Annotated in this window: 105 protein-coding genes and 1 pseudogene; 70 read left to right on the forward strand and 36 right to left on the reverse strand. The window is 52.1% G+C overall.

The window, feature by feature from the left end; all coding sequences use genetic code 11:
* Positions 1-175: 175 nt before the first annotated feature.
* Both F3F93_RS10225 and F3F93_RS10230 read right to left on the reverse strand, forming a co-directional pair.
* Positions 176-364, reverse strand: coding sequence for a DUF3012 domain-containing protein (locus F3F93_RS10225; RefSeq protein ID WP_176959088.1), 189 nt, complete (start codon positions 362-364; stop codon positions 176-178).
* A gap of 42 nt (positions 365-406) precedes the next feature.
* On the reverse strand, positions 407-1390 hold the full coding sequence (locus tag F3F93_RS10230; RefSeq protein WP_176959089.1) for an adenosine kinase: 984 nt from the start codon (positions 1388-1390) through the stop codon (positions 407-409).
* A 160-nt stretch (positions 1391-1550) separates the two neighbouring features.
* Between F3F93_RS10230 and F3F93_RS10235 the strand changes: the two genes are divergently transcribed.
* Entirely contained in the window at positions 1551-2372 is an 822-nt protein-coding gene (locus F3F93_RS10235; protein ID WP_176959090.1) for an ion transporter, read from the forward strand.
* A gap of 20 nt (positions 2373-2392) precedes the next feature.
* Here F3F93_RS10235 and F3F93_RS10240 read toward each other — a convergent pair whose 3' ends face one another.
* Positions 2393-4648: a DUF3365 domain-containing protein gene (locus F3F93_RS10240; RefSeq protein WP_176959091.1), complete on the reverse strand. Its 2256-nt coding sequence runs from the start codon at positions 4646-4648 to the stop codon at positions 2393-2395.
* A gap of 405 nt (positions 4649-5053) precedes the next feature.
* Between F3F93_RS10240 and F3F93_RS10245 the strand changes: the two genes are divergently transcribed.
* Positions 5054-5707: an OmpA family protein gene (locus F3F93_RS10245; protein ID WP_176959092.1), complete on the forward strand. Its 654-nt coding sequence runs from the start codon at positions 5054-5056 to the stop codon at positions 5705-5707.
* Between the two features lie 21 nt (positions 5708-5728).
* Here the strand turns inward: F3F93_RS10245 and F3F93_RS10250 are convergent, their stop codons facing one another.
* The 3 genes from F3F93_RS10250 to nadA are packed head-to-tail and all read right to left on the reverse strand — an operon-like array spanning position 5729 to position 9382.
* Positions 5729-6784 (reverse strand): TIGR00730 family Rossman fold protein, encoded by a 1056-nt coding sequence (locus F3F93_RS10250; protein WP_241697097.1) that lies wholly within the window; start codon positions 6782-6784, stop codon positions 5729-5731.
* The gene (locus F3F93_RS10255) at positions 6781-8301 is read right to left on the reverse strand and encodes an OmpA family protein (protein ID WP_176959093.1); all 1521 of its coding nucleotides are present in this window, start codon (positions 8299-8301) and stop codon (positions 6781-6783) included. The genes F3F93_RS10250 and F3F93_RS10255 overlap by 4 nt, the downstream gene beginning before the upstream one ends.
* Positions 8294-9382 carry a quinolinate synthase NadA gene (gene nadA, locus F3F93_RS10260; RefSeq protein ID WP_176959094.1) on the reverse strand — a complete coding sequence of 363 codons (1089 nt, stop codon included), beginning with the start codon at positions 9380-9382 and terminating at the stop codon, positions 8294-8296. The genes F3F93_RS10255 and nadA overlap by 8 nt, the downstream gene beginning before the upstream one ends.
* Positions 9383-9651: 269 nt before the next feature.
* Here nadA and ilvD point away from each other — a divergent pair, with 269 nt between their 5' ends.
* The 9 genes and pseudogenes from ilvD (at position 9652) to F3F93_RS10305 (ending at position 19410) form a co-directional block, all read left to right on the forward strand.
* A complete protein-coding gene (gene ilvD / locus F3F93_RS10265; protein WP_176959095.1) occupies positions 9652-11499 on the forward strand; it encodes a dihydroxy-acid dehydratase in 1848 nt (615 codons plus the stop codon).
* 74 nt (positions 11500-11573) lie between these two features.
* Positions 11574-11804 (forward strand): type II toxin-antitoxin system CcdA family antitoxin, encoded by a 231-nt coding sequence (locus F3F93_RS10270; RefSeq protein ID WP_176959096.1) that lies wholly within the window; start codon positions 11574-11576, stop codon positions 11802-11804.
* Entirely contained in the window at positions 11804-12118 is a 315-nt protein-coding gene (locus F3F93_RS10275; RefSeq protein WP_176959097.1) for a CcdB family protein, read from the forward strand. Before F3F93_RS10270 ends, F3F93_RS10275 begins: the two co-directional genes overlap by 1 nt.
* Positions 12119-12221: 103 nt before the next feature.
* Positions 12222-12359, forward strand: a pseudogene (locus F3F93_RS10280) (GyrI-like domain-containing protein); the annotation flags it as partial.
* A gap of 181 nt (positions 12360-12540) precedes the next feature.
* Complete coding sequence (locus F3F93_RS12760; protein ID WP_176959098.1) at positions 12541-13407, forward strand: SPOR domain-containing protein; 867 nt, start codon at positions 12541-12543, stop codon at positions 13405-13407.
* A gap of 216 nt (positions 13408-13623) precedes the next feature.
* Entirely contained in the window at positions 13624-14319 is a 696-nt protein-coding gene (locus tag F3F93_RS10290; RefSeq protein ID WP_241697098.1) for a cyclic nucleotide-binding domain-containing protein, read from the forward strand.
* A gap of 1092 nt (positions 14320-15411) precedes the next feature.
* Positions 15412-16494: a 3-phosphoserine/phosphohydroxythreonine transaminase gene (serC, locus tag F3F93_RS10295; protein WP_176959099.1), complete on the forward strand. Its 1083-nt coding sequence runs from the start codon at positions 15412-15414 to the stop codon at positions 16492-16494.
* A gap of 130 nt (positions 16495-16624) precedes the next feature.
* Positions 16625-17737 carry a bacteriohemerythrin gene (locus tag F3F93_RS10300; protein ID WP_176959100.1) on the forward strand — a complete coding sequence of 371 codons (1113 nt, stop codon included), beginning with the start codon at positions 16625-16627 and terminating at the stop codon, positions 17735-17737.
* A gap of 143 nt (positions 17738-17880) precedes the next feature.
* Positions 17881-19410, forward strand: a complete 1530-nt coding sequence (locus tag F3F93_RS10305) for an NAD(P)/FAD-dependent oxidoreductase (RefSeq protein ID WP_176959101.1) — start codon at positions 17881-17883, stop codon at positions 19408-19410.
* Positions 19411-19439: 29 nt separating this feature from the next.
* Here the strand turns inward: F3F93_RS10305 and F3F93_RS10310 are convergent, their stop codons facing one another.
* The gene (locus F3F93_RS10310) at positions 19440-19763 is read right to left on the reverse strand and encodes a hypothetical protein (RefSeq protein ID WP_176959102.1); all 324 of its coding nucleotides are present in this window, start codon (positions 19761-19763) and stop codon (positions 19440-19442) included.
* Between the two features lie 304 nt (positions 19764-20067).
* Between F3F93_RS10310 and F3F93_RS10315 the strand changes: the two genes are divergently transcribed.
* From F3F93_RS10315 to hrpB, 3 genes are all read left to right on the forward strand, one after another.
* A complete protein-coding gene (locus tag F3F93_RS10315) occupies positions 20068-20313 on the forward strand; it encodes an RNA-binding protein (RefSeq protein WP_176959103.1) in 246 nt (81 codons plus the stop codon).
* 58 nt (positions 20314-20371) lie between these two features.
* The gene (locus F3F93_RS10320; RefSeq protein ID WP_176959104.1) at positions 20372-20863 is read left to right on the forward strand and encodes an asparaginase domain-containing protein; all 492 of its coding nucleotides are present in this window, start codon (positions 20372-20374) and stop codon (positions 20861-20863) included.
* A gap of 381 nt (positions 20864-21244) precedes the next feature.
* Positions 21245-23875: an ATP-dependent helicase HrpB gene (gene hrpB / locus F3F93_RS10325; protein WP_176959105.1), complete on the forward strand. Its 2631-nt coding sequence runs from the start codon at positions 21245-21247 to the stop codon at positions 23873-23875.
* Positions 23876-24030: 155 nt separating this feature from the next.
* Here hrpB and F3F93_RS10330 read toward each other — a convergent pair whose 3' ends face one another.
* Positions 24031-24951, reverse strand: a complete 921-nt coding sequence (locus F3F93_RS10330; protein ID WP_176959106.1) for a phosphatidylserine decarboxylase — start codon at positions 24949-24951, stop codon at positions 24031-24033.
* 239 nt (positions 24952-25190) lie between these two features.
* The gene (locus F3F93_RS10335; RefSeq protein WP_176959107.1) at positions 25191-26072 is read right to left on the reverse strand and encodes an MYG1 family protein; all 882 of its coding nucleotides are present in this window, start codon (positions 26070-26072) and stop codon (positions 25191-25193) included.
* 340 nt (positions 26073-26412) lie between these two features.
* Here F3F93_RS10335 and parC point away from each other — a divergent pair, with 340 nt between their 5' ends.
* Positions 26413-30711, forward strand: a complete 4299-nt coding sequence (gene parC / locus F3F93_RS10340) for a DNA topoisomerase IV subunit A (RefSeq protein ID WP_176959108.1) — start codon at positions 26413-26415, stop codon at positions 30709-30711.
* 261 nt (positions 30712-30972) lie between these two features.
* On the opposite strand, the gene F3F93_RS10345 is transcribed toward parC, so the two are convergent.
* Together F3F93_RS10345 and F3F93_RS10350 are read right to left on the reverse strand one after the other, a co-directional pair.
* Positions 30973-31479, reverse strand: coding sequence for a hypothetical protein (locus F3F93_RS10345; protein ID WP_176959109.1), 507 nt, complete (start codon positions 31477-31479; stop codon positions 30973-30975).
* A gap of 104 nt (positions 31480-31583) precedes the next feature.
* Entirely contained in the window at positions 31584-32051 is a 468-nt protein-coding gene (locus tag F3F93_RS10350; protein ID WP_176959110.1) for a GyrI-like domain-containing protein, read from the reverse strand.
* A gap of 6 nt (positions 32052-32057) precedes the next feature.
* Here F3F93_RS10350 and F3F93_RS10355 point away from each other — a divergent pair, with 6 nt between their 5' ends.
* Entirely contained in the window at positions 32058-32273 is a 216-nt protein-coding gene (locus F3F93_RS10355; protein ID WP_176959111.1) for a hypothetical protein, read from the forward strand.
* 50 nt (positions 32274-32323) lie between these two features.
* On the opposite strand, the gene F3F93_RS10360 is transcribed toward F3F93_RS10355, so the two are convergent.
* Positions 32324-32677, reverse strand: coding sequence for a hypothetical protein (locus tag F3F93_RS10360; RefSeq protein WP_176959112.1), 354 nt, complete (start codon positions 32675-32677; stop codon positions 32324-32326).
* Positions 32678-33054: 377 nt separating this feature from the next.
* Between F3F93_RS10360 and F3F93_RS10365 the strand changes: the two genes are divergently transcribed.
* Positions 33055-33756, forward strand: coding sequence for a cyclic nucleotide-binding domain-containing protein (locus F3F93_RS10365; protein WP_176959113.1), 702 nt, complete (start codon positions 33055-33057; stop codon positions 33754-33756).
* A 23-nt stretch (positions 33757-33779) separates the two neighbouring features.
* On the opposite strand, the gene F3F93_RS10370 is transcribed toward F3F93_RS10365, so the two are convergent.
* From F3F93_RS10370 to nhaB, 3 genes are all read right to left on the reverse strand, one after another.
* Positions 33780-34478 (reverse strand): hypothetical protein, encoded by a 699-nt coding sequence (locus F3F93_RS10370; RefSeq protein ID WP_176959114.1) that lies wholly within the window; start codon positions 34476-34478, stop codon positions 33780-33782.
* A 111-nt stretch (positions 34479-34589) separates the two neighbouring features.
* Positions 34590-35780, reverse strand: coding sequence for a methyltransferase (locus tag F3F93_RS10375; RefSeq protein WP_176959115.1), 1191 nt, complete (start codon positions 35778-35780; stop codon positions 34590-34592).
* Positions 35781-35849: 69 nt separating this feature from the next.
* Positions 35850-37367 carry a sodium/proton antiporter gene (gene nhaB / locus F3F93_RS10380; RefSeq protein ID WP_176959116.1) on the reverse strand — a complete coding sequence of 506 codons (1518 nt, stop codon included), beginning with the start codon at positions 37365-37367 and terminating at the stop codon, positions 35850-35852.
* A gap of 196 nt (positions 37368-37563) precedes the next feature.
* On the opposite strand from nhaB, the gene F3F93_RS10385 reads away from it, so the two are divergent.
* Both F3F93_RS10385 and F3F93_RS10390 read left to right on the forward strand, forming a co-directional pair.
* Entirely contained in the window at positions 37564-38859 is a 1296-nt protein-coding gene (locus tag F3F93_RS10385; protein WP_176959117.1) for a M18 family aminopeptidase, read from the forward strand.
* 175 nt (positions 38860-39034) lie between these two features.
* Positions 39035-39178: a hypothetical protein gene (locus F3F93_RS10390; RefSeq protein WP_176959118.1), complete on the forward strand. Its 144-nt coding sequence runs from the start codon at positions 39035-39037 to the stop codon at positions 39176-39178.
* A 90-nt stretch (positions 39179-39268) separates the two neighbouring features.
* On the opposite strand, the gene pflA is transcribed toward F3F93_RS10390, so the two are convergent.
* From pflA to F3F93_RS10405, 3 genes are all read right to left on the reverse strand, one after another.
* Positions 39269-40063: a pyruvate formate-lyase-activating protein gene (pflA, locus tag F3F93_RS10395; RefSeq protein ID WP_176959119.1), complete on the reverse strand. Its 795-nt coding sequence runs from the start codon at positions 40061-40063 to the stop codon at positions 39269-39271.
* Between the two features lie 66 nt (positions 40064-40129).
* Positions 40130-42382 carry a formate C-acetyltransferase gene (pflB, locus tag F3F93_RS10400; protein WP_176959120.1) on the reverse strand — a complete coding sequence of 751 codons (2253 nt, stop codon included), beginning with the start codon at positions 42380-42382 and terminating at the stop codon, positions 40130-40132.
* Positions 42383-43028: 646 nt separating this feature from the next.
* A complete protein-coding gene (locus F3F93_RS10405) occupies positions 43029-44690 on the reverse strand; it encodes an RluA family pseudouridine synthase (RefSeq protein WP_176959121.1) in 1662 nt (553 codons plus the stop codon).
* A gap of 119 nt (positions 44691-44809) precedes the next feature.
* Between F3F93_RS10405 and F3F93_RS10410 the strand changes: the two genes are divergently transcribed.
* Both F3F93_RS10410 and F3F93_RS10415 read left to right on the forward strand, forming a co-directional pair.
* Positions 44810-45121, forward strand: coding sequence for a (2Fe-2S) ferredoxin domain-containing protein (locus F3F93_RS10410; protein ID WP_176959122.1), 312 nt, complete (start codon positions 44810-44812; stop codon positions 45119-45121).
* A gap of 125 nt (positions 45122-45246) precedes the next feature.
* Entirely contained in the window at positions 45247-45663 is a 417-nt protein-coding gene (locus F3F93_RS10415; RefSeq protein ID WP_176959123.1) for a hypothetical protein, read from the forward strand.
* Between the two features lie 13 nt (positions 45664-45676).
* On the opposite strand, the gene F3F93_RS10420 is transcribed toward F3F93_RS10415, so the two are convergent.
* Positions 45677-46456: a hypothetical protein gene (locus tag F3F93_RS10420; protein WP_176959124.1), complete on the reverse strand. Its 780-nt coding sequence runs from the start codon at positions 46454-46456 to the stop codon at positions 45677-45679.
* 227 nt (positions 46457-46683) lie between these two features.
* On the opposite strand from F3F93_RS10420, the gene F3F93_RS10425 reads away from it, so the two are divergent.
* Positions 46684-46896: an RNA-binding S4 domain-containing protein gene (locus tag F3F93_RS10425; RefSeq protein WP_176959125.1), complete on the forward strand. Its 213-nt coding sequence runs from the start codon at positions 46684-46686 to the stop codon at positions 46894-46896.
* A gap of 38 nt (positions 46897-46934) precedes the next feature.
* Here F3F93_RS10425 and F3F93_RS10430 read toward each other — a convergent pair whose 3' ends face one another.
* Positions 46935-47534 carry an SH3 domain-containing protein gene (locus F3F93_RS10430; protein ID WP_176959126.1) on the reverse strand — a complete coding sequence of 200 codons (600 nt, stop codon included), beginning with the start codon at positions 47532-47534 and terminating at the stop codon, positions 46935-46937.
* A gap of 117 nt (positions 47535-47651) precedes the next feature.
* Here F3F93_RS10430 and F3F93_RS10435 point away from each other — a divergent pair, with 117 nt between their 5' ends.
* The 3 genes from F3F93_RS10435 (at position 47652) to purT (ending at position 49718) form a co-directional block, all read left to right on the forward strand.
* Positions 47652-47975 (forward strand): hypothetical protein, encoded by a 324-nt coding sequence (locus F3F93_RS10435; protein ID WP_176959127.1) that lies wholly within the window; start codon positions 47652-47654, stop codon positions 47973-47975.
* Positions 47976-47998: 23 nt separating this feature from the next.
* Positions 47999-48442 (forward strand): DUF1499 domain-containing protein, encoded by a 444-nt coding sequence (locus tag F3F93_RS10440; protein WP_176959128.1) that lies wholly within the window; start codon positions 47999-48001, stop codon positions 48440-48442.
* An 88-nt stretch (positions 48443-48530) separates the two neighbouring features.
* The gene (purT, locus tag F3F93_RS10445; protein WP_176959129.1) at positions 48531-49718 is read left to right on the forward strand and encodes a formate-dependent phosphoribosylglycinamide formyltransferase; all 1188 of its coding nucleotides are present in this window, start codon (positions 48531-48533) and stop codon (positions 49716-49718) included.
* 116 nt (positions 49719-49834) lie between these two features.
* Here the strand turns inward: purT and F3F93_RS10450 are convergent, their stop codons facing one another.
* The 7 genes from F3F93_RS10450 to clpS all read right to left on the reverse strand — a co-directional run bounded on the left by F3F93_RS10450 (position 49835) and on the right by clpS (position 59265).
* The gene (locus tag F3F93_RS10450) at positions 49835-50743 is read right to left on the reverse strand and encodes a hypothetical protein (protein WP_176959130.1); all 909 of its coding nucleotides are present in this window, start codon (positions 50741-50743) and stop codon (positions 49835-49837) included.
* Positions 50744-50882: 139 nt separating this feature from the next.
* Positions 50883-52943: a diguanylate cyclase gene (locus tag F3F93_RS10455; protein ID WP_176959131.1), complete on the reverse strand. Its 2061-nt coding sequence runs from the start codon at positions 52941-52943 to the stop codon at positions 50883-50885.
* 290 nt (positions 52944-53233) lie between these two features.
* Positions 53234-54853: an SPOR domain-containing protein gene (locus F3F93_RS10460; RefSeq protein ID WP_176959132.1), complete on the reverse strand. Its 1620-nt coding sequence runs from the start codon at positions 54851-54853 to the stop codon at positions 53234-53236.
* A gap of 60 nt (positions 54854-54913) precedes the next feature.
* Entirely contained in the window at positions 54914-55861 is a 948-nt protein-coding gene (locus tag F3F93_RS10465; RefSeq protein WP_176959133.1) for an SPOR domain-containing protein, read from the reverse strand.
* A 67-nt stretch (positions 55862-55928) separates the two neighbouring features.
* Complete coding sequence (tsaA, locus tag F3F93_RS10470; RefSeq protein ID WP_176959134.1) at positions 55929-56528, reverse strand: tRNA (N6-threonylcarbamoyladenosine(37)-N6)-methyltransferase TrmO; 600 nt, start codon at positions 56526-56528, stop codon at positions 55929-55931.
* Complete coding sequence (gene clpA / locus F3F93_RS10475; protein ID WP_176959135.1) at positions 56525-58789, reverse strand: ATP-dependent Clp protease ATP-binding subunit ClpA; 2265 nt, start codon at positions 58787-58789, stop codon at positions 56525-56527. The genes tsaA and clpA overlap by 4 nt, the downstream gene beginning before the upstream one ends.
* A gap of 161 nt (positions 58790-58950) precedes the next feature.
* Entirely contained in the window at positions 58951-59265 is a 315-nt protein-coding gene (clpS, locus tag F3F93_RS10480) for an ATP-dependent Clp protease adapter ClpS (RefSeq protein WP_347239247.1), read from the reverse strand.
* 94 nt (positions 59266-59359) lie between these two features.
* On the opposite strand from clpS, the gene F3F93_RS10485 reads away from it, so the two are divergent.
* Positions 59360-60115 carry an HAD-IA family hydrolase gene (locus F3F93_RS10485; RefSeq protein WP_176959137.1) on the forward strand — a complete coding sequence of 252 codons (756 nt, stop codon included), beginning with the start codon at positions 59360-59362 and terminating at the stop codon, positions 60113-60115.
* Complete coding sequence (locus F3F93_RS10490; protein WP_176959138.1) at positions 60108-60884, forward strand: TatD family hydrolase; 777 nt, start codon at positions 60108-60110, stop codon at positions 60882-60884. The genes F3F93_RS10485 and F3F93_RS10490 overlap by 8 nt, the downstream gene beginning before the upstream one ends.
* 220 nt (positions 60885-61104) lie before the next feature.
* Here the strand turns inward: F3F93_RS10490 and F3F93_RS10495 are convergent, their stop codons facing one another.
* Positions 61105-62229 (reverse strand): RNA-guided endonuclease TnpB family protein, encoded by a 1125-nt coding sequence (locus F3F93_RS10495; RefSeq protein ID WP_176959139.1) that lies wholly within the window; start codon positions 62227-62229, stop codon positions 61105-61107.
* A gap of 431 nt (positions 62230-62660) precedes the next feature.
* Between F3F93_RS10495 and F3F93_RS10500 the strand changes: the two genes are divergently transcribed.
* Positions 62661-63146, forward strand: a complete 486-nt coding sequence (locus F3F93_RS10500; protein WP_176959140.1) for a cyclic nucleotide-binding domain-containing protein — start codon at positions 62661-62663, stop codon at positions 63144-63146.
* 7 nt (positions 63147-63153) lie between these two features.
* Here F3F93_RS10500 and F3F93_RS10505 read toward each other — a convergent pair whose 3' ends face one another.
* Together F3F93_RS10505 and recQ are read right to left on the reverse strand one after the other, a co-directional pair.
* Positions 63154-64932 (reverse strand): diguanylate cyclase, encoded by a 1779-nt coding sequence (locus F3F93_RS10505; RefSeq protein ID WP_176959141.1) that lies wholly within the window; start codon positions 64930-64932, stop codon positions 63154-63156.
* A 125-nt stretch (positions 64933-65057) separates the two neighbouring features.
* On the reverse strand, positions 65058-66857 hold the full coding sequence (recQ, locus tag F3F93_RS10510; RefSeq protein WP_176959142.1) for a DNA helicase RecQ: 1800 nt from the start codon (positions 66855-66857) through the stop codon (positions 65058-65060).
* A 65-nt stretch (positions 66858-66922) separates the two neighbouring features.
* Between recQ and F3F93_RS10515 the strand changes: the two genes are divergently transcribed.
* The 5 genes from F3F93_RS10515 to F3F93_RS10535 all read left to right on the forward strand — a co-directional run bounded on the left by F3F93_RS10515 (position 66923) and on the right by F3F93_RS10535 (position 70259).
* A complete protein-coding gene (locus F3F93_RS10515) occupies positions 66923-67531 on the forward strand; it encodes a riboflavin synthase (RefSeq protein ID WP_176959143.1) in 609 nt (202 codons plus the stop codon).
* 82 nt (positions 67532-67613) lie between these two features.
* On the forward strand, positions 67614-68828 hold the full coding sequence (locus F3F93_RS10520) for a bifunctional 3,4-dihydroxy-2-butanone-4-phosphate synthase/GTP cyclohydrolase II (RefSeq protein ID WP_176959144.1): 1215 nt from the start codon (positions 67614-67616) through the stop codon (positions 68826-68828).
* Positions 68825-69304 (forward strand): 6,7-dimethyl-8-ribityllumazine synthase, encoded by a 480-nt coding sequence (ribH, locus tag F3F93_RS10525; protein WP_176959145.1) that lies wholly within the window; start codon positions 68825-68827, stop codon positions 69302-69304. The genes F3F93_RS10520 and ribH overlap by 4 nt, the downstream gene beginning before the upstream one ends.
* Entirely contained in the window at positions 69305-69739 is a 435-nt protein-coding gene (nusB, locus tag F3F93_RS10530) for a transcription antitermination factor NusB (protein WP_176959146.1), read from the forward strand.
* 22 nt (positions 69740-69761) lie between these two features.
* A complete protein-coding gene (locus F3F93_RS10535; protein ID WP_176959147.1) occupies positions 69762-70259 on the forward strand; it encodes a hypothetical protein in 498 nt (165 codons plus the stop codon).
* Positions 70260-70281: 22 nt separating this feature from the next.
* Here the strand turns inward: F3F93_RS10535 and F3F93_RS10540 are convergent, their stop codons facing one another.
* Positions 70282-70713, reverse strand: coding sequence for a hypothetical protein (locus F3F93_RS10540; RefSeq protein WP_176959148.1), 432 nt, complete (start codon positions 70711-70713; stop codon positions 70282-70284).
* Positions 70714-70794: 81 nt separating this feature from the next.
* Positions 70795-71130 carry a hypothetical protein gene (locus F3F93_RS10545; protein WP_176959149.1) on the reverse strand — a complete coding sequence of 112 codons (336 nt, stop codon included), beginning with the start codon at positions 71128-71130 and terminating at the stop codon, positions 70795-70797.
* A 142-nt stretch (positions 71131-71272) separates the two neighbouring features.
* Between F3F93_RS10545 and queG the strand changes: the two genes are divergently transcribed.
* From queG to thiD, 4 genes are read left to right on the forward strand one after another with little or no spacing between them, the layout of a single operon-like run.
* Positions 71273-72445 (forward strand): tRNA epoxyqueuosine(34) reductase QueG, encoded by a 1173-nt coding sequence (queG, locus tag F3F93_RS10550; protein ID WP_176959150.1) that lies wholly within the window; start codon positions 71273-71275, stop codon positions 72443-72445.
* Positions 72442-73101 (forward strand): HAD-IA family hydrolase, encoded by a 660-nt coding sequence (locus tag F3F93_RS10555; protein ID WP_176959151.1) that lies wholly within the window; start codon positions 72442-72444, stop codon positions 73099-73101. The genes queG and F3F93_RS10555 overlap by 4 nt, the downstream gene beginning before the upstream one ends.
* Positions 73094-73729 carry a thiamine phosphate synthase gene (thiE, locus tag F3F93_RS10560; protein ID WP_176959152.1) on the forward strand — a complete coding sequence of 212 codons (636 nt, stop codon included), beginning with the start codon at positions 73094-73096 and terminating at the stop codon, positions 73727-73729. Before F3F93_RS10555 ends, thiE begins: the two co-directional genes overlap by 8 nt.
* Positions 73726-74484 carry a bifunctional hydroxymethylpyrimidine kinase/phosphomethylpyrimidine kinase gene (thiD, locus tag F3F93_RS10565; RefSeq protein ID WP_241697099.1) on the forward strand — a complete coding sequence of 253 codons (759 nt, stop codon included), beginning with the start codon at positions 73726-73728 and terminating at the stop codon, positions 74482-74484. Before thiE ends, thiD begins: the two co-directional genes overlap by 4 nt.
* Positions 74485-74486: 2 nt before the next feature.
* Here thiD and F3F93_RS10570 read toward each other — a convergent pair whose 3' ends face one another.
* The gene (locus tag F3F93_RS10570; protein WP_176959153.1) at positions 74487-74738 is read right to left on the reverse strand and encodes a hypothetical protein; all 252 of its coding nucleotides are present in this window, start codon (positions 74736-74738) and stop codon (positions 74487-74489) included.
* A gap of 207 nt (positions 74739-74945) precedes the next feature.
* Here F3F93_RS10570 and F3F93_RS10575 point away from each other — a divergent pair, with 207 nt between their 5' ends.
* The 7 genes from F3F93_RS10575 to F3F93_RS10605 all read left to right on the forward strand — a co-directional run bounded on the left by F3F93_RS10575 (position 74946) and on the right by F3F93_RS10605 (position 80454).
* A complete protein-coding gene (locus tag F3F93_RS10575; RefSeq protein WP_176959154.1) occupies positions 74946-75539 on the forward strand; it encodes a glutathione S-transferase N-terminal domain-containing protein in 594 nt (197 codons plus the stop codon).
* Between the two features lie 229 nt (positions 75540-75768).
* Complete coding sequence (locus F3F93_RS10580) at positions 75769-76404, forward strand: thermostable hemolysin (protein ID WP_176959155.1); 636 nt, start codon at positions 75769-75771, stop codon at positions 76402-76404.
* Positions 76401-77900: an AMP-binding protein gene (locus tag F3F93_RS10585; RefSeq protein ID WP_176959156.1), complete on the forward strand. Its 1500-nt coding sequence runs from the start codon at positions 76401-76403 to the stop codon at positions 77898-77900. The genes F3F93_RS10580 and F3F93_RS10585 overlap by 4 nt, the downstream gene beginning before the upstream one ends.
* The gene (locus F3F93_RS10590) at positions 77901-78566 is read left to right on the forward strand and encodes an iron-containing redox enzyme family protein (protein WP_176959157.1); all 666 of its coding nucleotides are present in this window, start codon (positions 77901-77903) and stop codon (positions 78564-78566) included.
* Complete coding sequence (locus tag F3F93_RS10595; RefSeq protein ID WP_176959158.1) at positions 78566-79357, forward strand: SDR family oxidoreductase; 792 nt, start codon at positions 78566-78568, stop codon at positions 79355-79357. Before F3F93_RS10590 ends, F3F93_RS10595 begins: the two co-directional genes overlap by 1 nt.
* Positions 79358-79360: 3 nt before the next feature.
* Entirely contained in the window at positions 79361-80038 is a 678-nt protein-coding gene (locus F3F93_RS10600) for a hypothetical protein (protein WP_176959159.1), read from the forward strand.
* A gap of 170 nt (positions 80039-80208) precedes the next feature.
* The gene (locus tag F3F93_RS10605) at positions 80209-80454 is read left to right on the forward strand and encodes an NF038104 family lipoprotein (RefSeq protein WP_176959160.1); all 246 of its coding nucleotides are present in this window, start codon (positions 80209-80211) and stop codon (positions 80452-80454) included.
* Between the two features lie 6 nt (positions 80455-80460).
* Here the strand turns inward: F3F93_RS10605 and F3F93_RS10610 are convergent, their stop codons facing one another.
* Together F3F93_RS10610 and F3F93_RS10615 are read right to left on the reverse strand one after the other, a co-directional pair.
* Entirely contained in the window at positions 80461-80718 is a 258-nt protein-coding gene (locus tag F3F93_RS10610) for a GIY-YIG nuclease family protein (RefSeq protein WP_176959184.1), read from the reverse strand.
* Between the two features lies 1 nt (position 80719).
* Complete coding sequence (locus F3F93_RS10615; protein WP_176959161.1) at positions 80720-82591, reverse strand: ATP-binding cassette domain-containing protein; 1872 nt, start codon at positions 82589-82591, stop codon at positions 80720-80722.
* Positions 82592-82677: 86 nt separating this feature from the next.
* Between F3F93_RS10615 and F3F93_RS10620 the strand changes: the two genes are divergently transcribed.
* Both F3F93_RS10620 and F3F93_RS10625 read left to right on the forward strand, forming a co-directional pair.
* Entirely contained in the window at positions 82678-83097 is a 420-nt protein-coding gene (locus tag F3F93_RS10620) for a secondary thiamine-phosphate synthase enzyme YjbQ (protein ID WP_176959162.1), read from the forward strand.
* 597 nt (positions 83098-83694) lie between these two features.
* Positions 83695-84426 (forward strand): endonuclease, encoded by a 732-nt coding sequence (locus tag F3F93_RS10625; protein ID WP_206675427.1) that lies wholly within the window; start codon positions 83695-83697, stop codon positions 84424-84426.
* A 70-nt stretch (positions 84427-84496) separates the two neighbouring features.
* Here the strand turns inward: F3F93_RS10625 and F3F93_RS10630 are convergent, their stop codons facing one another.
* Entirely contained in the window at positions 84497-85228 is a 732-nt protein-coding gene (locus F3F93_RS10630) for a hypothetical protein (RefSeq protein ID WP_176959163.1), read from the reverse strand.
* 263 nt (positions 85229-85491) lie between these two features.
* Here F3F93_RS10630 and F3F93_RS10635 point away from each other — a divergent pair, with 263 nt between their 5' ends.
* From F3F93_RS10635 to F3F93_RS10750, 24 genes are all read left to right on the forward strand, one after another.
* Positions 85492-86553 carry a hypothetical protein gene (locus F3F93_RS10635; RefSeq protein WP_176959164.1) on the forward strand — a complete coding sequence of 354 codons (1062 nt, stop codon included), beginning with the start codon at positions 85492-85494 and terminating at the stop codon, positions 86551-86553.
* A gap of 63 nt (positions 86554-86616) precedes the next feature.
* The gene (locus F3F93_RS10640) at positions 86617-87258 is read left to right on the forward strand and encodes a hypothetical protein (RefSeq protein WP_241697100.1); all 642 of its coding nucleotides are present in this window, start codon (positions 86617-86619) and stop codon (positions 87256-87258) included.
* Positions 87255-87509 carry a hypothetical protein gene (locus tag F3F93_RS10645; RefSeq protein WP_176959165.1) on the forward strand — a complete coding sequence of 85 codons (255 nt, stop codon included), beginning with the start codon at positions 87255-87257 and terminating at the stop codon, positions 87507-87509. The genes F3F93_RS10640 and F3F93_RS10645 overlap by 4 nt, the downstream gene beginning before the upstream one ends.
* A gap of 87 nt (positions 87510-87596) precedes the next feature.
* Positions 87597-89411 (forward strand): translation elongation factor 4, encoded by a 1815-nt coding sequence (gene lepA, locus F3F93_RS10650; protein ID WP_176959186.1) that lies wholly within the window; start codon positions 87597-87599, stop codon positions 89409-89411.
* Positions 89411-90085, forward strand: coding sequence for a signal peptidase I (lepB, locus tag F3F93_RS10655; RefSeq protein WP_176959166.1), 675 nt, complete (start codon positions 89411-89413; stop codon positions 90083-90085). The genes lepA and lepB overlap by 1 nt, the downstream gene beginning before the upstream one ends.
* A 7-nt stretch (positions 90086-90092) precedes the next feature.
* Positions 90093-90560, forward strand: coding sequence for a hypothetical protein (locus tag F3F93_RS10660; RefSeq protein WP_176959167.1), 468 nt, complete (start codon positions 90093-90095; stop codon positions 90558-90560).
* A gap of 21 nt (positions 90561-90581) precedes the next feature.
* Positions 90582-91277, forward strand: coding sequence for a ribonuclease III (gene rnc / locus F3F93_RS10665; protein WP_241697101.1), 696 nt, complete (start codon positions 90582-90584; stop codon positions 91275-91277).
* A complete protein-coding gene (era, locus tag F3F93_RS10670) occupies positions 91274-92206 on the forward strand; it encodes a GTPase Era (protein ID WP_176959188.1) in 933 nt (310 codons plus the stop codon). The genes rnc and era overlap by 4 nt, the downstream gene beginning before the upstream one ends.
* A 238-nt stretch (positions 92207-92444) precedes the next feature.
* On the forward strand, positions 92445-92759 hold the full coding sequence (locus F3F93_RS10675) for an HNH endonuclease (protein WP_176959168.1): 315 nt from the start codon (positions 92445-92447) through the stop codon (positions 92757-92759).
* An 83-nt stretch (positions 92760-92842) separates the two neighbouring features.
* Positions 92843-93514, forward strand: coding sequence for a DNA repair protein RecO (gene recO / locus F3F93_RS10680; RefSeq protein ID WP_176959169.1), 672 nt, complete (start codon positions 92843-92845; stop codon positions 93512-93514).
* Between the two features lie 189 nt (positions 93515-93703).
* Positions 93704-94414 (forward strand): pyridoxine 5'-phosphate synthase, encoded by a 711-nt coding sequence (locus tag F3F93_RS10685; RefSeq protein WP_176959189.1) that lies wholly within the window; start codon positions 93704-93706, stop codon positions 94412-94414.
* Positions 94414-94800 carry a holo-ACP synthase gene (gene acpS, locus F3F93_RS10690; protein ID WP_176959170.1) on the forward strand — a complete coding sequence of 129 codons (387 nt, stop codon included), beginning with the start codon at positions 94414-94416 and terminating at the stop codon, positions 94798-94800. Before F3F93_RS10685 ends, acpS begins: the two co-directional genes overlap by 1 nt.
* Entirely contained in the window at positions 94781-95200 is a 420-nt protein-coding gene (locus tag F3F93_RS10695) for a VanZ family protein (RefSeq protein WP_241697104.1), read from the forward strand. The genes acpS and F3F93_RS10695 overlap by 20 nt, the downstream gene beginning before the upstream one ends.
* A gap of 50 nt (positions 95201-95250) precedes the next feature.
* A complete protein-coding gene (locus tag F3F93_RS10700) occupies positions 95251-96816 on the forward strand; it encodes an NAD(P)H-hydrate dehydratase (RefSeq protein ID WP_176959171.1) in 1566 nt (521 codons plus the stop codon).
* 35 nt (positions 96817-96851) lie between these two features.
* On the forward strand, positions 96852-97238 hold the full coding sequence (gene sdhC / locus F3F93_RS10705) for a succinate dehydrogenase, cytochrome b556 subunit (protein ID WP_176959172.1): 387 nt from the start codon (positions 96852-96854) through the stop codon (positions 97236-97238).
* Positions 97235-97594: a succinate dehydrogenase, hydrophobic membrane anchor protein gene (gene sdhD, locus F3F93_RS10710; RefSeq protein ID WP_176959173.1), complete on the forward strand. Its 360-nt coding sequence runs from the start codon at positions 97235-97237 to the stop codon at positions 97592-97594. The genes sdhC and sdhD overlap by 4 nt, the downstream gene beginning before the upstream one ends.
* Before the next feature lie 157 nt (positions 97595-97751).
* On the forward strand, positions 97752-99548 hold the full coding sequence (gene sdhA, locus F3F93_RS10715; RefSeq protein WP_176959174.1) for a succinate dehydrogenase flavoprotein subunit: 1797 nt from the start codon (positions 97752-97754) through the stop codon (positions 99546-99548).
* A 56-nt stretch (positions 99549-99604) separates the two neighbouring features.
* Positions 99605-100315, forward strand: a complete 711-nt coding sequence (locus F3F93_RS10720; RefSeq protein ID WP_176959175.1) for a succinate dehydrogenase iron-sulfur subunit — start codon at positions 99605-99607, stop codon at positions 100313-100315.
* A gap of 166 nt (positions 100316-100481) precedes the next feature.
* On the forward strand, positions 100482-100709 hold the full coding sequence (locus F3F93_RS10725) for a succinate dehydrogenase assembly factor 2 (protein ID WP_176959176.1): 228 nt from the start codon (positions 100482-100484) through the stop codon (positions 100707-100709).
* Entirely contained in the window at positions 100706-101443 is a 738-nt protein-coding gene (locus F3F93_RS10730) for a DUF1573 domain-containing protein (RefSeq protein WP_176959177.1), read from the forward strand. Before F3F93_RS10725 ends, F3F93_RS10730 begins: the two co-directional genes overlap by 4 nt.
* A 128-nt stretch (positions 101444-101571) precedes the next feature.
* Positions 101572-102240, forward strand: coding sequence for a ribulose-phosphate 3-epimerase (gene rpe / locus F3F93_RS10735; protein WP_176959178.1), 669 nt, complete (start codon positions 101572-101574; stop codon positions 102238-102240).
* Positions 102241-102437: 197 nt separating this feature from the next.
* Positions 102438-103037, forward strand: a complete 600-nt coding sequence (gene petA, locus F3F93_RS10740; protein WP_176959179.1) for a ubiquinol-cytochrome c reductase iron-sulfur subunit — start codon at positions 102438-102440, stop codon at positions 103035-103037.
* Positions 103038-103069: 32 nt separating this feature from the next.
* Complete coding sequence (locus F3F93_RS10745) at positions 103070-104272, forward strand: cytochrome b/b6 (RefSeq protein WP_176959191.1); 1203 nt, start codon at positions 103070-103072, stop codon at positions 104270-104272.
* Position 104273: 1 nt separating this feature from the next.
* Positions 104274-104966: a cytochrome c1 gene (locus F3F93_RS10750; RefSeq protein WP_176959180.1), complete on the forward strand. Its 693-nt coding sequence runs from the start codon at positions 104274-104276 to the stop codon at positions 104964-104966.
* Positions 104967-105288 lie beyond the last annotated feature (322 nt).

Below are 105288 nucleotides of genomic sequence, written 5' to 3' on the forward strand. Positions count from 1 at the left end.
TAGGGTAACTTTAGCATCGTTCATGGTCGCGGTGTCCTTTGGTCAGTTGCTTGGTGGTACAAACAATCTAACCGGGGACACCGCCCACTTTAAACTCTATTTCCCGCTAATCCGCGATGAACCAAAAAAGAGCCCCACCCGGAAGGGCGGAGCTCATGATCGAGCCACTGATTTCTTAGTAATCTTTCTTGTAGTTACCGAGCACGCAGTGTTTGGTGAAGGTCGCTGCGTCGCTGCTTGACCAGTCAGCTTTGGGTTTCTCTTTCATCGCTTCACACCAGGCTTTGCTACCCGGATCAGGTGAGCAGGCGGAGAGTGAGACGAGTGCCAGCAGAGCAAATATTGCGGTAATGGTTTTTTTCATGGTGAGATCTCCTTAATTTTTTATTTGTATCTCTTTCTATTATTAGTAGAGCAGTTGAGCGATGGCCTCTTCAGTCAGTGCTCCCGGCAGCCTTGCGCCGAGCTGGGATACGACCATACCTGCGGCATGTGAGCCGAGGTGGCCAGACTTCTGCCACGAGAGATTGTTGGTAATGCCGTAGAGCACACCTGCAGCATACATGTCACCGGCACCGGTGGTATCAATGGCATCGGCCTCTACGCCCTCAATCGGCAGTGTTTCACCCCGGTGCATAATGATTGAACCCTTCTTACCGAGGGTGAGCGCGACATTTTCGCAGTGTTTATGAATTTCCTGAGCGCAATCGATAGGGTCTTCAAATCCGGTCAGTGCTTTGGCCTCCTCCTCATTACAGAAGAGCAGATCTACCGGTCCTTCGATCAGTTGCTGGAACTGATCCTTAAAGAGGTGGATCAGAAACGGATCGGAGACGGTCAGTGCCACTTTCACATTATGTTTCTTGGCGTATTCAATGGCTTGAAGCGCTGCAGCTTTGGTGTTGTCACCGGCAAAAAGGTAGCCCTCAACATAGATGTATTTTGCTTTGGCAATTTCGCTCTCGATAATGTCATCGGCATCAAGCGAGCTGGAGATTCCCAGATTGGTGAGCATGGTGCGCTGTGCATCGGGTGTAATCAGCACCACGCAGGTGCCGTTCTGCCCATCGGTCTGAGGCACTTCAATGGTGATGCCGAGCTCTCTCATCTCATCGAGATACCTTCTGCCAAAGGCATCTGCGCCGGTTTTGCAGGCATAGGCTGCAGAGCCACCCATATCAGCAATGCCGACGATGGTGTTGGCTGCAGAGCCACCTGAGCAGTAGTTCACCTTATGATCGGAGAGAGCATCAAGAATCTCCTGCTGACGTTGTTCATCAACCAGCGTCATGACTCCCTTTTCAATGCCCATCTTCTCTAGGAAGGCATCGTCGCACTGTACCTGCAGATCCATAATGGCATTGCCTACGCCAAAAACATCATAACCCATCATCTTCTCCCATCAAAAAATTGTGCTGCTTATCCTGCCACTGCAATTCCTGAATACCACAATAAGAGCCCGGATGGTTGCTCCAATCCGTTATGTTGATCACAATTGGCGGCGGAATAACGCTGTTACAAACATCATATCAATCATCCGGAGAAATCCCATGCAGAGCTTTGCCAGCCGTATCGTAAGCCATCGTGCTTTCGAGTATTTTATTATCGCCATCATTCTGGTCAGTGCGGTGCTGATCGGCATGGAGACATCCGAGGCGTTGCTTGCTGAATATGGTAATCTTCTGCTCTGGGGCAATCGTATTGTTCTGACCATCTTTATCATTGAGGCGGTGTTGAAGATGTGGGCGCTGGCACCAACCGTCGGGCGCTACTTCAAGGATGGCTGGAACGTCTTTGATTTCACCATTATTCTGCTGGCGCTGGTTCCGAGTACGGGCGAATTCGCCATGATTGCGCGTCTTGCCCGGCTGCTGCGAGTACTGCGATTGATCTCTGCGATTCCTGAATTGCGTCTGATCGTAGCAACCCTGATGAAGTCGATCCCCAGCATGGGCAATATCATGCTGTTGATGGGTGTGATCTTCTATATCTACGCTGTGGCAGGCCAGCAGCTGTTCCATGCCCATGATCCGCAACACTGGGGTAATCTGGGTATCTCACTGCTCACCCTGTTTCGCATCGTCACGCTCGAGGATTGGACCGATGTGATGTACACGGCGATGGAGATGCATCCGCTTAGCTGGATCTATTTTGTCAGCTTTGTAATCATGGGAACCTTTGTGATTATCAATCTGTTTATCGCTGTGGTGCTGAATAATCTTGAAGAGGCGAAAGAGGAACGATTAAAAGAGCTGCGCCAGCCACCAACACGTGATTGTCTGCTCAGAGAGCTGGATCAGACCCAGAAGGCACTCGAGCAGTTGCGTAAGCAGCTGGGCGAAACTAAACCGGAGAGACTGCATCAGGAGTAATTGCTTCTGAAATGAGGCTTTTAGCTCTCCAGTGTTGCCCTGATCAGCTGGCTGATGCGGCCAGTTGAGAAGGGCTTTGAGATGACTGTTTCTGATGCCATCTCAAATATGCCATCACTGCTATGGGGTTTGGCATAGCCGGTAGCAAAAATGATTTTTATATCCGGCTTGATTTTGCGTATTTCATTAGCTGCTTCATCACCACCCATCACCGGCATCACCACATCCATCAGAATCAGATCGATCTTGCCTCGCTTCTCTTTGAAGATGGCTACTGCCTCTGCACCATTTTGAGCGGTCAGCAGTCGATACCCCAGACTCTCCAGAACAGCCTGGCCCGTTTCAATCACTGACAGTTCATCATCCACCAGCAGGATGGTTTCACCCGAGCCGTTGACGACAGTTTCACTCGAGCTTGAATCGGAGAGCCACTGATTGGATGGCAGCAGTGGTAGCCAGAGAGAGATGGTTGTCCCCTGCCCAACCTGAGATTGAACACCGATTGCACCGCCGTGTGACTGAATGGCGCCATAGACCATCGATAGCCCCAGACCTGTTCCTTTTCCTACCTCTTTGGTTGTAAAGAAGGGATCAAAGATATGTTCGATATCGAGGCTGTTAATGCCGCAACCATTATCTTGTATGCTGATGCAGGCCAGCTCCCGCGATGTGAGATCCGGGTGATTGTCGATAAACTGATCATCAGCTTCAAACGCTTTAAGTTTGATACTGATGAGCGGATCTTTTACATCCTCTACAGCATCGCGGGCATTGTTGATCAGGTTCATCAAAGCCTGCTGCAGAAGATTAATATCGCCACGGATATGCAGATCATCCGACTCGATATTGATTGATAATCTGATGTTTTCCGGGATAGAGACCATGTGCATCTTGAGTGCCTCTTTCAGCAGCAGGGAGATGTTCATCGGATTCATGCGCTGCACATCTTCACGGGCAAAGGCCAGTAGCTGCTGAATCATACCGGCTGTTCGGTAGGAGAGATCCTCAATCGTTTCAAGTCGGTGTACAGTCTCCGGCCGATCCTGGATAGCCTTTTTGGCCAGATAGAGGTTGCCGGTAATACCTGCCAGCGTATTGTTGAAATCGTGGGCGATGCCGCCGACCAGCGTGCCGAGTGCCTCCATCTTCTGAGCCTGATGGAACTGTTTTTCCAGCTTCTCATACTCTTCAAGATTCTGCTGGCTGCCGACATAGTGGGTAATCTCGCCCTTGCCGTTTTTAATAGGAGAGATGGTCAACATCGCTGCGTAGTTGCTGCCATCTTTTCTTCTGTTAACAATCCGGCTCTGCCAGGGGTGACCGGATGAGATGGTGCTCCAGATCTCACTGTAGAAGTGGTCACCATGTTGATCACTTTTAATGATGTTGGAGCTATGTCCTGTGACCTCATCTTTACTGTAACCGGTCAATTCGGCAAAAGCCGGATTGGCATAGGTGATGATGCCACTGCTGTCGGTAATGATAATCGCTTCACTGGCCTGCTCTACTGAGGCGGAGAGGATATGCACGCTCTCTTCCGCCTGTTTCAGATTCAGCTCATCTTTGGAGAGGCGTTTGTAACCGAAGCCCAGCGCAATAAGCCCGAGCAACCATATTGTGCTGTAGGTGAGTGAATCATTCAGGTTCAACTGTTGCAGGTAACGGGCGTGTTTCTCAAAGGGTACGGAGGCGGTAATGCCACCGCGAATATCACCCACTTTGTAGCCCTGGGAAGCGTGGCACTGAAGGCAGTCCTGCTGGACAGTGAGGGGGCGCATCAAGCGCATGTAGGATTTTCCATGCAGAGTCGTGATCTCTGAAGCTTCAGCGACTCCTTTTTCAAATGAGCGCAGTGCATTACTTTCCCAGACATCAGCCCGATTTTCCGGACGCAGAGGATTGAGGCTGGTGATATGGGCGACTCTTTTATTATTCTCATTGAACTGGTCGTTGATCAGGCGGGTCATATAGGCGGGATTGACCAGTGTCAGCTTGCGCCCCGCAGGTGAGATAATATCGCGCTCTTCCACCAAGCCCTCCAGATAGGGGTTGGGCGGCGTTTTTTCATTCACCTCTACATACAGCCCGCCGTGGCGGGCATTCCAGGCACGGGCTGCTTTGATGTGCTGGATGAGTACATCGGCCTCGGATTTGGCAAAGGTGATTACAGACTCACGATGACCCTGCAGATTGGCGTTGAGAAGAAAGGCCAAAAGTAGTGTCCAGATGAGAGCCAACGCAAGAAACCAGCCACGAATATTTCCAAATAAACTCATGACATGGGCTAGCAATTAGCGTGCCTTAAAGGGCAGATGGTTTGATGCTGCTGCATAGGGCGTGGGAATGCCTGAAATCGGATTCCTCAACAGCGTTCATGACATGGAAAAGGTAGGCATGAACGTCAGCAACGAAAAATCTGTTGGCAGTTGTCTTTTCTCATAAGAGCGGAAGTTTGACGCTGTTTGAGGAACTGAGCTGGCCAGAAGAGGCGAGCTTACGGATGAGGCTGAATCGATGGTGATCACTTCGGCCTCTCTATTTTGGGCTGACACCTCTACAGTAAGAGAGCAACAAGTAAGAGAGCAACAGATAAACTTGCTGTTGAGGCGCAGTCGTAGCAAGATAACCAGTCTTGCTGAATTGGCAGCGAAGATGAGCATTGCGGCGGGAAGGGGCCCCAAATGAAATATTTAATCTTTGTGATAGCTGTTCTCTCTCTGGCAGCATGTTCCACGCATACGACAATTGACAGCGCTGAACTGGCAGAGGCGCGTCTGGCAGTCGCTGCAGCAAAGGCAGCCGGTGCTGAGACTTGTACGCCAAAGTTGCAGGCTGAGGCTGTGGCAAGCCTGTACATGGCGGCACATGAATCATCTGAAATATCCGGCTCTGAGGGGCGTGATCATCCGCATGAGAAACAGCAGTGGATCAACAGAGCAATTGCAAAATCACGCCAGGCGCTGGAGCTAAGCCAGCTTAATTGCGCAGCGGCAACAGCTGCGGGGCCGGCTATAAGCAGCATTGGTTTTGATAACAACAGCTCCTGGTTGAACCGCAGCGCGGCAGCCGCATTAAAGCAGCTTGTGGTTACATTAAAGCAGCAACCGGATCTGCAGCTTGTGGTGGCGGGGCATGCCAGTACGCCTGAATCTGAAAAGTATAATATGTGGCTCTCCCAGCGTCGTACAAAGCGGGTGGTCAACTATCTTGTATCCCACGGCATATCAGCAGAGCGTCTGGTTGGCGAAGCTTATGGTGAGAGCAGGTTGCTTGCCGATGAGAGCAGGCCTGATGGTGAAGCGAAAAACAGGCGGGTGGAGTTCTCTCTCAGGTAGAGCACGCTTTCAGAAAAAAATCTATTCGTGATCCTTCTGGAAAAGCATATTCATGCGTCGGATAATCTGTGGCAGCACATTCATGCGGTGGCGATCCAGATGCAGGCGCAGGCGTGGCAGATGATCAAAGCAGTGATCGTCCGATTTCGGCCAGCGGAATACCTGATCAATCCTGCCATCACTGAGTACATCACTGAACTCCGCATTCAGACGCATCAGTGCATCCTCTGAGAGTGGTTCGAGAATACGAAGCAGCACCGCTTTTCCGACGTAACGGAAGCTGTGGTAATTGAGGTAGAACTCCGTGATATGGTCAGTTGCCGCTTCAATGCTGTCGGTATGAAAGAGTAGATTGTTATCATCGGCATCGATCAGACCATCTTTCACAAGTCTGCGCATCCATGAGTGCATAAACGGGCCCCAGTAGTCATCACCCGGTGCCTCCAGCAGCACCACAGGCACTGGTGGATTACGACCGGTCTGCAACAGGGTCAGGGTTTCAAATGCTTCATCAAGTGTGCCAAAACCACCGGGTGTGAGCACCACCGCATCACTCTCTTTAAGAAAGAAGACCTTACGGGTAAAGAAATACTGGCAGTAGAAGTGGCGGGAGGAGTTGGCCATGATGGGGTTGGGTTGCTGCTCCATTGGCAGATTGATGTTGATGGCAAAGGAGTTCTGCTCACCGGCTCCCTCATTGGCCGCCTGCATCATACCGCCACCGCCACCGGTGATGATCATGAAGCCAGCATCCTTGAGGGCAGCAGCACACTGCATGGTCTGGATATATCGCGGGTCATCAGATTTGGTGCGGGCTGATCCGAATACTGTCACCTTGCGCAGCGCCTGATAGGGCTGGAATACATCAAGTCCTTTTCGCAGTTCACCCAGCATCTTGGCCAGCATTTTGATATCACCATTGCTGTAACCGTCAGAGATCAGTCGCAGAGCCTCAACCAGAATAGCCCTTTTATAGGGGGAGTCGTGCGCATAATCGGCAATCAGTTTGCGGGCATGTTTATGGACATTGTCGGGAAGTCCTTCCAGACCGGAAGGGTCAGTCAGTTCTGAATTCAATGGGTAGGCTCCGCTGCCTGTTTGGCGGCATCAATCACGATATCAATACGCCGGTTCATGGCCCGGCCTTGCGGGAAATCGTTACTGGCGATCGGCCGCACCTCACCATAACCGAGTGCTTTCAGACGACCACCATCAGTGCCTTCAGCAATCAAAACGTCGCGCACAGACTCAGCCCGCTTCAGGGAGAGCTGCTGATTCGGTTTTACATCACCGACATTGTCGGTATGCCCTTCAATACGTACATTGCGATCAGCATAAACCTCAAGGGCAGCATGAAGACGTTTGAGCAGTGGCTGGTATTTAGCATCGATTTTACTGCGTGCAGGAACAAACTGTAGTCCGGTCAGCCGGATCAGCAGGGATCCATCAAGATTCACAAGAATATCAGCATCACCTTTCTCGAACTGCGAGCGCAGGCGTGCCTGCTGTTTTTTATCAAAGGTTTCACGTTCAAGCTTGGCTCTGAATACCTCTTTCATATCGGTGATCCGGGCATGCTGAGCCTGCTGCATCTCTTCTGTTTGTGCTTGTAATCTTGACTGCAGCTGCTCCCCATACTGCAGCTTCAAGCGTTTGGCATCTTCAACCCGGGCTTTGCGTTCACTGCTAAGCTGATTTTTAAGTTTCTCAACAGCTGTTACCAGCTCCTTGTTTGAATAATTGACCAGCAGCACATTATTTTCCGGTTCAAGATCGAGAACGGTTGCCAGTTGCTGACGGAACTCACGATATTTGATGGCATTGTCTTCGTGGCTGCCGGTTTTCTTGCGCCACGCTTTGACCTGCAGACAGAGCTCTTTGGCTTCGATTGCCAGCTTATAGGCATCAGCTGGCTGACTGGGCATGGTTGAACTCATGCCATCAATATAACTGCGCAGAACAGCCATTTTCGCTTTGGCTGCACCATAGGTTGTCGGCGCATACTTTGCTGCACTGCTTGCAGCAGCACTTGCAAGAGCGCGGGCTGCCAGTTCAGAGAGTTGCGGCAGCGCTGAGTTCATCGCACGGTTGTAGGCCTCATCAGCCTGGGCTGCATACTCTTGTGTTTTGTTGAGTTCACCCGCCTCGCGCGTGCTGATCACCAGATCGAGTAATTGATCTGCCTGATCCATCTGTTGCCGGGAGACAAGGTTGTTGCCGATCTCAGGTGAGGAGGCAACGATATTGACTACAGACTGGGTCTCTTTACGCAGTTCAAGCAGCGCGTTGTACTGTTTGCGAAAACCTGCCGCTGTGAGTCTGGCTTCAGAGAGTGTTACCGCTGCCATTTTCAGCGCTTCGGCAGACTCTTCATGCTTCTGTTGATGGGCGGTAAGCATGGCGGAGCCGAGGTAGGCCTCCACGCGTGACGTGGTTTGCGGGGCGTAACGGGAGTGGCCACTCTGTTTGAATGCGTTAAGTTCTTTCTCAAAGGCTCTTGGGGTCATCGTCTCATCTGCGTGTAGTGGTGCAGCGAGCGCGGGGAGCAGCATCAGGGTGGTGAATAGAGAAAGAAAAAAACGTTTATTAGCCAAGATTTAACATCCTTTCCAACGAGAGTTTGGCCCAGCGTTGCTGCTGGCGGGGTACCTTGATCTGATGGGTGATCTCCCCGTTTTTGATCGAGGTGAGGGCTGCGCAGAGATGCTGCGGATCGGTGCGGAACATTGTGGAGCACATGCAGACCATCGGTGAGAGGAACCAGACCGGTTTGTCAGGGAACTGCAGGCGCAGGCGGTTGACCAGATTCAACTCTGTGGCGATGGCGAATGAGGCACCGGCAGGTGCGGCGGCGACATGTTTGATGATCATCTCGGTGGAGCCGACAAAATCGGCCGTTTCACACACCTCGCGAGAGCACTCCGGATGGGCAACTATTTCGATACCCGGGTGGTTCTTGCGCATGGTCTCGGCGTGTTCAGGTTTGAACAGCTGATGTACCGAACAGAAACCTTTCCAGAGGATCAGTGTCGCCTTCTCAATCGATTCAGCAGAGTTGCCGCCAAGTGGTAGATCCGGATCCCAGATGATCATCTGTTCATCAGGGATACCCATCGCCACAGCGGTGTTTTCACCCAGATGCTGGTCGGGGAAGAAGAGGATCTTTTCGCGGTTGCCCCAGCTCCACGCCATAATGCGGCGTGCATTGCCGGAGGTGCAGACGATGCCGCCATGTTCGCCACAGAACGATTTTAGCGCTGCCGTGGAGTTGATATAGGTGACAGGGGTGACGCACTCATCGGGCGTGATTACCGTAGATAACTCATCCCAGCAGCGCTGAACCTGCTCATCATTGGCCATGTCAGCCATCGAACAGCCAGCTGCCAGATCCGGCAGAATCACCGTCTGTTCGTCACTGGTGAGGATATCGGCGGTTTCAGCCATGAAATGCACACCGCAGAAGATGATATAGGGGGCGGAGGTCTCAGCGGCCTTCTGGGCCAGCTTGAGCGAATCGCCGCTCACATCAGCAAAGGCGAAGACCTCTTCGCGCTGATAGTGGTGACCGAGGATCAGCACCTGATCGCCAAGTTCGGCTTTCAGTGATTTGATCTGTTCAATAATATCTGTTTCAGGGGTGTCGTATAGCTGCTTGAGCAGCGCCTGTGTCGTCATTGGCAAAGTTTCCGGCGGCATCGCTCCCTTGTCAAATTACGATTTTCTTTTGAACCGCGAATGAACGCTAATGAACTCGAATGTGAGACAAAGATTGATAGGGAGTTAAGTTATATCTCTTCTTTGAACTTGGATTCATATAAGTAAATGGTTTTCTGTTTCCCATATTAGTGTCTATTCGCGTTTATTTGCGGTTCGCCTTTCGTCTGCGCGTGCATCAATTGCCTGCTGCGGTTACGCTTCGCGCAGTTTAGTTTTGGAGAGTTTTTATGCCTGTATATCGTTCCCGCACATCCACCCATGGCCGTAATATGGCTGGCGCACGCTCGCTCTGGCGCGCCACCGGTATGAAAGATGGAGATTTTGAGAAGCCGATTATCGCCGTGGTCAACTCCTTCACCCAGTTTGTGCCGGGTCATGTGCATCTCAAAGATATGGGGCAACTGGTAGCGCGCGAGATTGAGGCAGCCGGTGGCGTGGCCAAAGAGTTTAATACCATTGCCATTGATGACGGTATCGCCATGGGTCATGGCGGCATGCTCTACTCTCTGCCAAGCCGCGATCTGATCGCCGACTCGGTGGAGTATATGGTCAATGCGCATACCGCTGATGCGATGGTCTGCATCTCCAACTGCGACAAGATCACACCGGGCATGCTGATGGCCGCACTGCGTCTGAATATCCCGGCGGTATTTGTATCCGGTGGCCCGATGGAGGCCGGTAAAATCACCCTGAACAATCGTGAGGTGCATCTGGATCTGGTCGATGCCATGGTAATGGCGGCTGATCCCAATGAGTCGGATGAAGATGTGGCTGCAGTTGAACGCTCTGCCTGCCCGACCTGTGGTTCATGCTCGGGTATGTTTACCGCCAACTCGATGAACTGTCTGGCTGAAGCACTCGGCCTGGCACTGCCCGGTAACGGCTCGCTGCTGGCCACCCACGCTGATCGTAAAGCGCTGTTTCTTGAGGCTGGGCGTACCGCGGTTGCACTGTGTGAGCGCTACTATAAAAATGAGGATCTCTCGGCACTACCGCGCTCCATCGCTACCTTTGAGGCCTTTGAGAACGCCATGGCACTGGATATCGCTATGGGCGGTTCGACCAATACGGTATTGCATCTGCTGGCCTGTGCACAGGAGGCAGGTGTCGATTTCACCATGGCCGATATTGACCGCATGAGCCGCAAGGTTCCCAACCTCTGCAAGGTGGCACCTGCCGTGCAGCACTACCATATGGAGGATGTACATCGTGCCGGTGGCGTGATCGGCATCCTTGCCGAGCTGGATCGGGCAGGGCTTATTCACAGAGACGTGCCAACCGTGCATGCCGCCACTCTGGGGGCAGGGCTTGATGCCAACGATGTGATGAATGAGGCCAACACCGCACCGCGTGAGATGTATCGCGCAGCACCGGCTGGCATTCCTACGCAGACAGCATTTTCGCAAGCCGAGCGCTGGAAATCGCTGGATACCGATCGTCAGGCCGGTTGCATTCGCAATCTCGAAAATGCCTACTCCAAAGAGGGCGGCATTGCTGTGCTCTACGGCAACATTGCCGAGAACGGCTGTATCGTAAAAACCGCTGGCGTGGATGAGTCGATCTGGAAGTTCACAGGTCGCGCACGTGTATTTGAATCACAGGATGATTCAGTTACCGCCATCCTCAACGATAAGATTGTGGCCGGTGATATTGTCATTATCCGTTATGAGGGGCCGAAGGGCGGCCCCGGCATGCAGGAGATGCTCTATCCGACCTCCTACCTCAAATCCAAAGGTCTGGGCAAGGCATGTGCACTGCTCACCGATGGCCGTTTCTCAGGAGGCACCTCCGGCCTCTCCATTGGTCACGCCTCCCCTGAAGCAGCCGAAGGCGGCGCCATCGGTCTGGTGGAAGAGGGTGATACCATCGAGATCGATATCCCGAATCGCACCATTCATCTGGCTCTCTCCGATGATGAGCTGGCAACTCGCCGTGCCGCGATGGAAGCCAGAGGGACAGAAGGCTGGAAACCGGTCAGTCGTGACCGCATCGTCTCCAAGGCACTGCAAGCCTATGCAGCCCTGACCACCAGTGCTGACAAGGGCGCGGTTCGCAATCTGGAGCAGCTGAAGTAGGGCTATTCTCTGCATTGACGGCTTGTTAGTGGGCGCCTAATCTATGCGTATAGATTGTGCGCATGGAGGAAGCTATGAGCAAATCGTTGAAACGGGCGGTCAATCTTCGAATTGATGAAAGCCTGATTGATCAGGCAAAAGCCTTGAACGTGAATCTGTCTCAGACACTGGAGGCCTCTCTGGTTGAAGTTTTACGCCAGAAGCAGCGAGAGTCGTGGCTGGCCGAAAACAAAGATGCTGTGAAGGCATACAACAGCCGTATCGAAAAGCAGGGATTGTTTAGCGACGGGCTGCGTCAGTTCTGATGGCGCAGTTCGACGTTTACAGAAACCCGAATCCTGAGACGAACATACAGATTCCCTATCTACTGGACCTTCAGGCCGATCTTCTGGAGCTGCTGAACACCCGAGTCGTGGCCCCTCTGCATACTCAGGCATCGATCTCTGCACCCATCAGGCATTTGAACCCTATTCTGGAAGTGGGTGGCGAGAAGCTGGTGCTTTCCACTGCTGAATTGGCGGCTGTTCCAGTCGGTGCATTGGGAGAACAGGTTGGCAATGCCAAAGATTATCGCGATGATGTTATCGCCTCGCTGGATTTTGTGTTTACCGGAATTTAAGGCAGTCTGGCGTTCGTTGAAGCTGCTTTCGATTCAGAACTCGTGATCAGCAGGGTGAAGGAGGGGAAATGATTCAAGATTCAAGACCTGACCCCAAAGCTTCTATTATCTCTACCGAGACTGGCTGCCAGAGAGCGGTGAGGAGCTGCGCGATGCTCACCTCTTTTTTCACTATCTGAATCTGCGTTCGGAAGTGGAGGAGCATGAGCTGATTACGGATGTTTATCTGCCGCTACAGTAGTGTGATCAAAACTCCCTGAGTGATTATCAAAGCCCTCTGCTGATTCTGTTTGTATCGGTTGGGGGCTTTGCTTTTGCCCGTGAGACATCGCCATTGTCATTGCCTGTTTTCACTTATGGACAGCCAGCCAGGCTCATGAAACACTCGCCGGTTTTAAGAAACCATGGGTTGGAGGGAAGACGTGTCTGAAGAGAATAGAAAGGAGCCATCATTAGAGGCGGAACATCACGATCAGAGTGCGCAGCTTGATGCGCTTATTGATCAGTTTGATGATGACTTTGATCTCGAATTTGCAAATGAAGCGACTGAGCCAAAGCCAGTGCCGGGTGATGATGAAGCCCCTGTTGCATCCGAGGACTCTGATGCGCTCGATGAGCTTCTCTCAGAACTTGAAACCAATCCAGAGCCTGAACAGGTTGAGAAAGATAGCAGTAGTATCACAGTTCTGCTGTTAAGTGTTGTCGCAATAGCGCTGCTTGGAACTTTGATTTGGCAGGACTTTACCGGCGGTAAAGAAGAGGTTGCTGCCCTGAAGCAACCGTTGATAAACACGATTCCCGCAGAGCGTGATAACCAGCCTGTTGCTGTCAAAGAACAGCAGGAGTCTCTGCCTGCAAGCCCTGAAGAGGGCGATGCGCAAGCTGCTGCAGAAACAGAGCCGATGGCGGCAGCTGTTGTGAAACAGCAGGAGCCGGAGATGCAGAGAGAAGTTGAGGCGCCATCTGCCACTAGAGAGGTTCTACCTGTCGATCCGGTCGCGCCTGAGGTGGTAACAGCCAAGGCTCGCAAAATCTTCTGGGCGGTGAATCTGACATCGGTCTCCACGCTGGCTTCGGCTGAGAAGATTCAGCATGAGCTTCAAGGCAGGGGAGTCGTGAGTGAGCTGAAGCAGGCCACCATCGGTGGGAAGTCATACTATCGTATTCGTATAGGTGGATTCGCCAGCAAAGAGGAAGCCGAGCAGGCTCGTGCGCCTTACATGGAAGAGAAAGAGTTCAGTAGCGCATGGTTGGAGCGTTACCGTGTAGAGGCTCAGTTAGCGCAGTAGAGCTGTTGCAGATGGGTCCAAAATTTCGCATCTATGGCTCTGGTTAAATTTCATCCGCGGCGTATGTGCTGTTTATGATCAGGTTGGGCTAACGCCTGCTTGTGGAGTACCGATCTTGTGATTTGGGTCAATTTTTTCACGGAGTAACATCCTAACGTTTTGCTCTGCTCCCGATCAGAGTGATGGCGTTCAAGCCTGTGGAGCAGAGCGAGGTGAATGATGGAAGAGCTGACTTACCTGACTGCGGATTCAGGTATCCATGCACAAGAGCTTGTCGAGATTGATGATGCCATCTCCGTGGAAGAGGCGCCCGTGCAGCAACGACTGTTCGGCCCGTTCAACTACACGAAAGATATCGTTGATGCGATTGTTGAAATGACACAGGTGATCCCTCTGTTCGATAACTTCGACCCTCTGCAACTCAGGGTGATTGTTTCGCATATGCAGATTGTACGTCTGGAAGCCGGGGAGTGCCTCTTTTCCGAGGGAGAAGAGGGTGACGAGACCGGCTTTATTGTCTCCGGTCGGGTGAAGGTGTTCAAACAGACACAAGGCGGCCAGCATGCACTGGTATCAACACTGTCGCGCGGACGCAGTATCGGCGAAATGGCGATGATCGATTCCTACTGCCGTTCAGCAACGGCAATCACCAGTGAGCCTACGACCATGCTGACGCTCAAACGCAAACATTTCGATCAGATTGTGGCGGTGGATTCGCATACGGGCTTCGCCTTTATGAAGGCGCTGGCGCGGGTGGTCTGCCTGCATCTGCGCCGAACCTCGAACCAGTATGCCGACGCCTGCGAAATAGCAGGAGAGGTCACGGACTACTCCGGTCTGATGGAGGAGATGGTGAGCATATCTGCGGAGCGGACGCAGCTGGAAGCCATGGCTGCCGGTAGAGCTGCCTGATCGGGATAATCACGAATTCCGGGAAGGTATACTAGAAAAGGCCCTCTGCGAAAGCAGGAGGCTTTTCATTTTGCGGATTTCAAATCGCCGGTCTATGCTCAAGGTAATAATGGGGATGGAGTGGGGAAACTGTAATATTTCCCCGTAATCGAAGAAGGTTGAACAGGCTAAATTACCACTACTCAGAGCGAGAGTTTAGTAGCCCATGGTTAGAGCGTTACCGTGAAGAGGCGAGCTCGTCAGAGTAATGACACCGCACCTATCCTGTGGTCGAAGTTCTGATTTAGTCCCAGAGGTAAGCGCCTTGATTTGCGGGTGGGGCTAACTCATTTTCATTTTCGGCATAGCAAATATGTTGAGGCATAGGTGCGTGTGATCATGTCGTTGTCTTCAAAAAGAAGAGGTTCACCATGATAAAACGAAAAGGCTGTTTTGACCTTTTGCACCAAAAGTGATACTTTTTTCTAACAATTCTGAGCTTGGTATGGAGGTATATCGATATGAGATTGCTCATTATTCTTTTCACCACGTTTCTCCTGAACGCGACATACGCCTATGGTCTTGGCATTGGTGATTATGGTCTTACCGTTCGAAACGTACATGGACAGCAGCTTGATGAATTGCGTTTATTACACGGGCCGACCCCTCCACGTGGAGCGTCCATTTCTGATGGGTCGACGGTAAATGTTCAATTATGTGGTGAGAGCTACTGGTACACTCCACGCCACATTGTAAAGTTGGCAGAATGGAAACAGAAAGGGTACTCCGTATTTGTTGAGTACGTGACAAACAGTGGGACGCGATTGAAGAAGTGCCGTCTTAACTGACGAGATCCAGGTAGCATTGTCTGGTTCCTGCTGGGGCTCGTGAAGGTGATGTTATTGATGCGTATTGCACCCCTTACTCTTTCTTGATTTGATTAATGCTTTACCGAGTTCTGGGATGTGCTGTTGACAGCGTATCACCAATTCTTCAGCTGACCAGGGTTCCAGAATGGGCTTGTCAATCCGGGAACCCGGGATTGAGGAAATCTCCTTGCCGGAGTATCTTCCCACGCGCTTAAGAATTCCCCCGGAAAAAGGATAGGTAACCATGACTAGAAAGTTTAATTTCAGTGCAGGCCCGGCAATGCTGCCGACTGCCGTGATCGAGCGCGCGCAAGCCGAGATGCTGGATTGGAACGGTTCAGGCATGTCCACTATGGAGATGAGCCATCGCGGTAAGGAGTATATGTCCATCGCGGCCAAGGCGGAGAGTGATCTGCGCGAAGTGATGGGGATTCCCGACAACTACAAGGTGCTCTTTTTGCAGGGTGGTGCCTCTTCCCAGTTCGCCATGATTCCGCTGAATCTTATGGGTGACAAAGCCAGTGCCGATTATATCAATACCGGCATGTGGTCGAAGAAGGCGATCTCCGAGGCCAAACGTTATACCACAGTCAATATCGCCGCAGACACCTCTGAGGGTGGTTTTACCGCTGTTCCTACCCAGGCTGAACTGAAGCTTGATCCGAATGCAGCCTACGTGCACTACACACCGAATGAGACGATCGGTGGTGTGGAGTTCGATTATATCCCTGAGACGGGCGATGTGCCTCTGATCGCTGATATGTCCTCCACCATTCTTTCGCGTCCGCTGGATGTCTCCAAATTTGGTATGATCTATGCCGGTGCGCAGAAGAATATCGGCCCTGCCGGTCTGACCATCGTGATTATCCGTGATGATCTTCTGGGCAAGGCGTCGTCGAACTGCCCGACCATGTTCAACTACAGCGTTCATGCGGAAAACGATTCGATGTACAACACGCCGTCTACCTACAGCTGGTACATGGCAGGTCTTGTCTTCGAGTGGTTGAAAGAGCAGGGCGGTCTGGAAGGGATGGCCGAGGTGAACAAGCGCAAGGCCGAGAAACTCTATGCTGCCATCGATGCTACCGATTTCTACGGCTCTCCTGTCGCGATCAATGCCCGCTCATGGATGAACGTACCGTTCACGCTTGCAGATGCTGAACTGGATGCGGCTTTCCTTAAGGGTGCATCCGAACGCGGTCTGGTAACCCTGAAAGGGCACCGCTCTGTGGGTGGCATGCGCGCCAGTATCTACAACGCCATGCCTGAAGCGGGTGTTGATGCGCTGGTTGCCTTTATGCAGGAGTTTGAAGCCGCCAACGCGTAAGGCCACTTTGCTCATTACCTTTTAAGGTGTTTGAGTTTTTTGATCAAAGCCCTCTGCCAGTTGCCGTATTGGCAGAGGGTTTTTTTTTGTTATACATTTGCAGTGGTTAAATGAAAGGGAGGGGTTGACCATGGAATCATTTCATTGGGATGATCATTTTGTCACTGGCCTGGATGAGGTAGATCAGCAGCATCACCGTCTTGTTGATATGGTGAATCAGTTTGGTGCCCTGCTTTCTGAAAATGAAGTCGATGCAGATGCGCTGGAATCACTGTTCAACAAGCTGGCTGAATACGCAGTATACCATTTTAAAGAAGAAGAGCGTTTAATGGTTGAATTCAGTATCGATCAGCGTCATATCTCCAACCATATGGAAGTTCATCAGAAGTTTGTGGAAGAAGTGATGACCATGCACAAAGGCATCACAGCTGAAAATCCGGAAGGGGCAAGTAATCTACTCTCTTTTCTCACCCACTGGCTTGCATATCATATTCTTGGCCTGGATCAAAATATGGTGAGGCAGATCAGAGCAATTCAGGCCGGTTCCACGCCGGCACTGGCCTATCAGGCAGAAGAGAAGCAACTCGATTCTGCAACAGAACCTTTGCTTGTCGCTCTTGATGCCCTGTTTTACCAAGTTTCAGAACGAAACAGGGAACTATCCCTACTGAATCAATCACTCGAAGCCAAGGTGGAGGAGCGTACACGCGAGCTTTCAGAGGCCAACCTGAAACTTGAGGAGTTATCTCTAACCGATGCTCTGACCGATCTTCCGAATCGCCGTTATGGGATGCTGTGCCTCGCAGAAAGATGGGATGAGTCGCTAACAAACGATACTCCGCTGGTCTGCATGATTGTTGATGCTGACCATTTCAAAGAGATCAATGATACCTATGGTCATGATGCAGGTGACAGCGTACTCATTGAACTGGCTAAAACAGTTCAGAATGCAGTACGGGAGAGTGATATGGTCTGCCGACTGGGTGGCGATGAGTTTATCATTATCTGCCCCGATACCAGCTTTGATGATGGTATGGCGATTGCTGAGCAGATTCGCAAAAGTGTCTCCGAACTGGAAGTGGTGGCTGGAGATGGCGTATGGCATGGCAGCATAAGTGTCGGACTGGCATCACGGACTGCAGCGATGAATTCATATGAGAAGCTGATCAAGTCTGCGGATTTAAGCGTCTATGAGGCCAAACGCGATGGCAAAAACTGTGTGCGAGCAGTAGAGAGTCGATAACGAGACTCGCATCTGTTTATGCCCTTCCCTAAAGCAATGCGTTCTGCTGCACATGGCGATGCACGACATGCTATGATGTCGCCGCATTCAGGGGTGATGTTACACCTGAATAAAACCATCCACAGAAGGTTCATAACAACTTTATGACTAAAGCATTAGCGCCACTGCCAACAGAAGATTCTGCACAACATTTTGAGACCGTGATTATCGGCACAGGTTTTTCGGGGCTGCTGGCGGCGATTCGGCTGCAGAAAAAGGGATTTAACGATTTCATCCTGCTGGAGCGAAGCCAAGAGCTGGGTGGCACCTGGCAGATCAACTCCTATCCGGGGGCTGAGGTGGATATTCCCACCGGACTCTACTCCATCTCCTTTGTTCCATTTCCGTTTAAAAAGAGCTTTGCGCCGCAAAGTGAACTGCTGGCCTATACCAACCATATCATCAATACGTTCGGCCTGAGAAAAAAGGCAAAAACCAACTGCAGTGTTACCAGCCTCAGCTATGATGAGAGCAGATGCCTGTGGACTGTCGAGACCGGGTCGGGTGATACGTTCACAGCCCGCTTTGTCATCGACAGCAGCGGTGTGCTGGCCAATCCGCATACACCTCATATCAAGGGGGCGGAGCGCTTTGAGGGGGCGCAGTTCCACGCCGGTCACTGGGATCACTCGGTCGATTATGAGGGTAAACGGGTTGCGGTGATCGGTTCAGGCTGTTCAGGGGCGCAGATTGTACCTGCCATGGCTGACAAGGTGAGCCGCCTGACCCTGTTTATGGGCAAAGCGCAGTGGATTCTGCCGCGCTCAGACCGCAACTACAGTGCGATTGAGTCTTATCTGCGCACACTGCCGGGCATCCGCCATATCATCCGCCTGCTCTTCTTTATCTTTTATGATCTGCGCTTTGTTGCCTTCCGTCGCTATCCGCTGATCTCAAGGCTCGCCCCCTACATGAAGGCCTACTACCGCAGAAGGCTGCAGAAGCATCTCGATCGCTACATCAGGGATGAGAAGTTGCGGGCGCATATGATGCCCGATTACGAGTTGGGCAGTCGCCGGGTGATTCCATCAAATAACTACCTGCCAGCGCTGGCCAGAGAGAATGTCGATGTCGATATCAGCGGTATCGATTGCATTACACCGACAGGCATCAGAACAAAAGAGGGCAAGGATATCGATCTGGATATCATCGTCTATGCCACCGGCTACTACGCCTATTCAGATATGAAAAGGGCGCTCACCTTTCAGGTTAATGGTATCGGTGGTCGCAACCTCAACAGTGAGTGGGAAACAGCAGCGATCTCCTCCTATAAGGGCATTACCATGGCCGGCTATCCCAACTACTTTAAAGTGAACGGCCCCAACACCGGCTCCGGCCACAGCTCGCAGCTCTCCTATATGCAGGTGGCGACCGATTATATTGTGCAGGCGATCAGTGCGGTAAAAGCGGATGCGAGCATCAAAGCGATTGAACCCAAACAGGAGCTTCAGGATGCCTATGTGGCCGGGATGCGCGCCAAGATGGAGAAGACGGTCTGGCAGAAGGCCACGACCACTGCCTTCTACAGAAAGAACATGAGTGAAGAGGTGACCAGTCTCTCACCTGAACCGGTGACCGGTTTCATCTTCTCCCGCAAATGGTTCCGCCTGAGTGATTATCATCTGATAAAGTGAAAGGGGAGGTCGGCGGCAATAAGCCTGCTTCAGGCGGGCTGCCCTGAAACGTGTGCCTCAAGGTTTTCCTGACTCTCATCTGCTGCTCTGTTGGCTGTTTGTGAGGTTCTCTCTGTAGCCGACAGAGGCGTTTCAATGCCCCGAACGCGCTTGATCAGCTGATATGCAAGGGTGATTGCAGCAACAAGGTTTGCCGCCAGCAGCAGCATGCTCATCCAGTCTTCAGGCGTGAATGCACTGCCCTCCACCCATACTCGCAAGAGGTAACCTGCATCCAGGTGGTTGAAATACCACTGCAGGCCGTCACTCCAGTTGATGTTACCCAGAGAAGATAAAAAAGTGATTTCAGACATAACAGACTCCTTGATCAGGAGCTGATCTTAGAGTGCCCCGGCTGCATCCGATGTGATCCAGATCATACCCGTGCTGTGGCTGACGTTTGCCTGTGTGTCGTAAGAAACTCACATGGCCGCAGCTTTTCAGAGCCTCCCTAAATGACTCCAGGAGATCACTATGGCGTCACCGTAATTCGATGATCATCTGCAAAAGTGACACGCCGGTTGTGTAATGCCAGGCGCTGCTCTACCTTGGCTCGGAGCCGGGGCATGATTCAATTTTAAGGGCTGACCCCTACTGCTCTTTTGAGGATAACTAAACATGAAAATTAATGTTGGAAATATGGCGTTTAGCACCAGCGATGAAGAGCTGCGCGATCTCTTCTCTGCATTCGGCACCGTTGCCACTGCAGAGGTGGTCAAGGATGTCGAAAAGAATCGCAGCCGCGGTTTCGGCTTTGTCGAGATGGCCGATGAGCGCGAAGGAGATGCAGCGATCAGGTCACTCAACGGCTATGAATTTGCCGGCCGCAAGCTGCGCGTCAACGAGATCAAACCCGCCAAATAAAAAGTGGAACCATTCAATAACTCACTGACCTGATCCCGTATTACAGGAGTATACGTTTTTGAAAGTGAAATTTTTGATCACCGGTGGCACGATCTGCAAGCGCTATAATGAGATCAGCGGCGCATTAGAGTTCCGTGAGTCGTTTATTCCGGGCATGCTGGAGCGGGGCAGGTGCAAGCTGGACTACAGCACCGAGCAGCTGATGCTCAAGGATAGTCTGGAGATGAGTGATGAGGATCGGCAGAGCATTCTCGCCAGTTGTGAGGCGTGTGAAGAGTCCAAGATCATCATCTCCCATGGCACCGATACGATGGTTGAAACCGCACGCGTGCTGGGGCCGAAGCTGGAGAATAAAACGGTCGTGCTGGTCGGGGCGATGATTCCCTATTCGATCAGCAACTCCGATGCGAACTTCAATCTCGGATGTGCGGTCACCGCAGTGCAGCTGCTCGGTGCAGGTGTCTTTGTGGTGATGAACGGCCACATCTTCCGCTGGGATGATGTCAGCAAAAATCGCGGCGAAGGCATTTTTCAACGCGCTGATCTTTGATGGCGTTTACCTTCAGAAAGCCTTCAGGGTCAGTTCTTTAGTTTGTACCAATCACTTTAGAAACTACAAAGTAAAGAACTGACCCTCAGTATCTGTCCCCGTATTTCGCGATGAAAATCCGCGAATCAAGCCCTGACCCTTATGGTGCTCGATGAAAATCCGCGAATCAAGCCCTGACCCTTATGGTTACAAAAGGGGTCAGGGCTTGAATTGCGGATATAGAGGAGCGGACATCGGGATCAGGTCTTGAAACTTGAATCAGAAATAAAGGGGCAGTGTGCTTATCTTGGTGAAATCAGGGGCACAACAAGTCTATAAATAAGTAAATGGGCCCCTTATCCTCACAAGTGTGTTTGCTTTGCCTTTGGTTATAATCTCCCCATGCCAAGCCTGCCTATTGATGATGTTCTGCCAGAGATCAAAGAGACATTAGCCACTCACAATCGGCTTGTGCTGCAGGCACCTCCGGGGGCAGGAAAAACCACCGCCGTGCCCATCGCTCTGCTCGGTGAGCAGTGGTTGGGTGATAAACAGATCATCATGCTTGAACCGCGCAGGCTGGCGGCACGTAATGCGGCGGCGCGTATGGCATTTCTGCTCGGTGAGAAGGTTGGTGAAACCGTCGGTTACCAGATCCGACAGGATAGCTGTCTAAGCGATCAAACAAAGATTCTCGTGGTCACCGAAGGGATTTTAACGCGCAAACTTCAGGCTGACCCTGAACTCAAAAAAACCGCACTGGTGATTTTTGATGAGTTCCATGAGCGCAGCCTGCATGCCGATCTCTCACTGGCACTCTGCCTGCAGAGCCAGCAGATCCTGCGCGAAGATCTGAAGATTCTGGTGATGTCGGCAACGCTGCATACCGATGCTGTTGCCACTCTTCTGGATCACGCACCGATCATTGAGAGTGAAGGGCGCAGCTTTCCGGTTGAGAACAGATACAGATACCTCGACAGCGTGAAACCTCAGCAGAACACAAAGCCACAGCAGCAGCTGATGATGAATCTGGTGAAAACAGTCAAAACATTCATTCATGAACATCAGGGCAACTGCCTGGTGTTTCTGCCCGGAGTCAAAGAGATCAACCAGCTGGCCGGGCAGATCAAACAGCTGCTTGATAACGCATCGATCAATAACATTGTCATTGCACCGCTACATGGCTCTCTGAACAGGCAGCAGCAGGATCTGGCTATCGCAGCACCCAGAGACAGAGCCATGCGTAAGATCGTGCTGGCCACCAATATCGCAGAGACCAGCATCACCATAGAAGGCATAAGCTGCGTGATCGATTCAGGGCTGGAGCGCGTGCTCGATTACAGCCCGGCCTCGGGCATGAACCGGCTCACTACCCGCGCCATCTCACAAGACTCGGCCGTGCAGCGCAGTGGCCGCGCCGGAAGGCTCTCTGCTGGCACCTGTTACCGTATGTGGGCAGAGGAGCAGCAGTCGCGCCTGCTCAAACATGCATCGCCTGAGATTCTGCACAGTGATCTCTCCTCACTGGTGCTGGAGCTGGCCAACTGGGGCGTGAGTGAGGTGAATGAGTTGCAGTGGATGGATATGCCACCAGCCGGTGCCATCGGGCAGGCAAAGGATTTGCTGCAACAACTCACTGCTATTGATGAGCGGGGTAATATCACAGCCCACGGCCGAGATATGTTGAAACTGGGCACCCATCCGCGTCTGGCGCATATGATGCTCGCAGCTGTTCAACTGCATCAGCCTTATCACGCCTGCCTGATCGCCAGCCTGCTCAGCGAGAGGGATATATTTCTCTCCAATGCAGAGAGGAGTGCCGATATTCATGACCGGCTGAATGTTCTTCTGCACGGGCGATCCAACAGCCACGGCATCGATCAGCAGCAGTGCAAACGTATCACACAAACGGCCGATGATTTTTTCAGGCGACTTCAACAGTGCAGTCAATCAAAACGAAACAGAGAGCGGCCGGACAACAGCTTTAGCGGCGTGCTTCTGGCCTATGCTTACCCGGATAGAATCGCCAAACAGCGTAGCCCCAACCAGCCGCGTTATCTGCTCAGCAACGGCAGAGGGGCGGTGATTCCGCCCTATCTGCAGCATCATCTGCATGCGTATCTGGTGGTTGCCAACCTTGATGCGAACTTTGATGCGAGTTTTGATGCGAGTTTTGATGCCAAGAGGGGGGGCGAAGCACGTATCTATCTGGCGGCAGATATCACTGCTGAACAGCTGCAGGAGTATTTCAGCGAGCATATTGAGCAGCAGGAGTGTGTAGAGTGGAGTGAGAGCGTAGAACGGGTTGAGGTCAAACAGATCAGCCGCATTGGAAAAATAGTGTTGCAGGCATCCACTGTTCATCACAGCGAAAACAGAGAGGCCGTGCAGGAGTGCCTGATCAAGGCCATCAGAAGCAGGGGGGTAGGGTGCCTGAACTGGAGTGGTAAGGCTGTCAGTCTGAAGCAGCGCGTAGAGTTTATTCGCCACCAGCTTGATAACAGTTCGGCTGCGAACAAGCAGCTTGCTGACAGGCCGCTGCCGGACTTTTCAGAGCAGGGGCTGAGCGATACGCTGGAAGAGTGGCTGCAGCCGCACCTGAGTCATGAGAACAGTCTCAAGCAGTGTCTCAAGCTGGATCTCTACAGTCTGCTGTTAAACCGGCTCAGCTGGGAGCAACAGCAACTGGTGGGGCAGTTGGCACCGGAGCGCATCAGCGTACCCAGCGGCTCCGCAGTGGCTATTGATTACTCCGACCCCGCGCAACCGGTGCTGGCCGTCAGGCTGCAGGAGCTGTTCGGTCTGTTTGATACACCGACCGTGATGAATGGAGCGTGCAAGGTGATGCTGCATCTACTATCTCCAGCGCGCAAACCGATGCAGGTCACGCAGGATCTCAACAGCTTCTGGAACAGCACCTATCACGAAGTAAAAAAAGAGCTGCGTGGCAAATACAAACGCCACTACTGGCCGGATGACCCATTCACCGCCCAGGCCACCAGCAAAACCAAAAAACAGATGAATCGTGAATAGAAAAAGCGCAACCAGGAAGAATCATTGGAACCGCGAATGGACTCAAATAAACACGAATTATAATGACATTCCGATCAAAGCACTGTTATTTGCGTCCATTCGCGGTTCGATTTTGTTTGTGTTTGCAAAACTACCTGGTTGCCTTAAAAAATGAATCAGCTGGTTTTAGCAACGACATCACCAAGTTGGATGTAGGTCTCAATGCCTGCCTCGGTGTTCTTTAACATATCCTCGGAAGGCGCCCATTTGCCTTTTTCGCCACAGAGCACAACGGTGCTGCCACCAAAGAGGAAGTAGCCCTTCTCATCACCCTTGTTAAAGGGTTGAGACTCATCATACGATTGCACGATTTTACCCACACAGGTCGCACCAACCTCAATATAGGCCAGCCTGCCGAAATGTTCAGTCTCGAGGATCGAGACACGACGCTCATTCTTGATGAAAATATCCTGCCTGTATTTAAGGGCCAGTGGATTGACCGAATGCAGATCGCCGGCAACGGTGAAGGCTTGAACGGTTTTGCCACTATCGGGATAGTGGTAGCGGTGATAATCAACCGGGCAAAGCCGGGCGATCATCAGCGGGCCACCGATAAACGCTTTGGCCAGCTCAGCATCACCAATCAGATCAACAGCGCGCAGCATCGACCCCTTCACAGGAATCGTGAGATCATCGCTCATGCTGGCATGGCCAAAGTAGCGCGCCTCGGCAAATGCAGCCATCTCATGATCATTGGGGGTGAACGTTCGTTGCCCTTCCTGAAACTGGCGAATAAAGAACTCGTTGAATGATCTGTAGGAGGTTTCAATGGGGTTTTCTTGCAAAGAGCCTTTCTGATACTGCTCGATATCGATATCAAAGTTTTTGATAAAGGGGGCGACCTTTTGTGCTGACTTCGGGCTGTCTTGAGACCTCCCGTAGAGCTGGCTGAACATCTTGCTTGCAATCACTGGCCCCAGCAGCCGCCCGATCGGGTTGCCATAGGCAAACTTCACCATGCCGTCACCGTAAACCTTTTCGATCTCCATGCAGTTTTTGCGACGGTTAAACACCTGAATTTCAAAGCCTTGGCTCATTGGGGCTCCTTTGCCTTTTTACTCAGCTGGATGGTATCAGCTGAATCGTAGTGAGTAAAAAACAGATAAGTTGTGAATCACTTGCGATAAGCAAAGTCGAACCACAAATAGAGACCGATGCCCCGGGGCACCCTCTCTTGCGCAAGCGCAATTCACCTTGTGAACGCAGATATGATGGGTGGAGCAGGGTGATGGTTCAGCAGAGCTGAATGATCCGTGTCTATCTGTGTCCATCTGTGTCAAATCGTAAATGATGCTTCTACTGCGAGGGATGCCATTTTCATCGTACTGGCAAAGGATTCTGCACCGGCAATAAACAGCCCATTATGGCAGAACATGGCATCATCAATGCCGGTCACCTTCTGCAGCGCATCACCGGAGAGACCCGCCCATGCTTCAGGCAGCGATTTTCTATCTTCGAATGAGCCGAGTTCAGCCGGTACGGTCTGAACTCTCCACTCGCCAGTTTGCGATGGATAGACCACGTAGAGCGCCTCTTCAGAGAGGTTGAACACCGTTTTTTTCCATGGGGTATACTGCTCTAAGACAATCACCCTTGGATCTTCTGCATCTTCAATCGCTTGAGCTACAATGGCTTTGGCACTGATGCCTCCGCTTGCTGCTGCAATAAATCGTGTTAACACTCGCGCTGCAAATTCAACCGCCTCATCAAATGCTGCATCGAAGTGGGTCTCCTCCTGCCAGGTCGGGTTAAACATGGAGATAGTTTGACTAAGGCTGATGCCCTGCATCACCCCTTCGACATGACCGCAATCAATCGCATCAATCGTTGATACCAGCCCGGCATCAACCCCATTGGCGATATCCTCATTACCGCCGCAGATCGCTGCGCCATACTTCTGCCAGATCAGACCGAATGAGGAGTAGGGGATACCATTCTCACGCGCGCCTGCACCTCCGCGCTGATGGTGATCAAAACGATCACGATCCGGCTCATACTCACCACCCACATCAACCACAATATCGGCCCCGGCGATAAGGTCGAAATCACGTGTGCGGATAAGCTTAAGTGAGGGAAAGATGAGCTTAAGTGCCGCGATACTGAAAACATCATCGGCATGAAAATTGCCGTTGTGCGTTGCTATGGTTTTATTATTCATCTGTTGTATGCCTTGTTGGAAAGGAGTGGGGGTGTCGCTCTGCTGTTTTGGAGCGGTGAAATGAAAACTGATGCGCCGAACTTTATACGAAGAGCTCTGACAACAATAGATGATTTTGGCAGCCCATCCATGGTCTGAACGGATGCTCTGACTTTTCAGAGCACCCTTAACTCTTTTGCATTTGATGCCCACTCTGTTGTATGGTCGCTGTTGAGAACCATGCATCTTTTTCAGCCCTGTTATTTTACCCGCCATGCATGTGTAGAGTAGTGCCATCAGCGTCCCGTCTGCCCTGACGGTGCATCGGCATAGCATATTCAAAGCAAAGGACTTGTTTAACATGAGTGCAGATTACGATATCGATTCAATTAAAGACCTCGATGGGATCTCCCATATCCAGCTGAGGCCTAATATGTACACCGATACAGGCACGGAACTCGGCTGCCACCATATCGCTCAGGAGGTGCTCGATAACTGCGGCGATGAGGCGATCGGCGGCTTCTGCTCGCGCATTATCGTGGAGCTGGAATCGGAGAATGTGGTCAGCATCAGCGATAACGGGCGCGGTATTCCTGTTAAGCTGAATCAGGACGGTATCTCCGGCGTTGAACTGGTGCTTACCAAGGATAAAGCCGGAGGCAAGTTCGATCATGATGCCTATAAGGTCTCCGGTGGTCTGCACGGGGTCGGTATTACCGTCACCAACGCGCTCTCATCATGGCTTGAAGCGACTGTAAAACGCGATGGCGGGGAGTGGTTCATTCGCCTTGAAAACGGGCGCACAGTCGAGAAGCTCAGAAAGGTCGCTGAGTGCGGCCCGCGCACGCATGGCACAAAAATAAGGTTCTCTCCCAATCCAAAATATTATGAACGTGCCAAGTTCCGCCTGCAGCAGTTGCGCCAGCAGGCGATGGACAAAGCGATCCTTATTCCGGGGCTGGAGGTGGTGTTCAAAGCACCGGGTCTGGAGGATGAGATATTCTGCTTCAGGAACGGTCTCTCCGAATTCATGACCTCACGCATGGAAGCCTCACCGATGTTCGAGTTCTCAGGCCAGCTCGGGGATCTTGAGAAGGTGCACTGGTATTTCGCATCCTTTGCTGAGACCACGCCGATCTATACCAAATCCTATGTGAATACCGTGCCAACGCCGCGCGGTGGCACCCATGAAAAGGGTTTTGAGTCCGGCCTGCTCAAGGCTGTGCGTGAATATATCGATATGCGTCCGGAGCTTAAAAAACTGCTGGGTAAAAAGACCCGCATCGCAGCATCGGATGTGATGACCAACAGCCAGCTCGGGCTTTCGGTCTATATTCAGGATATCTCCTTTGAAGGGCAGACCAAGCAGAAGCTTACCTCTGCCGAGGCCACCAAGTTTGTCGGTGGAGTGATCAATGATTCGGCGGCGCTTTGGCTGAATCGTGACGGTGAGATCTCCGATGCCTGGATGAAGCTCATTATTGATCGGGCCACCACGCGATCCCTCGCCGAAAGCGGAAAAACCAAAAAGGTGGATCGCAAATCCTTTACCGGCAGAACGCCGCTACCGGGCAAGCTGCTGGATTGCCGCAGCAACGATATTGAAGAGACCGAACTCTATCTGGTGGAGGGCGACTCGGCAGGCGGTTCGGCAAAGCAGGCCAATGATCGCGATCTGCAGGCTGTATTCCCCCTGAAAGGTAAGATTCTCAACTGTGAAGGGGTCACATCCACCGATGCCGGCAACAGCGAGGCGGTCGCCGACCTGATCACCGCCATTGGCACCGGTATCGGCGATGAGTGCGATATTGAGAAGCGCCGCTACGGAAAAATAGTGGTGATGACCGATGCGGATATCGACGGCAGCCATATCCAGACGCTCTTGTTCACCTTCTTCTGGCGACAGATGCGGCCGATGGTGGAGGCGGGGCGTGTCTATATTGTTCAGCCGCCGCTTTACGGTGTCACCATAGGCAAGCAGAAACACTATGCCCAGAATGAAGAGGAGCTTGATGGCCTGAGGGCGATGGCACTGGCTGAGAAGAAGAAGATCGAATATATCCGCTTTAAAGGTCTTGGTGAGATGAATCCACCGGAGTTGAAAGAGACCTGTATGGATGTTGAAAATCGTGTGCTGGTACAGGTGAGCCCTGAGGATGCACAGCGTATGGATGCGCTGGTGACGAAGCTGATGGGTGATGATGCCGGTCAGCGCCGTGATCTGCTGATGGGCAAGGAGATTGAGGATGCCAAATATCTCAATGGCCCGGTCAGTGACTCCTTTACTGCGCAGGCAGAAGAGCTGATTGATGACCCCTGTGATGTGACCGATGATCTTGATGATCTGCAGCCCTTCTTTACCCCCTACGATTCGGGCAATAATTCCATTGCGCCATTTGAAACGGTATTCCGTGAACTCTACCGCAGTTACGGCCTTAAAGTGGTGGGTGATCGCGCCATCCCGGATGTACGTGACGGTCTGAAACCGGTGCATCGCCGTATTCTCTATGCGATGGAAAAACTCGGACTGAAATCAAACACCAAAACCAAGAAATCCGCACGCGTTGTCGGTGACGTGATCGGTAAATATCACCCGCATGGTGATTCGGCTGTTTACGGGGCGATGGTGCGCATGGCACAGCCCTGGGCGATGCGTTATCCGCTGGTCGACGGACAGGGTAACTTCGGTTCGATTGATGGCGACTCCGCAGCCGCCATGCGTTACACCGAAGCCAGACTGACGCCGATTGCAGAGGCGATGCTGGGCAGCGACCTGAAAGAGGGTATCACCCCTTATCAGCCCAACTACGATGATCAGGACAAGGAGCCGATGCTGCTGCCTGCACCGTTCCCGTGGATTCTGATGAACTCAAGCACTGGTAATCCGGCTGTTGGTTTCAAGACTGAAATCCCGTCGCATAACCTGACTGAGCTGCTTGGCGCATGCATTGCGCTGGCCAAACGCAGAAGCAGAACAGGTTCGGGGCCGTCGAACAGAGATTTTGCCCTTGTTCGCAAGCATATCACAGCCCCCGATTTTCCCGGTGGCGGTATCATCACCAGCACGGAAGAGGAGCTGGAGAAGATGTATGCCAGCGGCTATGGAAAAATGCTGCTGCGCTGCAAATGGCATAAGGAGGATATTGGCAAAGGCATGTGGCAGATCGTTGTCACAGAGATCCCCTACGGTATAGAGAAGTCACCCCTGCTGATCGAGATGGGAGCGCGCATCTCCGATAAGACCATTGCCGAATCACGCCAGCTGCCGATGATCTCTGATCTGCGCGATGAATCATCAGCCGAAGGGATCCGCATTGTCATCGAGCCAAAATCAAAGAATCTCGATGCCGAACAGATCATGCTGCACCTCTTCTCGGCCACCAATCTGCAGGTCACCATCCAGTATGCCACCTATGCACTGGAGAAGTGGATTGATGCACCCGGTGGCGATCGCTATCGCCTGCCAAGTCTTTTCTCGCTCGATGCGATGCTCAACTCCTTCCTGGCTAACCGGGAGGAGCTGGTGATGCGCAGGGCAGAGGTGCGCCTTGCCGAGATTTACAGGCGCACCAACATCCTTGAAGGTCTGTTTATTGTCTATCCGAATGTCATGGAGATTGTGAAAACCATCTATGACAACGACAAACCGAAACCGATCCTGATGGAGAAATACGGTTTTAATGAGGAGCAGGTGGTCGCCATTCTCGATCTGCGCCTGGCACAACTGCGCAAGCTCGATGAGATGAAGCTGCAGAACGAACATGCGAAACTGCTGGAGGAGAAAGCCGAGCTGGAGATGATCGTTGATGATCATGCTCACCGCTGGCGTCATATCACAGGCGAGCTCAAGGATGCACTGGCCAAATTCGGTGATGAACGGCGCACCGTGGTCGATGCCAATGCACCGAAAGCGCGCACCATGAGCAAGCAGCAGACCGTAAACCGTGAACCGATCACGGCGATTCTTTCAAGGCAGGGGTGGCTGAAGGGAATGCGTAGCGCCAATGTTGATCTGGAGTCGCTGAAGTTCAGGGAGGGGGACAGGCTGCTCGATGCGGCTGCAGGCCATACCACGGACATGCTTGTGCTCATCGGACGTAAGGGGCGGGCATTCAGTATGCTCGCAGCCGATCTGGCAGGTGGGCGAGGCAATGGCGAACCGATCTCTAAATCGTTCATGTTCAGTATCAATGAAGCACCGACACGCATGGTGATGGTGAAAGCCGATGCTGAATATCTGATCGCCACCACGGCAGGCCACGCCTTCCGCGCCTTTGGTGAGTCGATGCTATCGGCCAACAAGAAGGGTAAAGCCTTTATCAATTTCCCTGCCGGCTCGAAGCTGCTCTGCATCCGCGAGATCGAGGATGCGCATGATGCATTCGCGTTCATCGATTGCGAAGGGCGTCTGGGGGTCATTGCAAAAGATGAGTTCCCGCTGCTCGGCAAAGGTAAGGGGGTGACTGCCATCTCACTGAAGAAGGGCTCAAAAGGGCTGCGCGATGCTGCGCCGGTGACGCTGAAAGAGGGGGTAAGGGTAGGTACGGAGAAGCGTGCCACGACCATCGACAGTGCAGAGTTGGAGGAGACCTATCTCATTGCCAGAGCCAAGGCACCGAGGGGGCTGCCAATGGCTGCTGTGAACGGGATGATCGTTTAGCGGCTTGCCTTTAAGCAGGAGATTGAAAATAGCCATGAGTTATTGCGTCGCTTGATGCAATAAACGGGGTTCATCGCGGCTTAGCGGGAAACATGGCTGAAACAAATATTTTTGATCCCCGATAGATACATTCAACTTTAGAGCTAAGTGACATTTCGTGTTGGTCGAGTTTTTCGATATTTGTCCGAGATCGCCGATGATTATGGTGTTAGCCGACGAAAACTGTTTTCCCGGACTTCAGCGATGAACCATAAATGGGCGCTAAAAAGAGTAATCGTTGTTTTCGATATCCTTCTCATACTTTTTGCCGGTTTCGCTGATTCGATAAAATGTGCCACTGCGGGCAAGAGGTCCCACCTGAATCAGCCCCTTTCTCTCTAGCTGATCAATGGCATTGGTGACCTCCAGACGACTATATATGAGTGAATCCACCATATCTTCAGAGCAGAAACCTGCAACACCTGAGTCGATACAGTTGGACAAAATTGCCGTCTCCACTTCAGAGAGTCGGCTTTTGGACGCTGATGATTGCAGGCCGGAGAGCTGTGACTGAAGCTGAATCACCATCTTATTCAGGGCTGCATTCTCATTTAATAGCTTTTCCACGTTCTCGCTGGCATCGGTGAGGCTTGTCTGAAGTCTGGTATTCTTATCTTTCAGCTGATCAATCTCATTGTGTTGCGCATCAAACAGCCTTGCAAGCAGTTGCATGAGCGTATCATCAAGCTCTCTTCCTCTGAATGTATTAAGGGTTGCGATGATATTCATGGATCCTCCAGCAATGCGTTAAACTCATAATTCCAATTAAACTGATGATACGTTATTGAACAGAATAAATCACATTTTTTGGGCTTTGTGGTGATAGTGAGGAGCTATCTCAGAGGGAAATAGATGTCAGTAATCAGTTCACTATCCGGAGCTGCCAGCCCGATATTCAGGTATTCAAAAAAGATGGGGGAGTCACCTCTGCACTCCTGCGTGGTTGGCAGCCAGTCGCGAGAGAGCGCATTCACCTTCAGATTGATGGTAGCTAGCGAGCCCTTATGACGCAGTTTCGCATAGCGACCGGCAGCGATCTCCTTGTTCAGTACGCCATAGGCATTGTCGGGTACGTCCGCATCAACTTCGCCGCAGATATCGAAATGAAATGTTTCAGCAACCCTTGCTTCGGGGTTGCTCTGCGCTATGCCAAAGCTTCGCTTCTCCGTGACCGGTGAGCAGCCGCTCTCTTCTCGCCACTCTCTGAACTTCTCAATGGATTGCGCCACTGTTTCAGCTGTATCGAGATGTTGCAGTGCTGCCACCGGAATATTTTTTATATTCACAATACTAATAATCATATGCGCATGATCCTCTTTGATGTTGTAACTGTTCGTGCATACATTCTGAGCCACGTATTTAAAGATCAACCAGCACAGCTTCCTGTCTTCGTGTTAAGTCGTGTACATTCGTGGTTCGATTTTTCTATTGATAGTCTGCATGAGTTTTGGTTAGCAGGAAGGGTGCAGCATGCACCGGAGCCGATGGCAAAATCGGAATGTGAGGCGTTATTCTTCTGTTAATTGACGGGTTTAGCTCGGGATGCAGACGCTTCTGCCCGCGAGGCAGCGTGTTAGGCCGATAGCTGCGGATAACCTTCCGGGTCACTATCCAGTTCAGAAAGGAAAATCATCGAGTGAATCTTCTCTTTGGCAATTCTGGCGGTCTGATTGTTGGCGGCCAGTACAAAGGAGATCGACATGGTTTTAACCAGTTTGCCTTTGATCTCATCGCCGCAAATGGTCTTGATCTCATCGCTGGCCGGGAATCCTGTCTCATCCGGGCGCATCAAAAAGATATGGGCAATGTTCTCTTTTTTGATAAGGACATCACCATAGGATGTTTTGATTTTGAAATCATTTTTAAGCACTTTACCGGCCAGAGTCTGGCCGTTGCGTAATATAAGCTGGTCTTCTGCGTAAGCCATCTGCTGCTCCTTAATTGCCAGAAACGATCTGGCTGGCGGTTTCACCCTTGCCTTGTATTTCACTCTGAAAAGGGTGCTAAAAGAGGAAACGAGCAACTCGATCTGCTCACCAATCGGCCATCATACACTCTTTTTACAATTAAATCTGAATTTTTGATGCATCGCTCTAACTGAGCCGTATGCATGATCCCGTCGCTTCGCTGTCTGGAAAAATGATCCCTGTCCGGTGGGAATATTTTTCCCCCCAGGCAAAAGAATTCATGCCGAATGTCTTTGTAACCTGTTGAAAATACAGGAGTTTGTTTGAAATGGCGCTTTGGCCGATTCCTTGCGGTAGTGAGGTCAGAGAATCTTTTTTAAACTGGCAGGGAGAGTATATGCAATTTGGTTTTAAGAGTTCGAACAGTTCAGGGAAAGTGGCTCGCACAGTAAGCACCGGCAGCAGCCATAAACAGAGCAGAGCTATCGCAGCAGATCATCTGATCGGGCCCTTCAATCAGAGCAGAGATACAGTCAATGAGATTATCGAGATGACCGGTGCGATCCCTCTGTTTGATAAGATCGACAGTGTGCAGGTCGGCGTTATTGCCGCGCATATGCAGGTCAAGCATCTGGATGAGAACCAGCGCCTGTTTGCCGAGGGTGAGGAGAGCAATTTTATCTGTTTTGTTGTCTCCGGCACGCTGGAAGTATTCAAACAGTCACAGAGCGGTAATAAGGTATCAGTATCCACACTCTCCCGTGGTCGCTGCATTGGTGAGATGGCACTGATTGATAGCTATGCGCGCTCTGCAACAGTCATTGCCCGGACTCCGTGCAAACTGCTCAAACTCAGCCGAGAAAGTTTCGACCATATTCTCGATGAGCGCCCGCGTGCCGGCGTCGCATTTTTGAAAAACCTATCCAAATCGCTCAGTCTGCATCTGCGCAAAACATCAGGTCAGTTTGCCGATGCCCACGATGCAGATGCAGTGGTTCCCGTTCTCAATGATAAAGCAACCAAACAGCCGAAACTGATCGACCATATTATCAACAGAAAAGAGTCGAAGCTGCCGCCACTGATCCGGCAGTTTATCTAACAGCCTGCCTTAAAGCTGTGGGGCTACGAACGGCTCTGGTTGAAAGCATCAGCTAGGGCCATGCAGTCGTTGGTGAAACTGTTGAATTGTCTGGCCTTGACCACGGTGCCACGCTGATAAAAAAGCAGCCAATCTCCCATCCCCTCCATTTGCCAATTCGGGCGGTCTGTGATTTTCTGAACAAGTTCAGGCGTAAACAGATGCTCAAAGCCATAGCTGGAGTCGGGCGCCATCAGCTGATACTGCTTCGCGAACGCCTCTGATTGAATGGTAACGGGGTGATATTGAAAGATCAGGGATTGAGCTGCGCGTCCGACATCGTGAATCAGTCGCATGGTAAAGCGCACCTTGTCTCTCCCTTTGATTAAAAATGTTGGCAGGTTGATGCCTGGAAGATGGATCAGACAGAGGCTTATCTTTTCGCTCTGGCCGTTGCCACTGCGAAGCTCAATATCAAATATGTGCTGTTGAATACCATGCTCAAGCTGACGCTCGATAATAAAGTCGTGAATCAGGTGCGCAGTGGAGAGTGCCAGGAAATGAGGGTAGGCCGCCTTGATGTCAAACCCTTCGGGTGACACTTCTGAGAACCCCATCGCTCTGGCCAGAGGGATAATACTTTGTCTGCGTCGTTTGCTGGTGAATGTCTCGATCATGACAAGAACTGAAATCACCATAATCAGAAGAGCAACAAAAGCAGCCGTAATCAAAAAAGTTTCCATCTGGTCTCCTCTGCATGATGCATCTCATTCAGGATTGTCGCCTATATTGGTAAGTATAGTACAGATGTGGCTATCGGGGTTTCCTGAAAGAATTCAACGAGCTGATTGATCTTAGGATAAATCTGGTGAGGAGTGCCCTTCAATAATGATATTGCGCGGGGTTAACTCACGGTTACAAAACTCATGGACACTGACCTTGTAGCCATTGGCCTCCAGAGAGGCGGCCATATCCATGATCAGCCATAGCTCTAAGACGCGTTTGAAGCATTGGCGCAGCAGCTGCAGGCGCATCACCTCATGCTGGCGTTGTTCTCCGTTGGCCTCCCACTTCTCCCAGTCAACGTCAGCAGGCAGGGAGAGCCCCTCTCGCTGAGCCAGTTTCTGGCAGTAACCTTTAAAACCTTCGTGTACCCAGGCTTTGGGGACAGGTTTGAAGCTGTGGTACTCACTGCTACCGCAAAGCTCCTGCCATAGTTGCTGAAAGCCAAGCTTCCACGCCATGTCGCGGTTGCGCTGTCCGATCTCGTTGTGGTGGGCGGTAACGGTCTCATTGACGGCCAGTCGCAGCACCTCTCTTGATAGTTTGAGTTTCAGCCCATCAGTAAAGGGGCTGTACTCCTGTTCACGGCCAAGATGGTAACAGCAGGGCACAAGAGTGAAGCTCGGGGCGCCGCTCTCAATGATCCGGGTAACCAGTTGACGGTGCAGATCACCACAGGCGTGCAGCGCGATGGTGTGGTGGTTATTCAGATATTTGCAGACAGGGTCATGTAGCACGTCGACCAGTTTGAAATACTGGTCCACGCGGTATTTATCGGCCAGTCGAGCACCTGCCTCTACCAGCTGCGGACTGTTTTCCAGTGTAGTGACCCTCTGTTGCCACTGACGGGATAGCAGACGCCCCAGATACCCCTTACCACCACACCACTCAGTAATAGCCCGCTGAGGGTTCTGCAGTGACGCATAGAGGGCACTGATCTGTAACCACTTTCTGCCAGGAATGCCTGCATGCAGGCGTGGTGCAATCGTCTCATTTTTTCTTTTCGCTGTTTCGGGTAGCATGACAAGCGAAGCGATGGCAGAGAGCTCGGGAATAAACGTCGATACGAATGCAATCAGGGCATCGTTGTCTGTTGCATAAGCATCCAGTGATTCCTCATCAAGTTCCAGTAATGCCTGCGCGAGTTCCGGGTATTGCTCAACCCAATCCGGCCGTTCTTTTTTAAACGGCTCCGGTTGCCAGAGGGGTCTGGTTTCAACAAGCAGAGTATCGAGCTGTTGCAGATGAGCGTCATAGGGCATGCGTGAGATCTTAGATTGCAGGCGGGAACTTTGCATTGTTGCAATTGCCTGATTACAGGACGAGCAGGTTTATAACATTAGAATCATGGTGCCTGCCACCAGCGTACAGGTGATAAAGTAGGGCAGCGCCATGTAGACCATGCGGCCATAACTGAGGCGGATTTTCGGGGCTAACGCTGAGGTGAGCAGGAACAGGAATGCAGCCTGACCGTTGGGGGTGGAGATGCTGGGGATACCGGTGCCCATGACCACGGCCACCGACTGCGCCTCAAAGGCTGCACGTGTGATCAGTCCCTGATCAAAGAGTGTTTTAATCTGATCCATGTAGATGGTGGCAACAAAGACATTATCACTGATGGCCGAGAGAAAGCCGTTGGTGAGGAAGACCATAAAGACCTGAATACTGCCATCCAGACTCATCACCCACTGCATGATCGGATTGAACATCATCTGGCTTTGAATCATCGCCACGATCACATAGAACATCACCAGCAGTGATGCGAATGGCAGCCCCGGCATAAAGGCTTCTGCGATTTTGTGCTCATCGGTAACGCCGGTGATGGCCGTGGCGAGGACAATCACTCCAAGCCCGATCAGGCCGATCTCAGCCAGATGCATCGATAAGGCAACCACCATAAGCAGGCCGACGATAGCCTGGAATATCATGATCATACGCTGGCTGGGGGTGGTTGATTCACGAAGTTTTCTGTCTTCATCGGCAAGGATTTTGCGGACATTGACCGGCAGTTCAGCGCCATAATTGAACCAGCCGAATTTCTCGATGACCAGACAGGTGAGGATACCGGCCAGCAGGGTGGGGATGGTGGCAGGTGAAACCATGCTCAGGAAGGTGACGAAATCCCAGCTCGCCTCATTGCCGATAACCAGATTCTCAGGTTCTCCCACGAGCGTGCAGACACCGCCGATGGCTGTGCCGATAGCGCCATGCATCAGCAGGCCGCGCAGGAAGGCACGGAAATCATCCAGATCCTTACGATGTAGTTCATCGATATGTCCGTCATTCAGATCGGGAGCTTCGTGGTAACCGACCTTTGAAACTGCAAATTCATAGACATCATAGAAGCTGGTGGCGATGGCGATCAGGATGGCAAGGATGGTCAGGGCATCAAGAAATGCGGAGAGGATGGCGACCACCACAAGCGTGGTCATATTGACGATCAGGCGTGACTGAATCCCCAGCAGCACATGATTAATGGCGCGAAACAGCACATCCCTGAGAAAGTGAACCCCGGCAACCATAAAGATCACCAGCAGAATTACCGGCAGCCCATGTTCGATCTCATCATAAACTGTATGAGTGTCGGTGAGCTGTAACAGCAGCGCCTGAATCGCAAACAGGCCGCCCGGCTGCAGCGGAAAACATTTCAGCGCCATGGCCAGGGTGCCGATAAATTCGACCAGAATAAACCATGAGGTAACCAGCGGCCCTGCAATAAAATAGAGCGCCACGTTGAGTATCAGAGCAAAGAGGATGATCTGTTTGTACCAGAGTGGTGATCGGCCGAGGAAAAGTTTCAGAGGGATGGAAACGGTTGGGTGGGTAGCTGGTGCTGCGCTGTTGCTCATGAGATTCTCCAAAGATCGATTGCTGCGGCATACTACACCATCAATAATTTATTGCAGGCTGACATTTGAGCCATGTGACAAATTGTTTCTAACGCCCGCTTCAGAGGTGAATGAATTTATCAGTAGAGCGTTGCACTTGCCGCTTGAAACTGGCTACTATCTGCGCAGTAATAGTTTTTTGGCAGCAGGGGTTCTGATGCAAAATGAAGATTTCGTAAATGGTCTGCTGGATTTTGTTAGAGAATCCCCGACTCCGTTTCATGCAGTGCAACATATGGTTGCGATACTGGAGGCTGCCGGCTTCAAACGGTTGAGTGAAAAAGAGGCGTGGGATGTGGCGGTGGGAGATAGCTGCTTTATTACGCGCAATGACTCATCAATCATCGCCTTCCGGATTGCACAGCCTCTGGCAGAGCATGGCATACGTATGGTTGGTGCGCATACCGACAGCCCATGCCTGAAGGTGAAACCCAACCCTGAAATCACCGGTAATGGCTATCTGCAGCTCGGTGTTGAGGTCTATGGCGGGGCGCTGCTTAATCCCTGGTTTGATCGTGACCTCTCACTGGCCGGTCGGGTCAGTTATCTCGATGAGGAGGGGAGTATCGCTCACAGCCTTGTCAATTGGCAGAAGGCGATTGCAACGATTCCATCGCTGGCGATTCATCTCGACCGTGAGGCCAATGAGAATCGCAAGATCAATCGACAGACCGACCTGCCCCCGGTGTTGATGAGGTTGCCCGAGGGCAGTGAAGAGCAAGATGACTGTTTCAAGGCGCTGCTGCTTGATATGGTTAATGCTCAGGTTTCCGGTGGCAGGGAAAAAGCTGTGAAAGTGCTCGGTTATGAGTTGAGCTTTTATGATCTGCAGCCGCCTGCAGTCGTAGGCCTGAGGGATGATTTTATCGCCGCTGCCAGACTCGATAACCTTCTCAGTTGTTATACCGGCCTGATGGCCCTGATCGATAGTCGCGGCAGTCAGAACGGGCTGCTGATCTGCTCAGACCACGAAGAGGTTGGCAGCGTTTCGGCAGCAGGCGCACAGGGCAACTTTTTGAAATCTGTTTTGACACGACTGTGTGGCGGTGAAGAAGCGATGGCTCGCACGATGGCCTCAAGCATGATGATTTCAGCCGATAATGCCCACGCCATTCACCCCAACTATGCCGACAGACATGATGCCAACCATGGCCCGATGATCAATGCGGGGCCGGTCATCAAAACAAATGCCAATCAGCGCTATGCAACCAGCAGTGAGTCCGCTGCGATGTTCAGGCAGTGGTGTGAACTAGCTGATGTGCCGGTGCAGTCGTTTGTGGTTCGTTCGGATATGGCGTGTGGCAGTACGATTGGTCCGATCACCGCCAATGATCTGGGTGTGCGTACCGTAGATGTCGGTGTGCCGACCTTTGCCATGCATTCGATTCGTGAACTGGCAGGACGTCTGGATGCCTGTTATCTCTACGCTGTGTTGCAACACGCCCTCAGGTAATAGCAGGCATTGAATAGCCGGATGCAGATGAGTCAGTGCTCTTCTCTTTCCGTCTGTTCAGCAGGCTGGCGGAGTCTGAATCACGCTTTGCAGCTGTAAAACAGGTGATACAGCTTACATTTTATCTCTGTGCAGATCGGTAGTCTGACTTCTTGCAAAAAGAAGGAGGTCTGTCATGACAACAGCAACTGCCCATGTTGAATCAAGCCCTAAAATCCTGATCAGCAACGCAACCAAGAAAAAACTGGCCATCGCCTGTTTTGTCGTTGCAGCTGTTTTATCTGTTAAAATCCTGATTGATTTGAGTGCTTTAGTATAACAGTTGCAGAAAAGAGGGGTGATAAAGCCGGTGGTCTCTCCCTCTCTCCTTGATGGCTTAGCTGTTCAGCGGTGAGTTAAAGATAACAGCTTAACAGGCAGTCAGGCCATGGCTGCGGAACTGATCAATGACCCGCTTCAGCAGTTCAGTGGTGGGTGTCTGCACATCTTTCAGATGGTATTTAAATCCCAGCTCTTCCCATTTCTGTTCACCCATCTTATGGAACGGCAGCACCTCTACGCGTTCAACGCCGTTCAGGGTGGCAATGAATTCAGCCAGCATCTCCACATCTTCGACATCATCGGTATAACCGGGCACCAGCACATAACGGATGCGCATCTTTTTACCCATAGCCGAGAGACGACGGGCGAAATCGAGAGTTGGCTGCAGCGGTTTAGAGGTCAGCGCCAGATATTTGGCCGCATCAATATGTTTGATATCGAGCAGCACCAGATCGATATCATCGAAGTACTCATCTTCAAGGTGGGCGGCGAGAAAGCCCTGGGTATCGAGTGCGGTGTGCAGGCTGTAGTCATGTTTGGCGAGGTAAAATATCTCACGGATAAAATCCGCCTGCATCAAAGGCTCACCACCAGAGATCGTTAAGCCACCGGCAAAACGTAGAAATGAGGCGTATTCAGCCATCTCTTCAATCACGCGATCTACGGTCATCAGCGTGCCGTTATGCATCTTGATGGTATCGGGGTTATGGCAGTAGAGGCAACGGAACTGGCAGCCGGAAACAAAAACCACAAAGCGCATGCCCGGGCCATCAACGGCACTACCCATCTCAAAGGAGTGCACAAATCCTGAAAGCCTGCCCCGCTCATCGATACAGGCAGGAGCAATAGCCCCCGGTGGGTTAACCTCGTTATGTTGATCCATGTTTGTGACTCTGTCCTGTAAACCATTGCCGCCTTGCCACATTGGCAAGGCGACGCAGCTTATAGATTAAAAGTGCAGGTGGAAGGTTCGGTTAATCACATCCAGCTGCTGCTCTCTGGTCAGTTTGATGAAGTTCACCGCATAACCGGAGACGCGCAGGGTGAGCTGAGGATAGTTCTCAGGATGCTCCATCGCATCAAGCAGGGTATCCCGATTCAGTACATTCACATTGACGTGAAAGCCATTGGCGTTACAGAAGACATCCACACAGTTGCTCAGGTTGCCTACCCGATCAGCCAGAGTCTGACCCAGAGCACCCTCTGTGCAGGTCGCTGTCCATGAAATGCCATCGAGTGCTGCGTCGTAAGGCAGTTTGGCTACCGATGCACCGGAGGCGATAAAGCCTTTGCTGTCACGCCCGTTCATGGCGTTGGCTCCGGGTGCAAAGGGTTCACCGGCACGGCGACCATCAGGTGTATTACCGGTCTTCATACCGTAAACCACATTGGAGGTGATGGTCAGTACAGACTGGGTAGGCACACTGTCGCGATAGGTTTTGTGTTGACGGATCTTCTCCATAAAGGTCTCAACCAGCCAGACCGCGATCTCATCGACCCGGTCGTCGTTGTTGCCATAGGCCGGGAACTCACCTTCAATATCGAAATCCTTGGCGATACCCTGTTCATCACGGATCACACGCACCCTGGCGAATTTAATGGCCGAGAGTGAGTCTGCAGCCACGGAGAGTCCGGCAATGCCGCAGGCCATGGTGCGCAGGATATCGCGATCATGCAGCGCCATCTCAATGCGCTCATAGTGGTATTTGTCATGCATATAGTGGATGGCGTTGAGCGCCTTGATATAGGTTGTGGCAAGCCAGTCCATCATCTTCTCGAACTTCGCAACAACCTCATCGTAGTCGAGGTAGTCACTGGTAATCGGCTCAAAACCGTCGACAACCTTCACACCGCTCTTCTCATCCACACCGCCATTGATCGCATAGAGCATGGTTTTCGCCAGATTGCAGCGTGCACCGAAGAACTGCATCTGTTTACCGATACGCATGGCCGATACACAGCAGGCGATGGCATAATCATCGCCCCAGTGCTGACGCATCAGATCATCCGACTCATACTGGATAGCACTGGTCTCAATGGAGACGCGGGAGCAGAAATCCTTAAATCCTTTGGGCATCGCATTTGACCAGAGCACGGTGAGATTTGGCTCCGGGGCAGGGCCGAGGTTGTAAAGGGTATGCAGAAACCGGAAACTGTTTCTGGTTACCAGCGTACGTCCATCTTCGCCCATGCCACCAATGGTTTCAGTTACCCATGCCGGATCACCGGAGAAGAGCTGATCATACTCAGGTGTGCGCAGGAAACGCACGATACGCAGCTTGATCACCAGATCATCAATAAGCTCTTGTGCCGATGACTCATCAAGAATCCCGGCATCGATATCACGCTGGATATAGATATCGAGGAAGGTGGAGATGCGGCCAATCGACATCGCAGCACCATTCTGCTCCTTGATCGCAGCCAGATAACCGAAGTAGGTCCACTGCACCGCCTCCCGGGCTGTGGTCGCGGCAACGCCGATATCAAAGCCGTAGCTGGCAGCCATCTGTTTAAGCTCATCCAGGGCCCTGATCTGTTCTGACATCTCTTCGCGGCTGCGCAGCACATCTTCACTGAACTGCAGATCATTGAGCTCAGCCTTCTCACGCCTCTTTTCGGTGATCAGGAAGTCGACGCCATAAAGGGCAACACGACGATAGTCACCAACGATGCGGCCACGGCCATAAGCATCTGGCAGGCCGGTAATAATGCCGGAACGACGGCAGGCGAGGATATCCGGGCTATAGACATCGAATACACCCTGATTGTGATCTTTACGGTAGCGACTGAAGGCCTCTTTCACCGCTGCATCAAGCTCGTAACCGTAGGCCTGAAGGCCAGCCTCGACCATGCGCAGGCCGCCGTTGGGGATGATCGCGCGCTTCAGTGGTGCATCGGTCTGCAAGCCAACAATCAGCTCCACACTCCTGTTGATATAACCCGGTTTGTGGGCCGTGATGGAGGAGCCGATATCGCTGGATACATCCAGCACACCTTTGATGCGCTCCTCTTCGATCAGCTTTGAGATCTCAATCCAGAGCTGGCTGGTTCGTTCGGTGGCCGGGGTGAGAAAGCTCTCATCGCCCTCATAGGGAGCGTAGTTCTGCTGAATGAAATCGCGGAGATCGATCCGCTCTCTCCATTCGCTGCCCTTAAAGTTGTTCCATGCTTGCAGGGTTGAAGTTGCTTCTGGTGAATTCACAATGATTCCTCTGTTTTGGGTCGGTTCAGCTGTCTCAGACAGCGAAAAGTTGCGGACGAGCCGCTTTGATAGGTGTTACTGAAAATAGTGGGAGCTATCCGGCTCCGGCGTGCCAATCAGGATTGAACTGGACAGGACTCCAGAAAAAAGGATTCAACCAGCGCCCTTGCAGGGCGTAGAGATGAGATTCTGATGCTATGGCTGATCTTAACAAGTTGACGGCATGTATGCGCGGGAGACATTTTGTAACTCTCTTTTTGGAGCATGTAGTAATTGCAAACGCATTATATGTTTACAGGCATAATGCACAACATCTAAATCAGGCATGAATTTTATGCAGGAAGATGGAGATCCTCTCTGTTTCGCCATGGCATATACCTCCTTGCAGCCAGATCCCTCCTGAGCTTGCAGGCGAGCCGGTAGCATCGCCTGCAAGCAACTCCTGGGGGGGATAGAAGTCTGAACCTATTCAGCAAGGTCTGTTCCAGAGCGATCAATTGATCTAAATGCTGTAGTGGCAACCTGTTTTGCATGAATCGCATTGTGCTGCTGATGAATTATCGTGCAGCTGTGCCTCTTTGGAAGGCAGTGATGCAGGGTTCTGTCCGGTGAGTGTCCGGGTTATGCATTACTGTTGTCTGCACATTTAGAAGGGCGATGGAACTTCAAACTCCAGCCGTTCACGGGTGACTGGATGGTTAAAGCACAGGCGCTGAGCGTGCAGCTTGAGTCGATCACCTGAGCGGCCATAGAGCGCATCGCCGACAATCGCAGCATTCAGGCCATCTTGGTGTGAAGCGTGTATGCGCAGCTGATGGGTGCGCCCTGTTAAGGGATAGAACCAGACGCGGGTGGTTTCACCCTCATAGCCTAAAACCTGCCAGCGTGTTTTTGCAGGTTTACCATGTTCATGGCTGACCATCTGGCGTGGCGTGTCATCAAGATCAACGATCAGCGGCAGATTAATCTCACCCTCGAGCTGATCCGGCGGCAGCTTTCTTGATAAAATCGCCTCATAGCGTTTTTCCACACTGCGCTGAATAAATTGCCGCTGCAGAAACTTGTTGGCCAGCAGATTTTTCGCCACCAGCAGCAGCCCTGATGTGGCCATATCGAGCCGGTGCACCAGCCGCAGTTCCGGATTGTTCGGATAGCGCTGTAGCAGCCGTGTGTATACCGAGTCCTGCACCAGTTTACCCGGTGCCGACATCAGGCCGGAGGGTTTATTGACCACCAGCAGGCTCTCATCTTCATAGACAATTCGTGGTTCGCAGGCATCAATCTGCTCAGCGAAATCGGGTTCCGGTTCAACCGCCAGACCATGCAACATAAACGGTAGTATCTTGCGGCATTTTCCTCTGCAGGCGGGGTAGAAGTGGCCATGATGTCTGATGCCTGTGGAGGGGGAGGCGCCCCACCAGAACTCTCCCAGTGCGATCGGCTGCAGCCTCTGTTTGCGGGCATAGTGAACCAGCTTGGGGCCGGCACAGTCGCCTGAGCCTGCCGGTGGCAGGCCATCAAAGAAGGCGGTAATCGGTTGTGTCTCGCCGGCAAAGTTGTGCAGCCGGTAGGTGGCAAACAGCACGTTGTGCAGCTGACGTGATTTCTCGCTGCGTTGAAATCTGGTGTCGCTTATCTGCTGATCAATCTCATCAAGCTGCTGCTGCAGCAGCTGTAGCTTCTCCTGCCACTGCAGTGACGCGTTTGTAAATTCCCGTTTATGATGCTGGCTGGCCAGCGCCAGTGCCCGCATCTGCCTCTGCTGTGCATCGGCATCACCCATTGCAAGAAGCTCCAGACGTTGCTGTTTGCGCAGAGCCTTGGCCTCTCTGTGACGCTGCTTCAGTGCCGCCAGCGCCAGATCACGCTGCTGCTGAAGAGAGGAGATCTCCTGCATCAGCTTTGATCGCTTCTCGCAGCACTGCAACCGATCAATCTGCTCAGTTAACGCGGCCAGTTGGTCATTGCCTGCATAGAGATAACTCTCATGTTCAGCCAGCTCAAAGAGTTGTGGCACAAATCCCGGCAGCTGCCACAGGCCGTTGATCATACCGGAAAAACCACTCAGGTAACCGATGCGGCCAGCCTTGTCGCGCACCACCAGAACTCCGAACATTTTGCCGTGATTTGAGAAGTCTCGCAGCGCAAATTTTTGCGTGCCAAGATCCTGCATCAGCATTCTGCAGGCCTGCTCGGCCAGCGGATGTGGAGTATTGGCAAATGGAGAGGGCATCACGACGGGGATCTCATCAGTCTCGGGAGGAGCAGGGAACCAGGTGACCAGATTGTCGCTTTTTGTGACCATCATGATATGAGAAAAGACCTCTGTTTGTTGCAATCGGCGACACTATACTGATTCATCGGGTTCAGGGCATTCACCAGATCATCGATTTCCTGTAAGTTCGCTCTCTATGGAGTCACTGCAAGATGGATAAAGATCTGGAGAACAGCGGCCATGCATGCTCGAAGCAGGTGGTGGTCTGCAGCAATCATCGCGCCAACCCCGCTCACCCCTCCTGCGCAGCCAGAGGTGGTGAAGCGCTGGCCATTAAGCTGGAAGCGGAGATTGCTGCCAGAGCGTTGCAGATCAGGGTGAGTCGCTTCCCCTGTCTGGGTTACTGTGACAGAGGGCCGGCAGTGAAGCTCGCGCCCGGTGGTGGTTTTATCTGCGAGATTGATCCCGATAATCTGGAAGCGGTACTGCAGCAGATTGAGGTCTTTTCGCAACAGCCTGACTGAACAGCGGGTTTTATATCTTAACGCGGCAGAGGTGCTGCGCTCTCCCTTGTCATCAAAATGCCGCAATCAGCTCTTATCATTCAGTTCTTAAATGGAGAAATGGAATTGATATGATAAGTGAAATCATGGCGTCAAGGGACGCAAATAACATCGTTGAAGAGAGAATCCACAGGATGGAGTCACTACGGGCTGCAAATATACAGGTTGATAGTGGCAGAGAATGGCGATTTGAGGAGGGGGAGAGCGATGCCGTTGCAGCCAGCATTGTGATGTTTGGTCTGCCTGCCGGTGATGCGTTTAGCGCCAGATCAGCGCTGATCTCTTTCTACCCTGATGGTGATGCAAGAATTGTTGAGCCGGCCTACGATGCTGTGCAACAGCAGATCAGGATTTTCTATCCGCTATCGCTATTTGAAACGCAGGTTGAGATTCTCAGGGCGCACGGTGAAGTGATCTGCACCTATCTGGAGTCCGCCACTATGCCCCATCTCAACAGTGCTTTTTTACATGGCAACATGCCCGTTGCGGAAAAACTGCACTGATCATTGGCACGTTTTACCAGGTCGGTTTCCTTGGCGAGACCGTTCCTTCGCTGCAGAGCACTTTCCTTAATTTGCACAACTCACAGCGCTCGATAAAGAACTTGTGGTGCTCCGGTAGTACGACATTTGGATCGCTGTCGATATGTTTGATCGGGCACCACTGTGATTCCACCTGCTCAAGTGAGTTGGCATGACGCAACGCGCAGTTGTACTCATAACGCAGGAAACTGCGACCCACTCTACCGAATACCGAGAACTGGTCTGCGAAACCGGCAGCGGCCATTTTTTCTGATGCTTCTGCTTTGGAGAGTCGGTGCAGTCCGAGCAGGGGTGCCATGACATAATCAAACGAAATAGTGACCAGCGATTGAGAGAGTATCGATAGCGTTGAGGTGAGCAGGAAGAGCGGCATGGCAAATAACCTGAGCAGGGGGTTATTATGAGGCTTGCTCGTAGAGGCGATGCGATTCAGCAGCACAGCGCTGGCCACACTCAGGCCATTGGCATAGCCACAATAGGCACAGTGAAACTTGGCGGTGTATGAAAGCCCGGGAATCAGGTGACGATCAATCACAATATAGTGTTTTAATATGATCCGATCCACGCCAAGAAGCGGGCAGATCATCAGATTGTATAAGAGCTGAATACAGATGATGTGAAATACGATGTAGACAGGGATCATCGCATACATGGCCAAAGCGGGGGGGATCAGTCGCAGCAGGCCATTGCGTTGCAGGTGGCTGGTGAAAATAGGATTTCGCCTGATGAACCACGCTTTTAATTTCTCGATCATCTGCACTCCGAAACAGTATATTTCAAACTGATACTTCGCTTTCATAACCCGTTTTGATGATGGGAGTTGTCGAGTAAACCATTAGCAGGCAACTCTTGCAATATAATCTCAAAAGCTTTCAATACTGCAGAGGCTGGTTCAGCCTGTGGTCGGGATTTTCCGTTACATTGCTTTTTTGTGCAGTAGCAGGGCGGGCCTCTTGAATATCGAAACCGGATGGAAATCAGATGAGAGAAATTACCATTTCAAAAGAGCCGATTGAGCTTAATAAGCTATTGAAGTTTGAAGCACTGGTTGCCAGTGGCGGTGAGGCCAATCGGGTGATTAGCGAGGGGTTGGTGCGGGTGAACGGTGAAGTGGAGACGCGCAAGAGGAAAAAGATTGTTGGCGGTGATGTCGTGGAATTTGCAGACGAGAAGATATCTGTTCAGCTGGGATAAAGGAGCGTCTTCATCTGCAGTAAGAGACAATAACCCGTTTAGTTTGTTGCAAGCGTAACGATCTCACGTTTGAGGTAGGCAATTTTACCTGATGGCAGCTTCAGGCTCACCCACTCAGATTTTCCATTACGATGGGTTTTCAACTCCGCATCGGGACGATACCAGCCAAGCCTTGCTGTTTTAATGTCCGGTTTGGCTCTCAGGTTATGATAACCGGAAAAACTGAAGCGTTTCTTTGCATTTTTACGACTCAGTTTTGCCCGAACCGAATCGATAATGGCCTGCTCAACGGAGGCTTCACGCATGTTACTACGTGCTTTTACGTAGAGGGTGGTCAGTTTGGGGCTCATCTCATTGAGTGTAATACTACCTTCAAGATTGTTGTTGCCGAAGGCGATGGCATAACCGTTTTCCTGAATTTCCAGCACATCAACATCTAGTTTCATGCTGCGCAGGCTCGACTGAACTGCAGCCAGAGTCGGGCTGATGTTGTTGGGAAGACAGACCTCTTCGCCGGCGAATTCGTTGGCAACCACCTCATAGAGAGCACCCGGCACGACTGAGGCAGCAGTGAGCGCTACGCAGCCTTGCAACCAGAGAGCGGCAAGAAGCAGGGGGATAACGGTTAAAGATCGCATGGGCGTACTTTGCCTGTCAGAGGTGATAAAACTGTGCGGTTGATCACAGTGAGGCTGAACCTGTTTCGCTTCTCATATCCATAGTCATGATAAAGTTTGCATGCATCTGAAATCAGTATGGAATGGGCACTCTCTCTGCTGAGAGTTGAGCCGAACGATGCATCTATGGAGTGGCGCGTGATTAAATATCAGTCTGAATTTGAAGGTTACATCAGAGATGGCGGTGATAAGCAGGCTGCATCACTGAAATCCTACCTTGCATCGTTAAACAGTGTTTCCAAACATCTCGGTATCAATATCGATGCCAGAACGCTTGGTTCGAACGAGGATATCGATGCGCTTGCGGATCGATTAAGCGGCATGGGTAGAATATCTGAGAAAAATATCAAACATTACCGTTCAGCTATGCAGCAGTATGTGAATATGGTGAATGGAAAATAGCCAGGCAGGGGAGTGATAAAACCGTGAAAGGGATATTGATCGTTGTCGCAGTTTTGTTGCTGCTGGGGTTGGCCGCGTTTATCGTGATGGCGATGCAGTCACACAAAATACCAGAAAATATCGGCCTGCAGAATGGACTGCTGCATCCTTGTCCGCCTTCGCCTAACTGCGTCTGTAGTGAAGCACATGCTCAGGCTAGTGAGCAGCATGCCATTGCGCCGATTAAGCTTGATGATCGAGATTGGTCGCAGATGAGAAGCATCATCCTTGAGCACGGGGGGGTGATCCAGAAGGAGCGTGATTCCTATCTGCATGCCACCTTCACCACACCTGTTTTCCACTATGTTGATGATGTTGAGCTGCGTCTTGATGAGGTGAATGGCCTGATTCATATCCGCTCCGCTTCACGGGTCGGACGCTCCGATTTCGGGGTTAATCGCAAACGCGTCAATCAACTCAAACAATAACCCGGCACACCGTGTGGGTGACTCCAGACTGCAAGATGATAAACTACGTTCGATACACTACCTTTAATGATTCTCAGGGGTTCATGGCATGACTCAGATTCAAATTGGCACACCACTATCACCATCGGCAACAAAAGTGATGCTGCTCGGCTCAGGCGAGCTGGGAAAAGAGGTGGCCATTGAGCTGCAGCGGCTTGGTGTCGAAGTGATTGCCGTGGACAGTTATGCCAATGCACCTGCCATGCAGGTGGCGCACCGTGCACACGTGGTGAACATGCTTGATGGAGCGGCGCTGCGTAGTCTGATTGAAGCAGAGAAACCGAATCTGATTGTGCCGGAAGTGGAAGCGATAGCCACCGATACACTGGCTGAGCTTGAGGGTGAGGGGTTTCATGTGATCCCGACTGCTCGCGCCACGCAACTGACCATGAATCGTGAAGGTATCCGCAGACTTGCGGCAGAAACATTGGGACTGGCAACATCCCCGTACCAGTTTGCAGCAACACAGGAAGAGTTTGAGGTGGCTGTCGAAACCATTGGTGCGCCATGTGTTGTGAAACCGATCATGAGCTCATCGGGTAAAGGCCAGTCGGTGATCCGTGAGGCGGCTGACATCCAGAAGGCCTGGGACTATGCGCAAGAGGGGGGCAGGGCAGGTAAGGGTAAGGTGATTGTCGAAGGTTTCATCGATTTCGATTATGAGATTACCCTGCTCACCGTTCGTCATCGTGATGGCACATCCTTCTGCCTGCCGATCGGGCATCTGCAGGTCGATGGTGATTACCGCGAATCGTGGCAGCCACAGGCGATGAGCGATGCAGCCCTTAAGGCATCTCAACATATTGCTACAGAAGTCACTAATGCGCTGGGTGGTTATGGCCTGTTTGGTGTGGAGCTGTTTATCAAGGGTGATGAGGCGATCTTCAGTGAAGTCTCTCCACGTCCGCACGATACCGGTCTGGTGACACTGATCTCTCAGGATCTCTCCGAATTCGCACTGCACGCGCGTGCGATTCTCGGCCTGCCTGTTCCCAATATTCATCAGCATGGCCCCGCAGCCTCTTGTCCGGTGGTGGTGGAAGGTGATTCTACTCAGGTCGCTTTTGGTGGGCTTGAAGAGGCATTGGCAGCCCCTGACACGCAGATTCGGCTGTTTGGTAAACCTGAAGTGCACGGCAAACGCCGCATGGCAGTTGCGCTGGCTCGTGGGGCTACCGTTGAAGAGGCGCGTCAGAAAGCCGTGGCCGCAGCTAACAGCATCACGATCTCATTATGAGGCAGTGTGAACCACAAAGAGACAAAGGGCACAAAGTAAAAGGGTCATAAACAACCAACCGATTAGATAATTATTTTTTCTTTGTGCCTCTGTGTATTTGTGGTGAATAGCTTTTCTTAGCGGATAAACTGGATATCAAGCGTGCGCATATAGGTGTGCAGGCCTGCATCCTGAACAGGGAAGACAAAGGCATCCTGATCGGACTCATTGTGATGGGAGTGCCACCAGCCCGGCGGGGTGACAAAGACGGTGTTGGTCGCCCACATCGCTTTTACAGGGTCAATGATCTCACCGTTGGTATCCACCTTTTTACCGATCAGGGTGTAGGTGTCCGGTCCTGAAAAGACGGCCAGATCGAGCGCCACCGATTGATGGCGATGTGGTTTCTGCACCTCGCCCGCAGGCAGCAGGTTGAACAGCGACCACATGGTATGGGTCATGGTTTTGGTTCTGGCCGAGTCATGGTTGCCGAGGATGATACCGATACGGTTACGCTTCTCACGCAGGGCAGGTTCACGCAGCTTTTCAACGGCGTCACACATATACTCCTTCGAGTAAAAGGCAGGCTTAAACATCTGCTTTGCAGGGGTTACACCCATATACTGCAGCAGAGGGGCGTCATGACTCCAGTAGAGGGCGCTATCCTCATCAGCGTAGTGGGTGACACCCTCATTGTAGGGCAATGTAAAGGCATCGCCCTGTTTCCAGTGAATCGTGCCTTCTGCTGTTTCAGTGCGACCTGCACCGCGCAGAACAAAGTAGACCTCAGACGTTGAGGCTATGGATGTTGCAATCTTCTCATTGGCACAGATACGAATGTAACTGGCCAGAAGATTGGGGGCGGTGGCCAGATAGGGAGTCTCGAGTTCTCTGGAGAGATCCAATGCAATCACACGGGTGTCACCCTGCTCATGCAGGGAGGCGGGGAAGGGCTGAATCGGCACATCGTTCAGATCGGGTGTGGCTGCTGATGAGTACTCCCAACTGACCACCTGCTGTGCATACTGTTGATTCAAACTGCTCATGAGAGAGCCTCCTTGCCTGTTGCTTTTTCTAAGTTCGAAGGGTGACGCTGTTGCAGCCGGGTTTCAATGGCATTGTCTGTAAGGGATTAATAGATGGGGCAATCCGGCAAGTATTCGAGAGGCTTAGACCCCTCAATGCTTATTCAGGTTTTACACAGTCTCGGCTATAGATACGGTACTGCTGTTTGCCCGATGTTTTGGCCAGATACATGGCTGTATCAGCCATTTTAACCAGCTCATCAGCATTGCTGCTGTCATCCGGCCCGGTTGCGATACCTACGCTACAGCCCACATCACATGCAATGCCGGCAGCCATCGTGGGGGTGCTGAAACGTTTGAGTATCTTATCAGCTACCAGGATCATATCCTCAAAACGGTTTAGATTTTCAAGGATGATGACGAACTCATCACCGCCAACCCGTGCCACGGTATCAGCATCGCGAACCAGTTCGCTCAGTGTATCGGCAATGGCGCAGAGCAGGGCGTCACCGACATCATGGCCATGGTTGTCGTTGATGCCTTTGAAGCCGTCAATGTCGATAAACATCAGTCCAACCTTATGTTTATTACGACTGGCATGCGCCAGTGCATGCTCCAGACGGTCTGTGAACAGGGTTCGGTTCGGAAGCCCGGTTAAGGAGTCATGGTGAGCCAGATGAGAGAGACGCTGCTCAACATTTTTCTGCTCGGTGATGTCGCTAAACAGGCTGACGAAATTGGTGATCTCACCCTCTTTGTTGCGCACAACAGTAATGGAGAGTCTTTCCGGATAGATGCCGCCGGTTTTGCGCCGGTTCCATATTTCACCCTCCCACATGCCGTTTTGATGCAGCGAGTCCCACATCTTCTTGTAAAATTCCGGTGGCTGTTTTCCTGAAGAGAGGATACGTGGGTTCTTGCCGATCACCTCTTCTTTACTATAGCCGGTGATCTCACAGAAGGCCGGATTCACCAGTACGATATTGGCATGCTCATCACATATCAGGATGGCACTGGAGTCGCACTCCATCACCTTGGCGGCAAGACGCAGCTCTTTTTCGGCAAGTTTCTGTTCGCTGATGTCGCGTCCGGCATGTACAATCAGGTAAGCTTCACTGTCACCATGCTGCATCATGGTGACAGTCATCAGAACAGGAATCTCATGGCCATCTTTGTGATAAAATTGCCGTTCGATACTCTTGATTTCGCCAGCCCGGGATAGTCTTATTGTCTCCTCTTTTGTGAGCTCCATTTCGCCTTTAATCAGTGAATTCAAATCTTTGCCTTTAAGCTCGTCTGTTTCGTAGCCGAGTGTTGTCAGAACGCTTGGATTGGCGAATTCGATATGTTGCTGCAGATCGGTGACAAAGAGCATCTCACCCATAGAGCTCATGATGGTCTCAAAGTAGCCACGCGAAACTGTGGAGCTCTTGAGTGCATCGGTCATGCGGTTAAAGGACTCTCCGAGTCTGCCGATCTCGGTTTTACTGCGCATATCCACGCGGCTTTCCAGATTACCGCCAGCAATAGCCGATGCAGCTTCAGTAATCTTCTCAAGCGGAGTGAGAATCTGACGGCGGATAAACAGAGAGAGAAGCAGGCCAATGATAAATGCGACTGACAGTCCGAAAAAGATCGTATCACGCTGAGCTCGCTCGATGCGCTGCTGAGCATGGGCTATCGATGTAGTGATGCGCAATACGCCCCGTACATTCGATGCATCATAGCCGTGGCAACTCATGCACTCGTCGCCGGATTTGATCGGCAGCAGGAATGTCAGCGTCCCTTTCTCTTCATCAAGGTTGTTCTGCGGCTGGCCAGCGTAGGCTTTGGCAAAGGGGGCAGGGTCAATGTCACTGACTTTGCGGGCGGGGTGAAGCGGACGGCTAAACAGCTTACTCTCCAGATGGCTGTTAACTGCATTCAGCGTCTCTCCATCCAGAAATGCTTCCGAAAGATCCTTGCGAATCACCTGAGCGGTCAGCAGTTCAGGGCTTCTGGAGATACGATCCAGCCAGTCGACCGCATAGGAGGCGTTACCGGAAAGCATCAGGGTTTGCAGGCTGTTGGAGAGGCCGTTTGCCATGAATGAGGCGCGTTCAACCTCCTCCTGATAGATCGAAATTTTCTGTTTGTTGAATAGAAGAAATTGACTGGCAGCAAAGGTGATCAGCAGCACTACAGTCAGTGTCAGCTGGAATCGACTGTTCAGCCGGTTCAACCAGCTGATTCTGTTCGTGTTGGATCCACTCTTCTCCAGAGCCTTCTCCCTGATGGTCTGCTTTTGTTCTTCCCGTACTCTATTATCGGTTAAATCGTGCTGATCTTGAGCATCAATTTGCGTTGCTAACTTACACGGCAGACCGACGGTTATTGGCCAATATTTAATACAGGTTTCACCTCGACACTCTTGTTGCCATTGCTGTAGCCACTTACAAATCCGAAAATTGGGTCCAAAAAAGTAAATCGATAGAGCAGCGCGGTATGCTGGATGCTAATCACCACTGACCCTTACGGCATTTTGTGATGCCATGCATCGATATTGTGAAAATCTTTCAGGAATTTTTTATAGGCAATGGACTGATGCTCTTTTTCAAAGCCCTGCACAAGCACACGGAACCAGGTGCGGCCTTTGCTGGAGAAGCGGCCATATTCTGCTTTGATATCCTTCTCGCGCAGGTATTTTACTTCGCTAACGGCCGATTTCTCACTGCTCAGGGATTGCAGATTAACCGTCCACCCCTTGATTTCTTTCAGGTCAACTTCGTATGGAGCCAGCTTTTTGATTTCCGGTTTTGCTTCCACCACTGCTGCTTTGACAGGTAGAGGCTCAACACTCTCTTCGGTTTTGGTGGCTGCTTCAGGAGCAGGTGGAACGACCAACGCGGTTGATTGAGGTGCCGCAGCGGTGCCGGGTTTTACGTCGCCCTGTTCCAGTTCACTTTGCCACTGTTGGGTACTCTTGCTGGCGATCACCTGGGTCAGATCATTGAGCTGCTGTTGCAGTGTTTCAACCTGCCGGGTTAAGCCGGTGATAGCTTCAGCCTGTTCCTGCTCCATATTGGACAGGCGTTTTTCGATCTTTTTCGGTTCGCCTTGCAGAGCAGTGACTTCACCTGAACTGTCCATTGCCAGCCAGACTGCGACAGCTGCAATCAGCAGCGCCACAAGCCCCATGCTCATGGAGATACTGTCGGCCATATTAAGGCTGAACCCTTTTTTTGTTTCTGTTGCTTTACTATTGGACATCTCTGGCTCCACCTCATCTGCTTTTGTCTCGCTGTTGTAGGCGCCATAGCCGGAGCTTGCCGGCTCGCGCTTCAAGTCATCAAAGTCATCTCGCTTATCGAGTTCGTCGGGTGAACGGATGATGGTCGGTGCCGCATCAAGCTCCTGCAGAGAGAGGTCCAGATCCTCAAGATCTTCATCAAGAAAATCAGAGAGGTCACCATCATCGAAGGATGAGGCGGGAAGATCGAGTTCATCTCTCTCCTCATCACGGTTGCGACGGTCAAATACAGCGGCCAGCGCATCTTCAGGGTCGGTAACTTCAGCAGCGTCTGTCTCCACACGAGGCTTTCCTACAGGCGCCTCATCAGCAGGGGGCTCATCAGCAGGAGTCTCATCAGCAGGAGTCTCATCTGCAGGAGTCTCATCTGCAGGAGTCTCATCTGCAGGAGTCTCATCTGCAGGAGTCTCATCTGCAGGAGTCTCATCTGCAGGGGGCTCATCTGCAGGGGGCTCATCTGCAGGGGGCTCATCAGCAGGGGGCTCATCAGCAGGGGGCTCATCAGCAGGGGGCTCATCAGCAGGGGGCTCATCAGCAGGGGGCTCATCAGCAGGGGGCTCATCAGCAGGGGGCTCATCAGCGGGAGTCTCATCTGCAGGAGCTTCATCAGCAGGAGTCTCATCTGCAGGGATCTCTTCTACTGCGTTATCATCAGGCAGGTCATCAAGATCGAGGTCATCGAGGTCATCGAGATCCTCCAGCTCATCAAGGTCTTCGAGCTCACTGATATGGGGCTCTTCAGGATCATCAAGTGAAATATCCAGATCATACAACTCATCGGCCGGAATAATCGATTCGTTACCCGAGTCGTTATGTCGTCTGTCGTCTATTTGATCTGCCATGCATGCCTCCATGCGTTTGATATGGGGTTGAGCCGGCTACCATGAGCTGACGGGAGTGGGTCAGGGTTTATAAACCCAAGCATCTTTGATGCCATACTCGGCAGCCAGTTTTGCCTTATAGGTTGCTGCCTCCTCCTTGCTGGCAAAGCCGCTGACGCGAACGCGGTATTTCAGTACACTGTTGATATAGAAGCTGGCTGTTTCAGCGGGAATGCCAAGGCTGTTGAAACGATTCTTCTCTTTTGTGGCCGCCTGCTTGTCATCCACTGAGAGCAGGTTAACCGCCCAGCCGCTGCTTGCGATCGGGGCCGGAAGCTGTGTATCTGTCGTTTTTTTGACTGCTGTTACGGCAGGCGTTGCAACCGCCTTTGTCCGTTTGGCATCGATCTGTTTAATCTGCATCTGTTGGGAGTTCCCCATAAGTTCCTGTGCCACCTCAACGGCGCGCAGACGGCGCTCCAGCTGCTGTTTCAACTCAAGATATTGCGCCTCACTGGTGCGCGCCTGCTGTTCATAGGTTGCCAGCTCTTGATCGGTAACCGAGGCCACCGGAGTCGAGGTGGTAAGGTTGAGAATAATAGCAACCGATGAGAGCAGGATGGCCAGAAGGGCGAGGATGGTAGTCCACTGGATTTCGTGCACCTCCCCCTCATCGCTTTCGGGCATGGTCACTGCTGCGCTTTCACCGGCCGCATAGGAGGGGGATAGGATATCTTCATGGTGGTGCGGCGCTACTGGCGCATCGTTCATTTCGCCAAAGAGATCCGGCTCCCGATCTGCGGCAACAATGGGCTCTTTGCGTGATGTATCGACCGGGTCAGTGAAATCCGCATCATCATACCTGTTGTCAAATGGCAGTTCATCGCTCTCCGGCCCGGAATCGATATCACTACTCTCCCAGGGCAGATCAGTGGCCACTGGTGCTGGCTGTATGACCGGGTCACTGTTCTCCAGCTCATCAAGATTATTGAGATTGAACGCTTTACCGTTTTCTGTGTTGTCTGCCATTACCGGAACCTCGCCATTAGTCTTGCTCAGAAGCTAACCAGAACTATGCAGGATCGCGACTCAGAATTCAGCTGCCGGTATTGATCGACTCCTTCATCTCAGCTACACCCGTCTCTTCAACCCAGCCACTGCTGGCCTGGGGGAAAGCATCGGCGTAGGGGAGGTAGGGTTTGATATCCAGTACAGGGGTGCCATCAAGCATGTCATGGCCTTTAATGTGCAGGGTGCGCCCATCAATACCGGTCAGGCGTACGGCCGAGAGGCCGATGCTGTTGGGGCGGTGGGGGGCTCGGGTGGCAAACAGACCGCGTTTTACTTTCGGGCCACGCGGCGGCGTGACCAGAGGATTCCAGCCCTGATTCAGGTGCATCCAGTAGATCACCCAGATGTGTGAGAAACCATCAAGATCCCTGACGGCCTGATCGAGATTGAGTCCGGCGTTGAGTTCAATCGAGGCCTCCTGAGCATCATCAAGAGAGGGCTGGCGCGGTACGGCAAAACGTTCGCGATAGCTGCTGTGTACGACACCGATCGGTTGCATGGTGATCTCCAGCTCAGCATTGTCACTGTGCGAGAACTCATCGGTATAACTTTTTGCAGGTGTGCCTTTTGCAGGTTTACGTCCCCACCTCTGCTCAGGCGGGTCACCGGGTTTCTTATGACTCATGCAGAGGCTGTCTCAGGTTGCTGCATCACCAGTTTATCATTCTCGCAATCAATCACGGCCAGCCCACCCTTCTGCAGGGCGCCAAAGAGAATGGCATCAGCCAGGGGTTTCTTGATATGCTCCTGAATCAGGCGAGCCATCGGGCGTGCTCCCATCAGCGGATCATGACCATGTTTTGCCAGCCAGCGCTTGGCACTCTCACTCACCTCAAGTTCAACCTTGCGCTCCTGCAGCTGAGCCTCAAGCTCAATCAGCAGCTTGTCGACGACGTGCAGGATGATCTCTTCAGAGAGTGCGGCAAAGCCGATAGTGGCATCCAGGCGGTTGCGGAACTCAGGGGTAAAGATGCGTTTGATCGCCTCATCCTCTTTACCCTGAGGCGACTGCACAGGATTAAAGCCGATGCCATTTTTCTGCATCTCAAATGCACCGGCATTACTGGTCATGATCAGCACGACATGCCGGAAATCTGCCTTGCGGCCATTGTTGTCGGTCAGGGTGCCGTGATCCATCACCTGCAGCAGCAGATTAAACAGATCGGGATGGGCTTTCTCGATCTCATCAAGCAGCAGTACGGCATGCGGATTTTTGCTGATCGCCTCGGTAAGCAGGCCTCCCTGATCAAAACCGACATAACCCGGAGGGGCACCGATCAGGCGAGATACGGTGTGAGACTCCATATACTCGGACATATCGAAGCGGATCAGTTCCACACCCATAATGCGTGCAAGCTGACGTGCCACCTCGGTCTTGCCAACGCCGGTAGGGCCGGTAAAGAGGAAGGAGCCGATCGGTTTCTCAGGGTGGGAGAGACCGGCACGTGAAAGTTTGATGCTCGATGCCAGCATATCAATCGCTCTGTTCTGACCGAACACAGAGAGCTTGAGGTCGCGATCCAGATGCGCCAGTTGTTTCTTGTCAGAGGCGGAGACCTGCTGATGCGGAATGCGGGCAATCGATGCGATCATCGATTCGATATCATGCACATTGATCTGTTTACGCCGTTTCTCTTCAGGCCGTACACGCATCGCTGCGCCAGCCTCATCAAGCACATCGATGGCCGAATCGGGCAGATGCCGTTCAGAAAGATGACGCTTTGCCAGTTTGGCGGCCTGCTCGATGGCAGTCTGGCTGTAGCGCACACCGTGATGCGCTTCAAGACCGGCCTTCAGCCCTTTAAGAATCTCGATGGTCTCTTCAATCGTTGGTTCAGGAATATCGATCTTCTGGAAACGACGTGCCAGTGCACGATCTTTCTCAAACAGGTTGCGGAACTCCTGATAGGTGGTGGCACCAATGCAGCGCAGTTCACCATTGGCCAGTGCCGGTTTAAGCAGATTGGAGGCATCCATAGTGCCGCCACTGGCCGCACCGGCACCGATAATGGTGTGGATCTCATCGATAAAGAGCACAGCCTGATCTTCACGCTCAAGTGCATGCAGTACTGCTTTCAGTCGCTCTTCGAAATCGCCACGGTATTTGGTGCCGGCGAGCAGCGCGCCCATATCCAGTGCGTAGATGGTGGCTTTGGCAATCACATCGGATGTTTCGCCAGATTCAATTCTAAGTGCCAGCCCTTCGGCAATCGCAGTTTTACCCACGCCCGCTTCACCGACCAGCAGGGGGTTGTTTTTGCGGCGGCGGCAGAGAATCTGCACGCAACGACCAAGCTCAATATCGCGCCCGATCAGCGGATCAATCTTTCCTTCACGTGCGCGGGCTGAAAGATTGATACAGTAGCGCTGTAGCGGTGATGCATTGCTATCACTCTTTTCGTGCTCAATGGCCGGTGTTTCCCGGCCAGCTTCATGCTGCTCACTGGTCTCATCACTGTAGGCACCATGGGCCATGAAGCTGACAACATCCAGACGGGTGATGCCCAGGCGGCTGAGGAAGTGGACAGCGTGTGAATCTTTTTCGGAGAAGATAGCTACCAGTACATGGCCGCCGGTCACCTCGCGTTTGCCCGATGCCTGTACATGCATCACGGCACGCTGAATCACCCGCTGCAGGCCGATGCTGGCAGTGGTTTCACCTGCATCGTCCGGCAAAATGGCGATATGATCCGCGATGAAGGTGGCGAGATCATGACGCAGCTTCTCTATATCAGCACGGCAACCGAGCAGTACGCCCAGCGCATTGGGATTATCCAGCAGACCCAGCAGCAGATGTTCAATGGTGACAAATTCGTTTCTGCGAACATGTGCATTATGGAATGTTTCGTTCAGTGTCTCTTCGAGTTCTTCGCTCAGTATTCCCATGGTCACATCCTTGATCCATTTCGCGTGATCAGTTTATCGATCCATTTGTCAGCATCGTTGAGTTGTCAGCCTCTGCTGTTGCTGCATCTCTTATTTGCAATATCGGTGCCAATTTCATCTACTATAGTCGAATCAGCCATGTCGCTGATTACATTTGGCGCCTACTGGTCCGGTTCCCGCTCCATCATACAGCGCAGCGGATGACCTCCGGCACGGCAGGCAGTTTCAACCTGATGGATTTTGGTTTCGGCGATATCTCTGGTAAACACACCACAAATTGCACGCCCCTGCAGGTGAATCTGCATCATCAGACTGTTTGCCGCCTCTTCCGATTTATGGAAGTAACGGATCAGAATATCAACCACAAATTCCATCGGGGTAAAATCATCATTGAGCATAACCACACGATACATAGGGGGACGTTGCAGTTGAGGTTCGGCAACATCTGCCTCAGTCTTAGGGATAATTTCCGGCATCTGGATCTCGCTCATGGCAGCGATGTTAGCGGACTGGGAAATTCTTCCAAGAGATATACTGCACTCTGGTATAGACTAAAAAGGAGATATGAAGATGGCAGAGCTAAAATGCATCCTGTGGGATGTGGATGGAACACTGGCTGACACCGAGCGTGATGGACATCGTGTGGCCTTTAATATGGCCTTTGATGAGGCGGGGCACGAACGCGAGTGGGATGTGCCGACCTATGGTGAGCTGCTGGCCGTGACCGGCGGCAAAGAGCGTATCAAATTTGATATTGAGCGCGGCGATATGTGCGAGATGCCTTATGAGGAGATTGCCGGGCTGCATGCACGCAAAACTGCGCATTACGAAACACTTATTGCCGAAGGGCGTATTCCACTGCGTCCGGGCGTGCGTCGTCTGCTTGAAGAGGCCTATGCCGCGGGTATCACCCTCGGTGTGGCGACAACCACCACACCATCAGCACTGGATGCGCTGATTGAACACTCTCTTGGTAAAGAGTGGTTTGACCGTTTTGCCGTACTTGCCGCAGGGGATATTGTGCCTGCCAAAAAGCCTGCACCGGATATCTACACCTACGCCATGGAACAGCTCGGCGTGAATCCTGAGAATACACTGGCGCTGGAAGATTCCGAGAACGGCTGGAAAGCGGCCCATGCTGCTGGCCTGAAGTGTGTGGTGACGGTGAATGATTATACCCGCGACCATGATTTTACCGGTGCTGATCTGGTGGTTTCCGAGCTGGGCGAGCCCGATGGCGAGGCTGTGAATGTGCTGCAGGATCTGCATACCCTTGATGTGCACCATGTTAAACTGAGCCATCTTAAAGCGATCATGCATGACTGATTTGCTCCGCCTTTTCGACAGCCACTGCCACGTCGATTTCTCACATTTTGATGAGGATCGCGATGCCATGTTTGAACGCATGGCGGCAGAGGGTGTTGAGGGGTGTGTGGTTGTCGGCGTCGATTTTGATCATATCGACACCCTCAAGGTGCTGGCTGAAGCGCGGGAGAATGTCTGGTTCAGTGTCGGTATTCACCCCAACCATGAGGTGGAGTTAGAACCGACGGTTGAGCAGTTGTGCCAACTGGCTGATCACCCGCGCTGCGTGGCCATCGGCGAGACCGGTATGGATTTTTTCCGTCATCATGTTGATCCGGCGCTGCAGGAGTCCCGCTTTCGCACCCATATCCGCGCCGCAAAGCTGCTCAATAAACCTGTGATTGTGCATAACCGTGATGCTGATGCCGATACCATGCGTATTCTGCGTGAGGAGAATATCTCCGAATGCGGTGGCATCATGCACTGTTTTTCAGCCGATCAGGCAACGGCTGATGCTGCTGTTGAGCTGGGTATGTCGATCTCATTCTCTGGTAATGTCACCTTCAAACGTAATGATGAGCTAAGGGGTGTGGCGGCCAGTGTGCCAGCTGATCTTCTGCTGGTGGAGACCGACTCCCCCTATCTGGCTCCGATGCCATTTCGTGGCAAACGCAATGAACCGGCCTATGTAAAACATGTCGCTGCATGCATCGCCGACGTGCGCGGTGTCTCGCTTGCTGAACTTGCAGCGCAAACCACCCGTAACACCAGAGCTCTCTTCTCTATCTAATAACCTGTTTGGGGAAACTTAAAACCCAGATGCTGCATGCACAATCTCAGCCCGTTGAATCCGGCATTCTGGATCTGAGTCGCTACAGCAATCATTGATTGTACGCTTGATGCATGATTCCCGCATGGGCGGGGATATGGCAGCTGTTATAGCCGCTGCAGTTGTGACCGATAGATAGTGAACTACCGCCAGCTAAAGCAGGCGGCTTCCTGAAACACGCTTAGGCCTGATGCCTTACGTTATGTTTCAGAGGCTCATACCGAGCCTTTGCGAGAATGTTTCTCGCGGCATTTACATCACGTTGCAGTTTAAGCCCGCAATTCGGACATTTGTGCCAGCGAACTGAAAGCTTCTTATGCACCCTTGCTCCGCATTCGGAACAATCTTGCGATGTGTGTTTTGGATCAACATCTACAAACACAGATCCAGCCTCTTCCGCTTTTGATCTGAGTATCCCCAAAAACTGGTTCCAACCAGCGTCCGAGATCGATCTGCTTAACCTACTGTTCCTAACCATGCTTTTGATGTTCAGGCTTTCAGCAGCGATATACGCATATCGTTGAACAAGTTTACTTGCTTCTTTGTGGTGAAAATCTCGCCGTTGATTGGCGACTTTCCTGTGAACTTTTTGCAACTGGTGAACCGCTTTCCTGCGATTGCTACCACCCTTCTTTTTGCGGGAAACACTGCGACCAGTAACGCGAAGTTTTTTCAATGATTGCTTCAGATATGTTGGATTTGAAACATGTTGGCCATCATCGGTTGAAAGGAAATGCTCGATACCAACGTCAATTGCAACGGTTGTTTGTTCGGCTCTCGGTTCTGGTGCATCACCAACGTCACACGACGCAATCACATACCAGTGATCCGCCTCCTGCTTGATCGAAAGCGTCTTGATTTCACCTTGCCATGGCCGGTGCAGCTTCACTTTGACCATGCCGATATTCTGTAGGCGCAGTTTTCCGGAATCAAAAAGTCGGCAGCCATCACCGACCGCAGGATAAGTCCAACTGGTGAATCGGCCATAGCCTTTGAATCGCGGATAGCCCGGCTTTTCGCCTGATTTCACTCTGCGAAAGAAGTTTTCAAACGACCGTTGAAGCCTGCGCATCGTTGCCTGGGCACTGGAGAAATTCAGTTGTGCATAATAACCGTTGGATGATCTTTCTGCCTTAAACCATGCTGACTGTTCTGTGTATTTGATTGATTTCTGGCTTGTTTCGTAAGCATCTTTTCGCTGACCAAGACATTCATTGTAAAGACGGCGATGTGTCTCAAGCATGATCTCAAGTTCACGCTTCTGATTTACGTTCGGATAAATACGATATTTGAATGCCTTGCGCATAGTGTACGAACGTACACCACAGGCCATAAAAAGCAAGCCAATTCCTCTGCCAGCTAAAGCAGGCAGTCCCCTTGGCTAATTATTTATGGTATGAAAATAGATCGCAAAACATCACCCGATAGACCGGCAGCGCAATGTCGAATCTGCATGGTCGTGGCCACTGTTTTTGTTTTTGCTCATATCATTATTCACGAAATTCAAACAAGTTTTAATCATAGTTCGCTGTAGATTGATCATCTGATCTGGCGCTGGAAAGAGATACCACCTATGCATTCGAATTTGATGAGCATTAGACAGTTCGACACATTAAAAATGCACTTCGAACTCAAAACAGATCAGGTTTTGAAGTGATGCAGGTCAGTGTTTGCCACTTGCAGAACTGTATGTTGCACATCACATTTGCAGTTGGGATAAAATATCGAGGTTGATGCATGAAGGCCGTTACTCAGCAGGAAGAGATGGAGAGGATCGAAGAGATCATCGAGATGATGGGCGCAATTCCTCTGTTTGATAAAATTGCATCCACGCAGCTCAGGATCATTGCAGAGCATATGGAGATTGTTCATCTGCATGCCAGAGGTGTGCTCTTCTCTGAAGGGCACAATAGCGATTACATGTGTTTTGTTGTTGATGGCACGCTTGAGGTGTTGAAACAGTCGGACAACGGCAGAAGGGTCAAGGTCTCAACCCTCTCACGTGGTCGCAGTATTGGTGAAATGGCGCTGCTCGATACCTTTCCCCGCTCAGCCACTGTGATTGCCGAGACTGAGTGCACACTGCTTACCATCTCCCGGGACAGCTTTGATAAGATTCTTGATCGCCATCCTCGTGCCGGTATCTCATTCCTGAAAAGCATTGCCCGCGTCTTAAGTCTGCATCTGCGTCGGGCTTCAGGGCAGTTGGCCGACGCCTCTTAGGCAACAATCAGCCCTGTTGCGTCTCTGGCAGCGGCTTTGAGATGACCCTGTTTCTTCCTTCCTCCTTGGCCTGATAAAGGCCGCTATCTGCACATCTCATCATATCAAGAACCGGCACATTCTTTTGCGAGATAGTTTTTGTGCAGATGCCTGCACTGATGGTGAGAGGGATGGGGGTGCCTTCAAAAGCGATCGTCAGTGCTTCGACTGCTCCTCTAAGTCGTTCAGCCAGCATGCCCGCCATAGAGGGGGTGGCATCGATAAGAAGAATGGCAAACTCTTCTCCGCCAACGCGGCCAATAATATCTGTCTGCCTTGAAGTCATGGCGAGGGCCTTGGAGAGCTCGCGCAGCACATGGTCGCCAGCTGCATGTCCGTGCGAGTCATTCACCTCTTTAAAGTGATCAATATCGAGCATCACCATGGCAATAGGGTGCTGATGTCGAATCGAGATGTTGATCAGCTGCTGCGCCTGATTAAGAAAGTGGCGGCGGTTATAAAGCCCGGTCAGTGCATCGGTGGTGGCCAGTACCTCCAGCTGCTCATTGGCCAGCTTAAGTTCGGCGGTTCGCTCCTTCACCTGCAGCTCCAGCTCTTTTTTGTGAAGTCCCTGCATACGAATAATCTGCTTTTGTGCCTGTATCCGCTTTTTGCGTTCGCCGTTCATTCGCTCCCCCAGTGCCATCGAGAAGAGCACGACCTGCAGCAGCGTTGTCCAGGCAAGAATGTCATCGCTAAGAAATGTGCGCGGAATAATGCCGAATTTGGCTAACAGTACGGCTAGCAGAAAGATGAGGAACTGAGCCCAAGCGAGGGTGAAGTAGGTGTTGGCGCTGCCGTCTCTGTTCCACTTTTTCAAGCCACTGTAGAGGCCAATAATCAATGGCACCAATAGCAGCAGCAGTGCGGCCCGAACCGAGTCATGATAGGCGATCAGTGTGGAGAGGAGCAGCAGCAGGATGAAGGCCCCGATAACTATGAGTAGCAACCGTCCGGTTATTGATCCCTTCTTTTTCTGCAGGCCGAGAAAGCGGTAGATAAATGCCGAGAGGAAGATGCCGGAGAGTGCTGTAAAGATAGCGATGTGGTGTTGCTGGAAATGCGTGAATGGCTGCCAGAGGTATTTGTAGCCAAGGCCGTTGAGTCCCGCCAGCAGAAGACCTGCCGAGAGCACATAGAGCACAAAAAAGAGGTGGCTTGCTGCCTTGGTTCTGAAATAGACAAAAAGATTAAACACCATCATGAAGATCAGGACGCCGAAGTAGAGGCCCTGAATGATCAGCTTCTGCTCTTCAATATAGTGATGATAGTAGTCGTAGTCGTAGAGTGACAGGGGTACCTGCACGGAGCCTTCGCTAGAGACGCGGATATATAGTGTTAGTGGTTCATTGGCTGCAACTGTCACAGGAAAGACAAAGCTCAGGTGTTCATGTGGTCGCTGTGAAAAGGCTTTTCTATCCCCGGTCTCAACGGCCTCAAGCAACTTATCGGATGAGTATTTGTAGAGTGTTACCTGATCAAGGAGAGGGTTATTAATAACCAGGGATAGTCTGGCTGCGGCATGGTTCTGATTGATTAACGTGATGCGGAACCAGTAAGCCGACTGACTGAAGCCGAAGTTCGGATTACTTTTTCTTGATATTAACCACTGTAGCGAGGATTCCGTATCTCGAATCTCATTGATGGTGAGTTGACCGGACTTGTCTTCAAGGTGCTCGACAACGGAATTGAGCTCATAAATCTGGGTGGTGCTGTTGACATGCAACGGAGCTGCCTGAGCAGGCATGCATAGCGCTGTAACCCCTAGCATCAGCAGGCAAAAAAATCGAATAGAGAACATCCATATCATCACCATATTAGTTTAGCACAGATGCAGTGGAACTTCTTTGAGTAAAGCAGTTTTCAGCTGAATTATTGGCGAATTGTGTTCAGGAAGGCTGCGCCGTAGCGCTCCAGTTTGGTTTGACCAACACCGGAGACCTCCAGCAGCTGAGAGGAGGTGTGTGGCCTGATGAGTGCCATCTCGGTGAGTGTTCTGTCCGGGAAGATGACATAGGGCGGCACATTGTGCGCTTTGGCCAGTTCTGCACGCAGGCTTCGCAGCTGCTCGAAGAGCTGTTGATCACTGGCTGAGAGATCGGCTGCAGCAGCTGGTATTTTTCTCTTTTTGGTTGTTGCCTTGTGCAGGGCCCGCAACATCACCGTTTGCGGGGTTTCACTCTTTTTAAGCAGCGGCCACGCTTTCTGTGTGAGTTTCAAGACACCATAACCCTCTGTGTCGGTGGCCAGGTAGCCGTGGGCGATGAGCTGACGGAAGATGCCGCGCCACTCGATGGCGGTGTGTTCATGGCCGATATCAAAGGTGGAGAGTTTATCGTGATTGTTGTTTTCGATGCGCTCGTTGCTTTTGCCGATTAACACATCAATCACATATTGAGCTCCGAAGCGTTCGCCTGTGCGGTAGACACAGGAGAGTGCCTTCTGGGTGGCCGTGGTGGCATCCCATGTCTCTGGCGGATTAAGACAGTTATCACAGTTGCCGCACGGTTGATCAACGCTTTCACCAAAGTAGGCAAGCAGGGCGATTCGGCGGCAGCTGGTCAGCTCGCACAGTCCCAGCATGGCATCGGTTTTCTGATGCATCACCCGTTTGAATCGCTCTTCGGCATCACTCTGCTCGGTGAACAGGCGCAGACCCACCACATCTTTAAGGCCATAACTCATCCAGGCATCGGCCGGGTTACCATCACGGCCTGCGCGACCTGTCTCCTGATAATAGGCCTCAATATTTTTCGGCAGATTCATGTGCGCCACAAAGCGCACGTCGGGTTTATCAATGCCCATACCAAAGGCGATGGTGGCGACAATGATCAGGCCATCTTCACGCAAAAAGCGCTGCTGGTTGTGCTGCCTGAGCTCCTGAGTTAATCCGGCGTGGTAGGGGAGTGCTGTGCGCCCTTTGCTGCTTAACCAGGCGGCGGTGGCCTCTACCCCCTTACGGCTCTGGCAATAGACAATGCCGGCATTGCCGGCGTGGTTCTCACTGATAAATGACCAGAGCGCATCACGACTGTTTCCCGATTCACTGATCGCATAGTGGATATTGGGGCGATCAAAGCTGTTCACAAAAACAGCGGCACGCTCCAGAGCCAGCTGATCGATAATCTCACTGCGTGTGCGGGCATCAGCTGTGGCGGTTAATGCGATACGCGGCACATCCGGAAAGCGCTCATGCAGCATCGAGAGCTGCTGATACTCCCTGCGGAAATCGTGCCCCCATTGCGATACACAGTGCGCCTCATCAATGGCGAAGAGGGCGATCCTGGTTGTTTGCAGCAGCGATAGCGTGGCTGGATTGAGTAGTCGCTCGGGTGCCATGTAGAGAAGTTTGAGTGTTCCTGATGTCAATTGCGCTTCAATGATACGTTGCTCAGAAGCCGACAGGGTGGAGTTGAGAAATGCTGCAGGAACGTCCAGCTGGTTCATCGCATCCACCTGATCCTGCATCAGGGCAATCAGCGGTGAGATGACAATGCCGCAACCCTCACGGATCAGGGCAGGGATCTGGTAACAGATCGATTTACCACCGCCTGTTGGCATCAATGTCAGCACATCTTTGCCATCAATCAGGGCAGCAATAATATCGCTCTGATGGTGGCGGAAACTATCGTAACCGAAGGTTGATTTGAGGATGTCCCGGGCTCGCTGCATAACCGCCGATTATCCACAATTGCCGATTCGATGGAAACGGTGGTAAAAAACGCTAAGATGCGCCGATGTTCACAGGAATTATTCAGGACGTTGGCACTGTCGTAAGCATCCAGCGTGAACCTGAACAGACCCATATGGTTTTCAAAACAGCACTGGCAATGGATAACTGGCAACTGGGAGATTCGGTTGCCTGCAATGGCTGCTGCCTGACCATTACTGCATTTCCACAGTCCGATGCTTTTGCCGCGACGCTGTCACTGGAGACGTTGAATCTGACGCTCTTCTCTGCTGCATGTGAGGGTGATGCCATCAATCTGGAGCCAGCCTTACGTATGGGTGATGCACTCGGTGGCCATATGGTGACCGGCCATGTTGATGGTTTGGGTCTGGTGAAAGCAGTGAAAGCTGTAGGTGAGCATCGTGAGTTTACCTTCACGCTCCCTGAATCACTGGCTCGCTATGTCGTGGTCAAAGGGTCAGTGGCGATCAATGGTGTCAGCCTGACTGTGAATCGGGTGATCGGTTGCGACTTTACCGTCAACCTGATTCCCCATACCTTGTCGCACACCAATCTGGGCATACTGAATGCCGGTGCACAGGTAAATATCGAAACCGATATGTATGGCCGTTATGTTGAGCGGCTGATGCAGTTTTCTACGGGAGAGTCTGAATGAAGCGTTCAGTGCTACCCTGTGGCCTATGGACGGGCCGCCAAATCGTGAACGGTAGTGCGCGGTTTGTATCAAAGGAGAGATCATGAGTTTGGCAACAACAGAAGAGCTGCTGGAAGAGCTGCGCGCAGGCCGCATGATCATCCTCGCCGATGATGAAGATCGCGAGAATGAGGGCGATCTGGTGATGGCGGCGGAGTGGGTGACACCTGAAGCGATCAATTTCATGGCCACCCACGGGCGCGGTCTGATCTGTCTGGCGCTGACAGGGGAGCAGACGGATCGCTTGCAGCTGCCGCTGATGGTATCCAATACCAACTCCAAGTTTAAAACCAATTTTACCATCTCTATTGAAGCGGCTGAAGGTGTGACTACCGGCATCTCAGCCTATGACCGCGCCCATACGATCCGTACCGCTATTGCAGATGGCGCACGCGCTGAGGATATCCATACGCCGGGCCATGTTTTTCCGCTGGTGGGTCGTGATGGCGGACTGCTGGTGCGTGCCGGCCATACCGAAGCGAGTATTGATCTGGCGCGTATGGCAGGGCTGAAGCCGGCCGGTGTGATCTGTGAGATCATGAATGAAGACGGCACCATGTCGCGCATGCCGGAGCTGAAAAAGTTTGCTAAAAAGCACAACCTGAAAGTCGGTTCGATTGCTGATGTGATCAGCCACCGTCTGCAGCACGATTCGCTGGTCAGGCGCGAGGTTGAGGTGCGTATGCCCACTGAGTTTGGTGAGTTCCGCCTGATCGGCTACACCAATGCGGTGGACAAAGCTGAACATGTGGCGCTGGTGATGGGTGAGCCTGATGCCGAGCGAGCCTGTCTGGTGCGTGTCCATTCAGAGTGCCTGACCGGTGATGTGTTCGGGTCTCGACGTTGCGATTGCGGTTCACAGCTGCATGCGGCGATGCGGCAGGTGGCTGCGGCTGGTGAAGGGGTGATCCTCTATCTCAGGCAGGAGGGGCGGGGCATCGGCCTGCTCAATAAGCTTAAGGCCTATAACCTGCAGGATGCCGGTCACGACACCGTTTCAGCCAATGAGAAACTCGGTTTTAAAGCTGATCTGCGCGATTACGGCATAGGCGCGCAGATTCTGCGCGATCTGGGGCTGCGTAAGTTGAATCTGCTGACCAATAACCCCAAAAAGATCATTGCGCTGGATGGTTACGGGCTTGAGGTGGTCGAGCGCGTGCAGCTGCAGAGCAATCCCCATGAAGATAATATCGCATATCTGACCACGAAGAAGGAGAAGATGGGCCATATGTTGAATGTAAAAGGTGAAAAGTCATGAGTTTGGATGCACCCCATCTGGCGGGCAATGTCGATGCTACAGGCCTGAATGTAGGTATCGTCGTCAGCCGTTTTAACAATGAGATTACCGAAGCACTGCTCTCTGGTGCTGTCTCGGCACTGCTTGAACATGGCAGTAGCGAAGAGAATATGACCATCATCCATGTGCCCGGTGCATTTGAGATCGGTACGATTGCTGCCAAAATGGCTGACAGCGGTCGCTTTGACGCGATCATCTGTCTGGGCTGTGTCATTCGTGGTGATACCGCCCATTTTGATTATGTCTGTCAGGGTGCAATGGACGCCATTGGAAAAGTGGCGCAGCGTGGCGATGTTGGTGTCGGCAATGGTGTGTTGACTGTAGATAGCAACGAACAGGCTTATGAACGCATCGGTGGTGCGCATGGGCATAAAGGGGAAGAGGCTGCATTGACCGCTGTTGAGGTTGTCAGGCAGTTGCAGTCTCTGGAGGTTTAATTGGCAAATCGTCATATGGCGCGTGAATCGGCGCTGGAAACACTCTATGCATGGGCTTCTGCAGAAAAGGATGGTGGCATGATCCCCGATCTGATCGCCAGCCGTCTGCAGCATGAAGAGCGCGATGATCAGGATGAAAATTACCTGCGTGAACTGGTTTATGGTGTCACCGATCATGTCGATGCACTTGATGAGGTGATTACAACTGCTGTGCGTGGCAGAAGTCTGCGCTCGGTTGCCCAGCTTGAGATCAATGTGATTCGTCTGGCTGTCTGGGAGATGCAGAATCGTCTGGAGATCCCATATCGTGTGATTATCAATGAGGCGCTGGAGTTGACCCGCGACTATGCCGGAGAGTCACCGCGTGGGTTTATCAACGGTGTGCTGGATAATCTCGCCAAACAGCTGCGCCCTGCAGAGATTGGAAAGAAGTAATTCGCAAACAGGCTCGACTGCAATGACTGAACATACACTGCCACATTCAGTGATATCCAAGGCGATCAGCAAAGCCGAACTATCGGTGAAAATGCAGCGTGATTCTCTTCTTAAGGAGTATGCTAAAGAGGTTCAGGCCAGGAAATTTTTATGCCGCAAAAAGAAGTATATCATGAATGTGGGGCTGGTTTGGCGCATTCTGCATTTTCTCAACGGTGACAGAACCAGTAAAATCAGGAAGACCGAGCTGGCCGACTCAGAGGCGCTGGCGGCCGAGAATCAGGCGCTTGCCGGTTGTGTGAACACCTCAACGCTGGAGTCTAATACAGACATAGCCCGGCAGTTGAGAAAAGAGATATGTGAAAAACTGGATGCCAGGCAGTTGAGTTTGAATGCGACGCAGATGCAGTTTGTCAGAGAGTTCAATCCGGGCGCGTTTGACTCCAGGCTTCAGAAGGCCGCAGCTGCTGCACATTCAGATACAAATACAGATGATGGTGGTGCAGTGCGGCAGCAGTAGCGCTACCGGCTTATGAATTCTCTTACTGGGCTGCTCGTCTTGCCGTGGTTCGCCGCTCCTGAGCTCTTCTGTCAGTATCGTTGCGGCGGTCTGATTCGGCGCGCCGCTCTCTCTCTTCCGCAGACTCTTCCACTGACACTTCAGCCTGTTTGAGCTGCAGCTGTTCGGTTCTTATCAGATGCGCATCCCACGGCTCTTCAGAAGAGGTGACAGCCTGAGTTGCAGCTGTGGCTGCCACTGCATGGGGCGCTGCTTTGGGGGCAGCCCTGGCAGGTTGTCGGAATTTTTTCGCATGATCCGGGCCGAAATGATCGTGTTTCGGATCATAGCTGGCGCTGTGGTCAACAGCATCAGGATCATATGTTTTAGCTTCTGCCGCACGCCACAGTATCAGCCCGACAACGAGTACAATGGCAGTTAGCAGCATCAGTATGACAGTGTCAGTAGCAATCATGAGTCCCTCCCTTGTAAACGATATGTTACGATTATAGTTGAGATTGCATGCTCAGTAAACCGTTGCCATATATGAGAAATATCAGAGCGATCTGTTTTCAGCCCTGTTATTGCGCCAGTTACGGAATGCAGTGATAATCTTTTTCTTGATCACATTGAGCAGGAGTCCGACCGCTGTGCCGTAACCTATAGCCATTATAATGCTGAACACCCCACGTTCGAGTCTGATAACCTCAAGGAAATCGACCACAAACCAGCCAGCGCTATTGCCAACCAGCGCCAGCAGCAGTGGTGTGAGAAGAGTGCCAGCAGTCATGTAGGCATAGAATTTAATCTGAGCATACTCAAAGCTCATGGAGAGAAGCAGCAGTGCCAGAATAGTGGCTGTTGCCAGATTAACTGCAGCGATAATATCCATGTATCCCTCTCTTCGTAATGATTGGAGCGATTTATGACAAGTGATGGTTAAGCCTGGATGAAAGCATGGTTAGCCCATTGCCTGTTAGCAGTGACCGAGACAATGTTATGCGGCTGGTGTGCAGCTGTGTCAGAGTGTGGCCATGAGTGGCGATGGCTTGAAGATGATGATCAGGGAGAGGGCGCAGGCGTTCGGTTTTACGCTCTGTCATGTGACACGCCCTGAAATTGACCAGCAGCATATTGATGCACTACAGCGCTGGAGTGATGCGGGGCTGCAGGGTGATATGCAGTGGATGGCTGAACCTGTTCGCCTTGAACGGCGCAAAAATCCGGCAACGATGCTCGACGGTGTGAAAAGTGTGATTTCGCTGGCGATGATCTATTCGCCGCCTCAATATACTTTGGCAGAGGCAAACAGCAGTCTCTCATCCGGGGTAATTACGGCCTATGCCCATGGTGATGATTACCATGATGTTATGAAAAAGAAGTTGAAAGCTCTGGCTGCCGAGCTTGATCTTATGCTGGGTAAGTATGATCAGCGGGTATTCGTTGATACTGCTCCGGTGCTTGAACATGCGCTGGCTGAGGGGGCTGGTCTGGGCTGGCAGGGCAAACATACACTTACCATTCACAAGCAGCATGGTTCCTGGTTTCTGCTCGGTGAGATATTCACCACGGCCGAGATTGAACCCGATCAGCGGGCTGAAAATCACTGTGGCAGCTGTTCAGCCTGTATCGATATCTGCCCTACGCAGGCGATTATTGCGCCCTATGTGGTGGATGCACGGCGCTGCATCTCCTACCTGACGATTGAGTTTGATGGTTTTATTCCAACTGAACTGCGCCCCCTGATGGGTAACCGTATCTACGGCTGCGATGATTGCCAATTGGCCTGCCCGTGGAATGGGCATGCGGCAAAAGGTGATGGGATCACTATCGATTACCTTATGCCGAAAGGGGAGAATAATCTTGCCGATCTTGCTAGTCTGCTGCTGCTTGATGAGGAGGGTTTTCGGATTCGCTTCCGCAAATCGCCAATCAAGCGAACAAAACGACGTGGTTTGTTGCGTAATGTCTGTATAGCGATGGGTAATTCCGGTGCTGCTGCATTTGTGCCGGGGCTGTTAAATGTTCTCAATGATCAGGAATCGCTGATCCGCGGCCATGCGGCCTGGGCGCTGGCCCGCTTGTGCGATCAAGAACGTCGTGAGATGGTGTTGAGTGCATTGGTTTTGCAGTTGGCACAGGAGAGTGATCCGGCAGTCATGCAGGAGATGACGTCGGCAATAAAAGATATAAAGGAAGCGTTATGAGTACACCTAAAGCATTTATTTTCGATCTTGACGGTACACTGGTGGATGCACTGCCCGATATTCAGGCCAATGCCAACCGTGCACTGGAGTCGCTCGGTTATGAGCTGCGCTTAAGCCTTGCCGATACCCAGCCACATGTGGGTGGTGGTGCACACAAACTGGCCTCCAATGTTCTCGGACTGCCGATGGAGCATGATGAGACCATGGCTCTCTATCACGCCTTTGCCGATATCTATGAGCAGCATCCTGCCGATTTCGGCAAGCCTTTCCCGGGTGTCATGCATGTGCTGGATACACTCAAAGCCAAAGGTATCCCGGTATCCTGTGTGACGGCTAAACCGGCCAAGGCACGTATCAAGGTGCTCGATCAGATGGGGCTTACCCCTTATCTGACACTGGCACTTTCGCCAGAAGACGGCTTTGCCAAGAAGCCTGCACCGGACATGCTGTTTGAGTGCTGCAAAGCGATGGGTGTTGAGCCGTCTGAAACTGTCATGGTGGGTGATACCCGTTTTGATGTGGAGGCCGGATTTAATGCCGGATGTCAGGCCGTGGCCTTTGCCGAACACGGTTATCAGGATGTGCCAGCCGAGTATGCAGATCGTGTGGTCTCACTGGCTGATTTTACCGACCTTCTGAAACTGCTTGATGCCTGATAAGAAAATTAGCGGCATCTATGGCATTCTGCCTGCCGATATCGACAGCGATGATCTGCTGACCAGGGCTGAGGCTGCCCTGAAGGGTGGCCTCAGAATTTTGCAGTTCAGGGATAAAAAAACAGGCTATAAACGAGCCCTTAAACGTGCGAAAGCGCTGCGCGAATTGACGCACCGTTACGGTGCAAAGTTGATGATCAATGATCTGGTTAATCTGGCCGTTGATGCAGGTGCCGACGGTGTACATCTGGGGCGTGATGATGCACCCAATCTGATCCAGTTAAGGAATCAGGTAGGGGGGGATTTAATTGTCGGCATTACCTGTCGTGCTGATGCTGCTTTTGCCTTGTCTGCCCTGAAAGATGGTGCCGACTATGTCTCTTTCGGTGCTGTCTGGAGCAGTGATACCAAGCCGGAAGTGCCACCACTGGGTCTGCCGAGACTGGTCAAGGCTCGCCAGATGCTTCCCGATGCTACGCTCTGTGCCATTGGTGGTATAACGGCGGATAATGTGGTGCAGGTAAAAGCTGCCGGTGCTGATTGTGCTGCCGTGATTTCAGGTCTGTTTGCAGCAGTTGATATTCAGGCTAAGGCCGCATTGCTGACAGCGTTATGGGAGCAGGCTTGAGTTCATTGGCAGATGCGTCAGTGGCTACTCCGGTCTGTCTGACCATAGGCGGTTCCGACTCCTGTGGCGGGGCAGGAATCCAGGCTGATCTGCGTGTTTTTGAAGCCCTGGGGGTCAAAGGTTGTTCAGCCACCACAGCATTGACTGCACAGAATCCCCATGCCATCACACGTATTGAGCCGGCTTCTTTGGCACAGCTGGATGCCGAGATCCATGCTATCTTTGATTATTATGATGTGGCTGTTGTGAAGACCGGCATGCTGGTCGATGCTGAGCATGTGGCACTGATCTCTGCGCTACTGGATCAGCGCCATAAAGGCCCGTTGATCATTGATCCTGTGATGGTCTCCAGTAGTGGCAAGCCACTGCTTGATGCTGGCGGGGTCGATGCACTGATGCACGCTCTGGTTCCTCAGGCAACATTGATCACCCCGAATCTGAATGAAGCCGCTGTAATACTGGGTGCACCGTTAGGTGATCCTGTTGCTGCTGTGGCTCAACTGCGTGAGAGGTTGGCTTGCGCTGTATTGCTCAAGGGTGGGCACGGCGATGGGGATCAACTACTTGATCTGCTGTGTGATCCGGGTGGAGAGATCAGCCGTTTTGAACATGCAAAACAGGCGTGGGGGGCAGAGCAGTGTCATGGCACCGGCTGCCGGCTGGCCTCGGCAACAGCGGCAATGATAGCCCATGGTAAAGGGGTTCAGCTGTCCGTGAAAGAGGCGATCACTTACCTGCAGTCATCATCCATATAGCGTTACTTATTTATATCTTTTAAGTAGTCACCATACAGCTCTTTAGCACAGTCAGGGCAGATGCCGTGGGTAAACTCAGAATCAGTATGTGTGCAGATATAGGACTCAATCTGGTTCCAGTAGCCTTTATCATCACGGACTTTTTTGCAGGATGAACAGATCGGCAGCAGAGCACTGAGCACCTTGATTTCACTTATGTTCTGTTTGAGTGAATGCAGATAAACCACTCTACGCTTTTCATAGGAATAGAGCATGGCAAGAAATGCAAGAAGGGCTGCGATAATTAAAGAATTATCTATCGGCTACGATCGCAAAAGCATAAATGACACGTTGATGAGAATAAGACATGCCATGTAACTGTTTGTTTTTAAATGAAAAAATAGAAAAAGCTTTATTTTTTCGGCCACGACGCTACACTGCGCAACCAATTTCGCAGGCGTTAAGCCCTGCCGGAGGTTTAGATGATCAAGCTTTATTCCGATGCACACTGCCCGAATTCGCATCGCACACGTATCGTTCTGGCTGAAAAAGAGCTGCCGGTTGATACTCAGGAGCTGGAGTCAGAAAACCTTCCTGCTGATTTTTTGAAGATCAATCCGTATGGCAAGCTGCCTACGGTGATTGACCGCGATATCGTTTTCTTCGAGTCAGCTGTCGTTAACGAATACCTTGATGAGCGCTATCCTCATCCGCCCCTTAAGCCCGGTTCCCCGGCTGAACGCGCCCAGATGCGACTGGCTGTATTGCAGCTGGAGCGTGAGCTCTATGTGCTCTATGACGACTGTCAGAATGGTCGCAAGAAGAAGGATGCAGTGAAGAAGATGGAGGCCTATTTTGACTCCCTCAATGCCTACCTCGGCCGCACTGAGTATTTCATCGGTGAGCAGTACACGCTGGCTGATGTGACACTGGCTCCGATTTTGTGGCGTCTGCCTTCGATCGGTCTGGATACCGCCAAATGGGGTAATCTTGAAGGTTATATGGATCGTCTGTTTGAACGCTCGGCATTTGAACGCTCACTCTCAGAGCATGAGCAGATGCTTCGCGAGTACTAAGGATACGCGGATACGCTGACTCATTCAGCAAAGAAGGCAGACTTAGGCTGCTTTTTACCTTTGCGAAGTGAAAAGCTGCAAGGTGTTGGTTTTCCAGCATTTGCTATGGCTAAACGAGTAACATCAGGCAGAAAACTCAGTCTGAGAGCGGGTGATTGTGATAGAAATCATTTTATCTTGCTGAGCAATTGATAACTTGTGCGCATGGCGAGCAAAGGAGTCTTCATAGGTGTTTGAAGTGCTTTACAGGGATCATCCCGATTATGGGGTGGCCAGTGAATTTGTTCGCGAGAACTTCAGGTGTACCTATGGTGCGAATGTGCACAGCTTTATGCCTAACTTTATCCGTGTTAAAGATCGTCATGGCGCAACCAAAGCGGTTGTGGGTTACCGTGATGCAGCGGCTGAGCCGCTCTATCTTGAGAAGTATATGGATGAACCGATTGAAGTGGCGATCTCCCGTTATATGGCCATCCCTGTTCAGCGCAGTGAAATAGTTGAAGTGGGCAATCTGGCTGAAGCCAACCCCGGCGATGCCCGCATGGCGATTATCGGCGCCACCTCATTTTTTCATGCTGCCGGTTTCCGCTGGGTGGTGTTTACCGGTGTAACCCGCCTGCGCAATGCATTTTCCCGACTGGGACTCTCGCCCAAACAGCTTCTTGAGGCCGATCCCAGGCGTCTGCCTGAAGATGAGGTGAAGCAGTGGGGAAGCTATTACGATAAAGGTGATCCGGTGATCTGCTTTGGCGCCATTCAGGATGGGCATGATAACCTGCAGGAGCTATGGGCTGCTCTGCGTGATACCTGGGCAGCAGCCGAGGAAGAGGGTGAAAAGCTGGCCGGGATCAAAAAGCAGGTATGAGCCAGGTTCTTGCAGCGATCAGCCATTTTGCGACCCGGACTCCGGATCGGGTGGCGATTGAGAGTGGTTTTCCCTGTGAAACAGTAACCTATGCTGCCCTCTCTGCTGAGATATCCGCCATGGCGGAGATGCTGAGCAGGCACGATGTTAGCGCAGTGGCACTGGCTGCTGATAATGGTGCCGCATGGGCAGTGACAGATCTGGCCTGCCTTGCTGCAGGCCTGCCTGTAGTGCCTGTGCCTCACTTCTTCTCACCAGCCCAGATCGGCCATCTTTTTCACACAGCCGGTCTTAATGGCATTATTACCGATAATCCGGAGCGGGTTCGCGCCATTTGTGAGCAGATGAAGGTCGGTTTTATCAAACCGACAGCCTTCACTGCAGGGCCTCATCAACTGTATCTTTTCCTGCTTACCATATCGAAAGTGAAGCTGCCGAACGATTGTGCCAAAGTGACTTTCACCTCCGGTTCCACGGGTGAGCCGAAAGGGGTGGTGCTCAGTCAGCAGGTGATGGAACAGGTAGCACGATCTCTGGCTGACGTGACCGGCGCTTGTGCTTCTGACCGCCATCTCTCCCTGCTGCCTTACGCTACCCTGCTGGAGAATATCGGCGGGCTCTATGCGCCGCTTCTGGTCGGTGCCACGGTCTGTGCGCCGGGATTTGAAGCGGTTGGTTTAAGTGGTGCTTCGGGGCTGGATGTGCGTCGTTTCATCGGCATGCTGGGGGCCTCAAGGGCAACCACCTGTATTATGATTCCGCAGATGCTGCATGCGCTGGTGGCAGCAGTTGAGGCGGGAGCGCCAAAACCTGAAGCACTGCGTTATGTGGCTGTGGGCGGTGCGGCAGTTTCAACGCATCTGCTGGAGCGGGCGGCTAACCTCGGGTTGCCGGTATTTGAGGGTTATGGCCTCTCTGAGGCGGCCAGTGTTGTAGCGGTGAATTACAAGGGTGAAAACAGGCCCGGCAGTGTCGGCAAGTTGTTGCCGCATGCGCAGATCTCCTTCGCCGATGATGGTGAGATTCTTGTCAGTGGAGCCCTGTTTTCAGGATATCTCGGCGACTCCTCTTTTGCCGGAGGGTTTTGGCCAACCGGAGATATCGGATATCTCGATAGTGATGGTTTTCTCTATCTTACCGGACGCAAAAAACATATTTTTATTACTGCTTTCGGACGTAATGTTTCGCCAGAGTGGGTTGAGCGCGAACTCTCAATAGAGCCTGCCGTTGCACAGTGCTGTCTGTTCGGTGAGGCGCGGCCATTTAATGTTGCAGTCATCGTGCCGCGCCAGGGTGTCGATCAGTCGCATATTGAGATGGCGGTGCAGGCTGCCAATGCACGGCTTCCCGATTATGCCCGCATTTCAGCGTGGCAGATGGCAGAGCGCCCGTTTAGCATAGCTGACGGGCTCTGGACCGGAACAGGAAGAGTCCGTCGCAAACAGGTGTATACATATTATAAAGAGGCTATAGAAGCTCTCTATGAGGAGTCCTGAATGGATTTTTATGATCAGCTGCTTGCGCAGACGGAGAGTGAACGAAACGATCTGCTCTCGATTCCCTTTATTCAGATGGGGGCGGCCGGAAAACTGAGCCTGAAAAGTTATATCGCTTTTCTGACTCAGGCCTATCACCATGTTAAACATACCACGCCACTGTTGATGGCGACCGGTGGCCGCCTGCCGGGAAGCCTGGAGTGGCTGCGTGAGGCAGTGGGTGAATATATTGAAGAGGAGATGGGGCATCAGGAGTGGATACTTAACGATATTCAGGCCTGTGGCGGCGATAAAGAGGCTGTGCGTCATGGTGTACCACACCCCTCGACTGAGTTGATGGTGGCCTACGCTTATGACACGGTTTATCGCAATAATCCGGTCGGTTTCTTCGGCATGGTGCTGGTGCTTGAAGGCACAAGTGTATCACTGGCCACACATGCGGCCGGTAATATCGAGAAGAGTCTCGGGCTGCCGAAACAGGCATTCTCCTATCTCAATTCGCACGGCTCTCTTGATGTCAGCCATGTCGATTTTTATGAGAAGCTGATGAATCGTCTGGATTCAGAGCAGGATCGGGCTGCTGTGATTCATGCTGCCAGGATGTTCTACAAGCTCTATGGTGATATCTTTCGTGCTCTGCCAATGATTACTCTGGAGGAGAGCTAATGGATATCAGTGATAAACGGGTTGTTCTGACTGGTGCTGCCGGAGGCATGGGCTCAATTCTGGCTGCTGAGCTGGCCAGACGGGGTGCCAAACTTGCATTGGTGGATGCCAATGGTCAGGCGCTTGAGAAGGTCGCAGCTTCTCTGGTTGATGCGCATAGCGTGACCGGTGATCTCTCATCCGCTTCAGGATGTCAGAGCGTAGCCAGGCAGTGCAGCGAACTGCTCGGCGGTATTGATCTGCTGATCAATCTGGCGGGTGTGAACAGTTTTGCCGCTTTTGAGGATGAGAGTGCAGAGAAGATTGAGTTGATGATGCATGTTAATCTGTTGGCTCCGATGTGGCTTTGCCGAGCATTTCTCCCCACCATGCTGGATCAGAGTAGTGCGCGTATTGTTAATGTCGGTTCGATCTTCGGCTCCATCGGGTTTGCCTATTTCACCACCTATTCGGCGACCAAGTTCGGCTTGCGTGGTTTTTCAGAAGCGCTGCGCCGAGAGCTCGCAGATTCCGGTGTGGGCGTGACCTATGTGGCACCACGGGCTGTGAAAACAGCCATGAACAGCGATGCTGTGAACCGCATGGGTGCAGCAACAGGCATGAATATGGATGAGCCGCAGGCCGTAGTTGAAAAGATTATTGCAGCCATTGAGAGTGATCGCAAAGATGTTTATCTCGGTTTTCCGGAGTCGCTGTTTGTGCGTATTAACGCGATTCTGCCAAGAATTGTTGATGGCTCGGTTGCCGCTAAAAATCGTATTGCACGTCAATTTGCCAAAGGAGAGAAGTAAGATATGAAAATGAAACGTCTTTTTTCGACAGTTGTGGTGGCGCTGTCACTTTCACTGATGTCCGTCACGTCAACGTTGGCGGATGAGATCGACGAAGCGGTGCGCGGTCTGCAGGCTGAGTGGGGCATTGCCAACTACAAAACCTCGGATGAGAACAAAGAGGCGGCATTCAAGGCGCTGGTTGATAAGGCTGAAGCACTCAGTGGTAAGCATGCTGCACGTGCTGAACCTAAAATATGGGAGGCGATCATTCGCGCCGGTTATGCCGGTGCAATGGGTGGTGTCTCTTCGATGTTTAATGCTATGCCGCAGATGGAGAAGGGGAGGGATCTGCTGCTGGCCGCAGAGAAGATTGATGCCAATGCGATGAATGGTTCTGTTTATACAACCCTGGGTAGCTTCTACTACATGGTGCCGGGTGGCTTTATCGGATTTGGTGATAATGACAAGGCGGAGGCCTATCTGGCCAAAGCACTGGAGATGGCACCTGACGATATGGATGCCAACTACTTTAATGGTGACTACTGGCTGGAGCGCAAGAAGTATAAGAAGGCGATTCCCTACCTGGAGAAGGTGCTGGCGCTGCCTGATGTGGCAGAGCGGCCTATCTATTCAGAGGGGCGTAAAGCTGAGGCGGCAGCCAAGCTGGCCATTGCCAAAAAGAAGGCACCACCGTTTTAAGCTTTGCACTGGTAATCAGAACGGGCGGCTCTGGCTGCCCGTTTCTGTTTTTACCGGTTGGATTCTTTCAACGTCCGGATCTTGAGCAGGGACGAGGCTTTTGACGTGTTGCAGGACACAGAAATATGTAAGATGCTGCACAAGTGTGCCAATCAGCTACCGAGGTGATCATGTTTAAATCTATTTTTGTAATTATCGCACTGTTTGGCCTTTCAGGTTGCGTGGTAGGAACTGTCGTGGGAACTGCTGTTGATGTTGCCGTTGAGGTGGTCAAGGTGCCATTTAAAGTCGGTGGTGCAGTGGTTGATGCGGTCAGTGATGATGAGGAAGAGTCCTCTGATGAAAAACACTATGACGAAGAGCCAGAGGATGAACCTCAGGCAGAAGATGGGCAGTACGAGGGTGATGAGTACTGAGCAGGGCTAAGTCATAGCCCCCCGCTGAATCAGCGCCTCTTTTTCACTCCTGCGTAATTTTTTAACCCTGATCTCCATCTTCAGGGCATCTGATCGATCGCCGATCAGCGCTGTAAAGACCAGCTCTAACGGCCCTTTGCCGCGCAGGAATTTTGCCCCCTTGCCCTGCTGATGTTCAGCAAAGCGGCGATCGACATCGGTGGTGATGCCGGTATAGAGCTGGCCGCTGTTGCAGCGGATCAGATAGAGAGACCATTGTTCAATGTTATCCGGCACTTTCCAGCGCCTCTCCGGCTTCCATCCACGCCTCTTCGGTCTCTGCTAACTTCTGTTTCAGGTTGCGGTGTTCAATGGTCAGTGTTTTGAGCCTGTCAGCCTGATTGCTCTCATAGAGCGCAGGATCGGCAAGTTCACTCTCCAGCTCCTGGCTACGTTGATGCAGTTGATCAAGCTCACTTTCGAGTTTTTTCACCCGGTTACGCAGCGGCTGCAGTGCTTTGCGCTGTTCCGCCTTAGCGCGCCGGTCATCCTTGCGTGAGGGTTGCGTTGATACCTTCTCCTCTTCATCGCGCAGCTCCAGTAGCCATTTGGAGTAGTCATCCAGATCACCGTTGAACGGGGTTACTGTGCCATTGGAGACCAGCATCAGAGCGTCACAGACCGTGCGCAGCAGATGACGGTCATGCGAGACCAGGATCATCGCCCCTTCAAAGCTCTGCAGCGCCATATTCAGGGCGTGGCGCATCTCCAGGTCGAGATGGTTGGTTGGCTCATCCAGCAGCAGCAGGTTGGGCTGCTGATAAACAAGCAGAGCCAGTACCAGACGTGCCTTTTCGCCACCTGAGAAGGGGCCGACTGGGGCAAGTGCCATATCCCCCTGAAAGTCGAAGCCGCCGAGAAAGCGGCGCGCCTCTTTCTCCGGCAGTCGCTCCTCCAGCAGGCGCAGGTGTTGAACCGGTGATAGCTCATCATGCAGCTGCTCCAGCTGATGCTGGGCGAAATAACCGATAGAGAGATCCTTGGCACGTTCACATTTACCTTTTTGTGCTTCCAGTTCACCGGCCAGCAGTTTGATCAGTGTTGATTTGCCTTCGCCATTGGGGCCGAGCAGACCGATACGCTCGCCCGGCAACAGCGAGAAGGAGAGATCGGAGAGAATGGTTGTTTCTCCGTATCCTGCGTCAGTTTTGTGCAACCGCAGTAGCGGATTGGGAATGCCGCCGGGGTGGCTGAATTCAAACGAGAAGGGGGAATCAACATGGGCCGGTGCAATCAGCTGCATGCGCTCCAGTGCCTTGATGCGACTCTGTGCCTGCGTTGCCTTGGTGTTCTTGGCCTTAAAGCGGGTGATGAAACTCATCATGTGATGAATCTGTTTCTGCTGCTTCTCATGGCTGGCCTGCTGCAGTGCCAGTTTCTCTGCTCTGATGCGCTCAAATGCGCTGTAGTTGCCTGAGTAGAGGGTAAGAGTCTCATGCTCAATATGGGCTACTTTATTGACGCAGCGATCAAGAAAATCGCGATCGTGCGAGATCAGCAGCATCGCTCCGCGATAGCTGTTCAACCACTTCTCCAGCCATACCACAGCCTCCAGATCGAGATGGTTGGTTGGCTCATCGAGCAGTAGAAGATCAGAACGGCACATCAGTGCATGGGCAAGATTCAGGCGCATGCGCCAGCCACCGGAGAAGTCGGCCACGGCCTTCTCTTCTGTACCTGCTTTAAAGCCTAAGCCGTGCATCAATCGTGCCGCACGCGCATGGGCCGAATATGCGTCGATGGCTGCCAGCTTCTCATGCAGTTCAGCCACCCTGATGCCGTCGCCAGCGCCCTCTGCCTCATGCAGTCGGGCCTGTAGCCGGGTTAGCTCCGTATCGCCCTGCATCACGTACTGGATGGCCGCTATGGGGAGAGCGGGGGTCTCCTGCTCCACCTGAGCAATGGCGATATTTTTATCCATGCGGAAGTTGCCGCTATCCTCTTCCAGCTTCCCCTGTACCAGTGCAAACAGCGATGACTTGCCACAACCGTTGGCACCGGTAATGCCCACCCTGTCACCAAGGTGAATAGAGAAACTCATATCGCCAAACAGCTGTTTGCTGCCGCGTCGCAGGGATACCTTATCAAAATAGAGCATGCGGCATTTTAGGATGGAATCACAAAACTGCACCCATGCATTTTTATGCAGGTTTGGCAGAGTTGCATTTAATGAAGGAGGCTCTCATGTGGAAGCAGAAAACAGTTCGATTGCAGGCTAAATCCAGAGGATTTCATCTGGTGACCCGTGAGGTGTTGGAGCAGCTGCCGGAACTGCGGGAGTTCAGGGTGGGATTGGCACATCTGTTTATTCAGCACACCAGCGCAAGCCTGACCATCAACGAGAATGCCGACCCTGATGTGCGCAGGGATATGGAGGCGCACTTCAACCATTTTGTGCCGGAGAATCAGGACTACTATCAACATACGCTGGAGGGCTCTGATGATATGCCTGCGCATATCAAAGCGAGCACGCTGGGTTCATCAATTTCCATCCCGATCAGCAACGGATCGCTGGCCATGGGTACGTGGCAGGGTATCTATCTGGGAGAGCACCGTGATCATGGAGGGGCTCGTCGGATCATTGTTACACTGCATGGTGAGTGAGCCTGAGTGCTCTTTTTTGCATCTGATCGAGGTTGGGACAGAGCAGGGCGGAGCACTATCACTGCGGGTTCTCACGGTTCATCAGCAACCTTAAATTTCCGAAGTCGTTGCAATCAAAGGGGTTGCGACATCTCTCCACAGCGCCTGTGGATAACTCAGTGGATGAAATATCTCAAATCGTTATTTGCCATGTTGCTGTTGCACACGGGCTGCTGCTGCCCAATAAATAGGCCTTCCTATAAATACTTGTAAAACAATAACTTGTAATTGCTATGCTAATGTAAGTTTTAACCTATGGCTGTAACCTTTATAAGTGGATTGTAAGCTGGCTCGATCAGTGGATAAAGGGCAGATGCATAGGTATTTTTCCTACCAATACAGGGCTTTAGCTCCTGTTTTTCAGCTCTTCATGGCATGGGGCAGCAGTAGCTGACAGGTGTTTTTCATCACAGTAAAGATGACGCACGTGACTAATATCGGCTAAGCTTTGCCAGGGTTATAAACGCCTCTGGTTTAGACCTATTCAGAACACAGGAAGTGCCGCAAATGCGTAACAGGGACGTTACCTTTTTAAAGAGATTTTTTATTCTTATCGCCGTGATCGGGCTTATGCCGGCTGTTGCTATGGCTTCCGGCAATGAATCGGGCAACAGCTTCAGCAAGGCAAAAAAAGAGCTGGCCAGGGTGTATGACGATCATCGCATCACCTTCTATGCCGGATGTGAGTATGGAAAAAAAGGGCACGTGAACGGCAAGTCATGCGGTTACACGCCGCGCAAGAATGAGAAGCGCGGGCGCAAGATCGAGTGGGAGCATGTCGTGCCTGCGTGGGCGTTCGGACATGCTCTGCAGTGCTGGCAGAATTCGGTCTGTTCAAATGCAAAGGGGAAGCCCTACAAGGGTCGCAAATGTTGCGGAAAAACAGATGCGAAATTCCAGGCGATGGAGTCGGATATGCATAACCTTGTGCCTGCAATCGGAGAGCTTAATGGCGACCGATCCAACTTCCGTTATGGTATGATCTCCGGTGAGAGCCGTGTCTATGGCCGTGTTGATTTCGAAGTCGATTTCAAACAGAAGGTGGCGGAGCCTGCCGATGCGGTTCGTGGTGATATTGCCCGCACCTATTTCTATATGGAGAAGACCTACGGCCTGAAGATAGGCAAAAAGGAACGCCGACTGTTTGAGATCTGGGATCGACAGGATCCGGTGGATGGCTGGGAGTTAGAGCGCAGTCGCCGGATTGCCGCCATTCAGGGCAACAGTAATCCGTTTGTTGATTCAAACCCTGTCAGTGCAGCGCTAGAGGCTGCTCGTAAAAGCCTGTGACGCCAGCGTGGCGAGGTCACCTGACATGGGCTGATCTCGCCTGTGTGCTGAGTTGTAATCCTTCCCTTTCTTACTCAGCCATGATGATATCATCGATTTTACGCTGAATGGAGCGGGGGTTTATCCCCTCCTGCATCAGCTTCTTGCGCATCTGCACCAGTGAATCGATTGCCGCACTCTTCTCTTCGGGGCTCATGCGTACAGATGTAGAGCGTGCCAGTTGACTGGCTCCTAAGGCAGTGGTGCAGAGGTTATGATAGGCGTCCAGATCCATCAGGGCCTGTTTCAGTGAGTAGTGGTTGATACTGGCTTCCATACGCTCATCGAGCGTGCTTCGCGCCTTATTGCGGTTGCGTTTGATGGTCTCAACAATGGCATTTGCCAGCGCTTTGGCCGGAGGCTCAGCGTTGCCCTGCACAAACTGGCTCTCTTTTGTGTTGCCGGTATCAAACTGACGTTTGGCAATAGCCGCTTCGAGTTTTTCACCAAGGGGGCCGGGGGCTCTGTTATCGATCTTCCAGTTTTCAATGTCGTCTGCAATGATGCCGAGCTCTTTTTCACAGGCACTGTCAGACTCTGCAATCATCTGACGGACCAGTTCATTGCGAGCTGCGACCCTGTCATTGGCCCGATCCACGGCCTGAAGTTGTCGATCCATTGCAGTTAATTTATCGCTTTTCCCTGTGCTCGAGAAGAGTTTGGCTCTGCCCTCTTCATAGATCGCCTCCAGATTGCTGCAGCCTGAGAGGGAGATCAGCAGTAGCGAGAGTAGAATCAGCGGTTTTGAACATGAGAAGTGCATGGCGTGCTCCGGTAACTGGGTATTCAGATAGATAAAGCAACGATGAGGCCAAGATGAGAAGGCTGGCCTTATTGCCTGTCAATGGGCGCGATAACATTGCTGCTGTTGCTCAAATCAGACAGCAGGTACTACTCTGAACCGGACGTTTGAACGTTGATTGCAGGCACAAATTTCCCGATGACAGGAAAAGTTTTCTTATCCTGTTACTATCTGTCGGCGCGGATAATGTTCAGCGCAGTCGATGATCGTTACACTGTCCGGCTATGAATATTGCCGTTTATATTTCAGGGCATGGATTCGGGCATCTGGCGCAGATGGCGCCGGTGCTCAATCAGATGCATCAGATCAGACCGGAGTGCCGATTTCTGATTCGCTGCGCTCTGCCGCAAGCGGAGTTAAGGGCGCGCCTGAATTTCGATTTTGAAGTTGATGATGAGCCGGTTGATATCGGGGTGATTCAGAAAAGCGCCATTGAAGAGGATCGGGAAGGTTCCATTGCACTGATGCGGCACTGGACAGCGACGATGGCGGATCGCATTGAGCGTGAAACAGCAGTGCTGAGGCGCTTCAAGCCAGCAGTTGTAATATCCAATATCTCACCGCTGGCCTTTCCTGCAGCCAGGGCTCTGGGCGTTCCCGGTATTGGTCTGGCGACGCTGGATTGGTTTACCATCTACTCGCACTGGCTGAATGCAGATGATCCGGTTATCACAGTTTTGAAAAAGGCGTATGAAATGTGTGATCTGCTGCTTACGCCACCGATGGCTATGGATATGCAGGTCTTTCCCCGGCGCCAGACTATTCCATTGATTGCCGCCCATCCGGCTTGCGGGAGAGTGCCTCCGTTTACGCGAACCAGAAAACATGTCGCGCTGGTGATCTTTGGTGGTTCGAATCAACCCGCGTTTGATATCCAGGCGCTTGCCGCGATGGGCGGGTGGCAATTCCTGATCCCGTCTGCCCCTGATGGGGCACCGGAGAATGTTACCGCGATAAGCTTTGCTCCCGGCAGCATGGCGGTGGATCTCATGCCGTTCATTGATCTGGTGGTCTGTAAACCCGGTTACGGCATCCTTGCCGAATGCTGGCGAACAGGAACGCCTGTGGCCTGGGTGGAGCGCCCTGATTTCCCTGAGTTCCCGATGTTAAAAGGATGGCTTGGGGATGTTTTTCCAAGTTGTGGCATGAGTCGGCGCGACTTTGGCAGGGGGACGTGGCTACCCGCGCTGAATGGCGCCCTTGCTTCACAGCGCAAATTTCCTGAACTGCAAGAGGATGGGGCGTGCGTTGCTGCGAACAGAGTTCTCTCCTGTCTTAAGGGGTAAAACCAGCATGCCGGTGCAAAGTTTACATCTGTCAGGCTCCGTTTTATCGGCTACAATTAGCTTATGAGAGAACATCACACTACGCATAATCCAAACGTTATGGATCTTTTTGTCGTGGCCGCGACCTGTATGGCTGTGCTGTTTCTCGCCTTTCCTCTCTATGCCGATGGGCAGTCGTGCAGTAAAGCGGAGCGAGCCAGTGGCCAGCCTGCCAAAGTAGAGACGTCTGTAGAGGCAGCAAACAAAGAGGGGAGTGAGCTACCTGTTAAAGCACTTGAGAGTAAGCCGGTTATCAAACGAGAGAAGCGTGAGGCTCCTGTAAAGGCTGTGGCTTCTGAGGCTCTCCCGCGACAGGAGAAGGGCTCCAAACAGTCTGAAGCTGCGAAGGCCGATGCAGATGATGCACATGCAGTTCAACAGATATCCGTTGATATCGAGGGTTTGAAAACGCGCTTGCAAGAGACCGATGCTATCGGTGTGTTTACCAAGCTGGCTATCCGCAGCGATATTCTGGATCTGGTGGCTGAGATTAATCGTCATCGCAAAAAGAACAGGCTTGAGCAGAAAATTACCGAGATGCGAGCCAGCTTTGATGGTCTGCTGCTGAAGATGGTTGCGCTGCTAGAGAGGGATCCGGATCTCTCCCGCGATCTCTATGTGAGTCGCGAATCGATCTGGAAAAGTTTGCTGGAGGTGAAGGTATGAAACGATTTTTGATGGTTCTGCTGGCAGTGATGTTCATGGTTCCGGCAGCACATGCTGTGACCAAAGCCGAAGATATTGCTACCACGATTATGCTGCGTGGTTACGCATGCCCGGGTAGAACAGTGAGCAATATCAGTGAACGCGAGGATGCCAGAGGCAATAAAACCATACAGGCGACCTGTGCCGATGGGGCCCGTTATCAGATCAATGTGTCGGCCGATGGCAGGGTAACTGTTCAGCGTTTGAATTAATTATTCGTCAGGCTGGCTACAGAAACGTGTCATAACCTTATGGCGCAAGGCGTGGCGCATCGCTACACTGCCGCCCCAATGAGCACAATGAAGAAAACCCACATCCGAAACTTTTCTATTATCGCCCATATCGACCATGGCAAGTCTACGCTTGCCGATCGCCTGATTGAGATCACCGGTACACTTACCGAGCGAGAGATGAAGACCAAACAGGTTCTCGACTCTATGGAGCTGGAGCAGGAGCGCGGCATTACCATCAAGGCGCAGACTGCAACCTTGAACTATCAGGCCAAAAACGGCGAAATTTATCAGCTGAATCTGATCGATACGCCCGGCCATGTGGATTTCACCTATGAGGTATCCCGCTCCCTGCAGGCCTGTGAAGGGGCATTGCTGATTGTTGATGCGGCGCAGGGCGTTGAAGCGCAGACACTGGCCAATGTCTATCTGGCGATGGAGAACAACCTCGAAATTATTCCTGTGATCAACAAGATCGATCTGCCGAGTGCGGATATTGAGGAGGCCAAGCGTCAGATTGAGGATATCATCGGTCTTGATGCCTCCTACGCTATCCCGATCTCTGCCAAAACCGGCATCGGCATTATCGATGTGCTGGAAGCGGTGGTGGAGCATGTGCCTCCGCCGGAAGACCATGATGACAAACCCCTGCGTGCGCTGGTGGTGGACTCCTGGTTTGACTCCTATGTGGGGGCCGTGGCACTGATCCGTGTTTTTGAGGGCACCGTGAAGAAGGGCGACAGGTTCCGCCTGATGTCGATGCCGACAGCCTCCTCCTATGAGGTGCAGGATGTCGGTTACTTTGTGCCCAAACCATTCTCTACACCGCAGCTCTCATCAGGTGCGGTGGGCTTCCTCATTGGCGGCATCAAAACGCTGGCTGACCTGAAGGTGGGCGATACGGTTACCACACTGAAAAATGGTGCTACCGAGCCGCTGCCGGGTTACCGCGAGCCCAAGCCGATGGTTTTCTCCGGCCTCTATCCGGTCGATTCTGCCGATTACAACGATCTTCGTGATTCGCTGGAAAAACTGAATATGAATGATCCCGCCTTTACCTTTGAGCCGGAGACCTCCTCGGCACTGGGTCTTGGTTTTCGCTGTGGGTTTCTCGGCATGCTGCATATGGAGATTGTGCAGGAGCGACTGGAGCGGGAGTATGATCTTGATCTGATCACCACAGCTCCGAGTGTGGTGTATCGCATCTACAAATCCGATGGCACGATGATTGAGATCTCCAACCCGAGTGAGTTTCCCGAGCCGCAGGAGATCGACCGCATTGAAGAGCCGACGGTACTGGCCAACATCTTTATGCCGGAAGAGTTTGTCGGCACCATGATCAAGCTCTGCCAGGATCGACGTGGCATGCAGCAGGATATGAAATTTATCGGTCAGGGGCGCGTGATGCTCACCTACAGCCTGCCACTGGCAGAGATGGTGATCGATTTTTACGACAAGCTGAAATCGGTATCACGCGGTTATGCATCGATGGATTATGAGCTCTCCGAGTTCACGGCCAGTGATGTGGTCAAGCTTGATGTGCTGGTGCACGCTGAACCTGTAGATGCACTCTCCCTGATTGTACATCGCTCCATTGCCGAGTCGCGTGGTCGTGATCTGGTGAAGAAACTGCGCGAGTTGATCCCACGTCATCAGTTTGATGTTCCCTTGCAGGCTGCAATCGGTAGCCGTATCTTGGCCCGTGAGACAGTTAAAGGTGTGCGTAAGAATGTGACGGCCAAATGTTACGGCGGCGATATCTCGCGCAAACGCAAGCTGCTGGAGAAGCAGAAGGCGGGTAAGAAGCGGATGAAGTCGATCGGCAGTGTGAATGTGCCGCAGGAAGCGTTCCTGGCTGTGCTCAAGCTGGGGGATGGCAAGTGATGAGTAGTGCGACAGAGAAACCGGTTTGGCGGGAGTGGATTGAGAGTCTGCTGATCATCGCTGTGCTGGCGATTACCATTCGCAGCTTTGTGGTTGCGCCGTTTAAAATCCCCTCCACCAGCATGGTGCCAACCCTGGAGATTGGTGATTATCTGTTTGTCTTGCGTTATCCCTATGGCTTCCGTATCCCTTTGACCGATATCCAGATTCTCTCCAAAGAGGCCAATCGCGGTGATGTGGCGGTGTTCGTCTATCCTGAGGATAAGAGCAAGGATTATATCAAACGTATCGTCGGTATTCCCGGTGATGTGGTGACCTATCGCGATAACAAACTCTCGGTGAACGGCAAAGAGATGCCGCTGGTGGAGAAGGGTAAACGCGCCTATTACATGGCCGATGGTACAGCAGATGTCTCCGGTGTCTTTGAAGAGAATCTCTCCGGCGTTAAACATCAGGTGCTGCGCAAAGAGTACTCCATTCGTGATGGAGAGTGGACCGTACCGGCAGGTCACTACTTTGCAGTCGGTGATAACCGCAACAACTCCCGCGACTCCCGTTTCTGGGGCTTTGTGCCGCAGTCCTACATGGTGGGGCGTGCCGCGATCATCTGGTGGTCGTGGGACGGTTTCAAAAATGAAGTCCGCTGGGATCGTTTAGGTCTTGTTCTTGAATAAACGCCTGTTGTCTGCTTCATCCCTCTCTGCCGCGGGGGCAAACGAGCGCGGCTTCTCCATGACTAAAACACTCTTCTGGCTGATGCTGGTGGGCTTTGCCCTATGGTATGGTGCGCTTGTCGGGCAGGCTCACTACACCAACTGGAAGGTACAGGACCTCTTTGACAGCCTGCCTGAGAAGATGGGTGACGCCAGCGAGGCGGCTATTCGCGCCCGCCTGCCACAGCTGTTTAATGTAATGTATCTCTCGCCATCTGATCTGCCACCTGAATTTCAGGATAATCTGGTGATTCGCCGCGAAGGTTCGATGCTGGAGGTATCCTCCAGTTACACGGTGGTGATCTGGCCGCTTGGTCCGGTTCAGGCTGTGGATGAAGAGGGCAGCTATGATCCTGAGCAGCTGGAGGGGATGGATATTGTGCGTGATAAGCTGCGCACCGATATCGAGTTTGCACCCTATGCGATCTCCAAGTGACGTTGCGACGTTATACTGAGCATGGGTGATTTGTCGGCTTCTGGCACCTCTAAGCAGGCACTGCAGGAGCGAATCCACTACAGTTTCAGTGATCAGGCACTGCTTACGCGTGCTCTGACACACCGCTCCGCTTCGCTTACTATGCAGGGTAAACATATGGAGCGCCTTGAATTCCTCGGTGATGCGGTGTTGGGTCTGGTGATCTCTGAAATCCTGCACGGCCGCTTTCCCGACAGCCCTGAGGGAGAGCTCTCTCGCATGCGTTCGGCGCTGGTGAGAAAAGAGGGGCTGCTTAAGGTAGCCAAAGCCTGGCAGCTTATTCCGCATCTGATTGTCGGCGATAGCGAGCGTACAAAGCGGGGCATTAAATCACCCTCAATTGCTGCCAATGCTGTTGAGGCGCTGATCGGTGCAGTTTTCGAAGATGGCGGCTGGGAGTCGGCGCGCAAGGTTGTACAGACAGCGTGGGCATCCATGCTGATTGATATTGACCGGGTGGATACCCGTGATGCCAAGTCGCGTCTGCAGGAGTTGACTCAGGCCAATGGCTGGGGATTGCCGGTGTATGAACTGGTTGATCACGGTGTAGGCATCTCGCCGCGTTTTGAGGCGCGCTGCAGTGTGCAGGAGAAGGCGGCAGGCAGAGGGTTTGGTGAGCGCAAGAAACAGGCAGAGATTGAAGCTGCGGAGCAGGCATGGAGAGAGTTGAAGAGATGAGTGATAGCGAAATAGATAGCGACAATAACAGCGACTTTCACTGCGGCACCGTTGCGCTTTTAGGGCGCCCCAATGTAGGTAAATCGACACTGATGAATAAAATTATCGGTGCCAAGGTAGCGATTGTAACACCCAAACCACAGACCACGCGCCACCGTATCCTCGGTATTCTCTCCGATGATGAGCGCCAGATTATCTTTGTCGACACACCGGGTATTCATCAGGGCAGCAAACAGCTGAATAAGAATATGGTGCGTATCGCGTATGCGGCAGCAGAAGAGGCTGATGTGCTGGCGATCATGCAGGATGCCAGTGTTCCGCTGGATGCTCAGACACGTATGCTGATTGAGCGTTTTGCCGATGGCCGCTTAACGCAGCCACGCATTCATATTTTGAACAAGGTGGATAAAGCCAACAAGGATAGATTGCTGCCGCGTCTGATGGAGATGCAGCGCCTTGATCCGGGTGCGATGGCCTATGTGCCGGTCTCCGCCAAAAAAGGCTCCCAGATCGACGGCCTGATCAAGGAGATCACCAAATATCTGCCGCAGCAGCCACCGATTCATGATCCGGAGTGGTTTACCGATCAGAGCCAGCGTCAGCTGGCTGCCGAATATGTGCGCGAGCAGGTCTTCCTCTCCATGCATCAGGAGATTCCATTCCAGACAGCCGTGGATATCGAACGCTTTGAAGAGCATGGCGATATGGTTGAAATTGATGCCGTGATTCTGGTCGGTTCTGAACGCCACAAACCGATGCTGATCGGCAAGGGCGGCGACCGCATGAAAACGGTTGGCACCCGCGCACGTCAGGGCCTTGAAGAGATCCTCGGCTGCAAAGTCCGCCTTAACCTCTGGGCCAAGGTGGATGAAGACTGGTTCAATCATCCCGGCAAACTGATCGATCTCGGTTTGGGAACTGATAACTAGTCCGCTTTTTTGAATTTTAGTCGTTCTATCGCACAAATTAGATGGATGTTTCATGAAATGGAATCCAGTCGGATGCAGGATGCAAGCATTTGGCTATTTTGCTAGTTTAAATCAATCTGCGGTGAATCGGTTAATCAATGAGAGGGATAATATGCGCGAGACAAGACCTACCCCTAAATGCGCATGAACTATTTTGATTTACTAGGTCAGGCGTATTAAATGAATCTAGGATATTGCAGTGGCAAATAATTGGAATATTCCAGCGTGGCTTGAAAAGGAAGTCCGTGAAAGAGATACAGTTTGTGTGTATTGCAACGGTGAATTTACCCCTACAAGCGTTTCTAAAAAGTCAGCGGCAAGCTGGGAACATATCATTAATGATTCAAAGATAATCACCAGAGAGAATATTGCGCTTTGTTGTTGTGGCTGTAATGCAAGCAAAGGGCAAAAACAACTTTCAGTATGGCTGCAATCTAAATACTGTAAGGATCATGGTATTAGTTCTGATTCTGTCGCACTAATAATTAAGCAGGCAATTGCAAATGGGCAGTAACGACACGGAAATCAATGGGTAAGACTCAATTGAAATATAAAGAGAAGAGAAACTATCCGATCCATTCAGGGCGAAAGTAGGGTATGGCTGAGATTCAGGACAGGGCGCTGCTGGTCAGGCGGATTCCTTATGGGGATACGTCGCTGATATGTCATTTTATTACTGAACATCACGGGCGCATTGCAGTGATGGCGCGAGGGGCGAGGCGTCCGAAAAGCAGCTTCAGGGCTGCGCTTGAGCCGTTGTACGAGTTGCAGATCATCTGGCGACCGGGAAGAAGCGGCATGGGCACACTGACCGATGTGAATCGGGGTAAGGCATTGCTGCAACCGGCACAGATGCTCGATGGGCAGGAGCTGATCGCTATTGCATCGCGCCTGTTTCAGGAGGGCGACTCACACGGCTTTGAGGAGTTGCACTCGGCCCTGCAGCTGCTTGCAAGCAGCAGTCAGCAGCCGCTGCTGGTCGCAGTCTGGAAGCTGCTTGAGCAGACAGGGTGGCTGGGTGATATGTCGTGCTGCTGGCACTGTGGAGCAGAGGAGGAGGGCAGTATGTTCTGGAAGCAGGGGCATCTGCTCTGTGGCGCATGTGGTCAAGGTATGGAAATATCCGCAGGTCTGAGAAAAACGATTGCCGCACTCATGCATAGCGAGCGGGTGATGCTCTCCGAGCTGAATGCAGGAAGATGGCGGGAGATGATTCGCCTGATCCTGCAGCAGCATGGCATCAAGGCCACTGACAGCTTTAAAGTGTGAGTGTTTTTTACCGCAAAGTACGCAAAGGTTCGCAGAGGAAGCATTTATAATATTGGAAAACCGGGCGCTCTGGAATTATCCATGCATGCCGAACCACACAGCGGGGTGTTTTTTAATGATTTTCCTTTGCGTAACTTTGCGTACTCTGTGGTGACAGGTTTTGAATTTAGATCAAAGGAAGAGAAGATGATCAGTCTTGGTGTAAATATCGATCACATTGCCACAATCCGGCAGGCGCGCGGCACAGCCTATCCCGATCCGCTGGATGCGGTATCGATCTGTCTGGCCAGTGGTGCCAACAGCATTACTGCGCATCTGCGCGAGGATCGCCGCCATATTCAGGATCACGATATTGAGCGGCTTGCCGCAATACCCGGCCTGCATCTGAATATGGAGATGGGCGTGACCGATGAGATGGTGGCGATCTGCGAGCGACTGGCGCCTGCTGCCTGCTGTCTGGTGCCGGAGAAGCGTGAAGAGCTGACTACTGAGGGTGGTCTGGATGTGGTCGGGCACATGGAGCGACTGGCTCCAGCTGTTGCGCGACTCAGCGCTGCCGGTGTGCGTGTATCGATGTTTATCGATCCGATTGCCGAGCAGATCAGGGCAAGCCGGGAGATCGGTGCTGCCGTGGTTGAGCTGCATACCGGTCACTATGCCAACTACAGCGGTGAGGCGCAGGCCAAAGAGCTGGCGGCACTCACCGAGGGTGCCAGGCTGGCCAGTGAGATCGGCCTGATTGTGCATGCCGGCCACGGACTGACGCTGGAGAATACACCGGCAATCTGTAAGTTGCCTGCGATTGAAGAGCTCAATATCGGTCACGCCATTATCGCCGATGCGATCTTTAAAGGGTTGAGCCGGTCGGTGGCCGATTTCAGAGCGGTGATGGATCGCTGATGGCGATCTTTGGTATCGGCACGGATCGCGTGGTGATCGCCCGTATTGCCGCCTCGCTCGAGCGGTTCGGTGATCGTTTTATCGATCGTGTCTACACTGAAGCTGAGGTAGAGCAGGCCAGAGCCAAAGGCAATGTTGCGCGCCGCCTGGCGATGCTCTTTGCTGCCAAGGAGGCAGCATCCAAGGCGCTGGGCACAGGTTTTCGCCACGGCATCACACTGCGTGATATCGAGACCATCCATCAGGCCTCCGGTAAACCTGAGATTATGCTGCACGGTGTAGCTGCCACGATAGCTGCCGAGCAAGGGGTGCAAACGGTCCACCTCTCCCTGACCGATGATGATGGAATCGCTATGGCATTTGCCATTGCCGAGTCAGGCCATTAAGCAGCAGTCAGCCAGTTTCATCTCTCATCTGTGGGGGCCTCTGCTGCTCTCTTATTGTGCGCTGATCTTCTACCTCTCCAGTCAGCCAATGCTGCCTGTTCCCGATCTTTTCTCTATACAGGATAAGTTCATGCATGCTGCCGCCTATGCCTTGATGGCGCTGCTGTTCTGGCGTGCAGGGCGATTTTATACTGCTGACTCTGCCTGTTTTACAGCCGCTGTTTTGGCGCTTGTCTGTATCTGTTTCTGTGCCCTGTATGGTGCCAGTGATGAGTGGCACCAGTCCTTTGTGGCAGGTCGCGACGCCTCGTTTTTCGACTGGCTGGCTGATCTTTTCGGGGCTCTGCTATTGACACTTACCCTTTATAAAAGAGAGGCTGTAGCTATTGACGGTGAGTAAAAGTTAAGAGGGACGTCGGAAATCAACACGCTTTCGACGCAGGGGTGTGAATGAGTATTACCCGGATTTTAACTGCCGCCCAGATGCGCAGGGCGGATGAGATAGCGATAGCATCAGGCATTTCAGGCTTTGATCTGATGGATCGTGCAGGCCGTGCTGTTGCCGGTGTGGTGCTGAAAAATATGCCCGATTACGGCCGTGTGCTGGTTCTTGCCGGGCCCGGCAATAATGGCGGTGATGGTTTTGCCGCTGCCCATCATCTGCGTAAGTACCGTATTCAGGTTACCGTCGTTTCTCTGGTTCCAGTCGCTTCAATTACGGGCGATAGCAAAGCCCATGTGGAGCTGGCCATAAGTTCCGGTGTTAAAATCAGGGAAGCCACATCTGTTGATGATATTTGTGAGGTGGAGCGCTGGCTTAGTCGTGCGGTAACGGTTGTTGATGGCATGTTTGGCACCGGGCTTAGCCGCCCGCTGGATGGATTGATGGCCGAGACGGTAGCCAGAATTAACAGCTGTGACCGTCCGGTTATCAGCATCGATATCGCCAGTGGTATCTGTGCCGATACAGGTGCCGTGTTGGGTGCGGCAGTCAATGCCACCATTACCCTGCCAATTGCCGCCTCCAAATGGGGGCACTGGCTGGCGGAGGGGCGTGACTATACCGGCCTGCTGCTTGCTGCTGCCGATATCGGCATCAGTGATGAGATCATTCAATCCTGCTGGCACGCATCCTGTGACTGTGAGGATGATGACAACTGCTTCTGTGTTAACAGTACATGCCTGATTAATAATGCATACCTCAGAGCTGCCTGGCCGCCAAGGCCTCGCCTTTCCCATAAAGGCTTTTTCGGCCATGTCTGGGTATTCGGCGGTTCAGTCGGTTATACCGGTGCGCCACAACTGGCGGGACTTGGTGCCTATGCCGCTGGCGCAGGTCTTGCCAGTATCGCCTGCCCCGATGCGGTCTGGCCGGTAGTTGCATCGGCCAATCTGGAGGTGATGGCACATCCCGAATCCTGCACGGCATGGCAGAGAGCTGATGCGATTGTAGTTGGGCCCGGCTGGGGACTGGAGAGGGGGGCACTGCTGGACGCCTTGCTTGCATCTGATAAGCCGATGGTGATTGATGCTGATGCTTTGAATATCGTTGCTGCGAACCCTGCTCTGCAGGAGAAGGTTGCGACGCGTTCGACTTTAACAGTGATGACACCGCATCCGGGAGAGGCGGCTCGGCTGCTCGGTTGTGATGTCGGTGAAGTTCAGGATGATCGTAAGCAGGCGGTACTGCGTCTGGTTAACCGTTATAACTGCTGGGTTGTTTTGAAAGGCTCTGAAACACTGGTTGCATCACCGGAACGTGATATCTACCTCAATCCGTTTGGCTCTCCGCATCTGGCTGTGGCCGGCTCCGGGGATGTGCTTGCCGGTATGCTCGGTGCCCAGCTTGCTCGCCGTAAAGGTGATGGCGCCACGCTGGCTGAATTGATCTCATCAACAGTGGCCCTGCATGCCAAGGCGGGAGCGAAGGGGGGATGGTATCTTGCCGGTGAACTGGCTAAGCTTGTCTCTGATATGCGCCAGAAGCTCGAAAGGGGTGATGGCAGGGAGAGGTGAGAGTGTCCAATTTCTGTGATCTCGAGGTTTCGTAGATGCAGCATCAGCTGAAAAGAGAAGAGCGACCATTATCACCACGTCTGGGAATCTACCGCTGGCATGCGACCATGATCGCCAGTCTTGCCCACCGCGCCAGTGGTCTGGCGCTGGTACTGTTTGTACCGATCTACCTCTGGCTGTTGCGTGGCATGACCGGCAGCACAGAACAGTTTGATGCGACACTGCTCTGGCTGCACTCGGGCTGGGGCAAACTCTTTCTCTGGTTGATGGGTGTCGCATTGGTCTACCACTTTATTAACGGTATCCGTTTTCTCTGTATCGATAGCGGCTGGTTTGAGAGTCGCGCCGGGCTGCGCAATACAGCTGTTGCTGTGATAGCCACTGCAGTTGTTGCAGCACTCCTGCTGCCGGTGCTGTTATGAGAACAGTAAAGGAGCCGGGTTCAGCCCATAGCGGTCTCTCCGACTGGTACTGGCAGCGACTCTCCGCTGTAGTCCTGCTTCTGCTTCTGCCTCTGCCGTTTTTCCTGCTTGTCTCAGTCTATGGAGGCTCACTCAATCAGCAGGCGCTGCTTGATATCATTGATCATATCTACTCCAGAGTTCTGCATACGATCCTGATTCTGGCACTGATTATTCACGCCTATGTTGGTCTGAAGGTGATTCTCGAGGATTATATTCATCGCATCTTCTGGCGCATACCGCTGATCGGAGCGATGCTGGTGATGATGACCGGTTTTGGTATCTGGTGGTTGGCCATTATCTGGGCCTGGACATGAACATATCTATCCATGGCATTCGTCTTTTGTCCGCACTCTGCGTTGCTGCGGTGCTCGAATGCTCCCGTATGAAGAAATACGCTCCGCTTCTGCGCTCCTTGCGCCTTGATTGCGAACAAAATCCAAACACCATGAATAGATATCTGGAGGCGTTTGCATGACATACCTCTCTAACGATCAGGTGGTGAATCATTTTCACGATGTTGTGATCATCGGCTCCGGCGGAGCCGGTATGCGCTGCGCCCTGCAGCTGGCCGATGCGGGTCACCGCGTAGCGATTGTTACCAAGGTACTGCCGACCCGTTCGCATACCGTGGCGGCGCAGGGTGGTATTAATGCCTCGCTTGGTAATGTGCTCTCCGATCACTGGCACTGGCATATGTATGATACCGTCAAGGGATCGGACTACCTGGGTGATCAGGATGCCATCGAATATATGTGCCGGGCTGCGCCGCGTATTGTGCGTGAACTGGAGCATCAGGGCGTGGCCTTCTCTCGCCTTGATAACGGCACCATCTATCAGCGTGCTTTTGGTGGCCAGTCGCGCGAGTTCGGAGAGGGTGGTCAGGCGCTGCGCACCTGTGCCGCGGCAGATCGAACCGGCCATGCTATTCTGCACACCCTCTACCAGCAGAATCTGCGTGCCGGCACCCACTTTTATGAAGAGTTTTTCGCCCTTGATCTGATTACCGATAAAGATGGCTGTCACGGTGTGATGGCGTGGGATATTGCCGCAGGTGCCTACCACATGTTTCAGGCTAAAGCGGTGATTCTGGCAACCGGCGGGGCAGGGCGTGTATTCAAGACAACGACCAATGCCCATATCTGCACCGGCGATGGCGGCGCACTGGTGCTTGATGCGGGCTTGCCGGTTGAGGATATGGAGTTTTTCCAGTTCCATCCCACCGGTATTGCCGATGTCGGGCCGCTGATTACTGAGGGTGTACGTGGCGAAGGCGGTTATCTGCTCAACTCAGAGGGTGAGCGATTTATGGAGCGCTACGCGCCTACAGCCAAAGATCTGGCCAGTCGTGATGTGGTGTCGCGTGCCATTGCGCTGGAGATTCGTGCCGGACGTGGTTGTGGCCCGAACAAGGATCATGTGCTGCTCAAGCTCGATCATCTGGGTGAAGAGCTGATTATGCAGCGCCTGCCCAACATCCATGAACTGGCACTGCGTTTTGCCGGCGTGGACTGCACCAAAGCGCCGATTCCGGTGCAGCCGACCATGCACTATACCATGGGCGGGGTGCCGACCAACCTGCACACCGAGGTGGTCTATAGCGATGGTGATGATAAAGCCAGGGTCTTCCCCGGTCTCTATGCGATCGGTGAAGCGGCATGTGTGTCGGTGCATGGGGCCAACCGATTGGGTGGCAACTCACTGCTGGAGATTGTTGTCTTCGGTTATGCCTGTGGTGAGCGGGTGATCGAATTCCTCAAGCAGAAGCGCTACCACCCTCCACTTGATAGCGACTGCTGGAAGGATGGCGTGAATCGGGTGGAGAAATGGTTTGCATCGACCGCTCAGGTAACCGGCATGCGGATTGCAGAGGTACGCAGTCGTATGCAGTCGATTATGCAGGATCACTTCAGTGTCTATCGCACTGAGGATGTGATGCGTGAAGGCGTTGAACAGATCGAGGCGCTGGCAAAAGAGGTGGCCAATGCCCGCATTGATGATAACTGTCGCCTGTTTAATACCGAGTTGGTTGAAGCGCTGGAGCTGGAGAATCTTATGGGCCTTGCCCGCGCTACCGCTGCCGGTGCACTGGCACGCACCGAGTCACGCGGGGCACATGCCCGTGATGATTATCCGGATCGCGATGATCTGCTCTGGCAGAAACATACGCTGGCCACTGTCGGGAGTGACGGAGTGAAGCTGGATTATAAACCTGTACGCACTCAGCCGATGAGTGTTGAGACGTTTCCGCCCAAAAAGAGGGTTTATTGATATGGCTGGCTACAGAGCTTTGACTCAATCCGTCGGTGGGCGGAGGGGAGGAGGTTATGCGTGAGATGATCCGACTCTCCATATTCCGTTACGACCCTGAAAAGGGTGGCAAGCCGGTGATGCAGGCGTATGAAGTGCCTCTGCTCAATAACGGCATGAAACTGCTTGATGCACTAAATTATATTAAATGGAATCTGGATGGTACGCTGACCTATCGCCGCTCCTGCGGTGAAGGCATTTGCGGTTCCGATGGCCTGAATATTAACGGCGTTAACGGATTGGCCTGTATTACACCGATTGCCGGGCTGAAGCAGCCGATTCATGTGCGACCGCTGCCGAGCATGCATGTGATTCGTGATCTGGTTGTCGATATGGATCACTTCTTTGATCAGTACCGTCAGATTCAGCCGTGGCTGCAGACCATTACCCCGGTTCCTGAGCATGAGCGGCTGCAGTCAACCGAGGATCGGGCCAGACTTGATGGTTCCTACGAGTGTATTCTCTGCGGCTGCTGCACCACCTCATGCCCTTCGTGGTGGTGGAATGGCGACCGTTTCCTCGGCCCTGCTGCACTGCTGCACGCCAATCGCTGGATTGTAGATTCACGTGATGAGGCGACAGGTGCCCGTCTTGATCAGGTGGAGGATGCCTTCCGTCTCTATCGCTGCCATCAGATTATGAACTGTATGGAGGCCTGTCCGAAAGAGCTTAATCCAACAGCGGCGATCAATCATATCAAACGCAAACTGCTTGCCCGTAAATCCTGATCAGCATGATGAATGATGAAACCGTAAAAAAACCATCCGTGGCTTTTTTTCTTACGGAAAGAGAAAAGTGTCATTTTCTCTTTCCTCACAAATCAACAGCTTGCGTTGCAAGCCATTGATTTGCGTGCCCGTCCATAGGCGCGTCGATGGTTTTTAACAAGCCATCGTGAATAATTCGGAAATTGATATCCGCCGTATGCGCTATCGTCTGAACCGGCAGGGTATGCTGGAGCTGGATGCGTGGCTGACGCCATTGCAGCATGCCGACATGCAGGATGCATCGGTGGCCTCAGCCATTGAGCTGTTATTGCAATGCGAGGCGCCTGAGTTGCAGATGATGATGACGGGTGAAACTGAAATTCCCAAGGTGCTGGAGAAGTGGTTGTGCAGATGATGGTTCGATTGTTTTTATCGATGGTGCTTGTTTTACTGATCAGTGGCTGCTCAGAGTCGATGCAGATTAAGCAGGCAAGTGAAGAGCCGCCGCTGCTTGCACAGGAGGAGCATACCTCTCTGCTGGTGTTTGAACCTGCAGTTGTTGATTTGGGCACCTTGAAAGAGGGTGATGATGCGGTGGCTTACCTCCGCGTGCGCAACTCCGGCAATAGTATGCAGCAGATTGTCGATCTGCAGGCCTCCTGTGGCTGTACCGAGGTTAAACCTGAAGAGTCACTGCTGATGCCGGGTGGTTTTACCCGCATAAGTGTGAAGGTGGACACCTTTGCCAAAAAGGATGCTATTAAGAAGTGGGTGATGTTGACCGATGGTGATGGCAAAACCAGCAAGGCCTGGATTAATTTTACCATACGTCCGAATCCGCATATGGCGGGAACAACACGTTCGATTTTTGATGGCAAGTGTGCGTCCTGCCATTTTGAGCCAGCCAAAGGAAAGGTGGCTGGCCGTGATATCTATGGCGCAGTCTGTTTCATGTGTCATGGTGAAGGTGGCAAAGGTGGGGTGGCTCCGGCGCTGGCTCATATTGGTGATGTGAATGCTCTCTCTGCCCTGATTGCCAACGGCACAGGTTCTCATCACATGCCCGGCTTTGCCAAAAATGTGGGTGGGCCGCTCTCTGATAAACAGATAACTGCACTGAGCAGATGGTTATCCACGCTGGACGAATAATGCAAAAATCGCTATTTTGCGGTCTCTCAAAAATTTGAGAATATATAGAATTTGGCTTTTTTGATCCTCTGTTCTGCGCTTGCAATCGCAGGATGAAAAAAGCCGGATTCGTTAAGGGGAGCCTTTCCATGAAAAAAAGTACTGTAATTGCACCGTCCATTCTGTCGGCCGATTTTGCGCGACTGGGCGAAGAGATTCGCGCCGTTGATGAAGCTGGCGCAGACTGGATTCATTTTGATGTTATGGATGGCTCATTTGTGCCACCGATTACCATTGGTGACAACATCTGCAAGGCGATCCGCAGCTATACTGATAAGCCGATCGATGTGCATCTGATGGTCAATCACCCGGACACGCAGATTGAAGCCTTTGCCAATGCCGGTGCTGATATCATTACTGTGCATCAGGAGGCGTGTGTGCATCTTGAGCGTACACTTCAGCTGATCCGCTCTTATGGTAAGAAGGCTGGTGTCAGTCTGAATCCTGCTACGCCTGTCTCTACCATTAAAAATGTACTGCACTGCGTTGATCTGGTACTGCTGATGAGTGTGAATCCGGGTTACGGCGGGCAGTCCTATATCCATGCGGTAACCGATAAAATTCGTGAAGCACGTAAGATGCTTGATGATGCCGGTTCTGATGCATGGCTGGAAGTTGATGGTGGTGTCAATGTGAAGACTGCTGCTGAAGTGGGTGGTGCAGGTGCTGATGCAGTTGTTGCCGGTTCTGCTGTTTACAATACGGATGATTATGCCAAGGCAATTAAAGAGATCAGGGATCTGGCCGACAACGCGTAAGATTAGCCTGTTTTTTAGCAGGGTTAATTCAGATGATCATGACCCGTCAGCCGTAAGGCTGGCGGGTTTTTTCTTTTGAAGTGCGGTAGTGAATGGGGTATGGTTTCACGTTCATTAAAGGTTGACCGTCAGTATGCTCACTGATAGTCATGCACCCTTTAGATTTAGTCTGAAAATGTACGAGGGGAGGAGAGTCTATGACAGATCAAGCAAATCAGTCGCGCCGTAATTTTCTTTACGTTGCTGCGGGTGGTTTAGGGGCTGTTGCTGCAGGCGCTACAGTTGTTCCGTTTATCGGCAGTATGTTGCCGGCTGCGGATACACTGGCCGCATCTAAAACAGAGTTTGATGTCTCTACAGTCGAAGCTGGTCAGCTGGTCACTATTCAGTGGCAGGGTAAGCCGGTTTTTGTAGTGCATCGTACACCGGAACTGCTCAAACAGGTGGATGGCCACGACGACAAGCTGAAGGATGCAAATTCTGAAGCCATTGCTGAAGTTCAGCAGGAGTGGATGGATACACCGGAAAAACGTAAATACCGCGCAATTAAACCTGAATACCTGATTGTGGTGGCAAGCTGCACCCATCTTGGCTGTATTCCACTGTTTAAACCATCTGAAGGCCGTAAAGAGTGGGGCGATTCTGTTCCTGACGATTGGGCTGGTGGCTGGCACTGCCCATGTCATGGCTCTTACTATGACATTTCAGCACGCGTTCTTAATGGATCACCTGCACCGCACAACCTGCATGTGATGCCATACCAATATAAATCCGACACTACAGTAGTGATCGGTTAATTCAGGGGGGAGGTAAAGTGTTAGATAAAATTATGAAAACAGACCTGTTCGCCTGGATTGACAGACGAACTGATGCTGGGGCGATCATTAAATCCCAGTTGACTGAATATCCGGCTCCAAAGAATCTCAACTACATGTGGAACTTCGGTTCCCTGGCACTGCTGGTGCTGGTGCTGCAGATTCTGACCGGTATTTTCCTTGTGATGTATTACAAGCCATCAGCAGAAGCGACATTCGGTGGATTCACCGTCGCCTTTGATTCGGTGGAACGCATCATGCGAGATGTGAACTTCGGCTGGCTGATCCGCTATATGCATGCGGTTGGTGCTTCGATGTTCTTTGTTGTGGTCTATATGCATATCGGTCGCGGCATGTACTACGGTTCATTCAAAGCTCCGCGTGAGCTGCTGTGGATCATCGGTGTTGTCATCCTGCTGATTATGCAGGGTGCTGCATTCTTCGGTTATCTGCTGCCCTGGGGCCAGATGTCCTTCTGGGGTGCAACGGTAATTACCAACCTGTTCGGTGCGATTCCGGTATTGGGTGAGTATATCGGCCAGATTCTGGTCGGTGGTTTTGCAGTTGGCGATCCAACACTGAACCGCTTCTTCTCACTGCATTACCTCTTCCCACTGCTGCTGGCGGCGATTGTTGGTGGTCATATCCATGCTCTGCATGTGGTTCACTCCAACAACCCTGAAGGTATTGATCTTCACAAGCCTGAAGAGACCATTCCTTTCCATCCTTACTACACACTCAAGGATGCGTTCGGTGTTGCTTTCTTCCTGCTCTTCTACTGCTACATCGTATTCTTCAACCCACAGATGGGTGGTTACTTCATCGAGGTTGATAACTATGTACCGGCAAACAATCTGCAGACACCTGCACATATTGCACCGGTCTGGTATCTGACTCCGTGGTATACGATCCTGCGTTCATTCGAGAGCAAGCTGCTTGGTGTGGCTGCGATGGGTGGTTCACTTGCGATCCTGTTTGTGTTGCCATTCCTATGTAAATCAGCAGTGCGTTCGGCACGTTATCGTCCGGTCTACAAGATCATGGTGATTATGTTCTTCATCGATGTGATTGTACTGGGTTACTGTGGTCACTCTGCACCAACTGCAACGCTTAAAGTTGTAGGTCAGATTGCGACTGCATACTACTTCCTCTTCTTCTTCGCGCTGCCGTTGCTGCCGAAATTCGAGAAGACGAAACCAGTGCCGGAGGGGATTTAACATGAAGATGACTAAATTCGTGATGGCAGCGGTTGCTGCAATGGTGATGGGTTTCTCATCTCAGGCAGTGGCCAGTGGTGGTGGTGCTGCACTTGAGCATGCCAATATTGATGTTACTGATCAGGAGCAGATCCGTCGCGGTCTGACCGTATTCACCGATGTCTGCATGGGTTGTCACTCAGCCAAGTACATCACCTACCGTGGGCTGATGGCTTACCCTGAAATCGGTCTGACCCGTGAGCAGGTAGATGAACTACGTGGTGAGAAGTCACTGATGAGCGGCATGATCTCTGATCTCGCCATTGAAGATGCGGTTGTTTCCTATGGTAAGGCTCCACCGGATCTTTCTCTGATCGTACCCGGTCGCCGTGGTGGCGCAGATTATGTCTACTCACTGCTGACTGGTTATGAGCATGATCCAGAGGGTAAAGTGCCTGATGGTAGCTGGAACAAGGTGTTTCCGGGTAACCGTATCGGTATGCCGGATCCGCTTTCATGGCTTGATCATGATGCTGGTGAGACCGATGAACTGAAACAGCAGGCTGAAGATGTTGCAGCATTCCTGGCCTTTATTGGTGATCCGCATCAGAACACTCGTCGTGCTATCGGCTGCTGGGTGATGGGCTTCCTGCTGCTTCTGACTCTGGTTCTCTGGCGTCTGAAGGTAGAAGTCTGGAAAGATATCAAACACTGATCTGAATAGTTCAGTCGCAAAATAGAGAGGCCCGCCATTATGGCGGGCTTTTTTTTAAACTCGCCTTCGTTTGATCCAATTCAGATGGTCAGACTCTTCTATAAAATTTAATTTTTAATTAAATTAGTGTCTATTATTTTGCGGTAGGTCACGACTTCAGTTATTGCTGAAGCATGTTGTTATTTTAAATGTAAAATCACTGCTGTCCGGTTAAGCATGGATGAGCGTCATTTGCCGATGAGTTTCTGCTGATGTTGGCTTTCCGGGAGGATCTTTCTCGATTAGCAGTTCGAGAAAATCTCGTCGGTGCATGATGTTCGTT

The organism is Mariprofundus sp. KV, assembly GCF_013387475.1.
Classification (GTDB): Bacteria; Pseudomonadota; Zetaproteobacteria; order Mariprofundales; family Mariprofundaceae; genus Mariprofundus.

Bases quoted from the DNA above. Each gene is read 5' to 3' on its own strand.
- F3F93_RS10225 (WP_176959088.1), bottom strand. From the start codon at position 364: ATGAAAAAAACCATTACCGCAATATTTGCTCTGCTGGCACTCGTCTCA.
- F3F93_RS10230 (WP_176959089.1), bottom strand. From the start codon at position 1,390: ATGGGTTATGATGTTTTTGGCGTAGGCAATGCCATTATGGATCTGCAG.
- F3F93_RS10235 (WP_176959090.1), top strand. From the start codon at position 1,551: ATGCAGAGCTTTGCCAGCCGTATCGTAAGCCATCGTGCTTTCGAGTAT.
- F3F93_RS10240 (WP_176959091.1), bottom strand. From the start codon at position 4,648: ATGAGTTTATTTGGAAATATTCGTGGCTGGTTTCTTGCGTTGGCTCTC.
- F3F93_RS10245 (WP_176959092.1), top strand. From the start codon at position 5,054: ATGAAATATTTAATCTTTGTGATAGCTGTTCTCTCTCTGGCAGCATGT.
- nadA (WP_176959094.1), bottom strand. From the start codon at position 9,382: ATGACGACACAGGCGCTGCTCAAGCAGCTATACGACACCCCTGAAACA.
- ilvD (WP_176959095.1), top strand. From the start codon at position 9,652: ATGCCTGTATATCGTTCCCGCACATCCACCCATGGCCGTAATATGGCT.
- F3F93_RS10270 (WP_176959096.1), top strand. From the start codon at position 11,574: ATGAGCAAATCGTTGAAACGGGCGGTCAATCTTCGAATTGATGAAAGC.
- F3F93_RS10275 (WP_176959097.1), top strand. From the start codon at position 11,804: ATGGCGCAGTTCGACGTTTACAGAAACCCGAATCCTGAGACGAACATA.
- F3F93_RS10290 (WP_241697098.1), top strand. From the start codon at position 13,624: ATGATGGAAGAGCTGACTTACCTGACTGCGGATTCAGGTATCCATGCA.
- serC (WP_176959099.1), top strand. From the start codon at position 15,412: ATGACTAGAAAGTTTAATTTCAGTGCAGGCCCGGCAATGCTGCCGACT.
- F3F93_RS10300 (WP_176959100.1), top strand. From the start codon at position 16,625: ATGGAATCATTTCATTGGGATGATCATTTTGTCACTGGCCTGGATGAG.
- F3F93_RS10305 (WP_176959101.1), top strand. From the start codon at position 17,881: ATGACTAAAGCATTAGCGCCACTGCCAACAGAAGATTCTGCACAACAT.
- F3F93_RS10310 (WP_176959102.1), bottom strand. From the start codon at position 19,763: ATGTCTGAAATCACTTTTTTATCTTCTCTGGGTAACATCAACTGGAGT.
- F3F93_RS10315 (WP_176959103.1), top strand. From the start codon at position 20,068: ATGAAAATTAATGTTGGAAATATGGCGTTTAGCACCAGCGATGAAGAG.
- hrpB (WP_176959105.1), top strand. From the start codon at position 21,245: ATGCCAAGCCTGCCTATTGATGATGTTCTGCCAGAGATCAAAGAGACA.
- F3F93_RS10330 (WP_176959106.1), bottom strand. From the start codon at position 24,951: ATGAGCCAAGGCTTTGAAATTCAGGTGTTTAACCGTCGCAAAAACTGC.
- F3F93_RS10335 (WP_176959107.1), bottom strand. From the start codon at position 26,072: ATGAATAATAAAACCATAGCAACGCACAACGGCAATTTTCATGCCGAT.
- parC (WP_176959108.1), top strand. From the start codon at position 26,413: ATGAGTGCAGATTACGATATCGATTCAATTAAAGACCTCGATGGGATC.
- F3F93_RS10345 (WP_176959109.1), bottom strand. From the start codon at position 31,479: ATGAATATCATCGCAACCCTTAATACATTCAGAGGAAGAGAGCTTGAT.
- F3F93_RS10350 (WP_176959110.1), bottom strand. From the start codon at position 32,051: ATGATTATTAGTATTGTGAATATAAAAAATATTCCGGTGGCAGCACTG.
- F3F93_RS10355 (WP_176959111.1), top strand. From the start codon at position 32,058: ATGATCCTCTTTGATGTTGTAACTGTTCGTGCATACATTCTGAGCCAC.
- F3F93_RS10360 (WP_176959112.1), bottom strand. From the start codon at position 32,677: ATGGCTTACGCAGAAGACCAGCTTATATTACGCAACGGCCAGACTCTG.
- F3F93_RS10365 (WP_176959113.1), top strand. From the start codon at position 33,055: ATGCAATTTGGTTTTAAGAGTTCGAACAGTTCAGGGAAAGTGGCTCGC.
- F3F93_RS10370 (WP_176959114.1), bottom strand. From the start codon at position 34,478: ATGGAAACTTTTTTGATTACGGCTGCTTTTGTTGCTCTTCTGATTATG.
- F3F93_RS10375 (WP_176959115.1), bottom strand. From the start codon at position 35,780: ATGCCCTATGACGCTCATCTGCAACAGCTCGATACTCTGCTTGTTGAA.
- nhaB (WP_176959116.1), bottom strand. From the start codon at position 37,367: ATGAGCAACAGCGCAGCACCAGCTACCCACCCAACCGTTTCCATCCCT.
- F3F93_RS10385 (WP_176959117.1), top strand. From the start codon at position 37,564: ATGCAAAATGAAGATTTCGTAAATGGTCTGCTGGATTTTGTTAGAGAA.
- F3F93_RS10390 (WP_176959118.1), top strand. From the start codon at position 39,035: ATGACAACAGCAACTGCCCATGTTGAATCAAGCCCTAAAATCCTGATC.
- pflA (WP_176959119.1), bottom strand. From the start codon at position 40,063: ATGGATCAACATAACGAGGTTAACCCACCGGGGGCTATTGCTCCTGCC.
- F3F93_RS10405 (WP_176959121.1), bottom strand. From the start codon at position 44,690: ATGATGGTCACAAAAAGCGACAATCTGGTCACCTGGTTCCCTGCTCCT.
- F3F93_RS10410 (WP_176959122.1), top strand. From the start codon at position 44,810: ATGGATAAAGATCTGGAGAACAGCGGCCATGCATGCTCGAAGCAGGTG.
- F3F93_RS10415 (WP_176959123.1), top strand. From the start codon at position 45,247: ATGGCGTCAAGGGACGCAAATAACATCGTTGAAGAGAGAATCCACAGG.
- F3F93_RS10420 (WP_176959124.1), bottom strand. From the start codon at position 46,456: ATGATCGAGAAATTAAAAGCGTGGTTCATCAGGCGAAATCCTATTTTC.
- F3F93_RS10425 (WP_176959125.1), top strand. From the start codon at position 46,684: ATGAGAGAAATTACCATTTCAAAAGAGCCGATTGAGCTTAATAAGCTA.
- F3F93_RS10430 (WP_176959126.1), bottom strand. From the start codon at position 47,534: ATGCGATCTTTAACCGTTATCCCCCTGCTTCTTGCCGCTCTCTGGTTG.
- F3F93_RS10435 (WP_176959127.1), top strand. From the start codon at position 47,652: ATGGAATGGGCACTCTCTCTGCTGAGAGTTGAGCCGAACGATGCATCT.
- purT (WP_176959129.1), top strand. From the start codon at position 48,531: ATGACTCAGATTCAAATTGGCACACCACTATCACCATCGGCAACAAAA.
- F3F93_RS10450 (WP_176959130.1), bottom strand. From the start codon at position 50,743: ATGAGCAGTTTGAATCAACAGTATGCACAGCAGGTGGTCAGTTGGGAG.
- F3F93_RS10460 (WP_176959132.1), bottom strand. From the start codon at position 54,853: ATGGCAGATCAAATAGACGACAGACGACATAACGACTCGGGTAACGAA.
- F3F93_RS10465 (WP_176959133.1), bottom strand. From the start codon at position 55,861: ATGGCAGACAACACAGAAAACGGTAAAGCGTTCAATCTCAATAATCTT.
- tsaA (WP_176959134.1), bottom strand. From the start codon at position 56,528: ATGAGTCATAAGAAACCCGGTGACCCGCCTGAGCAGAGGTGGGGACGT.
- clpA (WP_176959135.1), bottom strand. From the start codon at position 58,789: ATGGGAATACTGAGCGAAGAACTCGAAGAGACACTGAACGAAACATTC.
- clpS (WP_347239247.1), bottom strand. From the start codon at position 59,265: ATGCCGGAAATTATCCCTAAGACTGAGGCAGATGTTGCCGAACCTCAA.
- F3F93_RS10485 (WP_176959137.1), top strand. From the start codon at position 59,360: ATGGCAGAGCTAAAATGCATCCTGTGGGATGTGGATGGAACACTGGCT.
- F3F93_RS10490 (WP_176959138.1), top strand. From the start codon at position 60,108: ATGACTGATTTGCTCCGCCTTTTCGACAGCCACTGCCACGTCGATTTC.
- F3F93_RS10495 (WP_176959139.1), bottom strand. From the start codon at position 62,229: ATGCGCAAGGCATTCAAATATCGTATTTATCCGAACGTAAATCAGAAG.
- F3F93_RS10500 (WP_176959140.1), top strand. From the start codon at position 62,661: ATGAAGGCCGTTACTCAGCAGGAAGAGATGGAGAGGATCGAAGAGATC.
- F3F93_RS10505 (WP_176959141.1), bottom strand. From the start codon at position 64,932: ATGCCTGCTCAGGCAGCTCCGTTGCATGTCAACAGCACCACCCAGATT.
- recQ (WP_176959142.1), bottom strand. From the start codon at position 66,857: ATGCAGCGAGCCCGGGACATCCTCAAATCAACCTTCGGTTACGATAGT.
- F3F93_RS10515 (WP_176959143.1), top strand. From the start codon at position 66,923: ATGTTCACAGGAATTATTCAGGACGTTGGCACTGTCGTAAGCATCCAG.
- F3F93_RS10520 (WP_176959144.1), top strand. From the start codon at position 67,614: ATGAGTTTGGCAACAACAGAAGAGCTGCTGGAAGAGCTGCGCGCAGGC.
- ribH (WP_176959145.1), top strand. From the start codon at position 68,825: ATGAGTTTGGATGCACCCCATCTGGCGGGCAATGTCGATGCTACAGGC.
- F3F93_RS10535 (WP_176959147.1), top strand. From the start codon at position 69,762: ATGACTGAACATACACTGCCACATTCAGTGATATCCAAGGCGATCAGC.
- F3F93_RS10540 (WP_176959148.1), bottom strand. From the start codon at position 70,713: ATGATTGCTACTGACACTGTCATACTGATGCTGCTAACTGCCATTGTA.
- F3F93_RS10545 (WP_176959149.1), bottom strand. From the start codon at position 71,130: ATGGATATTATCGCTGCAGTTAATCTGGCAACAGCCACTATTCTGGCA.
- queG (WP_176959150.1), top strand. From the start codon at position 71,273: ATGAGTGGCGATGGCTTGAAGATGATGATCAGGGAGAGGGCGCAGGCG.
- F3F93_RS10555 (WP_176959151.1), top strand. From the start codon at position 72,442: ATGAGTACACCTAAAGCATTTATTTTCGATCTTGACGGTACACTGGTG.
- thiE (WP_176959152.1), top strand. From the start codon at position 73,094: ATGCCTGATAAGAAAATTAGCGGCATCTATGGCATTCTGCCTGCCGAT.
- F3F93_RS10570 (WP_176959153.1), bottom strand. From the start codon at position 74,738: ATGCTCTATTCCTATGAAAAGCGTAGAGTGGTTTATCTGCATTCACTC.
- F3F93_RS10575 (WP_176959154.1), top strand. From the start codon at position 74,946: ATGATCAAGCTTTATTCCGATGCACACTGCCCGAATTCGCATCGCACA.
- F3F93_RS10585 (WP_176959156.1), top strand. From the start codon at position 76,401: ATGAGCCAGGTTCTTGCAGCGATCAGCCATTTTGCGACCCGGACTCCG.
- F3F93_RS10590 (WP_176959157.1), top strand. From the start codon at position 77,901: ATGGATTTTTATGATCAGCTGCTTGCGCAGACGGAGAGTGAACGAAAC.
- F3F93_RS10595 (WP_176959158.1), top strand. From the start codon at position 78,566: ATGGATATCAGTGATAAACGGGTTGTTCTGACTGGTGCTGCCGGAGGC.
- F3F93_RS10600 (WP_176959159.1), top strand. From the start codon at position 79,361: ATGAAAATGAAACGTCTTTTTTCGACAGTTGTGGTGGCGCTGTCACTT.
- F3F93_RS10605 (WP_176959160.1), top strand. From the start codon at position 80,209: ATGTTTAAATCTATTTTTGTAATTATCGCACTGTTTGGCCTTTCAGGT.
- F3F93_RS10615 (WP_176959161.1), bottom strand. From the start codon at position 82,591: ATGCTCTATTTTGATAAGGTATCCCTGCGACGCGGCAGCAAACAGCTG.
- F3F93_RS10620 (WP_176959162.1), top strand. From the start codon at position 82,678: ATGTGGAAGCAGAAAACAGTTCGATTGCAGGCTAAATCCAGAGGATTT.
- F3F93_RS10630 (WP_176959163.1), bottom strand. From the start codon at position 85,228: ATGCACTTCTCATGTTCAAAACCGCTGATTCTACTCTCGCTACTGCTG.
- F3F93_RS10635 (WP_176959164.1), top strand. From the start codon at position 85,492: ATGAATATTGCCGTTTATATTTCAGGGCATGGATTCGGGCATCTGGCG.
- F3F93_RS10640 (WP_241697100.1), top strand. From the start codon at position 86,617: ATGAGAGAACATCACACTACGCATAATCCAAACGTTATGGATCTTTTT.
- F3F93_RS10645 (WP_176959165.1), top strand. From the start codon at position 87,255: ATGAAACGATTTTTGATGGTTCTGCTGGCAGTGATGTTCATGGTTCCG.
- lepA (WP_176959186.1), top strand. From the start codon at position 87,597: ATGAAGAAAACCCACATCCGAAACTTTTCTATTATCGCCCATATCGAC.
- lepB (WP_176959166.1), top strand. From the start codon at position 89,411: ATGAGTAGTGCGACAGAGAAACCGGTTTGGCGGGAGTGGATTGAGAGT.
- rnc (WP_241697101.1), top strand. From the start codon at position 90,582: ATGGGTGATTTGTCGGCTTCTGGCACCTCTAAGCAGGCACTGCAGGAG.
- era (WP_176959188.1), top strand. From the start codon at position 91,274: ATGAGTGATAGCGAAATAGATAGCGACAATAACAGCGACTTTCACTGC.
- recO (WP_176959169.1), top strand. From the start codon at position 92,843: ATGGCTGAGATTCAGGACAGGGCGCTGCTGGTCAGGCGGATTCCTTAT.
- acpS (WP_176959170.1), top strand. From the start codon at position 94,414: ATGGCGATCTTTGGTATCGGCACGGATCGCGTGGTGATCGCCCGTATT.
- F3F93_RS10700 (WP_176959171.1), top strand. From the start codon at position 95,251: ATGAGTATTACCCGGATTTTAACTGCCGCCCAGATGCGCAGGGCGGAT.
- sdhC (WP_176959172.1), top strand. From the start codon at position 96,852: ATGCAGCATCAGCTGAAAAGAGAAGAGCGACCATTATCACCACGTCTG.
- sdhD (WP_176959173.1), top strand. From the start codon at position 97,235: ATGAGAACAGTAAAGGAGCCGGGTTCAGCCCATAGCGGTCTCTCCGAC.
- sdhA (WP_176959174.1), top strand. From the start codon at position 97,752: ATGACATACCTCTCTAACGATCAGGTGGTGAATCATTTTCACGATGTT.
- F3F93_RS10720 (WP_176959175.1), top strand. From the start codon at position 99,605: ATGCGTGAGATGATCCGACTCTCCATATTCCGTTACGACCCTGAAAAG.
- F3F93_RS10730 (WP_176959177.1), top strand. From the start codon at position 100,706: ATGATGGTTCGATTGTTTTTATCGATGGTGCTTGTTTTACTGATCAGT.
- rpe (WP_176959178.1), top strand. From the start codon at position 101,572: ATGAAAAAAAGTACTGTAATTGCACCGTCCATTCTGTCGGCCGATTTT.
- petA (WP_176959179.1), top strand. From the start codon at position 102,438: ATGACAGATCAAGCAAATCAGTCGCGCCGTAATTTTCTTTACGTTGCT.
- F3F93_RS10745 (WP_176959191.1), top strand. From the start codon at position 103,070: ATGAAAACAGACCTGTTCGCCTGGATTGACAGACGAACTGATGCTGGG.
- F3F93_RS10750 (WP_176959180.1), top strand. From the start codon at position 104,274: ATGAAGATGACTAAATTCGTGATGGCAGCGGTTGCTGCAATGGTGATG.